Origin of the sequence: Collimonas sp. OK307, assembly GCF_900113705.1 — a bacterium.
Classification (GTDB): domain Bacteria; phylum Pseudomonadota; class Gammaproteobacteria; order Burkholderiales; family Burkholderiaceae_D; genus Collimonas.
The window spans coordinates 516,691-631,606 of the sequence record NZ_FOQI01000001.1 but is presented as its reverse complement, the minus strand read 5'-3'; the positions used below and the strand labels follow the sequence as shown (position 1 = coordinate 631,606).

Annotated in this window: 109 protein-coding genes and 2 tRNA genes (2 of these 111 running past the window's edge); 62 read left to right on the top strand and 49 right to left on the bottom strand. The window is 56.0% G+C overall.

All coding sequences use genetic code 11. From position 1 onward, the window contains the following. The 7 genes from BM205_RS02840 to BM205_RS02810 form a co-directional block, all read left to right on the top strand. A protein-coding gene (locus BM205_RS02840) for an ABC transporter ATP-binding protein (protein WP_254783722.1) crosses the window boundary here: on the top strand, nt 1-76 show its end. Its footprint begins 752 nt before the window's first position; only the last 76 of its 828 coding nucleotides appear in the window; its start codon lies beyond the left edge, outside the window; the stop codon is at nt 74-76. 21 nt (nt 77-97) lie between these two features. Next, nucleotides 98-1,012: a branched-chain amino acid ABC transporter permease gene (locus BM205_RS02835; protein WP_092412278.1), complete on the top strand. Its 915-nt coding sequence runs from the start codon at nt 98-100 to the stop codon at nt 1,010-1,012. 47 nt (nt 1,013-1,059) lie between these two features. Continuing rightward, complete coding sequence (locus BM205_RS02830; protein WP_092412276.1) at nt 1,060-2,136, top strand: branched-chain amino acid ABC transporter permease; 1,077 nt, start codon at nt 1,060-1,062, stop codon at nt 2,134-2,136. A 60-nt stretch (nt 2,137-2,196) separates the two neighbouring features. Then, entirely contained in the window at nt 2,197-3,519 is a 1,323-nt protein-coding gene (locus tag BM205_RS02825; RefSeq protein WP_092412274.1) for an ABC transporter substrate-binding protein, read from the top strand. A 62-nt stretch (nt 3,520-3,581) separates the two neighbouring features. After that, on the top strand, nt 3,582-4,385 hold the full coding sequence (locus tag BM205_RS02820; RefSeq protein WP_092412272.1) for an ABC transporter ATP-binding protein: 804 nt from the start codon (nt 3,582-3,584) through the stop codon (nt 4,383-4,385). A 58-nt stretch (nt 4,386-4,443) separates the two neighbouring features. Next, nucleotides 4,444-5,703, top strand: coding sequence for a phenylacetate--CoA ligase family protein (locus tag BM205_RS02815; RefSeq protein WP_092412270.1), 1,260 nt, complete (start codon nt 4,444-4,446; stop codon nt 5,701-5,703). Nucleotides 5,704-5,715: 12 nt separating this feature from the next. Further along, on the top strand, nt 5,716-6,465 hold the full coding sequence (locus tag BM205_RS02810; protein ID WP_092412268.1) for an SDR family oxidoreductase: 750 nt from the start codon (nt 5,716-5,718) through the stop codon (nt 6,463-6,465). Here the strand turns inward: BM205_RS02810 and BM205_RS02805 are convergent. From BM205_RS02805 to BM205_RS02790, 4 genes are read right to left on the bottom strand one after another with little or no spacing between them, the layout of a single operon-like run. After that, nucleotides 6,462-7,931, bottom strand: a complete 1,470-nt coding sequence (locus tag BM205_RS02805; RefSeq protein ID WP_092412266.1) for a radical SAM protein — start codon at nt 7,929-7,931, stop codon at nt 6,462-6,464. The two genes, BM205_RS02810 and BM205_RS02805, sit on opposite strands and share 4 nt — an antisense overlap. Continuing rightward, nucleotides 7,928-8,707, bottom strand: coding sequence for an SEL1-like repeat protein (locus tag BM205_RS02800; protein WP_175511125.1), 780 nt, complete (start codon nt 8,705-8,707; stop codon nt 7,928-7,930). Before BM205_RS02800 ends, BM205_RS02805 begins: the two co-directional genes overlap by 4 nt. Before the next feature lie 31 nt (nt 8,708-8,738). After that, nucleotides 8,739-9,506 (bottom strand): prolipoprotein diacylglyceryl transferase, encoded by a 768-nt coding sequence (locus tag BM205_RS02795; RefSeq protein WP_092412262.1) that lies wholly within the window; start codon nt 9,504-9,506, stop codon nt 8,739-8,741. Next, on the bottom strand, nt 9,503-9,757 hold the full coding sequence (locus BM205_RS02790) for a hypothetical protein (protein ID WP_092412260.1): 255 nt from the start codon (nt 9,755-9,757) through the stop codon (nt 9,503-9,505). Before BM205_RS02790 ends, BM205_RS02795 begins: the two co-directional genes overlap by 4 nt. 384 nt (nt 9,758-10,141) lie before the next feature. Here BM205_RS02790 and BM205_RS02785 point away from each other — a divergent pair, with 384 nt between their 5' ends. After that, on the top strand, nt 10,142-10,597 hold the full coding sequence (locus tag BM205_RS02785) for an outer membrane lipoprotein (protein WP_092412258.1): 456 nt from the start codon (nt 10,142-10,144) through the stop codon (nt 10,595-10,597). 109 nt (nt 10,598-10,706) lie between these two features. Here the strand turns inward: BM205_RS02785 and BM205_RS02780 are convergent, their stop codons facing one another. Then, on the bottom strand, nt 10,707-11,297 hold the full coding sequence (locus BM205_RS02780) for a helix-turn-helix domain-containing protein (protein ID WP_092412681.1): 591 nt from the start codon (nt 11,295-11,297) through the stop codon (nt 10,707-10,709). A 92-nt stretch (nt 11,298-11,389) separates the two neighbouring features. On the opposite strand from BM205_RS02780, the gene kbl reads away from it, so the two are divergent. Then, entirely contained in the window at nt 11,390-12,625 is a 1,236-nt protein-coding gene (kbl, locus tag BM205_RS02775; RefSeq protein ID WP_092412256.1) for a glycine C-acetyltransferase, read from the top strand. Between the two features lie 24 nt (nt 12,626-12,649). Beyond that, entirely contained in the window at nt 12,650-13,612 is a 963-nt protein-coding gene (locus BM205_RS02770) for an NAD-dependent epimerase/dehydratase family protein (protein ID WP_092412254.1), read from the top strand. A gap of 54 nt (nt 13,613-13,666) precedes the next feature. Here BM205_RS02770 and BM205_RS02765 read toward each other — a convergent pair whose 3' ends face one another. From BM205_RS02765 to BM205_RS02750, 4 genes are all read right to left on the bottom strand, one after another. Next, nucleotides 13,667-14,077, bottom strand: coding sequence for a type II toxin-antitoxin system VapC family toxin (locus BM205_RS02765; RefSeq protein WP_092412252.1), 411 nt, complete (start codon nt 14,075-14,077; stop codon nt 13,667-13,669). 3 nt (nt 14,078-14,080) lie between these two features. Beyond that, nucleotides 14,081-14,299 (bottom strand): FitA-like ribbon-helix-helix domain-containing protein, encoded by a 219-nt coding sequence (locus BM205_RS02760; protein ID WP_092412250.1) that lies wholly within the window; start codon nt 14,297-14,299, stop codon nt 14,081-14,083. A 168-nt stretch (nt 14,300-14,467) separates the two neighbouring features. After that, nucleotides 14,468-16,381 carry a molecular chaperone HtpG gene (htpG, locus tag BM205_RS02755; RefSeq protein ID WP_092412679.1) on the bottom strand — a complete coding sequence of 638 codons (1,914 nt, stop codon included), beginning with the start codon at nt 16,379-16,381 and terminating at the stop codon, nt 14,468-14,470. Between the two features lie 187 nt (nt 16,382-16,568). Beyond that, nucleotides 16,569-18,047, bottom strand: a complete 1,479-nt coding sequence (locus BM205_RS02750; RefSeq protein WP_092412248.1) for an aminotransferase-like domain-containing protein — start codon at nt 18,045-18,047, stop codon at nt 16,569-16,571. A 136-nt stretch (nt 18,048-18,183) separates the two neighbouring features. On the opposite strand from BM205_RS02750, the gene BM205_RS02745 reads away from it, so the two are divergent. The 5 genes from BM205_RS02745 (at nt 18,184) to BM205_RS02725 (ending at nt 22,036) form a co-directional block, all read left to right on the top strand. After that, a complete protein-coding gene (locus BM205_RS02745; RefSeq protein ID WP_092412677.1) occupies nt 18,184-18,504 on the top strand; it encodes a DUF2917 domain-containing protein in 321 nt (106 codons plus the stop codon). Continuing rightward, nucleotides 18,504-19,097, top strand: coding sequence for a LysE family translocator (locus tag BM205_RS02740; RefSeq protein WP_092412246.1), 594 nt, complete (start codon nt 18,504-18,506; stop codon nt 19,095-19,097). The genes BM205_RS02745 and BM205_RS02740 overlap by 1 nt, the downstream gene beginning before the upstream one ends. A 97-nt stretch (nt 19,098-19,194) precedes the next feature. Continuing rightward, entirely contained in the window at nt 19,195-20,073 is an 879-nt protein-coding gene (locus BM205_RS02735) for a DMT family transporter (RefSeq protein ID WP_092412244.1), read from the top strand. A gap of 148 nt (nt 20,074-20,221) precedes the next feature. Then, complete coding sequence (locus BM205_RS02730; RefSeq protein WP_092412242.1) at nt 20,222-20,680, top strand: RidA family protein; 459 nt, start codon at nt 20,222-20,224, stop codon at nt 20,678-20,680. Between the two features lie 162 nt (nt 20,681-20,842). Continuing rightward, on the top strand, nt 20,843-22,036 hold the full coding sequence (locus BM205_RS02725) for an aminotransferase-like domain-containing protein (protein ID WP_092412240.1): 1,194 nt from the start codon (nt 20,843-20,845) through the stop codon (nt 22,034-22,036). A 98-nt stretch (nt 22,037-22,134) separates the two neighbouring features. Here the strand turns inward: BM205_RS02725 and BM205_RS02720 are convergent, their stop codons facing one another. From BM205_RS02720 to BM205_RS02705, 4 genes are all read right to left on the bottom strand, one after another. Beyond that, nucleotides 22,135-22,566: a DUF1090 domain-containing protein gene (locus tag BM205_RS02720; RefSeq protein ID WP_175511124.1), complete on the bottom strand. Its 432-nt coding sequence runs from the start codon at nt 22,564-22,566 to the stop codon at nt 22,135-22,137. A gap of 160 nt (nt 22,567-22,726) precedes the next feature. Continuing rightward, the gene (gene parC / locus BM205_RS02715; RefSeq protein ID WP_092412236.1) at nt 22,727-25,045 is read right to left on the bottom strand and encodes a DNA topoisomerase IV subunit A; all 2,319 of its coding nucleotides are present in this window, start codon (nt 25,043-25,045) and stop codon (nt 22,727-22,729) included. A gap of 25 nt (nt 25,046-25,070) precedes the next feature. Next, nucleotides 25,071-25,940, bottom strand: a complete 870-nt coding sequence (locus BM205_RS02710; RefSeq protein ID WP_092412234.1) for a lytic transglycosylase domain-containing protein — start codon at nt 25,938-25,940, stop codon at nt 25,071-25,073. Between the two features lie 188 nt (nt 25,941-26,128). Then, on the bottom strand, nt 26,129-28,120 hold the full coding sequence (locus BM205_RS02705; RefSeq protein WP_092412232.1) for a DNA topoisomerase IV subunit B: 1,992 nt from the start codon (nt 28,118-28,120) through the stop codon (nt 26,129-26,131). A gap of 343 nt (nt 28,121-28,463) precedes the next feature. Between BM205_RS02705 and BM205_RS02700 the strand changes: the two genes are divergently transcribed. Next, on the top strand, nt 28,464-29,303 hold the full coding sequence (locus BM205_RS02700; protein ID WP_092412230.1) for a response regulator: 840 nt from the start codon (nt 28,464-28,466) through the stop codon (nt 29,301-29,303). Nucleotides 29,304-29,388: 85 nt separating this feature from the next. Here the strand turns inward: BM205_RS02700 and BM205_RS02695 are convergent, their stop codons facing one another. Beyond that, a complete protein-coding gene (locus tag BM205_RS02695) occupies nt 29,389-30,558 on the bottom strand; it encodes a vWA domain-containing protein (RefSeq protein ID WP_092412228.1) in 1,170 nt (389 codons plus the stop codon). Between the two features lie 21 nt (nt 30,559-30,579). Next, on the bottom strand, nt 30,580-31,434 hold the full coding sequence (locus BM205_RS02690) for an AAA family ATPase (RefSeq protein WP_092412226.1): 855 nt from the start codon (nt 31,432-31,434) through the stop codon (nt 30,580-30,582). Nucleotides 31,435-31,570: 136 nt separating this feature from the next. Here BM205_RS02690 and BM205_RS02685 point away from each other — a divergent pair, with 136 nt between their 5' ends. From BM205_RS02685 to BM205_RS02675, 3 genes are all read left to right on the top strand, one after another. Beyond that, complete coding sequence (locus BM205_RS02685; RefSeq protein WP_092412224.1) at nt 31,571-33,811, top strand: site-specific recombinase; 2,241 nt, start codon at nt 31,571-31,573, stop codon at nt 33,809-33,811. Nucleotides 33,812-34,279: 468 nt separating this feature from the next. Next, on the top strand, nt 34,280-34,600 hold the full coding sequence (locus tag BM205_RS02680; RefSeq protein ID WP_092412222.1) for a c-type cytochrome: 321 nt from the start codon (nt 34,280-34,282) through the stop codon (nt 34,598-34,600). A gap of 12 nt (nt 34,601-34,612) precedes the next feature. Beyond that, the gene (locus BM205_RS02675; protein ID WP_092412220.1) at nt 34,613-34,966 is read left to right on the top strand and encodes a c-type cytochrome; all 354 of its coding nucleotides are present in this window, start codon (nt 34,613-34,615) and stop codon (nt 34,964-34,966) included. Between the two features lie 69 nt (nt 34,967-35,035). Here BM205_RS02675 and BM205_RS02670 read toward each other — a convergent pair whose 3' ends face one another. Together BM205_RS02670 and BM205_RS02665 are read right to left on the bottom strand one after the other, a co-directional pair. Continuing rightward, the gene (locus tag BM205_RS02670; protein ID WP_254783702.1) at nt 35,036-36,445 is read right to left on the bottom strand and encodes a heavy metal sensor histidine kinase; all 1,410 of its coding nucleotides are present in this window, start codon (nt 36,443-36,445) and stop codon (nt 35,036-35,038) included. Beyond that, the gene (locus BM205_RS02665; protein WP_092412218.1) at nt 36,442-37,113 is read right to left on the bottom strand and encodes a heavy metal response regulator transcription factor; all 672 of its coding nucleotides are present in this window, start codon (nt 37,111-37,113) and stop codon (nt 36,442-36,444) included. Before BM205_RS02665 ends, BM205_RS02670 begins: the two co-directional genes overlap by 4 nt. A 204-nt stretch (nt 37,114-37,317) precedes the next feature. Between BM205_RS02665 and BM205_RS02660 the strand changes: the two genes are divergently transcribed. The 4 genes from BM205_RS02660 to BM205_RS02645 all read left to right on the top strand — a co-directional run bounded on the left by BM205_RS02660 (nt 37,318) and on the right by BM205_RS02645 (nt 43,318). Next, nucleotides 37,318-37,500 (top strand): hypothetical protein, encoded by a 183-nt coding sequence (locus tag BM205_RS02660; RefSeq protein WP_092412216.1) that lies wholly within the window; start codon nt 37,318-37,320, stop codon nt 37,498-37,500. Between the two features lie 94 nt (nt 37,501-37,594). After that, a complete protein-coding gene (locus BM205_RS02655) occupies nt 37,595-38,902 on the top strand; it encodes a TolC family protein (protein ID WP_092412214.1) in 1,308 nt (435 codons plus the stop codon). A 9-nt stretch (nt 38,903-38,911) separates the two neighbouring features. Then, a complete protein-coding gene (locus BM205_RS02650; protein WP_092412212.1) occupies nt 38,912-40,141 on the top strand; it encodes an efflux RND transporter periplasmic adaptor subunit in 1,230 nt (409 codons plus the stop codon). A gap of 21 nt (nt 40,142-40,162) precedes the next feature. Further along, nucleotides 40,163-43,318, top strand: coding sequence for a CusA/CzcA family heavy metal efflux RND transporter (locus BM205_RS02645; protein ID WP_092412210.1), 3,156 nt, complete (start codon nt 40,163-40,165; stop codon nt 43,316-43,318). A 12-nt stretch (nt 43,319-43,330) separates the two neighbouring features. Here BM205_RS02645 and BM205_RS02640 read toward each other — a convergent pair whose 3' ends face one another. The 7 genes from BM205_RS02640 to ppk1 form a co-directional block, all read right to left on the bottom strand. Beyond that, on the bottom strand, nt 43,331-43,756 hold the full coding sequence (locus tag BM205_RS02640) for a DUF1841 family protein (protein WP_092412208.1): 426 nt from the start codon (nt 43,754-43,756) through the stop codon (nt 43,331-43,333). Between the two features lie 5 nt (nt 43,757-43,761). Further along, on the bottom strand, nt 43,762-44,478 hold the full coding sequence (locus BM205_RS02635) for a VIT1/CCC1 transporter family protein (RefSeq protein WP_092412206.1): 717 nt from the start codon (nt 44,476-44,478) through the stop codon (nt 43,762-43,764). A gap of 4 nt (nt 44,479-44,482) precedes the next feature. Continuing rightward, on the bottom strand, nt 44,483-45,133 hold the full coding sequence (gene nth, locus BM205_RS02630) for an endonuclease III (protein WP_092412204.1): 651 nt from the start codon (nt 45,131-45,133) through the stop codon (nt 44,483-44,485). After that, nucleotides 45,130-45,873, bottom strand: a complete 744-nt coding sequence (rsxB, locus tag BM205_RS02625) for an electron transport complex subunit RsxB (RefSeq protein ID WP_092412202.1) — start codon at nt 45,871-45,873, stop codon at nt 45,130-45,132. The genes nth and rsxB overlap by 4 nt, the downstream gene beginning before the upstream one ends. Before the next feature lie 116 nt (nt 45,874-45,989). Then, a complete protein-coding gene (locus BM205_RS02620; RefSeq protein ID WP_092412200.1) occupies nt 45,990-47,225 on the bottom strand; it encodes a polyhydroxyalkanoate depolymerase in 1,236 nt (411 codons plus the stop codon). Nucleotides 47,226-47,430: 205 nt separating this feature from the next. Further along, on the bottom strand, nt 47,431-47,889 hold the full coding sequence (locus BM205_RS02615) for a SixA phosphatase family protein (RefSeq protein WP_092412198.1): 459 nt from the start codon (nt 47,887-47,889) through the stop codon (nt 47,431-47,433). Between the two features lie 12 nt (nt 47,890-47,901). Next, entirely contained in the window at nt 47,902-50,046 is a 2,145-nt protein-coding gene (gene ppk1, locus BM205_RS02610; RefSeq protein WP_092412196.1) for a polyphosphate kinase 1, read from the bottom strand. Nucleotides 50,047-50,403: 357 nt separating this feature from the next. Between ppk1 and pstS the strand changes: the two genes are divergently transcribed. The 8 genes from pstS to BM205_RS02570 all read left to right on the top strand — a co-directional run bounded on the left by pstS (nt 50,404) and on the right by BM205_RS02570 (nt 58,477). Continuing rightward, nucleotides 50,404-51,447, top strand: coding sequence for a phosphate ABC transporter substrate-binding protein PstS (pstS, locus tag BM205_RS02605; protein WP_092412194.1), 1,044 nt, complete (start codon nt 50,404-50,406; stop codon nt 51,445-51,447). A gap of 174 nt (nt 51,448-51,621) precedes the next feature. Then, complete coding sequence (gene pstC / locus BM205_RS02600; RefSeq protein WP_092412192.1) at nt 51,622-52,650, top strand: phosphate ABC transporter permease subunit PstC; 1,029 nt, start codon at nt 51,622-51,624, stop codon at nt 52,648-52,650. Further along, a complete protein-coding gene (pstA, locus tag BM205_RS02595; RefSeq protein ID WP_092412190.1) occupies nt 52,647-53,528 on the top strand; it encodes a phosphate ABC transporter permease PstA in 882 nt (293 codons plus the stop codon). Before pstC ends, pstA begins: the two co-directional genes overlap by 4 nt. Nucleotides 53,529-53,631: 103 nt before the next feature. Beyond that, a complete protein-coding gene (gene pstB / locus BM205_RS02590; RefSeq protein ID WP_092412673.1) occupies nt 53,632-54,417 on the top strand; it encodes a phosphate ABC transporter ATP-binding protein PstB in 786 nt (261 codons plus the stop codon). Nucleotides 54,418-54,531: 114 nt separating this feature from the next. Continuing rightward, nucleotides 54,532-55,236, top strand: a complete 705-nt coding sequence (gene phoU / locus BM205_RS02585) for a phosphate signaling complex protein PhoU (RefSeq protein WP_092412188.1) — start codon at nt 54,532-54,534, stop codon at nt 55,234-55,236. 53 nt (nt 55,237-55,289) lie between these two features. Beyond that, nucleotides 55,290-55,979, top strand: coding sequence for a winged helix-turn-helix domain-containing protein (locus tag BM205_RS02580; RefSeq protein WP_092351539.1), 690 nt, complete (start codon nt 55,290-55,292; stop codon nt 55,977-55,979). Between the two features lie 83 nt (nt 55,980-56,062). Beyond that, a complete protein-coding gene (gene phoR / locus BM205_RS02575) occupies nt 56,063-57,367 on the top strand; it encodes a phosphate regulon sensor histidine kinase PhoR (RefSeq protein ID WP_092412186.1) in 1,305 nt (434 codons plus the stop codon). Nucleotides 57,368-57,535: 168 nt separating this feature from the next. Further along, a complete protein-coding gene (locus tag BM205_RS02570; RefSeq protein ID WP_092412184.1) occupies nt 57,536-58,477 on the top strand; it encodes a patatin-like phospholipase family protein in 942 nt (313 codons plus the stop codon). Between the two features lie 93 nt (nt 58,478-58,570). Here BM205_RS02570 and BM205_RS02565 read toward each other — a convergent pair whose 3' ends face one another. Together BM205_RS02565 and BM205_RS02560 are read right to left on the bottom strand one after the other, a co-directional pair. Further along, nucleotides 58,571-58,930 carry a hypothetical protein gene (locus tag BM205_RS02565; protein ID WP_092412182.1) on the bottom strand — a complete coding sequence of 120 codons (360 nt, stop codon included), beginning with the start codon at nt 58,928-58,930 and terminating at the stop codon, nt 58,571-58,573. Between the two features lie 184 nt (nt 58,931-59,114). After that, nucleotides 59,115-59,681: a C40 family peptidase gene (locus BM205_RS02560; RefSeq protein ID WP_254783701.1), complete on the bottom strand. Its 567-nt coding sequence runs from the start codon at nt 59,679-59,681 to the stop codon at nt 59,115-59,117. A gap of 314 nt (nt 59,682-59,995) precedes the next feature. On the opposite strand from BM205_RS02560, the gene BM205_RS02555 reads away from it, so the two are divergent. The 5 genes from BM205_RS02555 (at nt 59,996) to BM205_RS02535 (ending at nt 66,533) form a co-directional block, all read left to right on the top strand. Then, a complete protein-coding gene (locus BM205_RS02555; RefSeq protein WP_092412178.1) occupies nt 59,996-60,403 on the top strand; it encodes a GlcG/HbpS family heme-binding protein in 408 nt (135 codons plus the stop codon). Nucleotides 60,404-60,891: 488 nt separating this feature from the next. Beyond that, the gene (carA, locus tag BM205_RS02550; RefSeq protein ID WP_092412176.1) at nt 60,892-62,070 is read left to right on the top strand and encodes a glutamine-hydrolyzing carbamoyl-phosphate synthase small subunit; all 1,179 of its coding nucleotides are present in this window, start codon (nt 60,892-60,894) and stop codon (nt 62,068-62,070) included. Then, a complete protein-coding gene (gene carB / locus BM205_RS02545; RefSeq protein WP_092412174.1) occupies nt 62,063-65,284 on the top strand; it encodes a carbamoyl-phosphate synthase large subunit in 3,222 nt (1,073 codons plus the stop codon). Before carA ends, carB begins: the two co-directional genes overlap by 8 nt. Nucleotides 65,285-65,500: 216 nt before the next feature. Next, entirely contained in the window at nt 65,501-65,977 is a 477-nt protein-coding gene (greA, locus tag BM205_RS02540) for a transcription elongation factor GreA (RefSeq protein ID WP_092412172.1), read from the top strand. Between the two features lie 94 nt (nt 65,978-66,071). Next, nucleotides 66,072-66,533, top strand: a complete 462-nt coding sequence (locus tag BM205_RS02535; RefSeq protein ID WP_092412170.1) for a DUF4149 domain-containing protein — start codon at nt 66,072-66,074, stop codon at nt 66,531-66,533. A 133-nt stretch (nt 66,534-66,666) separates the two neighbouring features. On the opposite strand, the gene BM205_RS02530 is transcribed toward BM205_RS02535, so the two are convergent. Next, the gene (locus BM205_RS02530) at nt 66,667-67,137 is read right to left on the bottom strand and encodes a YhbY family RNA-binding protein (protein WP_092412168.1); all 471 of its coding nucleotides are present in this window, start codon (nt 67,135-67,137) and stop codon (nt 66,667-66,669) included. Nucleotides 67,138-67,168: 31 nt separating this feature from the next. Between BM205_RS02530 and BM205_RS02525 the strand changes: the two genes are divergently transcribed. The 9 genes from BM205_RS02525 to BM205_RS02485 all read left to right on the top strand — a co-directional run bounded on the left by BM205_RS02525 (nt 67,169) and on the right by BM205_RS02485 (nt 75,817). Beyond that, entirely contained in the window at nt 67,169-67,813 is a 645-nt protein-coding gene (locus BM205_RS02525) for an RlmE family RNA methyltransferase (RefSeq protein ID WP_092412166.1), read from the top strand. A gap of 148 nt (nt 67,814-67,961) precedes the next feature. After that, entirely contained in the window at nt 67,962-69,848 is a 1,887-nt protein-coding gene (gene ftsH / locus BM205_RS02520) for an ATP-dependent zinc metalloprotease FtsH (protein ID WP_092412164.1), read from the top strand. A 154-nt stretch (nt 69,849-70,002) separates the two neighbouring features. Continuing rightward, entirely contained in the window at nt 70,003-70,848 is an 846-nt protein-coding gene (gene folP, locus BM205_RS02515) for a dihydropteroate synthase (RefSeq protein ID WP_175511123.1), read from the top strand. Between the two features lie 61 nt (nt 70,849-70,909). Then, the gene (glmM, locus tag BM205_RS02510; RefSeq protein ID WP_092412671.1) at nt 70,910-72,247 is read left to right on the top strand and encodes a phosphoglucosamine mutase; all 1,338 of its coding nucleotides are present in this window, start codon (nt 70,910-70,912) and stop codon (nt 72,245-72,247) included. 82 nt (nt 72,248-72,329) lie between these two features. Further along, nucleotides 72,330-73,028, top strand: a complete 699-nt coding sequence (locus BM205_RS02505) for a winged helix-turn-helix domain-containing protein (RefSeq protein WP_092412160.1) — start codon at nt 72,330-72,332, stop codon at nt 73,026-73,028. Continuing rightward, nucleotides 73,025-74,344: a phosphate regulon sensor histidine kinase PhoR gene (gene phoR / locus BM205_RS02500; RefSeq protein WP_092412158.1), complete on the top strand. Its 1,320-nt coding sequence runs from the start codon at nt 73,025-73,027 to the stop codon at nt 74,342-74,344. The genes BM205_RS02505 and phoR (BM205_RS02500) overlap by 4 nt, the downstream gene beginning before the upstream one ends. A 356-nt stretch (nt 74,345-74,700) precedes the next feature. Next, nucleotides 74,701-74,777: transfer RNA gene (locus tag BM205_RS02495), tRNA-Pro, on the top strand. Between the two features lie 114 nt (nt 74,778-74,891). Next, nucleotides 74,892-74,968 (top strand) — tRNA-Arg (locus BM205_RS02490). 342 nt (nt 74,969-75,310) lie between these two features. Then, nucleotides 75,311-75,817 (top strand): hypothetical protein, encoded by a 507-nt coding sequence (locus BM205_RS02485; RefSeq protein WP_217646004.1) that lies wholly within the window; start codon nt 75,311-75,313, stop codon nt 75,815-75,817. Nucleotides 75,818-75,963: 146 nt separating this feature from the next. On the opposite strand, the gene BM205_RS02480 is transcribed toward BM205_RS02485, so the two are convergent. The 3 genes from BM205_RS02480 to BM205_RS02470 form a co-directional block, all read right to left on the bottom strand. Continuing rightward, nucleotides 75,964-77,316, bottom strand: a complete 1,353-nt coding sequence (locus tag BM205_RS02480; RefSeq protein ID WP_092412156.1) for a DEAD/DEAH box helicase — start codon at nt 77,314-77,316, stop codon at nt 75,964-75,966. Nucleotides 77,317-77,615: 299 nt separating this feature from the next. Next, nucleotides 77,616-78,083 carry a VOC family protein gene (locus BM205_RS02475; RefSeq protein WP_092412154.1) on the bottom strand — a complete coding sequence of 156 codons (468 nt, stop codon included), beginning with the start codon at nt 78,081-78,083 and terminating at the stop codon, nt 77,616-77,618. A 191-nt stretch (nt 78,084-78,274) separates the two neighbouring features. Next, complete coding sequence (locus tag BM205_RS02470) at nt 78,275-79,078, bottom strand: inositol monophosphatase family protein (protein ID WP_092351569.1); 804 nt, start codon at nt 79,076-79,078, stop codon at nt 78,275-78,277. A 150-nt stretch (nt 79,079-79,228) separates the two neighbouring features. Between BM205_RS02470 and BM205_RS02465 the strand changes: the two genes are divergently transcribed. Next, complete coding sequence (locus tag BM205_RS02465; RefSeq protein WP_092412152.1) at nt 79,229-80,008, top strand: RNA methyltransferase; 780 nt, start codon at nt 79,229-79,231, stop codon at nt 80,006-80,008. Nucleotides 80,009-80,036: 28 nt separating this feature from the next. Here the strand turns inward: BM205_RS02465 and lexA are convergent, their stop codons facing one another. Then, nucleotides 80,037-80,687: a transcriptional repressor LexA gene (lexA, locus tag BM205_RS02460; RefSeq protein ID WP_092412667.1), complete on the bottom strand. Its 651-nt coding sequence runs from the start codon at nt 80,685-80,687 to the stop codon at nt 80,037-80,039. Between the two features lie 325 nt (nt 80,688-81,012). On the opposite strand from lexA, the gene rpsF reads away from it, so the two are divergent. The 7 genes from rpsF to BM205_RS02425 all read left to right on the top strand — a co-directional run bounded on the left by rpsF (nt 81,013) and on the right by BM205_RS02425 (nt 85,946). After that, the gene (rpsF, locus tag BM205_RS02455) at nt 81,013-81,381 is read left to right on the top strand and encodes a 30S ribosomal protein S6 (RefSeq protein ID WP_038488331.1); all 369 of its coding nucleotides are present in this window, start codon (nt 81,013-81,015) and stop codon (nt 81,379-81,381) included. A gap of 53 nt (nt 81,382-81,434) precedes the next feature. Further along, nucleotides 81,435-81,779, top strand: coding sequence for a primosomal replication protein N (priB, locus tag BM205_RS02450; RefSeq protein ID WP_175511122.1), 345 nt, complete (start codon nt 81,435-81,437; stop codon nt 81,777-81,779). 33 nt (nt 81,780-81,812) lie between these two features. Further along, complete coding sequence (gene rpsR, locus BM205_RS02445; RefSeq protein WP_038488337.1) at nt 81,813-82,097, top strand: 30S ribosomal protein S18; 285 nt, start codon at nt 81,813-81,815, stop codon at nt 82,095-82,097. Between the two features lie 26 nt (nt 82,098-82,123). Beyond that, on the top strand, nt 82,124-82,576 hold the full coding sequence (gene rplI, locus BM205_RS02440; RefSeq protein ID WP_092412148.1) for a 50S ribosomal protein L9: 453 nt from the start codon (nt 82,124-82,126) through the stop codon (nt 82,574-82,576). Nucleotides 82,577-82,705: 129 nt separating this feature from the next. Beyond that, nucleotides 82,706-84,106, top strand: coding sequence for a replicative DNA helicase (locus BM205_RS02435; RefSeq protein ID WP_092351574.1), 1,401 nt, complete (start codon nt 82,706-82,708; stop codon nt 84,104-84,106). Between the two features lie 199 nt (nt 84,107-84,305). Then, nucleotides 84,306-84,932: a DUF47 domain-containing protein gene (locus BM205_RS02430; protein ID WP_014006461.1), complete on the top strand. Its 627-nt coding sequence runs from the start codon at nt 84,306-84,308 to the stop codon at nt 84,930-84,932. 3 nt (nt 84,933-84,935) lie between these two features. Then, on the top strand, nt 84,936-85,946 hold the full coding sequence (locus BM205_RS02425; RefSeq protein ID WP_092412146.1) for an inorganic phosphate transporter: 1,011 nt from the start codon (nt 84,936-84,938) through the stop codon (nt 85,944-85,946). A 164-nt stretch (nt 85,947-86,110) separates the two neighbouring features. On the opposite strand, the gene BM205_RS02420 is transcribed toward BM205_RS02425, so the two are convergent. From BM205_RS02420 to BM205_RS02395, 6 genes are all read right to left on the bottom strand, one after another. Further along, on the bottom strand, nt 86,111-87,688 hold the full coding sequence (locus BM205_RS02420) for a DHA2 family efflux MFS transporter permease subunit (protein ID WP_254783700.1): 1,578 nt from the start codon (nt 87,686-87,688) through the stop codon (nt 86,111-86,113). 73 nt (nt 87,689-87,761) lie between these two features. After that, nucleotides 87,762-88,967, bottom strand: coding sequence for an HlyD/EmrA/EmrK family protein (locus tag BM205_RS02415; protein WP_092412144.1), 1,206 nt, complete (start codon nt 88,965-88,967; stop codon nt 87,762-87,764). 61 nt (nt 88,968-89,028) lie between these two features. Then, nucleotides 89,029-90,549 carry an efflux transporter outer membrane subunit gene (locus tag BM205_RS02410; RefSeq protein WP_254783699.1) on the bottom strand — a complete coding sequence of 507 codons (1,521 nt, stop codon included), beginning with the start codon at nt 90,547-90,549 and terminating at the stop codon, nt 89,029-89,031. A gap of 120 nt (nt 90,550-90,669) precedes the next feature. Next, on the bottom strand, nt 90,670-91,152 hold the full coding sequence (locus tag BM205_RS02405; protein WP_092412142.1) for a MarR family winged helix-turn-helix transcriptional regulator: 483 nt from the start codon (nt 91,150-91,152) through the stop codon (nt 90,670-90,672). 115 nt (nt 91,153-91,267) lie between these two features. Beyond that, nucleotides 91,268-92,677: a sensor histidine kinase gene (locus BM205_RS02400; protein WP_092412140.1), complete on the bottom strand. Its 1,410-nt coding sequence runs from the start codon at nt 92,675-92,677 to the stop codon at nt 91,268-91,270. Then, complete coding sequence (locus BM205_RS02395; RefSeq protein ID WP_092412138.1) at nt 92,674-93,348, bottom strand: response regulator transcription factor; 675 nt, start codon at nt 93,346-93,348, stop codon at nt 92,674-92,676. The genes BM205_RS02400 and BM205_RS02395 overlap by 4 nt, the downstream gene beginning before the upstream one ends. Nucleotides 93,349-93,519: 171 nt before the next feature. On the opposite strand from BM205_RS02395, the gene BM205_RS02390 reads away from it, so the two are divergent. The 3 genes from BM205_RS02390 to BM205_RS02380 all read left to right on the top strand — a co-directional run bounded on the left by BM205_RS02390 (nt 93,520) and on the right by BM205_RS02380 (nt 96,468). Then, the gene (locus BM205_RS02390; protein ID WP_092412136.1) at nt 93,520-94,536 is read left to right on the top strand and encodes an ABC transporter substrate-binding protein; all 1,017 of its coding nucleotides are present in this window, start codon (nt 93,520-93,522) and stop codon (nt 94,534-94,536) included. A gap of 128 nt (nt 94,537-94,664) precedes the next feature. Then, on the top strand, nt 94,665-95,522 hold the full coding sequence (locus BM205_RS02385; protein WP_254783698.1) for an ABC transporter ATP-binding protein: 858 nt from the start codon (nt 94,665-94,667) through the stop codon (nt 95,520-95,522). Nucleotides 95,523-95,613: 91 nt separating this feature from the next. Beyond that, entirely contained in the window at nt 95,614-96,468 is an 855-nt protein-coding gene (locus BM205_RS02380) for an ABC transporter permease (protein WP_092412134.1), read from the top strand. 80 nt (nt 96,469-96,548) lie between these two features. On the opposite strand, the gene BM205_RS02375 is transcribed toward BM205_RS02380, so the two are convergent. From BM205_RS02375 to BM205_RS02325, 11 genes are all read right to left on the bottom strand, one after another. Next, nucleotides 96,549-97,283 (bottom strand): metallophosphoesterase family protein, encoded by a 735-nt coding sequence (locus BM205_RS02375; protein ID WP_092412132.1) that lies wholly within the window; start codon nt 97,281-97,283, stop codon nt 96,549-96,551. A 167-nt stretch (nt 97,284-97,450) separates the two neighbouring features. After that, a complete protein-coding gene (locus tag BM205_RS02370; protein WP_092412130.1) occupies nt 97,451-99,139 on the bottom strand; it encodes a PhoH family protein in 1,689 nt (562 codons plus the stop codon). A 220-nt stretch (nt 99,140-99,359) separates the two neighbouring features. After that, the gene (locus BM205_RS02365; protein ID WP_092412128.1) at nt 99,360-99,830 is read right to left on the bottom strand and encodes a peroxiredoxin; all 471 of its coding nucleotides are present in this window, start codon (nt 99,828-99,830) and stop codon (nt 99,360-99,362) included. 154 nt (nt 99,831-99,984) lie between these two features. Further along, entirely contained in the window at nt 99,985-100,929 is a 945-nt protein-coding gene (locus BM205_RS02360; protein ID WP_092412126.1) for a polysaccharide deacetylase family protein, read from the bottom strand. A gap of 6 nt (nt 100,930-100,935) precedes the next feature. After that, on the bottom strand, nt 100,936-101,991 hold the full coding sequence (locus BM205_RS02355) for a bifunctional UDP-4-keto-pentose/UDP-xylose synthase (protein ID WP_092412124.1): 1,056 nt from the start codon (nt 101,989-101,991) through the stop codon (nt 100,936-100,938). A gap of 116 nt (nt 101,992-102,107) precedes the next feature. Next, the gene (locus BM205_RS02350; RefSeq protein ID WP_092412122.1) at nt 102,108-103,016 is read right to left on the bottom strand and encodes a formyltransferase; all 909 of its coding nucleotides are present in this window, start codon (nt 103,014-103,016) and stop codon (nt 102,108-102,110) included. Further along, nucleotides 103,013-103,969 carry a glycosyltransferase gene (locus BM205_RS02345; RefSeq protein WP_092412120.1) on the bottom strand — a complete coding sequence of 319 codons (957 nt, stop codon included), beginning with the start codon at nt 103,967-103,969 and terminating at the stop codon, nt 103,013-103,015. Before BM205_RS02345 ends, BM205_RS02350 begins: the two co-directional genes overlap by 4 nt. Before the next feature lie 7 nt (nt 103,970-103,976). Continuing rightward, nucleotides 103,977-105,122, bottom strand: coding sequence for a DegT/DnrJ/EryC1/StrS family aminotransferase (locus BM205_RS02340; RefSeq protein WP_092412119.1), 1,146 nt, complete (start codon nt 105,120-105,122; stop codon nt 103,977-103,979). 100 nt (nt 105,123-105,222) lie between these two features. Further along, nucleotides 105,223-105,594: an EamA family transporter gene (locus BM205_RS02335; protein ID WP_092412117.1), complete on the bottom strand. Its 372-nt coding sequence runs from the start codon at nt 105,592-105,594 to the stop codon at nt 105,223-105,225. Nucleotides 105,595-105,606: 12 nt separating this feature from the next. Beyond that, on the bottom strand, nt 105,607-107,367 hold the full coding sequence (locus BM205_RS02330; protein WP_092412115.1) for a glycosyltransferase family 39 protein: 1,761 nt from the start codon (nt 107,365-107,367) through the stop codon (nt 105,607-105,609). Continuing rightward, on the bottom strand, nt 107,360-107,758 hold the full coding sequence (locus BM205_RS02325) for an Mth938-like domain-containing protein (RefSeq protein ID WP_092412113.1): 399 nt from the start codon (nt 107,756-107,758) through the stop codon (nt 107,360-107,362). The genes BM205_RS02330 and BM205_RS02325 overlap by 8 nt, the downstream gene beginning before the upstream one ends. Nucleotides 107,759-108,129: 371 nt before the next feature. Between BM205_RS02325 and BM205_RS02320 the strand changes: the two genes are divergently transcribed. The 3 genes from BM205_RS02320 to BM205_RS02310 all read left to right on the top strand — a co-directional run bounded on the left by BM205_RS02320 (nt 108,130) and on the right by BM205_RS02310 (nt 111,192). Next, nucleotides 108,130-109,359 carry a pyridoxal phosphate-dependent aminotransferase gene (locus BM205_RS02320; protein WP_092412111.1) on the top strand — a complete coding sequence of 410 codons (1,230 nt, stop codon included), beginning with the start codon at nt 108,130-108,132 and terminating at the stop codon, nt 109,357-109,359. 85 nt (nt 109,360-109,444) lie between these two features. Then, complete coding sequence (locus BM205_RS02315; protein WP_092412109.1) at nt 109,445-110,755, top strand: homoserine dehydrogenase; 1,311 nt, start codon at nt 109,445-109,447, stop codon at nt 110,753-110,755. A gap of 47 nt (nt 110,756-110,802) precedes the next feature. Further along, nucleotides 110,803-111,192 carry a lysozyme inhibitor LprI family protein gene (locus BM205_RS02310; RefSeq protein WP_092412107.1) on the top strand — a complete coding sequence of 130 codons (390 nt, stop codon included), beginning with the start codon at nt 110,803-110,805 and terminating at the stop codon, nt 111,190-111,192. Between the two features lie 91 nt (nt 111,193-111,283). On the opposite strand, the gene BM205_RS02305 is transcribed toward BM205_RS02310, so the two are convergent. After that, entirely contained in the window at nt 111,284-112,192 is a 909-nt protein-coding gene (locus BM205_RS02305) for a YicC/YloC family endoribonuclease (protein ID WP_254783697.1), read from the bottom strand. Nucleotides 112,193-112,287: 95 nt separating this feature from the next. Here BM205_RS02305 and BM205_RS02300 point away from each other — a divergent pair, with 95 nt between their 5' ends. From BM205_RS02300 to rph, 3 genes are all read left to right on the top strand, one after another. Then, nucleotides 112,288-113,304: a serine/threonine protein kinase gene (locus BM205_RS02300; protein WP_014006434.1), complete on the top strand. Its 1,017-nt coding sequence runs from the start codon at nt 112,288-112,290 to the stop codon at nt 113,302-113,304. A 117-nt stretch (nt 113,305-113,421) separates the two neighbouring features. After that, the gene (locus BM205_RS02295) at nt 113,422-114,336 is read left to right on the top strand and encodes a PP2C family protein-serine/threonine phosphatase (protein ID WP_092412103.1); all 915 of its coding nucleotides are present in this window, start codon (nt 113,422-113,424) and stop codon (nt 114,334-114,336) included. 9 nt (nt 114,337-114,345) lie between these two features. Next, nucleotides 114,346-114,916, top strand: the 5' portion of a protein-coding gene (gene rph, locus BM205_RS02290; RefSeq protein ID WP_092412101.1) for a ribonuclease PH. Its footprint extends 164 nt past the window's final position; 571 of the gene's 735 nt are visible here — the first part of the coding sequence; it begins with the start codon at nt 114,346-114,348; its stop codon lies off the right edge, out of view.

Sequence of the window (114,916 nt, the reverse complement as noted above, 5' to 3'; positions counted from 1 at the left end):
GATCGGCGACGGCACACCTGACGAAGTCATGAACAATCCCGAAGTCATCAAAGCCTACCTCGGTAGCTCTCACTAGCTCTCACTTACGGAGACGGCAATGCAATTTTTCTTTGAGGTGACGCTAAGCGGTTTGCTTTCGGGCCTGATGTACTCGCTGGTGGCGCTTGGTTTCGTGCTGATCTACAAGGCTTCCGGCGTGTTCAATTTTGCCCAGGGCGCCATGGTCTATTTCGCGGCGCTGGCCGTGGTTGGCCTGATGGACAAGGGTTTGCCCATGTGGGCGGCGATTATCGGCGCTTTCCTGGTGATGCTGCTGGTGGCCGTGGCGACTGAACGGCTGGTGTTGCGCAAACTGGTCAACCAGCCGCCGATCACGCTATTCATGGCCACCATCGGGCTAGCTTTTTTCCTGGAGGGATTGGGCCCGATGCTGTTCGGCAGCGAAGTACGGGCGATCAACCTGGGTATCGTGGATGAACCGATTGCTTCCATCATGGATGGTTTCGGCATCGGGATTTCCAAATTCGATCTGTTCGCTTCCGGCATGGTGATCGGACTGGTACTGCTGCTGGCGCTGTTTTTCCAGAAGACCAAGGTCGGCCGAGCCTTGCGCGCCGTAGCCGACGATCATCAGGCGGCGCTCTCGCTGGGAATTCCATTGCGCCATATCTGGGTCATCGTCTGGGGCGTGGCTGGTTTCGTGGCGCTGGTTGCCGGTTTGCTGTGGGGCTCGCGCAACGGCGTGCAGTTCGCACTGACGATGACCGCGTTGAAAGCCTTGCCGGTGCTGATACTCGGCGGTTTTACTTCGATTCCGGGGGCGATAGCGGGCGGTCTGATTATCGGCGTATCCGAGAAGCTGGCCGAGATCTATATCCCGCCGGTCATGCAAGACATGTTTGGCGGCAATTTCGGCGGCATAGAAGGATGGTTTCCCTATGTGTTCGCGTTGCTGTTCCTGCTGGTGAGGCCGGAAGGTTTGTTCGGCGAGCGGCACATCGATCGTGTTTAACGCTTTGATCACCTACAGAACCTTGAGAATTCGAACGGAGACATGCCATGCTTTATCGTGAGGCCGGACAGTTTAAAACCTCTTACATCGCGGATAGCCAGATATTCCCGATTCGGCAGGACCGCATCGGCATGCTTATCTTGCTGGCCGTTGCATTTGTCGGCATTCCCATGATCGGCAGCGAATACTGGTTTTCCGCCATCCTGATCCCATTCCTGGTGTTTGCGCTGGCGGCGCTGGGCTTGAATATATTGACCGGTTATGCAGGCCAGCTATCGCTGGGCTCTGCCGCGTTCATGGCGGTGGGCGCCTACGCTGCCTATAATTTCCAGTTGCGGATTGAGGGCATTCCGATCCTGTTGTCCTTCATCCTCGCGGGTTGCTGCGCGGCTGCGGTCGGGGTCTTGTTCGGCTTGCCGTCGTTGCGTATCAAGGGCTTTTACCTGGCGGTGGCGACACTGGCAGCACAATTTTTCGTGATTTGGGTGCTGACCAAGTTTCCATGGTTTTCCAATGACAGCTCTTCCGGCGTGATCAGCGCGCAAAAGATCGACCTGTTCGGCATCGCCATCAACACACCAGTCAAGAAATACCTGTTCGTACTGGCGATTGTCTGCGTGATGGCGCTGCTGGCGAAAAACCTGGTGCGCTCATCCACCGGCCGGGCCTGGATGGCGGTGCGCGATATGGACGTTGCCGCCGAAGTCATCGGCATTCGTCTGATGCCGACCAAGCTGCTGGCGTTTGCCGTCAGTTCCTTTTTCTGCGGTGTTGCCGGCGCCTTGTATGCCTTCTGCTACCTGGGTTCGGTGGAGCCGGACGGCTTTTCCCTGGATTTGTCGTTCCGCATCCTGTTCATGATTATCGTCGGCGGCGTCGGCAGTATCCTGGGGGCGTTCCTCGGTTCTGCCTTTATCTTGTTGCTGCCGATTTTCCTGGATAACGTCTTGCCACCGCTGGCCACCTGGCTACACCTGCCATTTACCAATGCTACCGTGTCGCACATCCAGATGATGCTGTTTGGCGCCTTGATCATTTTTTTCCTGATTGTAGAACCGCACGGGCTGGCGCGCCTGTGGCAGATCACCAAAGAGAAACTGCGCTTATGGCCGTTCCCGCATTGATTGGTACAGAAGGTATTAAGCAGTCCCGAGTTCAGATAACCAGCACCAGGAGACCAGATAATGAAAACTATTAAACAAATCATGCTCGCTGTCGCCGCTGCAGCTTGCCTGCTGGCGCCGGCCCTGCCGGCGATGGCCCAGGCAACCGATCAATTCATTGCGATTCCCAGCTATCGGGTCGGTCCATACGGCACCAACGGCCAATCCTATTACGGCGGTTATATCGACTACCTGAGCTACGTTAACCTGAAAGAAGGCGGCGTCAACGGCGTCAAGTTGTCGTGGGAAGAATGCGAAACGGAATACAACAACGCCAAAGGCGTTGAATGCTACGAACGCCTGAAAGGCAAAAATCCGATCACCAAAGGTACCGCGATCAATGCCATGGCGACCGGCATCGCGTATGCCCTGATCGACAAGACGGCGGAAGACAAGGTGCCGCTGCTGATGGTGGGTTACGGCCGGACCGATGCGGTCGACGGTTCTGTGTTCCCGTACGCGTTTCCGCTAGTGACCACCTACCAGATGCAGATTTCGGCGATCGTGAAATACCTGGCAAGTAAAAACAACGGCTCGCTGGCAGGCAAGAAAATCGTGTTCCTATACCACGACTCGGCCTACGGCAAGGAACCGATAGTCGCGCTGGAAGCCGAAGCGACGTTGGGCAAGTTCAAGGTGGTGCAGATCCCGGTTGCCCATCCCGGCAACGAGCAGGGCGCACAATGGCTGAAGATTCGCCAGGAAAATCCGGATTACGTCATTTTCTGGGGCTGGGGCGTGATGAACCAGACTGCCTTGAAAGCAGCACAGAAAGTTGGTTTTGCACGCGACAAGATCATCGGCTCATGGTGGGCCGGATCTGAGGAAGACACCGTTCCGGCCGGCGATGCCGCCAAGGGTTATCTGAGCGCTACCTGGAATGTTTCCGGAAAAAACGTCCCGCTGATCGCCGATATCGAGAAAGTGGTATACGGCGCCGGCAAGGGAAATATGCAGGACAAGGCGAAGATCGGTTCGATACTTTATAACCGTGGCGTGTCGGCTGCATTGGCTACCGTGGAAGCGATACGGACCGCCCAAACCAAGTACGGCAAAGGCAAGGTCATGAGCGGAGAAGATGTGCGCTGGGGGCTGGAGAATCTGAATATCACTAACGCGCGCCTGCAGCAACTCGGCGCTACCGGCCTGCTGCCTGAAATCAAGACCTCCTGCGATAACCACGAAGGTTCGGGCAAGATCAAGGTCCAGCAATGGGATGGCAGCAAGTGGGTGCTGGTATCAGACTGGATCGAAGGCAACAAGAACCTGATCCACCCGCTGTTCAAGGCTTCCGCTGCGAAGTATGCAAAAGAAAAAGGCATCACGCCCGCCTGCCTGAAGTAAATAGCGTCGGCGTCGGCGCTTAATCCGGGCGTCGACGTCTTTAATGCATAGCCGAGGGAAGCATGGGAACAGCACTCAGCATCAACAATATCGAAGTGATCTACGACCACGTCATCCTGGTGCTGAAAGGGGTGTCGCTGGCCGTGCCGCAGGGGAAGATCGTCGCTTTACTTGGCGCCAACGGCGCCGGCAAAAGCACGACATTGAAAGCGATCTCCAATCTGCTGTCGGCGGAACGTGGCGATGTCACCAAGGGCAGCATCGAATACAACGGCGAACGGGTCGACCGCCTGACCCCGAACGACCTGGTCAAGCGCGGCGTGATCCAGGTGATGGAAGGACGCCATTGTTTCGGCCATCTGACGGTGGAAGAGAATCTCCTGACCGGTGCTTACACCCGCAACATCAGTCATACCCAGGTCAAACAGGAGCTGGAAAAGATCTACGATTACTTTCCTCGCTTGAAAGTGCGGCGCAAATCGCAATCCGGCTATACATCCGGCGGCGAGCAGCAGATGACGGCAATCGGGCGGGCGATGATGGCCAAGCCGTCGATGATCTTGCTGGATGAACCGTCGATGGGGTTGGCGCCCCAGGTGGTCGAGGAAATCTTTGAAATCGTCAAGGACCTGAACCGCAGGGAAAACGTGTCGTTCCTGCTGGCCGAGCAAAACACCATGGTGGCGCTGCGTTATGCCGATTTCGGCTACATCCTGGAAAACGGCCGGGTGGTAATGGAAGGCGCTGCCAGCGAGCTGGCCAGCAACGAAGACGTGAAAGAGTTCTATCTGGGCGTATCGGCTGCAGGGCGCAAGAATTTCCGCGACATGAAATTTTATAGGCGCCGCAAGCGCTGGCTGGCCTGACAGTCTCATTTTTTGATTTTTAACTACATCGCTTTCTGCCCACGCACACAGGCCAGCCATGTCTGACATTCTTGATCCTTTTGAAACACGCCAGCCGCAACAACGCGAGGCGGACCTGATGGCGAACTTGCCGCAACTGGTTGCGCGGGCCCAAGGCGCAACCGGATGGGCGCGTATTCTGCGCGGCGTATCCGCCGCCGATGTCCGGGATCGTGCCGCGCTGGCGCAATTGCCGGTCACGCGCAAATCGGACTTGCACGATTTGCAGGCGCAAGAGCCGCCGTTCGGCGGCCTGACGACAACCCCGCATCGGCAGCTACGGCGGCTCTATGTCTCGCCCGGGCCGATTTTCGATCCGGAAGGATATAGCCAGGATTGGTGGCGCTTTGCGCGGCCGATGCGCGCCTTGGGATTGCGCGCCGGCCATCTGATACAAAATTGTTTCGCCTACCATTTCACGCCGGCTGCCTTCATGGTTGAAGGGGCAGCCGGCAAGCTGGGCTGTGCCGTGATCCCGGCCGGCATAGGACAGACCGAATTGCAGGTACAGGCGATGGCGGCATTGCGTCCCGATGCTTATGTCGGCACACCGTCTTTCCTCAAGATCATTATCGAAAAAGCGCGCGAGATAGGCGCCGATATCGGCAGCCTGCAGCGCGCTCTGCTCAGTGCCGAAGCCTTGCCGCCGTCGCTGCGCCAATGGTTCCACGATAACGGCGTGCCGCACGTGCTGCAATTGTATGCCTCGGCCGACATCGGCAATATCGCTTACGAGTCGCTCAGCAACGGCCAGCTCAATCCGGGTATGATCCTGGATGAAGAGCTGATCCTGGAAATCGTACGGCCCGGCACCGGAGATCCGGTTGCCGCTGGTGAAGTCGGCGAGGTGGTGCTGACTTCTTTTAATCCGGATTATCCTCTGATACGTTTCGCCACCGGTGATTTGTCGGCGGTGCTGGAAGGTGTATCGCCATGCGGCCGCACCAATACCCGCATCAAGGGCTGGATGGGGCGCGCTGACCAGGTAACCAAGGTGCGCGGCATGTTCGTCCATCCGTCGCAACTGGCCGAGGTGCTGAAGCGTCATCCGCAGATCCTCAAGGCGCGCCTGGTAGTGAGTGGCGCGATGGCGAATGATGTGATGACGCTGCATTGCGAGTTGCCTGCCGCGGCTGCCGCTACAACCAGGCTTGCAGCAGAGCAGATTGCCGACAGCCTGCGCGAATTGACTAAACTACGCGGCGAGATTCTGTTTGTCGCGCCGGGCAGCCTGCCGAATGACGGTAAAGTCATCGAGGATGCCCGCAAATACGAATAAAGGAAGCCGGGCATGTCAAAGCAAGTGATTGTAATTACCGGCGCTAGCCGCGGGATTGGCGCCGCCACCGCCCATTGGGCCGCAGCACGCGGTTACTCCGTGTGCGTCAACTATGTGCATAACCGCAGCGCCGCCGAGTCGGTGGTGGCGGCGATTCGCGCGGCCGGCGGCGAAGCGTTGGCGGTAGCCGGCGATGTTGCCGTCGAGGCTGACGTGCTGAACCTGTTTCAAACGGTAGACGCTCAGCTTGGCACGGTGACCGCTCTGGTCAATAACGCTGGAATCCTGGAACGGCAGATGCGCGTCGAGGAAATGGACGTGGCCCGTTTGCAGCGGGTGTTCACCACTAATATCGTCGGCAGTTTCTTGTGCGCCCGCGAAGCGGTGCGACGCATGTCTACCCATTTTGGCGGCAACGGCGGCGCCATCGTCAACCTGTCGTCGATGGCGGCAAAACTCGGCGGTCCGGGGGAGTACGTCGATTATGCGGCGTCCAAGGGAGCGATCGACGCCATGACGATCGGCCTGGCGAAAGAGGTTGCCGATCAGGGTATCCGCGTCAATGCAGTCAGGCCCGGTGTCATCTATACCGATATCCATGCCAGCGGCGGCGAGCCTGGCCGGGTCGATCGTGTCAAGGACTCGGTGCCGATGCGGCGCGGCGGCAGCGCCGAGGAAGTGTCGCGCGCGATCATGTGGCTGGTATCGGACGAGGCATCCTATTGCACCGGTACATTTATCGATGTCGCCGGCGGCCGTTAGGCCTGGATCGGCGTGATTGGAATGCGGTCGGAGGCACGCCTGCTGGTGGTTTGTTGCGCGATGCTTTTGCGGATTGCCGTTAGCCGTTTGTCGTCGCGATAGAGCAGGTTGTAACTTTCAAATGGAATCATTTTTCCATCGGCTTGGGCAAAATGTATGCAGGATTTTTTCAAGGCGCGAACATCCAAGGAATATGCATCCATAAATTGCACAATCAAGACCCGAAACACATTGTCGTAACGCAGTGTCTGCGGTGCAGAAATCAAAGGCAGGCAGCACATTAATTCAGAAAGACAGTTGGCTTGCGATTCTGGGGAATGGTTGGTCGAAAACAGCTTGAATATCTGGTCTTTCATATTCTTCTTGAGCGCTTCGTCGCGCTCGAAAACTATCGTGTTGCCACTGCCTTCGACTAAAGATTGCGGATCAAGATAGCGTGTTAGCGGGACAGTTTTTTCGTCGGTTTTGAGAGCGTAGGCCATTGCCAGCGTATCGGGATTGCAGGGCACCGGGACGATGTCCTGCAATGTGAATACGCTGGTTTGTTCTGCGATCTTGCGACGTATTTCTGAAACAGTCAGGCGATGCAGGCGAGGATCGTAATTTTCAACGCGGCCAGCATCTTGAATCGGCTGCAAGGTAACGCCGCGGACACACGGTTGCGTCAAAGCGAAATCGATAATGGCGCCAATCTCATCGTCATTCAAACCTTTTTTCAGCGTCACTACCAAAGTGGTGGATAGGCCGGCCGCATTCAGGTTTTTTAATGCTTGTAATCGGATACGGCTTAAATCAGCGCCGCGCAATACCTTATGTACTTCTGCGCGCATGGAATCGAATTGCAAATACACTTCTATTCCTGGCGCATAGCTTGCGAGACGTTGCACAAACTCAGGATCTTGCGCCAACACGATGCCGTTGGTGTTAACCATCACATGTTTGATCGGCCGCGCCTTGGCTGCATCCAGAATTTCCCAGAATTGCGGATGTAAAGTGGGTTCGCCGCCGGACAATTGCATGACATCCGCCTCGCCTTCATTGGCCACAACGGCGTCAAGCATCTTGATGACGTCAGCCAAGGGCTTATGCTGTTCCCGATGAGTGCCGCTTTCGGCATAACAAACCGGGCAATTCAAATTGCAGTTGTCGGTAATTTCAACGATGGACAAGCAAGAATGCTGCATATGGTCCGGGCACAGGCCGCAATCATAAGGACAGCCGTATTCCATTTTAGTGTTAAACGTTTGCGGCATTTCCGGATGTTTGACGAACACCTCGCGACACAAACGGTAATACTCGACATCATCGCTAACCAGCACGCGTTCGCTGCCGTGCGCAGTACACCACTTGTCCATGTAGACATGGCCATCCTTAAAGATGATCTTGGCTTCAACCGGATGCAGGCAGGTTGAACATACCGAAGTGGTGGTGTCGTAAAAAAGGTAAGGCCGGATTTTGCGCGTCATCGTTGGCTCGGGTAAGGCGGTGCGGGATATTGTTGTTTCGATTCGAGGGCAGCCTGGCGTAGCATTGCCATTTTTTCTTGCGCCGCCTGTATGTCTGCCGGAGACATGGCTGCTTGCAGTTTCGCGAGGGTGTCGCTGGCTGGTAGCATCAGGAGAAAAGCTAGCGCTTTAATTTTAGCGGCCGTACCAGCTTCTGTTGAGCCCAAAAATTTGTATTTAATCGCAGTGTGGAATGGGTATTTGCAATCCAGGATGCTGCGTGCAAGCCAAAGGTCGGCTTGTGGGATGTCCTGCCTGATGATTCCGCTATTAACCCCGCTATCACGATATATGTCGCTGACGTCAAACGCAGAAAAGCGATTGAAAAACACAGGTGAAGGACTGCAAGAACGTGTGGACGATCGTTTTAATAATTCTATTCCGCGCGAGGGATCTGGAGGTAATTGTTCTGCGCTGAGGGTTCTGCCGTTGTACTGCCGATTGGAGCCATTGAGTAAAAGCCAGCCCAAGGCATATTCCGCAGGGCCATATTGTCTGGCTGCCGCCTGTTCAAGTAAAGAGATGCCTGTGGGGATATCTCTTTCCAGGCTTGGTGAACCATTTATGTATTCCAATCCAAGTTGTGTCATGGCCTCCAGGTCACCGCGGCTGGCGGCTACTTTATATCCTTCAATTTTTGTTTTCTGCATTTCTGCACTGGCCCGCTGTGCATTTTTTTGTTGCACGCTGTTGACGATAGAGGCAGTGATGCAACCCGTACCGCCAATCAAACTCAAACTCACTATCAATAACGCTGCACGCGATCGGTCACTGGAAAAGAGGCGCATTTTTTTTAAGGTTTAAGAATTGTTTGATTACAAACGGGAGATAGCACAGTAAGGCCAATAAACACACGATCTGTATGCCGCTAAGGCCAGCGGCATATTCATAGGGAACCGGTTTGATGCCATCGACCAGTAAACGCCACAATAAATAACCCGATAGATAAAATTTGAAAAGAAGGCCGGGACTTTCGCGCCAGCGTTTTTGAAAAAACAAAATGGCGCCACCCCAAATTAGTACAAAGAGAATGTCGTACAGTTGAGTAGGGTGGCGAGATATGCCGTCGCCAAAGTCGACGCCCCACGGCATATGGGTGGGTACGCCATAAGTGCCGTCGTGCAGTCCTGCCAGAAAACAACCGATGCGCCCGACGGCTGTGCCCAGCATCAATGGCAAGACAAAATTGTCGCCCGTTGAGCGTTGTGATCCGATCAGTTTCTTGGCAATCTCTACGCCACACAGTCCGCCCAGCAAACCACCGACGATAGATTGTCCAGACATCCAGAGGTTGATGTCTAAAGAAGATGATGCCCATAGCTGGGGGAATTCCATCCAGAACACTAGCTTGTTCCCGATCGCTGCGCCGAGTATGCAGCCGATGATGACGGCGTATTGTCCCGGCTCCAGGATGCCAGAGAGGCCTTGACGCGCTCGTTGCCAGCGATATAGCTGGACGCCGGATGCGATGGCCGCCCATTCAAAAAACAAATGGATGAGATGTGCAGTCGTGCTGGAAAAGACGACTGTTTTCATTGTTCGGATTTGTCTTGACAAGACTTCTTTGCAATCCGAAACACGCTGCCATATCTGGCAATGCGATATATAACGAAGCACAGCGCGATACTGATTCCTACTCCTGCGCATCCAAGGAGAAAAATAGACCGGTCACCGCTATTGGCTTTGTAGTGAGCTCCAGAGGCAATTCCTAGCAAACCACATAAGCCAAAGCCGACCATCAGTGCTAAAAGAAACATGATGCTAAGTGCTTTGAACAACGTCTTCATGGGGGCCTTGCTGGCATTGAATTTGGCAACGAAGAATGATTATATAGTCTTTAGTTGTTCAAAAGCAATTTTGTACATCGCTTCATCAGCAAGACATGGCGCGTGCACGATTGCTCTAATCAAATATTGGCCAGCGGTAAACATGTCGGCATTGTCAGTGCGCAGATCGCGTATGACTTGCAAGACTGCCCGGGCTTTTTCGGCAAAACTCCGGTTGCCCGCAAAAATTGATAAAATGCGCAGTGTTGGCGAAAAGCTAATCCAGTGTTGCAAACTACGGCGCTGCAATCTGCCTGGCTCGGCAACCCCTCTGTCGGTGCGCTACGCGGGTTATTTGTCTGCGGCAATTTTGTGTTTGAGTAATTTATGATGGAGCTATCAAGAATGAAGAATCTGATCGTAGTCGCCGCGTTGGTGGCCTTGAGCGGTTGCGCCGTGACGCCTAATTCGGCGAGCGTCTATAACAGCAGCCAGGCTCAGGGTGAGCAGACGGTGCGTATGGCGGTAGTTGATTCGGTGCGTCCGGTGACCATCGACAAGAGTCGTGACGGCAACGGCGCTGGCACCTTGGTCGGTGGTGCGCTTGGTGGCGTTGCCGCCGGTTCGCTCATCGGTAGTGGCAACGGCTCGCTCGCGGCTGGTGTGGTGGGCGCGGTGCTCGGCGGGATTGCCGGTAACCAGGTGCAGAATAACCTGAACCAGCGTCCGGGGCTTGAAATTACCGTGCGTCTGAGTAACGGCGAATTGCGTGCCATAACCCAGGATGCCGACGAGCGCTTCAATGTTGGCGACCGCGTTCGTTTGTTGTCGTCGGGCGGCGTTACCCGGGTAACGCACTAATCGTCAGATCAAGCTCGTTTATAAAATTTATAAATTTCACAAATGCAAAAGGCTGGAAGGCATGATTGTCTTCCAGCCTTTTTCGTTTTCCACGTACTGCGGAGCGGGTTTACTGTCCGTTATGAATCACAACCAGCAACGCGGTAGCCGCATTCTTGCCGACATTCTTGATGTAATGAGGGCGATCCGCCGCATAGCGTGCGGTTTCGCCCACTTTGATCTTGGTGATGTTGCTGCCGCTCTGGACTTCCAACGTACCGGACAAGACCGTCAGGTGTTCGCGCGAAGCCGGTTCGTGCGCCTCTGAATCGAGGCAGCCGCCAGGCTCCACCGACAGTTCATACCATTCGAACTGGCCGGCCAGTTCGATCGGACCGAGGATGCGCAGCACGCAATGGCCGTCTCTAGACCGCAGCGATGGCGTCGCATGGCTGGGCAGGGTTTCTATCGATGCAGGCGCGGCCTGGTTGCCGTCGACCAGCAGCGAGATAGGGACGCCCAAGGCATTGGCCAGGCGCCACACCACGGCAACCGTGGGGTTTGCCTGGTTGCGCTCGATTTGGGATAGCATGGACTTGGAGACGCCGGCGCGTTTCGATAAGGCATCCAGCGACAACCCGTCGGCCTGGCGCAGCTTGACCAAGGTATCGCCCACCTTCGGCGGTGCATCTTCCAAATTTTTAACTGTATTGATGCTCATCTGGTTGACAACCTCGTTTTTGTGCATTATCGTGGAATTTGCGTTCGATATATCGAATTAAGGCAATATATTATATAAGATTGAGGCTGAAAATGACACTAACTACAAGCACAGAAGTAAGCGCGGGCGTTGGCTCTCCCGGGTTTTACACGCATCTGCAGGATGAATTGGCGGGAATCAAGGCCGCCGGGCTGTTGAAGTCCGAGCGCCTTATCCTTGGCCCGCAGGGAGGCAAGATCAATACCGCAAGTGGTGAATTGATCAACTTGTGCGCCAACAACTACCTGGGATTGTCTTCCCATCCAGCCTTGATCAAGGCCGCACACGCCGCCCTGGACAGTCATGGTTTCGGCATGAGTTCAGTGCGTTTCATTTGCGGCACGCAAGACATTCATCGCGAACTGGAACAGCGCTTGTCGGCATTCCTGGGGACCGAGGACTGCATTCTGTATGCGGCTGCGTTCGATGCCAATGGCGGTCTGTTTGAGCCGTTGCTGGGAGAGCAGGACGCCATCATCAGCGATTCGCTCAACCACGCATCGATTATCGACGGCGTCCGCCTGTGCAAGGCCAAGCGCTACCGTTATGCCCACAACGACATGGAAGACCTGGAGCGCTGCCTGAAGCAAGCTAAAGCTGACAACGCCCGCTTTGCCATGGTGTTTACCGACGGCGTGTTTTCGATGGACGGCACGGTGGCGCAGCTCGACGTCATTCGCCAGCTGTGCGACAAGTACGATGCCCTGCTTGGCGTCGATGACTGCCACGCCACCGGTTTCATGGGCGCCCGCGGACGCGGCACACATGAAGCGCGCGGCATTTTCGGCAAGGTCGATGTGATTACCGGCACCCTGGGAAAAGCTCTGGGCGGCGCCAGCGGCGGCTTCACTGCAGGACGGCGCGAGGTGATCGAATTGCTGCGGCAGCGGTCCCGGCCATACCTGTTTTCAAATACCTTGATGCCGGCGATTGTCGGCGCTTCGATCGAGGCGCTTAATCTGCTGGAAGCGTCTACTGAATTGCGTGACCGCCTTGAGCGCAACACCGTTTACTTCCGCAAGGCCATCACTGAAGCCGGTTTCGAGATCAAGCCGGGTACCCATCCGATCGTGCCGTTGATGGTGTATGACGCCGTGGTAGCGCAAAACCTGTCGCGCCGCTTATATGAGCTCGGCGTCTACGCCGTCGGCTTCTTCTACCCGGTAGTGCCGCAAGGGCAGGCGCGGATTCGCGTGCAGATGTCGGCGGTCCACGATGAGGCGACATTGCAGCGCGCAGTGGGCATCTTCCGGCAAGCCGGTGAAGAGCTTGGCCTGCTGAAGAACTGAAGATAAGAACTGAAGAGAAAAACGATGAAAAAAATATTGGTAATCGGCGCCAACGGCCAGATCGGCACCGAACTGACGACCGCACTGGTCAAACTGCACGGCGCAAAGCAAGTTGTGGCAAGCGACATACAAACCCTGGGCCGGCACCAGGAACTGGCATACGAAAAACTGGATGTGACGGATGCCAAGCGCCTGGCCGAGGTAGTGCAGCAGCACGATATCGGTGAAATCTATCACCTGGCCGCGGCCTTGTCGGCCAAAGGCGAAGAACATCCGGAATGGGCCTGGAACCTGAACATGACCGGCCTTTTGAACGTGCTGGAAGTTGCGCGCCAGGCCAAGCTGTCAAAAGTGTTCTGGCCTAGCTCGATTGCGGCATTCGGCCCGTCGACGCCGCGCGACAACGCGCCGCAAATCGGCGCCATGGATCCGAAGACCGTCTACGGCATTTCCAAGCTGGCCGGTGAGCACTGGTGTGCCTGGTATGCAGAGAAATACGGCATGGATATCCGCAGCCTGCGCTATCCGGGGCTGATCAGCTACTCGGCCGAGCCGGGTGGCGGCACCACCGATTACGCCATTCAAGCCCTGTTCGCCGCCGCCGCCGGCCACGACTACACCAGCTTCCTCGATGTGGACAGCACGCTGCCGATGATGTACATGCCGGATGCCGTGCGCGCCACCATCGAACTGATGAGTGCGCCGAAAGAACAGTTGAAAGTGACCGGTTCATACAATCTGGCAGCATGGAGTTTTTCTCCGCGCGAGCTGGTCGATATCATCCGGCAGCGATATCCATCGTTCAAGGTTGCGTACAAACCGGATTTCCGCCAGGCGATTGCGGATGCATGGCCGCGTTCGATTGATGATTCGAAGGCGCGCCAGGATTGGCAGTGGTTGCCGGCATATAGCTTGGCCGATATGGTCGACGACATGTTGCTTCATCTCGTCAAGCGTAAGCCGGTAACGCAAGAGCAGGCGGCCTGAGGTAAGCCGACACTCAAAGTGGTGAAGGTAAAGGCGGTGCGTCGCCATTTTTCTTTACGAAAATGGATTCATCAGGCGCACCCCTGTGCCGAGAAAATCATTGGTGTTACGGGTCACGACCGTGAGTCCATGAATCAATCCAATGGCGGCAATTTGCTTGTCGATCGGATGTTGATTACTGGGTGACATTAACTTTCCCCATACCTGGGCGCAATCTTCGTCAAAAACCAGGATGCGGTCTGCATATTCTGCGGCAACCGTATTCAGCCATCGCTCCAGCGCTCTGGCTTGTGTAGCGTCTCCGCGGTTCTTGATGCTCTCAACACCGCGGCGAATTTCGCCTATTGTCTGCACTGAAAGATAGATCGCATCCGGGTCCATTGAATGCCAAAATTCCTGGATGCCCCGATTTGCTTTGTTCCCTTTACGGGACTCGCTGATAACGTTCGTATCAACCAGATACATGCCTTACTCCAGGGCATTGCGAGAGTTGAAGTCCGCATCTTCTCCGACATTCGGCATACGTGACAATACTTCCGCAAGCGATTGCCGCTTTGGGCGCTGCAGCGCTGCGCGTAAAATTTCCCGATGCTCGGCTTCAGCGCTACGGCCATGGGATGCCGCGAGTTGTTTAAGTGCGAGCGCGACATCTTCCTCTACATTTCTAACTACCAGATTTGTTGCCATTACAACACCTTTGGCGATGATTGCATTGATAGCAGTTTAGCGTGAAAGTGCTATCAATGCAATCATCGCGATGTAAAGCAAAAGGGCTGGGAGACAATCATGTCTCCCAGCCCTTTTTCTTACCCGCGAACGGGCGATAAGCCTATCTTCCCGGCTTATCTGTTTGGTTTATTTACCTGCCATGCCCAACAACATTTCGTTCAAACGTTTGACGAAACCAGCCGGATCGGCCAACGCGCCGCCTTCAGCCAGCAGAGCCTGATCGAACAAGATGTGCGACCAGTCGCCGAACTTGGTATCTTCGTACTTCAGGCGTTGCACCAGCGGGTGATCCGGGTTGATTTCCAGGATCGGCTTGGAATCCGGAGCGTCCTGGCCGGCGGCCTTCAGCATGCGCAGCAGGTTGCCCGACAATTCATTTTCATCGGCCACCAGGCAGGCAGGCGAGTCGGTCAGGCGGAAGGTGACGCGCACTTCCTTGGCCTTGTCGGCCAGCGCGGTCTTCATCTTTTCAACCAGGTCCTTGAACTGGGTTTCGGTTTCTTCGTGCTGCTTCTTCTCGGCTTCATCTTCCAATGTGCCGAGATCGAGGCCGCCCTTGGCTACCGACGCCAGTTCCTTGCCTTCGAAATCCTGCAGGAACGACAGCATCCATTCATCGACGCGATCGGTCAGCAGCAGGACTTCAACGCCTTTCTTGCGGAAAATTTCCAGGTGCGGACTGTTCTTGGCCGCGGCATAGGTTTCACCGGTTGCGTAGTAAATCTTGTCCTGGCCTTCTTTCATGCGGCCGATATAGTCGGCGAAGGATACGCTCTGTACATCGCTGTCGTTGGTGGTCGAGGCGAAGCGCAGCAGCTTGGCGATTCTTTCCTTGTTGCCGGCGTCTTCGCCAATGCCTTCTTTCAAGACCTGGCCGAACTCTTTCCAGAAGGTGGCGTACTTGTCTTTTTGCGCCTGGTCGTCGCTGTTCGCCAGTTCTTCCAGCAAGCTCAATACGCGCTTGGTGGAACCTTCGCGGATCACGCGTACATCGCGCGATTCTTGCAGGATTTCACGCGATACATTCAACGGCAGGTCGCTAGAATCGATCACGCCTTTGACGAAGCGCAGATAGACCGGCATCAGCTGCTCGGCATCGTCCATGATGAAGACGCGCTTGATATACAGCTTGATCCCGCCGCGCTTGTTGCGATCCCACAGGTCGAACGGTGCGCGGCTTGGAACGTACAGCAGTTGCGTGTATTCGCTGCGGCCTTCAACCCGGTTGTGGGTGTAGGTCAGCGGCGCTTCGAAATCGTGCGAGACATGTTTGTAAAACTCTACATACTGTTCTTCGGTGATGTCGGACTTGTTGCGGGCCCACAGCGCGCTGGCCTGGTTGACCGTTTCGTATTCGTCCTTGACGACGGTTTCTTTCTTTTCTTCGTCCCATTCTTCTTTCTGCATCACGATCGGCAGCGAGATATGGTCGGAATATTTGCGGATGATCGATTTCAGTTTCCAGGCCGACAGGTACTCGTCTTCGCCTTCGCGCAGATGCAAGGTGATGTCGGTGCCGCGCGATGGTTTGTCGATCGCTTCGATGCTGAAATCGCCGGCGCCTTCGGATTCCCAGCGTACGCCTTCGGTGGCGTTGGCGCCAGCGCGGCGGGTATCAACGGTAATCTTGTCGGCGATGATGAAAGCGGAATAGAAACCGACGCCGAACTGGCCGATCAGGGCGGCATCTTTTTGCTGGTCGCCGGACAGTTTCGAGAAAAATTCCTTGGTGCCGGATTTGGCGATGGTGCCCAGGTGCGAGATAGCTTCATCGCGGCTCATGCCGATGCCGTTATCCGAAATCGTGATGGTGCGCGCGGCCTTGTCGAAAGTGACCTTGATTTTCAGTTCAGGATCGTTTTCGAACAGAGCGCCGTTGTTGATGGCTTCAAAGCGCAGCTTGTCGGCGGCATCGGATGCATTGGACACCAGCTCGCGCAGGAAAATTTCCTTGTTGGAGTACAGCGAGTGGATCATCAATTGCAGCAGCTGCTTTACTTCTGCCTGAAAACCAAGGGTTTGCTTTTCGGATACGGCCATTGTTTCCTCTGTATAAACGTAAAAAATAATGTCAAAAAATAAAAACGATGAAAGATCGGCAATGCGGCCCGCCTCGCCAGGCACCGCGCTCATCGCGTAAATCAGTATATTGCCCAGAAATGGGGAGTAATCGGGATTTTACAAGAGTGGACCAAGAGCGGATTGCGTGAAGGTTGCCTGTATTGTCTTATTTGCCACACTCCTGCTCCAGGAATCGCCAAATCGCAGGATCCGACATCGCCGCCACATTAATCCGCATCCTCGAAGAAGGCAATTGGCTGGGCGAGAACAGGGCGCCAGGCGCCAGCAGGAAGCCTTCAGCCAAGGCCTTTTCCGCCATCACATTGGTGTCGTGCCCGGTATCGGCCCACACAAAGATGCCGGCCGGGGTACTGATGTCGACCGTCATGCCGATCCTTTCCATTTGCCGGATGGTGCGGTCGCGGACGCTATCAAGCTTGTTGCGCAAACGGTCGAGATGCTTGCGGTAGTGCCCTTCGGAGAGGATTTTATAAACTACCCGTTCGCCGACTTCGGCACTGGTCAGGTTGGTCAGCATCTTGCGGTCGGCAAAATGCTGCGCCAGTTCGAGCGAGGTGGCGATAAAGCCGGAGCGCAGGTTAGGCGAGAGCGTTTTCGAGAAGCCGCCCATGTAGATCACGCGGTTGAGCTGGTCCAGCGACGCAATGCGGGTGGCGGGCTGGATTGCGGAGCCGGGATGCATGTCGCAATAGATATCGTCCTCGACGATCATGAAATCATGCTCTTCCGCCAGCTTGAGGATCTGGAAAGCCTTGGCCGCCGATAGCGAGGTCGAAGTCGGATTGTGCAGCACCGACACCAGCACGTACAACTTGGGTTTGTGCAGCGCCGCCAGTTCTGCCAGCTTGACCATATCGGGCCCGTCGGCCAGGCGCGGCACGCCGACCACTCTGGCGCCCAGAGCCGCAAACGAGGCGAACATCAGGAACCAGGATGGATCGTCGACGAAAATCACGTCGCCAGGCTGGGTAAAGTGGCGCGCCACCAGGTCCAGCGCCTGGGTGACGCCGGTGGTGGTGACGAACTGTTCCGGCGTCGCGGCGATTTCCAGCTCGGCCATTTTTAGCTGCAGTTGCTGGCGCAGCGGTAAGAAGCCTTGTGGAATCCCGTATGACAGCAACTGCGCCGGATTTTGCCGGCTGATGCTGCGCAAGGCGTTGGCGATCAGATCGGCATCCAGCCATTCGCTGGGAAACATGCCTGAACCAGGCATTTTTTTGTTCGGCGCCTGCTGGTGCATATTGCGCACCAGCCAGACTACATCGATCAGTTGCGGCTGCTTGTCGCTGGCGGCGTTACTGCCGCGCTCTGCCAGCAGCGGCGAGCGCTCGCGTACATAAAACCCCGAGCCGCGCCGCGATTCCAGGCAACCCTTGGCAACCAGCCGGTCATAGGCTTCGACTACCGTGAAACGCGAGACGCTGTGGCTATCGGCAAACTGGCGGATCGACGGCATGCGGGCGCCGGTACGCAACAGACGGTCACTGATACGGGTTTCGATGGAGCGCACGATTTGCTCGACCAGGGAGGTGTCGCTATCGCGCGACAACAGTTGCTGGGCAGCCGGAGCCGGAGTCGGCAACTGGCTGCTGTTCAGCTTGCGTGGTGGGGTCGTGTTAGTCACTGTATTGGTAATTTCGCCGGGACAATGTTAGGAATTACTTGCTTAACTGTACTGGTACTGTATTGGTTTTGTGGCTTAGCATAGACCTAAATCCTGAATGCAGCAACTCCCCCAAGCCTTCGAAAGCGACTTAGCCATGCAAACACTATTCGAAAAACAGTCTCATAACTTGTCGGGCGGTAGTGCGCTGTCCGGCGTCACTGACGACGAAATGATCTTGCGGGTAGTGAGCGGCCGCGTATGGGTGACATTTGAAGGGCAGCCGGAAGACCATTGGCTGCACGCCGGCCGCTCGCTGACTTTGCTGCCTGGCCGGCTGGTAGTGGTGGAGTCCGATCCGGGAAGCAGCCGCATCACCTTGAGCGGTCAGTCCCAACGCGGCACGACTAGCTTGTTGCGCGCTTTGCTAACGCGCCTGCGCGGCCCCGACTTCCATCCTGCTACAAGTGTGTCGTGATGTTGGAGACTTTGCTGCAGCTGGCCGTATTTGCCTTTGTGTCGTCGATCACGCCGGGGCCGAACAACATCATGCTGACCTCATCGGGCATCATGTTCGGCTTCAACCGGACCATTCCGCACATACTCGGCGTAACCTTCGGTTTCGGCCTGTTGCTGGTGCTGTGCGCTGCCGGCATCGGTAGCCTGGTGCTGGCGTTGCCATCAATTCACGTCGTCCTGAAAACGCTGGGCTCGGCCTATTTGCTGTATCTGGCCTGGAAATTGCGCGACATGTCGTTCAAGTCGGAGATCGGCGCCAACCGTAAGCCGATGACGTTCCTCGGCGCGGCGGCGTTCCAGGCCGCCAATCCTAAAGCCTGGATCATGGGCATCACCAGCGCTTCGGCATTTTTGCCGCCGCTGCAGCCGATCTGGCTTTCGATCGCCATCTATTGCCTGGTGTTCTGCGTCATCAACCTGCCATGCGTGGGCATTTGGGCCGGCGCCGGCTCGGTATTGCGGCGCTACCTGGCGCAACCCCTGTGGCAACGGGTGTTTTGTACTGTAATGGTAGTGCTGACAATTTATTCTGCGGTATCGATCTGGCTCTGATCCTGGCTGAGGCAACACGGCCAAACAACCCAAAAAAACAACCCAAAAAAACAACCCGAAAAAATAACACGAAAAAATAACACGAAAGACAGGCAGCATGACGAACGAATCGAAGGGTATGTGGCTGGGGCTGGTCGGGGTGGCTGTGTTCAGCCTGACTTTGCCGTTTACGCGGATGGCGGTGGCGGAGCTGAATCCGGTGTTTGTCGCATTCGGCCGGGCGGTGGTGGCTGCGCTGTGCTCGATACCGTTGTTATGGAAGCTGAAAGCGCCGCCGCCGACCGCGGCCCAGTGGAAAGCCCTGGCGCTGACAGCGCTGGGCGTGGTGATCGGCTTCCCCTTGTTTTCATCTGTGGCGATGCGTTATGTGCCGGCTGCACATGGCGCCATCGTTCTCGGCATTTTACCGTTGGCGACTGCCATGTTTGGCGCCTTGCGATTCGGCGAACGGCCCTCGGCCGGTTTCTGGATTGCCGCCGCGATCGGTAGTGTGATTGTCATCGTGTTTGCCCTGAGCCAGGGTGGCGGCGGTTTGCAAGCTGCGGATCTGGCATTGCTGGCGGCCGTGGTAGCTGCCGCCATGGGCTATGCCGAAGGCGGGCGTTTATCGCAAACCATGGGTGGGCAGCAGGTAATCGCCTGGGCGTTGGTATTGGCATTGCCAATCTTGTTGCCGATAACTGTCTGGCTGGGCTGGCAATACGGTGTCAGTGCTTCGTCCAAGGCTTGGCTGGGTTTTGCCTATGTGTCGCTGTTTTCAATGTTTATCGGCTTTTTCTTTTGGTACAAGGGCTTGGCGCTGGGGGGGATTGCGCGGGTTGGTCAGGTGCAACTATTGCAGCCGTTCCTGACGCTGTTGGGAGCTGCATTGATACTGGGCGAGACATTGGATAGCAGCAACATGTTGTTTGCGCTGGCAGTGCTGGTGGTGGTGGCGCTTGGCCGCAAGATGGCGGTGCGGCGGCAAGCTGCATAGCAAAATATAAAGCCGGGCTTTCGCAAATTTGGCGGTAGGTGAGATAATCATGTATTGGCCGGGATCGACCCGGCTGTATCCCATTTATCCCGTCATTGCTGCTGACGCCAAAAGCGTCGGCAAATGATCCCTTTTTTCGGAGTGTCAGATGTCTGTATATGAAAAGTTGCAAGCCCTGAATATCACATTGCCAGCGGTCGTTACACCTGCAGCCGCTTATGTGATGTACGCCCAAAGCGGCAATACGGTTTACCTGTCCGGTCATTTGCCTAAGAAGGACGGCAAGATCTGGGTCGGCCAACTGGGCAAAGACACGACTACCGAAGAAGCCAAATTGGCGGCACGCAGTATTGCGATTGATCTGATCGCTACCTTGCAAGCAGCTTGCGGCGGCGATCTGAAACGCGTCAAACGCATCGTCAAGCTGATGAGCCTGGTCAATTCAACGCCTGATTTCACGGAACAGCACCTGGTTACCAACGGTGCTTCCGAATTGATCGGCGAAGTATTTGGCGAGCAGGGCAAGCATGCCCGTTCCGCATTTGGTGTAGCACAGCTGCCGTTGGGCGCTTGCGTGGAAATTGAAATGATTGCTGAACTGGAGTAGTCCTCAAAACGCAGTGGCGTAACACTGGTAGCGCTATCCGCTGCCAGCCCAGGAGACGGCAGATCATAAAAATCCACGGGCTGTTGCAATCCGGTTTGAGCTTTCGCTTGGCCGGGCAATTGACGACAGTCACTCAGAAAAAGATCACTTGAAGAGAATTGTATGAAAATCGAAAACCCAACACCGCTGCAATGGCATTTTTCGCAGCGTGCGCAAAAATTGCAAAGCTCGGCGATCCGTGAAATCCTGAAGATCACCATGCGCCCGGAAATCATTTCCTTCGCCGGTGGCCTGCCGTCGCCGGCCACTTTCCCTGTCGAACAATTGAAAGTGGCGTTTGACAAAGTGCTGTCGGAACAAGGTAAGGTCGCGTTGCAATACGGTCCTACCGATGGTTATGGCCCGCTGCGCGAATGGGTCGCCAATTCCTTGTCGACCAACGGCGCCAAGATCATGGCGGATCAAGTCATGATGACTTCCGGTTCGCAGCAGGGCCTGGATTTGCTGGGTAAGGTATTGATCGACGAAGGCAGCAAGGTGCTGGTGGAAACGCCTAGTTACCTGGGCGCTCTGCAAGCTTTTTCCCTATACGGCCCTGATTTCGTCTCGGTGCCTGCCGACGACGGCGGCCTGATTCCGGAAACAGTGGCGACTTTGGGACAGGGCGCACGCATGTTGTATGCCTTGCCGAATTTCCAGAATCCTACCGGCCGCACCTTGTCGGTAGAGCGCCGTCACGCCTTGGTCGACATCTGCGCGCGACTCGGCTTGCCGCTGATCGAGGATGATCCTTACGGCGCACTCAGCTATCGCACCGAACCGTTGCCGAAGATGCTGAGCATGAATCCGGGCGGGGTGATTTACATGGGTTCCTTCTCCAAGATCCTGACGCCGGGCATACGCCTGGGTTACGTGGTAGCGCCGCGGCCGCTGATCGAGAAGCTGGAACAGGCCAAGCAAGCCACCGACCTGCATACCGCGCAACTGACGCAAATGGTGGTGTACCAGACCATCAAGGACGGCTTCCTCGACCAGCATATCCCGACCATCCGCAAGTTGTACTCGGATCAGTGCGACGCCATGCTGGATGCGCTGAGGACCTATTTCCCGGCCGGCACCAGCTGGACCAAGCCAGAAGGCGGCATGTTTATCTGGGTCACTTTGCCAAAGCATATCGACAGCATGAAATTGCTGGACGAGGCAGTGGCGCAACACGTAGCGTTTGTGCCTGGCGCGCCGTTCTATGGCAATACGCCGGAACAGCATACCTTGCGCTTGAGTTTCGTTACTGTGCCACCGGCCAAGATACGCGAAGGAATCGAGCGACTGGGTAAGCTGATCGCTTCTAAAATCTGATTCTGCAGGCGATAAAAAAGGGAGGATAGATCCTCCCTTTTTTATGTCGCCAAGGCGATTTTTCGTGAGCGCTGCTCAGCGCTTCAAAGCGCCATGGCTTAACCTTTCAGCGCGGCCAGGTCAGCTTGCGCGCCGCGCAGCTCTTCCTGTGCTTCTTGCAGCTTGCCCTGTTTTTCGGTCAGTTTCTTTTGTGCCTTCTGGATTTTCTTGGTATCGCCCTTTGCTTGCGCTACGCGTAAACTGGCTTCTGCCTTGCTGATGTCTTGCCGGGCCTCCGCCACATCGCCTTGTTTTTCGCGAACTTTTTCTTCCGCGCGCTGGTTTTGGCGGGCATCGGTGCAATGTTGCTGCGTTTCTTTCAGCGCCTTTCCCAGCCCGGCGACTTGATTGGCATTGCCAGCCTTTTTCGCGATGTCGAGTTGGGTCTGGATCTGGCCGGCTTTTGTCGCACAGCTGACGGTGTCGGCGTGTGCGTAGCCGGCGATCAGCATGGACAAGGAAATGATGGGAGCGATCAGTTTGATTTTCATGTTGCCTTTCTTTGTGTAGACGTTTTTTACGTCCGTCGTGTAGGGCGGGCCGGTCTTTTTACCCACGCCGAATTCGACAACGCGTGGGCAAAAAGAACTGCCCACTCTACGTAGCATACATGGCAAAATGAAAAGCCGACTTCAAGCCGGCTTTTCATTTTCAGGTCTGCGCAGTCAGTGTCGCCGGTTTCAGTTTCGATTCCAGCATTTTCCCTTTACGCGCCCGCTTGCCGATATGCGGCGCCAGCCCCGAAGCCGACAGGGCCACCTGTTGCGCCTTGCCGCCACGGCCGATGCCGGTCACCAGCACGCCGCGCTGACTGATCGGTTGTGCCGCCAGCAGTTTCTCGTTGCTCTCCAGTTCCATAAGGATCACACCGCGGCCGCCATTGCTGAGCGTTTTGCATTCATCCAGGCCGAACACCAGCAAGCGGCCCTTTTCCGACAGGCAGGCGATGGCGCTGGAGCCGCTAGTCAAAGCTTGTGGCGGCAAAGGCAGATCGCCTTCATCCAGCGTGACATACGATTTGCCAGCTTTCACCCGGCTCAGCATATCGCCGATCTTGGCGGTGAAACCATAGCCGCCCGAGCTAGCCAGCAGCAACATCAAATCGGACGGGCCGGCAAAATAGTGCAGTATGCTGCTGCCGTTAGCCAGGTCGATCAGGGTAGTGATAGGCACGCCGTCGCCGCGCGCGTTGGGCAAGCTCGCCACCGATACGGAGTAGATGCGGCCGTTGGAGCCGAAGGTCAGCAGGTTGTCGACGGTACGGCATTCGAACGCACCGTATAACGCATCACCGGCTTTGAAGCCGAACTGGCTGGCATCATGGCCGTGGCCGGTACGTGCGCGTACCCAGCCCTTTTGAGAAATGATGACAGTCACCGCTTCATCGACGATCCTGGTTTCCACCACGGCTTTTTCTGCAGCTTCGATCAACGTACGGCGGGCATCGCCAAACTGTTTCTGGTCGGCTTCGATTTCTTTGATGACCAGGCGTTTCATCGACGCCGGATTGTCGAGCAGATCGACCAGCGTTGCTTTTTCATTGCGCAGTTCAGCTAGTTCCTGCTGGATCTTGATCGACTCCAGGCGCGCCAGCTGACGCAAGCGGATTTCAAGAATATCTTCGGCCTGGCGGTCGGACAGGTTGAACGCTGTAATCAGTGCCGGCTTTGGTTCGTCCGATTCGCGGATGATCTTGATGACTTTGTCGATATTCAGCAGGATCGCTTCGCGGCCTTCCAGGATATGGATACGGTCTTCGATCTTTTGCAGCTTGAATTTTGAGCGACGGGTAATGGTGGTGAAGCGGAAATCGATCCACTCGCGCAAGATCATGCCCAGGCCCTTCTGGCGCGGACGGCCATCGCCGCCGATCATCACCAGATTGATCGAGGCGCTGCTTTCCAGCGAAGTATGGGCCAACAGCATGTTGGTGAATTCGGTCTGGTCCAGGTTCTTCGATTTCGGCTCGAACACCAGGCGCACCGGCGCATCCCGCCCCGATTCGTCGCGCACCGTATCGAGTACCGATAAAATCGAAGTCTTGAGCGCCAGCTGTTCCGGCGTCAGGGTTTTCTTGCCAAGCTTGATTTTCGGATTGGTCAGCTCTTCGATTTCTTCCAGGATCTTTTGCGAAGAAGCGCCAGGCGGCAATTCCGTGACTACGGCCTGCCATTGACCGCGCGCCAGGTCTTCGATTTTCCAGGTGGCGCGCACTTTCAGGCTGCCGCGTCCGCTTTCGTACATTTCCGAAATCGCGGTGGCGGAGGTAATGATCTGGCCGCCGCCAGGGAAGTCCGGGCCGGGGATGATTTGCATCAATTCGGCATGGCTTAAACCCGGGTTACGGATCAAGGCTACCGCCGCCTTGGCGACTTCCTGCAAATTGTGCGATGGGATTTCGGTGGCGAGACCGACCGCAATTCCCGAAGCGCCATTCAGTAATACAAAGGGCAGGCGTGCCGGCAGCAGTTTCGGTTCTTCGGTGGAACCATCGTAGTTGGGTTGGAAATCGACTGTGCCCATGTCGATTTCTTCCAGCAGCAATCTGGCGATGGGCGTCAGGCGTGCCTCGGTGTAACGCATCGCCGCTGCGCCGTCGCCGTCGCGCGAACCGAAGTTACCCTGGCCGTCGACCAGTGGATAACGCAGCGAGAAATCCTGGGTCATGCGCACCAGTGCGTCATACACCGATTGATCCCCGTGCGGATGCAGCTTACCCAGCACGTCGCCGACCACCAGCGCCGATTTGCGCGGCTTGGCGGCGGCGTTCAGGCCGAGTTCGCTCATCGCATACAGGATGCGGCGCTGTACCGGCTTCTGGCCGTCGGAGACGTCGGGCAGGGCGCGTCCTTTGACTACCGAAATGGCGTAGTCGAGGTAGGCGCGTTCAGCGAAGGTGGCAAGGGTTAAGGATTCAGCGTCCGGGGTTGGTGCATCTGGCGTAGCAAACAGATCGTTTTGGTCGGTCATGTAGAGTCGGTGCTTATTTTGATATTTATTCGATAAAAGGCGTTGCTGCCGCGGGTATTGCCGCAGCTGGCGGAATTGGCGTTGCGGCTACCGGCGGTATGTCAGCCGGCATGTTGCTGCGACCGGGAATTACCAGGCGGATGCGCTTCAGTCCGGCATTATTGCCGTCAACCTTGCTTTCGGCGGGCTGGTCAAATCCTGGTTTGTACAATTGATAAAATTGCCGCACCAGTTGTACATACATGCGTGTTTCAGGATACGGCGGCACCTTGTTATTGTACTTTTGTACGGCGCCTTCGCCAGCGTTGTAAGAGGCAATCACCAGCTCTTGCTGGGCCGGGTAGAGCTTCAGCAGATCGCGCAGGTAGCGGGCGCCCAGGCGGATATTGGTGCGTGGGTCAGTGAGTTTTTTCTCAACCGGTTTTTTGCTGTCGCCGGTCAAGCCATAGCGCTCGGCTGTGGCCGGCATGATTTGCATCAGGCCGATCGCGCCTTTCGGTGACACGGCGGCCGGATTGAAGCCGGATTCGGCAGCCATCACAGCCTTTAGCAGCGCTGGCTCCAGCGCAAATTCTTGCGCTGCCTGGTCCACCAGCGCTTCGTATTTTTTAAGATTCGGATGTTGCGACAGGTAGCGGAACAACGGACTGTTGCGCACCTTCGGATCAAGTGGCCTGACACTGCCGGCAGCTAGTTGGGATGAGTCGAAAAAGCCATCGCCGCGCATGAACAATTGATAACGGTTATCCAGTTTTTCAGTCGAGAAATGCCCCATGCCATCCGCATCGATATAGCCGAAGATATCCGCGCGCGCGCTGCCGACCGTAGTCAGTAGTGCGAGCGTCAGCAGGGTACCTGTGAAAAATCGGCTCAAATGATGGCGGAGTTGCTTCATTGTTACTTTAAATGATCGGAGCTGCGGATAACCGGCAAGCTGAGTTGAGCTACTGAGTTGAGCTATAGAGGCGGTGAAGCCTACAACTGCGCAGTATAGCCGCGTAAAACTCGGACCATGATAATACGTTTTGCAGATCCCGATGGCCGGCGCCGGTAAAGGCGCCATAGTTGCCAAGGGAAAATTTTTTAGATATCCGCCTCGGCCTCATTGCCATGTTCTTCAATCCAGGCCCGGCGTGCCGCAGCTTCGCCCTTGCCCATCAGCATATTGAAGCGGTTTTCCGACGCTTCCAGGTCGAAATTGCCGAGCAAGACCGGCAGCAACCTGCGGGTATCCGGATTCATCGTGGTTTCCCACAGTTGCTCGGCGTTCATTTCGCCCAGGCCTTTGAAGCGGGAGATGGACCAGGCGCTGTCCTTGACGCCATCCTTGCGCAGTTTATCTTCGATGGCTTCCAGTTCACCGTCGTCCAGGGCGTAAATTTTCTGCGCCGGCTTCTTGCCGCGCGCCGGGGCATCGACCCGGTATAGCGGCGGCCGGGCGATGCAGATATTGCCGCGATCGATCAATTGCGGAAAGTGGCGGAAAAACAGGGTCAGCAGCAATACCTGGATGTGTGAGCCATCGACGTCCGCATCGGACAGGATGCAGATCTTGCCATAACGCAGGCCGCTGAAATCGATGGTGTCGGTTTTGCTGTGAGGATCGACGCCGATAGCGACCGCGATATCGTGGATTTCATTGTTGGCGAACAGCCGGTCGCGCTCGGTTTCCCAGGAGTTCAGCACCTTGCCGCGCAATGGCAGGATCGCCTGGAATTCCTTGTCGCGGCCCATTTTTGCGGAGCCGCCCGCGGAGTCGCCCTCGACCAGGAACAGTTCATTGCGGGTGATGTCGCTGGATTCGCAATCAGTCAGTTTGCCAGGCAAGACGGCAACCCCGGAGGATTTCTTCTTTTCGACTTTTTGCGCCGAGCGCAGACGGTTCTGAGCCTGTTTGATTACCAGGTCGGCCAGCTTCTTGCCGTATTCTACGTGCTGGTTCAGCCACAGTTCCAGCGCCGGACGGGTATAGGTGGAAACCAGCCGCACCGCGTCGCGTGAATTCAAGCGTTCCTTGATCTGGCCCTGGAACTGCGGGTCCAGCACCTTGGCGGACAAGACGAAGGAGACGCGCGCAAACACATCTTCCGGCAACAGCTTGACGCCCTTGGGCAGCAGCGAATGCATTTCAACAAAGCTCTTGACCGCGCCGAACAAGCCTTCGCGCAAGCCGGATTCATGGGTGCCGCCGGCTGAAGTCGGAATCAGGTTCACGTAGGATTCGCGCACGATGGCGCCGTCCTCGGTCCAGGCGACGACCCAGGCCGCGCCTTCGCCTTCGGCGAATCCTTCAGCGTCGGCATTGGCGTATTGCTCGCCTTCGAACAGAGGAATCAGCGGATCGGCATTGGAGGATTGCGCCAGCGACTCCATCAGATAGCCGCGCAAGCCCTGGTCGTATTGCCAGGTCTGGCTGTCACCGCTCTTGGCGTTCAACAGGGTGACTTTGACGCCAGGCAGCAACACCGCCTTGGAGCGCAGCAAGCGCTGCAATTCCGGCTGCGAGATGGCCGGCGAATCGAAGTATTTGGGATTCGGCCAGGCGGTCACGCGGGTACCTGATTTCTTGCTGTCTTCGCGGCTGAGCGGTTGGGATTTCAGTTTTTCAATCACATCGCCGTCGGCAAACACCATGTGATGCATGCCGCCTTCGCGCCAGACCGTGATTTCCAACCGCGAGGAGAGGGCGTTGGTAACCGAGACGCCGACCCCGTGCAAGCCGCCGGAAAACGAGTAGGCGCCACCGCTGCCTTTGTCGAACTTGCCGCCGGCATGCAGGCGGGTGAATACGATTTCTACCGTCGGTACTTTTTCTTCCGGATGCATGCCGACTGGAATGCCGCGGCCATCATCCTCGACACTGACGCTGCCGTCGGCATTCAGGGTGACCAGGATATTTTTGCAAAATCCGCCGAGCGCTTCGTCCGAGGCGTTGTCAATCACTTCCTGAATGATATGCAGCGGATTTTCGGTGCGGGTGTACATGCCCGGGCGTTGCTTGACCGGTTCCAGGCCCTTCAGTACACGGATCGATGATTCGCTATAGTCAGATTGCGGTGATTTTTTGGTTGCCATTCAGTTGTGATGAGTTAAATGTGAATTGTTGTTGGTTTTTAAACTAATTTGCGACGCTTTTGCAACGCATTGTCAATTGAGGGAGAGATTACTCGTTATTATCCTTGCGCATTCTAATGAAAAAGCGGTTCGCTTGCGCAGGCAAGATGCGGTAAAAGAAATATCAGCCACAGGCGTTCAGGATGAATTGCTTATTTAGTCGTCTATTAAGCGCCTATTTAATTGATGCATGGCAATAAAATGTTGTTGTTTTACACAGTGTATTGATAAAAACAAAAGTTAAATAAAGACACTGTTATCATGATTTCGCTAGCGTTCGAATAGCAGGGAGGGCATAAAAAAAATGAAAAAACATAACGCACCATTCGGCATCAGGTTCATCGGGTTTTCCGCGCGTGAAATCAATATTTTCGACGCCACTTTTTCGGTCGAGCAAAACCGCGAGAAACAATATTACCGCTTGCCCGAAGACAGCCTGCAGGAGCCGGACCTGTACCTGGTGAACGCCGACGACCTGAAAGCCCTGGCGATCCTGGCTGACATGGAACCCAATAATCTGCGGCCCGCCTTGCTGGTTGGCGCACCCCATGTGGAACTGCCGTTTGCCACTGTCGAGAGGCCGATACGCTGGCTGAAATTGTTCGGCGCGCTGGATACCTTGATTGAGCGGCGTCTGATCATGCTGGCCAAGCAAAATTCCGCTGACGACGCATTGATCAATAATGTGCCGGATCGTCGCCGGCGCGAACGTCTCGACCTGGATTTGACCGACCCGCTTGAATATGAGCGCATGCGCAGCAAATCGCCGCAGGCCGACCGGATCCTTGTGATTGACGAGCAATCGACGTTTCGCGACGATCTGGCAATTACCATGGCGCATCACGTAGTGCCGGTTGAGTGGGTTGGCACTCCCGAGGCAGCTGCCGAGGTATATACGCAGCTGAGCATCTCGGTAGTGTTGATCAATCCAAAGCTGACGCAGTTTGATCCCTATGATTTGTGCAGCACCATCAAGCAACAGCATGACAGCACCAGGATTGCAGTTATTTTCCTGATCGATAAAGACTTCGCCTACGATCATGTGCGGGCGCGGCAGGTTGAATGCGACGGTTTCCTGAGCCGGCACCTGGACCAGCAGCAGATATTGCTGGCACTGGGGAAATTCTTGTCGTTGCGCCGTTAAAAACACGTAAACCGCAGGGCTGCCAATCGCCAATCGCCATTCGGTATCGGCTTTATTTGCCCGCAGTTTGCCGACTGTTTGGCGCTTATTTGCTTAACAGGCGCATGCCGCGTTCCAGGCCATCCATGGTCACCGGAAACATGCGGTTGCTCATCAACTGGCGGATCACTTCTACCGATTGGCGATATTGCCACAAGCCTTCCGGCTCAGGATTGAGCCAGATGAACTTGGGAAAAGCCTTGGTGAAGCGCTGCAGCCATTCGGCGCCGGCTTCTTCGTTGTTGTACTCGACGGAGCCGCCAGGTTGCAGGATTTCATAAGGGCTCATGGTGGCGTCGCCGACGAAGATCAGTTTGGTGTCCGGCGTGTACTTGCGCAAGATATCCCAGGTCGGGAAGCGCTCGGCATGGCGGCGCTGATTATTCTTCCAGACGTAATCGTAGACGCAATTGTGAAAATAAAAGAACTCCATGTTCTTGAATTCGGTCTTGGCGGCAGAAAATAATTCTTCGGTGCGGGCAATATGATCGTCCATGGTGCCGCCGACATCCAGCAGCATCAACACCTTGATATTGTTCTTGCGCTCGGGCCGCATCTTAATGTCGAGGTAGCCGGCATTGTTGGCGGTGGCGCGTATGGTGTCGTCCAGCGCCAACTCTTCCGCCAGACCTTCGCGCGCGAATTTGCGCAATCGCCGCAGGGCAATCTTGATGTTGCGAGTGCCCAGTTCGAGGTCGTCATCGTAATCGCGGTAAGCGCGCGCATCCCAGACTTTGACGGCAGTGCGATTACCACCGCTGCCGCCAATGCGGATGCCTTCGGGATTGGTGCCGCCATGGCCGAACGGTGAAGTGCCGCCGGTGCCGATCCATTTGCTGCCTCCTTCGTGCCGCTCTTTCTGTTCTTTAAGCAGTTCTTGCAGGCGGTCCATCAGTTTGTCGTAGCCGAATTTCTCCAGCTGGGCCTGTTGCTCCGGCGTCAATTCGCGTTTGATGCGCTGCATCAGCCATTCCAGCGGGATCTCTGCGTTTTTCTCGAACACCGTCTGGATGCCTTTGAAGTACCGCCCGAAAGCCTGGTCGAATTTATCGAAATGGGCCTCATCCTTTACCAGCGTGGTGCGCGCCAGATAATAAAAATTATCGAGCGTAGGCGTAATGACGTTGCGCTGCAACGCCTCCAGCAGAATCAGGAATTCCTTGATCGACACCGGGATCTTGGCGTCTTTCAAGGTGAAGAAGAAATCAATCAGCATGGCGTGCTTTGCTTATAACCGTTATCTATTTTTTCTGGCCATGAACACCAGGCGTTCAAACAGGTGCACATCTTGCTCGTTCTTCAGCAAGGCGCCATGCAGCGGCGGCACCACGGCCTTGGCGTCGCTGCTGTGCAGGGCTTCCGGCGGGATGTCTTCTGCCAGCAACAGCTTAAGCCAGTCCAGCAGTTCCGAGGTTGACGGTTTCTTTTTCAATCCCGCCACGTCGCGTACCTGGTAGAAAGTTTCCAGCGCCTGCGCCAGCATGTCTTTTTTTAGATTCGGGAAATGGACGTTGACGATATCCTGCATGGTCGCCTTGTCCGGAAACTTGATGTAATGGAAGAAGCAGCGCCGCAGGAAGGCGTCCGGCAATTCTTTCTCGTTATTCGAGGTGATGATGACCAGCGGACGGTGCTTGGCACGCACCATTTCGCGTGTTTCATAAACGTAAAATTCCATGCGGTCGAGTTCGCGCAGCAAATCGTTGGGGAACTCAATGTCTGCTTTGTCGATCTCATCAATCAGCAACACCACTTGTTCGTCTGCGTTAAATGCTTGCCACAAGACGCCTTTGACAATGTAGTTGTGAATGTCCTTGACCCTGGCGTCTCCCAGTTGCGAATCCCGCAGGCGCGATACGGCATCGTATTCGTACAAGCCTTGCTGGGCTTTTGTGGTCGATTTGATATGCCATTGCAGCAACGGCATGTTCAGAGCGGCAGCCACTTCTTCCGCCAGCATGGTCTTGCCGGTGCCCGGCTCACCCTTGATCAATAGTGGTCTTTGCAATGTCAGTGCAGCATTGACGGCTAGTTTCAGGTCGTCGGTGGCGACGTAGCCGGGGGAACTTTCAAAACGTGTCTCTGGTCGCATTGTCGTTAGTGATGAGGAAGCAATTAGGAAGTAAGTAAGTCCGAGTATAAACGAGATGGCCGATTGGCTGGCCCAAACTCAGAAGGGTTGTCTTGATGATCAGACGACCACATCCTCACTGTTATAAAGATAGCCAATGAAAATTCTGTTTCTCCGCTTGCGGGTAATGTGGCGCCGGTTTCGACATGGCGAGCGGCACCTGCAAACCGATAGCCGGCAGTACGCCACGCAAGTCGACGCTTTGATGCGCCGCGCCAATCCTTTTTATTCCTGGCAAGAACGCGCTAACTGGATTATCGATATTGTCCAATGGCTGCGCCATGTCCCCACCGTATCCATGCTCGACGACGACGCCCGCCTGCGGGTCAAGCAGCAGCGCCTGGCTTTTTTGCTGGAATGGCTGGACACTAACCGCGACGTCCGCCGGGTAGTGCAGGCCACGTTGCAGAAAACCCTGCGCGAAGCCGCCGGACCGGAGCTTTTTTGCGCCACCGGCTTGCCGAATGAACCGGCGTTCTTCAGCGAGCTGACGGAACATGCCATCAAGCTGGTGCTGCCGAAACCGCCGTTCGAGGCGGACCTGTCGTCCTTGTTTACCGCCTTGTTTCCTACCGCGGAAGATGCCGACTGGCTGCTGGCGCTGGATACGCAAAGTGTGGCGAAGATCTGGAAACTGATCGCCGATGACGGTATCGCCCACAGCTATCAGCAACAGATCGACGAGGCGTTGATCTATCTCGCCGCAATGATCCTGGCGGACGGCATCAGCAAGGCTTTCCGCCAGAAGCTGGACCCCAAGATGCCGCTGCAGGCAACCCCGTTCATGGTCTTGCGGCGCGAACTGGAAACCTATTTATACGTCACTCCAAGGGACGAGGCCGCCTTGCGTAGTGTGCGTATGCTGATTGCCGTCTGCCAGGCGCAGACCGACAGGATTTACGCCCACCTTGACGAGCATGGTGTGTCGGTCAGTCTGGTCTACCGGGTCGAGCGCATGCGTGCGCAGCTGACGCGGATGGCGTTGCTGACCGATCTGCGCTCAGCGATTTACGGCACGGAGGGCCGGGTTGCAGAATCGAACTCAGGCGCGGACGCAGAGCCGGGCGCCGGCCAGATCCAGGCTCTGCTCGGGGATTTGATCGCCGCGCATCATCAGCGCTCCTCGGCACGCGGATTGATACAACGCAGTTTCTCCCTGCTGGCGCGCAAGATGGTCGAGCGCAATGCCGATCATGGCGAGCACTACATTGCACGCGATAACAAGGAATACCGGGCCATGCTCAAGGCCGCAGGTCGCGGCGGCGTCATTACGGCGTTTACCGTGCTCGGAAAATCGCTGCTCTCGTCGGTCGGTGCGGCGCGTTTTTTTGAGGGGATATTCGCGTCCCTGAATTATGCCGCCAGTTTCATGCTAATTTCTGCCGTGGGTGGCGTACTGGCCACCAAACAGCCGGCGGTGACGGCGCCGGTGCTTGCCTCGAAGATGGGGCAACTGCATACGGTAGAAGGTTTGCGCGCGCTGCTGAGTGAAATCGCCTTGTTGTTGCGCTCGCAAGCCGCTGCCGTGTTCGGCAATCTGATGGGGGTGATCCCTGTCATGCTATTGATTTCCGGCCTCATCCGGCTGACTACCGACGCCCCCATGATGACGGCGGAGCATGCCAGCGCCAGCTTGCACAGCCTGTCCGTCATCGGCCCGACGCCATTGTTTGCGGCTTTCACCGGGATACTGCTATGGTTGTCGAGCCTGGTATCGGGTTTTGCCGATAACTGGTTTGCCCTGCGCCGCCTGCGCGAAGCGCTGACTCATCAGCGGCGCCTGGTATTCGTGCTGGGAGCGATGCGGGCGGAGCGCTGGGCCGCCTGGCTGGATCGTAACGTGGCGCAGATTGCCGGTAACGTCTCGCTCGGCTTACTGCTGGGCATGACGCCGGTGCTGGCGCAGTTCTTCGGTTTGCCGCTGGATGTGCGCCATGTGACGTTGGCCACCGGTACCCTGGCCGCTGCCGCCAGCAGCCTGGGCTGGCAGGTGCTGGCAACGCCGCAATTCTGGCTGGCGATAGCCGGGATTGTCAGTGTCGGCGTGTTGAATGTCGGCGTGTCGTTTGCCTGCGCACTGACCTTGGCCTTGCGTGCGCGTAACGTGCCGGCACGTATAAGGCGGCTGGTATTCCGGGCGGTATTGCGTCGTTTCAGCGCCTCACCGCGTTCTTTCCTGTTTCCTGAACGGGCGGTGGTATCGGCGCCGGAATCCTCCTCGCTGCAGGCGGATGCTGCCGATACCGTCAGCGGCGAAGCCTCCGAACGCGCCGAGCCCGTGCTGCCGCCGGAGCCATCTCCCGCGCCGCAACACCGGCCTGGCAGGCGGCACGGATAAGGCCGCCGGCGCACCCTGGCACAGCGGGTAGCGTCGGCAAAACCAACCCAACTGGCAGTAAACGACTGTCGCGGGATTGCCGCGGGCTGCGATTTTGCCATTGGCGGGCGTGGACTGTGCATGTTTCTTGGGGTAAAATTAACCGGTTTTGGTGTGGGGTGGCGGCGGCAGTCGGCGTCGGGCAGGGCTACCTTTTAGTAAATGCGGCAGTGGATATAGCAGTATATGCAGCAAGGTATAGAGAATATATCTGTTGCCTGAGCTGTATTTCTTGCAGTATTTAAGGCAATATTCGCGGCAAGTTCGCAGTAAAAGGGACCACAAAAAACCGTAGTGAACGGTGCAGGGTCGGCAGGGGACGCGTAGCTGTGCAGGAGTGCAGTGAGCATCATCGTGCCGGAATTGCGGCCGCAGCACAGGTTTTGCGTAGTTTCTTAAACCGGTTTCGCTACAAATTACCCAGCTAATATGAAAAAACTAATCGCACTTCTCGCGCTCGCGAGTCTTGCCAACCTGGCCGCAGCTGCGGACGTGGTCGGCAACGCCAAGGCAGCTGAAAACAAGGTATCGATGTGTATCGGTTGCCATGGCATTCCCGGCTATAAAGCTACCTTCCCGGAAGTCTATCAAGTGCCGATGCTTGGTGGCCAGTCGGCAAAATATATTGAGAGCGCGCTAAACGCCTATAAAAAGGGTGACCGCAAGATGCCAACCATGCGCGGTATCGCAGCCAGCCTGTCCGAGCAGGACATGGCCGATATTGCAGCATATTATTCGCAGCAGAAATAAGGGATCCACACAATGAAAAAGATTTTTGCTGGCGTGGCGTTTCTACTTTCCACTGGCGCATTTGTGAATGCCCATGCAGCCGGAAATATTGCTGCAGGCGAAGCCGCTGTGAAAAAATATTCCTGCGCATCCTGCCACGGCGCCGATTTCCATACCCCGATCGATCCCAGCTATCCGAAGCTGGCCGGCCAGCCGCAAGATTACCTGCAGCATGCCTTGATTGCCTATCAGCGCGGCAGCGATGGTCCTAACGGCCGCAGCAATGCAATCATGGGTGGCCAGGCCAAGGCCTTGTCGTACCAGGATGTACAGGACATTGCAGCCTACCTGCACAGCCTGCCGACGACGCTGGTTTTGCGTAAGTAAGATTGTGCAAGTAAGCTAGCCTGTCACCGGATAACGTAAAAAGCCACGCAATAGCAAAGCGTGGCTTTTTTATTTTTCAGCGTGCGGGAAGTGCAGCGTAAATACGGTCATCTGATCTGCGCTGCGGCTCAGCTCAACCCGGCCGCCATGCAGTTTCATGATAGATTGCACGATGGCCAGGCCAAGTCCAGTCGACGAGGCTGAGTCGCTGCGGGCCGGGTCGACTCGGTAGAAGCGGTCAAACAGTCTTGGAATGGCCGAGTCCGCTATCTGCGGGCCCGGATTGCCGACCGTAATCACGGTCGTTCGATCCACCTGTTTCGCTTCCAGCCGGATTGAATGGCCGGAGGCCGTGTAGCGGATTGCGTTGGCGACCAGGTTGCTGATCGCGCGCCGAAGCAACATCGGGTCGGCACGCACGCTACCGGATGCCGCGATGCTCAGACGCACGCCACTATCCTCGGCCACCCCTTCAAAATAGTCGGCAATACGTTGCAATTCCAGGCGACAGTCGAGCTGCTCGAAGGCGACGGCAACATGGGCATGGTCGGCGCGCGCCAGGAACAGCATGTTATCCAGCATGCGCGACAGCCTCTCATATTCTTCCACATTGGATACCAGCAGTCCCTGGTACTCTTCCGGCAGGCGCGGTTGTGCCAGCGCCACCTGGGTTTGCACCATCAGGTTATTGATTGGCGTGCGCAAGTCGTGCGCCAGGTCGGCAGAAAATTGCGACAGCCGCTGGAAACTGTCGTGCAGGCGGTCCAGCATGCTATTGAAGGCCACCACCAATTGTTGTAATTCATGCGGGGCGCTGGCGACATCCAGCCCGCGGTCGAGGTGTTGCGCGGTGATTGAATGCGCCTGTTGCGCGATCAGGCGGGTAGGGCGCAAGCCGCGCCTGACCAGTGCGTAGCCTAACAAGGCTGCCAGGATCGCGCCTGACAATGCCGCACCGAGTATCTGCATGCGGTAGCTGGCCAACATCGCCAGGCTGCCGCTGATATTGTGGGCGACGACGATCTGGATTTTTTCACCGGTGCGGTCGACGTTGGCCCAGAGTGCCGTGGCGCGCACCGGCAAGCCGCCTGAGGTACGCAGGTTCTGTCGCGATTTTTGATCCGGCATCTGGCCGACGGCGGCCAGCGGCAGGGCCGGCAGGCTGCCGGCGTCAGGCCTGGTGTTCAGCAGTTGCGCACCATCTGCGCTGCGCAGTATCAGCAGCAGATCGTCATGGCCAAGCGTTGCGTCCATGAACGAGTGAGGATCATCGCGAATTGCCTGTATCGATTTGGCCTTGGCCGCCAGATGCCGCATCAGCGTGACTTTGCCGGTTAACTCCTGGTCATCGTGGTTTTCCAGCTGACGTGCCAGCGAATAGTAGAGATAGCTGCCGACCAGCGTAAACGTGAGCAAGGTCGCCAGTGCGAACAACAGCGCCAGGCGCATGGTAAGCGAGCGCGGCGCCCACAGCTTCAAGTCCGGTCCTCCAGCACATAGCCCATGCCGCGCACGGTATGGATCAACGCTGGTGCATAGGGTTCGTCGATCTTGATGCGCAGCCGTCGTATGGCGACATCGACGACATTGGTGTCGCTGTCGAAATTCATGTCCCACACCTGCGATGCGATCAGCGAACGCGACAATACTTCTGAGCGGCGTTTCGCCATCAGATGCAGCAGGGAAAATTCCTTGGTAGTCAGGTCGATACGCTCGCCGTTGCGAGTGACGCGTCGTTTCATTACATCGATTTCCATATCGGCGATATGCAGCAGATCGGATTCGCGAATCGGCCCGCGCCGCAAGAGTGTGCGGATCCTGGCGACCAGCTCGGCAAATGCAAATGGCTTGACCAGATAATCGTCCGCGCCCAGTTCCAGGCCTTTGATGCGGTCGTCGACCTCGTCGCGCGCGGTTAAGAACAGCACAGGTGTCGAACGGGTCTTGCGTAACTCGCCGATCACCTGCCAGCCATCCATGCCGGGCAGCATGACATCCAGCACGATCAAGTCGTAGTCTTCCGATGTGGCGCAGTGCAAGCCATCGGCGCCGGTTCGCACCCAGTCGACCACGTAGCCGGATTCGCTCAACCCTTTACGCAAGTATTCGCCCGCCTTGGGCTCATCTTCTACCAACAGGATGCGCATATATCACCCTTCTGCTTGCATGAATTTATATTGATTTAGCGCCGATTATCTTACAGAAAACAGTGCCGGTGGATTACAAAAGCGTAATCCAGCTGTCACCTTCCGCTTTCCGTCTCCTTTCTACACTTGGCTTCAACGATGTAGCGGCTTGTTGCAAACAGCTGCTTCTTCGTTGACCTCAACCTTGATTCTTTGGAGATCGAAATGAACGTTAAACAATTATTTGCCATCGTGACTCTGTTGTCTGCCAGTGGCGTAGTGATGGCGCAGGCGCCCGGAAATGTAAATGGTAAAGCCGATACAGCCAAGGAAATGAAGCAGTCGGCTACCGCGCATGAGCACAGGCAAGACGACGGCCCGGTGAAATCGATTCATTCCGGCGCCTGATCGCCCCGTCAAAAAAGCAGGTTTCGTGGCACGGACCGAACGGTCCGTTTGCCATGCGACCTGGCACATCTTTCGTTGTTTTGGAGAGCAGGCTATGTACAGGTTTTTTTTGTCGTTCGGTTTAGCGATATTGGCGTGCCAGTCGTCCGTAGCGCAGGAAGCAAAGCCGGCGACCGCGCAGCCAGGCATCAATTACAAGCTGCCGCAACCCGAATACAGCGGCATCGACAATAAGCTGACGTTGCAACAGGCACTGGCGCAAGCGTTCAAGGGCAACCCTGAACTGGCCGCAGCGGTGCTCGAAGTCGCCGCAGTCGACGCCTCAATTTTGCAAGCCGGCGCCAGGCCCAATCCGGAAATTTCGACCTTGCTGGAAGACACGCACAAGGCGACCCGGACCACCACCGTACAACTCAATCAGGCGCTGGAACTGGGCGGCAAGCGCGGTGCACGTATCACCGTTGCGGAAAAGGAGCGGGATGCGGCCAAGACCGACCTGCTCACCAAGCGTGCTGCCTTACACGCAGCGGTGGTCACCGCCTATTTTTCCGTGCTGGAAGCACAGGAAAATCTGCAGTTGCTGCAAAGTTCCCTGCAACTGGCGCAACGGTCTACCGCGATCACCGCGAAACGCGTCATCTCCGGCAAAGTAGCGCCGATCGAAGAAACCAAGGCGCAGGTTGCGGAAGCCGGCGTCCAGGTTGACTTGCAACAAGCCGACGGCGCCTTGAGTATTGCTCGCCGGCGCCTGGCTGCTACCTGGGGCGACAGCATGCCGCTTTTTACTGCGGTCGACGGCGAAATCAACAATTTACCGTCGCTCCCCGATATGGCTGCACTGCAGGCGCGCCTGCAAGAGTCGCCGGCCTTTTCCAGGTGGCGCTTAGAAGTCGAGCGTCGCCAGGCAGCGGCTGACCTGGAGCGTAGCCGCCGGATTCCGGACCTCACCGTCAGCATCGGCAGCAAACGCGATGCAGAGGCAGGGCGTAATCAAATGGTTCTGGGCCTGTCAATTCCGATCCCTGTTTTCGATCGCAATCAAGGCAATCTGCCGGAAGCCTTGCGGCGCACAGATAAAGCGCGTGACGAGCAGAAAAGCGCGGAGCTGCGGCTTAACGGCGAGTTGGTCGATGCCTACGAGCGATTGAAGCTCGGGCGCCAGCAGGTCGCTGCATTGCAGGGCGAGATTCTGCCGGCTGCCCAGAAAACCTATGACATCACCACCAAAGGTTTTGAGCTCGGAAAATTCGGCTTCCTGGAAGTGCTGGATGCGCAGCGCGTGCTATTTCAAGTCAAATCGCAAACCTTGCGGGCACTCGCCGATACCCATCGCTCTGCCGCCGAGATTGAACGCCTGGCAGGACCCTTTCCGTCAATCGACTCGATGCAGTCAGCTTATTAGTCAGCCAATATGAAAATCAATTTTAGCAAAAGCAAAGCTATCGCGGCCGGCATAGCGACGATTGTCGTGCTGATAGCCGCAAGTGCATACCTGGGCAAAAGCAGCAGTGGCGACGAACAGCCAGATAAAGCAGCACACAGCGAGTCTGCCGGGCATGCAGACGCCGAACATCACGGTGAAGCCGATTCTGAGGCCGACTCCCATGAGGAGGGCAAGATCGAGCTGGACGAGACCCAGGTCGCCGCGTCCGGCGTCAAGCTTGAGAGCGCTGGCGCCGCACAGGTAAAGACCTCGATCACATTGCCGGGAGAAATTCGCTTCAATGAAGACAAAACTGCCCACGTAGTGCCGCGTCTGGCGGGAGTGGTGGAACAGGTTGCGGTCAGCCTGGGACAGCAGGTCAAACGCGGACAATTGCTAGCGGTGGTTGCCAGTACCGACCTGGCTGAGCAACGTAGTGAACTGTTGGCGGCGCAGAAGCGCTTTACCTTTGCCCGCACCGGCTACGAGCGGGAGAAGAAACTGTGGGAAGAAAAAATATCCGCTGAACAGGATTATCAGCAAGCTCGCCAGGTCATGAACGAGGCTGAAATCGCGCTGCAGAATGCGCGGCAAAAACTCAACGTGCTGGGTACCGCAGCCGGTAATTCCGGCGCCTTGAATCGATATGAAATCCGCGCGCCCTTCAATGGCCTGGTAACCGAGAAACATATCGCGCTGGGAGAAGCCGTGGCGGCGGATGCCAGCATTTTCACGATTTCCGATTTGTCGACTGTCTGGGCGGAGATTGTGGTTCCGGCCAAGGACCTGAACCTGGTGCGGCTGGGTGAAAAAGTCAAGATCAGCGCCACGGCCTTTGAATCCACCGCGAGCGGCGCCATTTCCTATGTCGGCGCCTTGCTCGGGGAGCAGACGCGCACTGCCAAGGCGCGTGTCACCCTGGCCAATCCGGATATGGCCTGGCGGCCGGGCCTGTTTGTCAATGTAGCAGTGGTTTCCAGCGATGCCGAGGTAGCGGTCGCGGTGCAGCCGGAAGCGCTACAGACCGTGGACGACAAACAGGTGGTGCTTGTCCGTACCGCCGATGGTTTCATGGTGCAACCGGTGACTACCGGTCGCGCTGACAGCCAGCATGTAGAGATCGTCAAGGGGCTCAAGGCGGGTACACGTTACGCGGCTGCCGGCAGTTTCGTTCTCAAATCGGAACTCGGCAAGAGCAGCGCCGAGCACGCGCATTGATGAAGTAAAGGATCCGATCTCATGTTTGAACGCATCATACATTTCTCGATCGAGCAGCGCTGGCTGATCATGCTAGCCGTGTTTGCCATGGCCGCGCTCGGTATATACAACTATCAAAAGCTGCCGATCGATGCTGTGCCGGATATTACCAATGTCCAGGTGCAGATCAATACTGCCGCACCCGGTTATTCGCCGCTGGAAACCGAACAGCGGATTACGTTTCCGATAGAGACGGCGATGTCAGGCCTGCCGCATCTGCAGCAGACGCGCTCGCTGTCGCGTTACGGCCTGTCGCAAATAACGGTGATTTTTGAAGACGGCACGGATATCTATTTCGCGCGCCAGATGGTGAATGAGCGGATCCAGGAAGCTAAAGGTAAATTGCCCGCAGGTGTAATGCCTGCGATGGGGCCGATCTCAAGCGGGTTGGGGGAAATTTACCTGTGGACGGTGGAAGCGAGGGACGGTGCAAAAAAAGCCGATGGCAGCGCGTACACGGCTACCGATCTACGGGAAATCCAGGACTGGATCATCAAGCCGCAATTGCGTAATGTCAGCGGCGTCACCGAAATCAATTCGATCGGAGGCTTTGCCAAGGAATACCAGGTGGCGCCGATACCCGAGAAACTGGCTTCTTACGGTCTGACCCTGCAGGATATCGTTACCGCGCTGGATCGCAATAACAGCAATGTCGGCGCAGGTTATATCGAAAAGCGCGGCGAACAACTGCTGATCCGCGCCCCGGGCCAGGTGCAGTCGATAGAAGACATCCGCAACATCATCCTTGGCAATGTGCAGGGTGTGCCGATCCGCATCCGCGATATCGGCGAGGTCGACATCGGCCGCGAATTACGCACCGGCGCCGCCACCGAGAACGGGCGCGAAGTGGTGCTGGGAACGGTCTTCATGCTGATCGGCGAAAACAGCCGTGCCGTCTCGCAGGCAGTCGACCGCAAAATGCTGGAGATCAACCGCAGCCTGCCGGCGGGAGTTGAAGCGATTACCGTGTACGACCGCACCGTGCTGGTCGACAAGGCGATCAACACCGTCAAAAAGAACTTGCTGGAAGGCGCCATCCTGGTGATCGCGATTCTGTTCATGTTCCTCGGCAACATGCGCGCCGCGATTATTACCGCGATGGTGATCCCGCTGTCGATGCTGTTTACCTTTACCGGCATGGTTCAGTACAAGGTGAGCGCCAACCTGTTAAGCCTGGGGGCGCTCGACTTCGGCATCATCATCGATGGCGCGGTGGTCATCGTGGAGAATTGCGTCCGACGCCTGTCGCATGCGCAAGCGCGTCACGGCCGGCCGCTGACCCGCACCGAGCGCTTCCACGAAGTGTTTGCCGCCTCCAAGGAAGCGCGTCGTCCCTTGATCTTTGGCCAGGTCATCATCATGGTGGTTTATCTGCCGATCTTCGCACTTACCGGCGTCGAAGGAAAAATGTTCAATCCCATGGCCTTGACGGTTGTGATTGCCTTGGTCGGCGCGATGATCTTGTCGATCACCTTTATCCCGGCTGCGGTGGCGCTGTTTATCGGTAAACGGGTATCGGAGAAGGAAAATTTCCTGATGCGCGGCGCCAAGCGGTTTTATGCACCGGTGCTGGATTGGGTGATGCAGCGTAAAACAACGGTACTGGGCGGCGCTCTGATTGTGCTGCTGTTGTCGGGTTTGCTGGCAACCCGTCTTGGTAGTGAATTCGTGCCGAGCTTGAATGAAGGCGATATGGCGATCCAGGCATTGCGGATTCCCGGCACCAGCCTGACGCAATCGCTGGAGATGCAAAAACGGATTGAAAGCGCGTTGAAGCGGCAGTTTCCCGAGATAGAACGTGTGTTCGCCCGCACCGGAACCGCGGAAATCGCCTCCGATCCGATGCCGCCGAATATTTCCGACGGCTATATCATGCTCAAGCCGGAAGCCGGCTGGCCGAAGCCGAAGAAGTCGCGGCCGGAGCTGTTGGCAGCTATCCAGGAAGCCGCCAACAGAATTCCCGGCAACAACTACGAGTTCTCGCAACCGATCCAGCTGCGTTTCAATGAATTGATTTCCGGTGTGCGCAGCGATGTCGCCGTCAAGATATTCGGCGACGACATGAAGGTCTTGAACGACACCGCAGATAAAGTCTCGAGCGTGCTGGGTAAGATCACCGGCGCCACTGAGGTCAAGGTTGAACAGACTTCTGGATTGCCCATGCTGACGGTGAATATCGACAGGGAAAAGACCGCGCGCTACGGCCTCAACGTGGCTGACGTGCAGGACGTTGTCGCCACGGCCATCGGCGGCAAGGAGGGCGGTACCTTGTTTCAGGGCGACCGCCGCTTCGATATCGTAGTACGTTTGCCGGAGGAGTTGCGGAGCGATCTGGAGGCCTTCAAGCGCCTGCCGATTTCTTTGCCTCGTAGTGCTAACGCTGGCGCTGGCGGCGAAGGCCGTACCAACTATATCCCGCTGGCCGAGGTCGCCAGCCTGGAACTGGCGCCGGGGCCGAATCAGATCAGCCGGGAAAACGGCAAGCGGCGGATTGTGGTGAGCGCGAATGTGCGCGGCCGGGATATCGGCTCGTTTGTCGCCGAAGCCGAAGCCAGGCTGCAACAGCAAGTCAAGATTCCATCCGGCTACTGGACCAGCTGGGGCGGCCAGTTCGAACAGCTGCAATCGGCCAGCAAACGCCTGAAAATTGTGATCCCGGTAGCTTTGCTGCTGGTATTTACGCTGCTGTTCGCGATGTTTGGCAATATCAAAGATGGTTTGCTGGTATTCAGCGGTATTCCGTTCGCCTTGACCGGCGGTATCGTCGCCTTGTGGCTGCGCGGGATTCCCTTGTCGATTTCGGCGGCGGTCGGGTTCATTGCGCTGTGCGGCGTAGCTGTGCTGAACGGGTTGGTGATGATTGCCTTCATCCGTAGCTTGCGCGAGGAAGGCCGTAACCTGGATGCCGCGATCAGGGAAGGGGCGTTGACGCGCTTGCGGCCGGTGCTGATGACGGCGTTGGTGGCATCCCTGGGTTTTGTGCCGATGGCGATTGCTACCGGCACGGGCGCCGAGGTGCAGCGACCGTTGGCGACGGTGGTGATCGGCGGGATCTTGTCGTCAACTATCCTGACCTTGCTGGTGCTGCCGATCCTGTATCAGTTATTCCATCGTCGTGATGAAGAACGCGCGGTGTAGGGTGGGCTCATCCTACACGCGCTTCCGGACGCAATCGATATAAGCAGCGCCATCCGGCGGCAGGCCGCTGCGTTGCGAATTCCAGATCATCTCGCCCAGGCATTCCATGATGTGATGATGGGCTTCATGCTCCGATTGCAGGCGCTGCGTCAAAGCGGTGGCCGCGGCGCGGATGCCGGGCGGCTGGTCGATCGAGATCTGCTCGGCGATCGACAGATGCATCGACAAATGCAGGAACGGATTGGTCTGGCCGTTTTCGACCGAATAATCGGCGCTCAATGCGGCTTCGACATCTTTCAGGTCGTCGGCATACTCGGGATGTTGCTGCAGCCAGTCGCTGGCGATGGCTTCCAGTGGCGTGAGTATTTCACCGGTCTTATGCTTGCGATAGGTTTCGCAGAAAAAGCGTCGTACGTCGTCTTGGGATGGATTGAACATGGTGATTAACTGATCAGTCTGGCAATGCCGAAAGCGGCGGCGGCGGCAAGGCCGCCTACCATCAGGGTTTGCAGCGCGGAATTGAGCGCGCCGGTACCGGTCACGCTGCCTTTCAGGTAGCCGAAGATAAACAGCGCTAGAAGCGTGACGACGGTGGAAGCAGCGAGGGCTTTCGGAATGGAGGTCATCAGCATGTACGGCGCCAGCGGAATCAGGCCGCCAACCAGGTACGAAAGCGCGATAGTCATCGCACTTTTCCTGGCTGCGGCCGGGCGTGGCTCTTCCAGCCCGAGTTCAAAGCGCATCATGAAATCGCGCCAGGCTATCGGATTGCGTTCCAGTCCGGCCAGCATCGGTTCGCACTCTTGTTTCGTGACGCCGTATTGCGCCATGATGTCGATTACTTCTTTGCGCTCGCGATGCGGCACATTGAGGATCTCTTGCTCTTCGCGCTCGCGTTCGGCGTAATAGTGTTGGCGCTGGGTGCGTCCGGCCAGGTAGCCGCCCAGGCCCATGGCTATCGAACCGGCCGCGATTTCCGCAACGCCGGCGGTGACCACGATGTCGATGCCGACGGCGACGCCGCTGATGCCGGCCGCCAGTGCAAACGGCACGGTCAGGCCATCGGCCATGCCGATGACGATATCGCGGACAGTGTCGCTGGCTTCGAAATGATGCTCGGTATGCGGATGAGAATGGGAGTGGGAGTGAGGTTGTTGCATAGGTTTATATCCCTTTTTCCGGCAACGGAGTTTTTGCCTTGAAGTCGCACAGATCGGCAATGCTGCAGTTCCAGCATAGCGGTTTGCGGGCGATGCAGGTATAACGGCCATGCAGGATCAGCCAGTGATGGGCATCCAGCAGGAATTCGGTGGGTACCAGTTTCATCAACTTGTGTTCAACCGCCTCGACATCCTTGCCGGGCGCGATGCCAGTACGGTTGGCAACCCGGAAGATATGGGTGTCGACGGCAATGGTCGGTACCCCGAACGCAGTATTCAACACCACATTGGCCGTCTTCCGGCCAACCCCCGGCAAGGCTTCCAGTTGTTCGCGGCTGCGCGGCACCTGGCTGTCATGCAGGGCAACCAGCATGCGGCAGGTTTCGATCACGTTCTTGGCTTTGGTGCGATACAAACCTATGGTCTGGATATACGGGATCAAACCGTCGACGCCAAGCGCATAGATTTGCGCCGGCGTATTCGCCACCGGGTACAGCTTGCGGGTCGCCTTGTTGACTGAGACATCGGTGGCTTGCGCCGACAGGATCACCGAGATCAACAGTTCAAACGGCGAGGTGTATTCCAGCTCTGTGGTTGGATGCGGCATGGCGGCGCGCAGGCGGGCAAATATTTCCCGGCGTTTTTCGGCGTTCATTGTGCGTCCTTGCTGTCCTTGATGCTCGGCTGAGTTTGTTGTTCCTTCTTCAGGCGGGCGCGTTCGATAGCTGCCTGAATGATCGCTTTCTTGCGTAGCTGTTCGGCTTGCTGCTCTGGCGTTGCAGCAGATTCGGCTGCGACTGCCTTCAGTTTTTCGGCGGCCTTGGCCGCCAGGCGGTCATCGTTTTCGCGCTTTTCGCGCACCAGCCTGATCACATGGAAATCGTGACGGGCGCGGGCTTCATCGGCCTGTTGTTGCGTCCAGGCGTCCCAGCCGGTATTTGCGCCGCTGACCTCGACCATAGTGATGCAATCGACCGGGCAAGGGGGCACGCACAGATCGCAGCCGGTGCACAGGTCGTTGATTACCGTATGCATCTGCTTGGCGGCGCCGACGATGGCGTCGACCGGACATGCCTGGATGCAGAGTGTGCAGCCGATGCAAGCCGCCTCATCGATGACTGCCAGCGGCCGCGGCCGTTCGACGCCATTCGCCGGATTCAGCGGGATGACTGGTTGCTGCAGCAGTTGCGCCAGCCGGGCCACGCCTTGCTGGCCGCCTGGCGGACACTGATTGTAGCTGGCGCTGCCATCGGCGATGGCTTCGGCATAGGGGCGGCAAGCCGGATAGCCGCACTTGGTGCATTGGGTCTGCGGCAGCAGCGCTTCAATGCGGTCGGCGAGGGAAGATGAGGGCGGGACTAACACAGGCGGCGAGGAGATTGATGATGACAACATGGTTGCTATTATCCGAGTAAACCGGCAGTGCGCCAAGGCGGTGCACCAAATAAAAAAAGCCGTTCCTGTTGAAGGGACGGCTTTTGCAGCGGATTTATTGCGCTTGGCAGACGAAGTTAAGCGTTGTCCTTGATAAAGGTCGTTATTGTCGGGCAAATCACTTCACGCCAGCGGCGGCCCGAGAAAATCCCGTAATGGCCGCATTTTTCGGCAGTGAAATGTTGTTTTTTGGCTTTCGGAATGGAGCTGCACAAATCGTGTGCAGCCTGGGTTTGTCCGGAGCCCGAAATATCGTCCAGTTCGCCTTCAATCGTAAGCAAGGCGACACTCTTGATATCCTGCGGCCGCACCAGCTTGCCTTCGACCTCCCAGGTGCCTTTGGGCAGGGCGAAATCCTGGAACACGGTCTTGATGGTATCCAGGTAGTACTCGGCCGGCATATCCAGCACGGCGTTGTATTCGTTATAGAATTTGCGATGGCTGTCGGCCGACTCGTTATCGCCTTCGCGCAAGTGCATGTAAAAATCCCAATGGCTTTGGGCATGGCGGCTTGGGTTCATCGCGACAAAACCGGCATGTTGCAGAAAGCCCGGATATACCTTGCGGCCAAAACCCGGGTAGTTGGACGGAACGCTATAAATGACAGTGTTCTCAAACCAGCTGAACGGTTTTTCGGTGGCCAGGTTGTTGACGTCGGTAGGCGATTTGCGCGGATCGATCGGACCGCCCATCATGGTCATGCTCTTCGGCAGATGGCTATCCTTGGCGCTGGCCATCAGGGCAATCGCGGCCAATACAGGGACGGTCGGCTGGCAGACTGAAATCACGTGCAGGTCCGGACCCAGCTGGCGAATGAAGTCCTGTACGTAATAAATATAGTCATGCAAATGGAAGGCGCCATCGCTGGCGGGCACCATGCGGGCGTCGGTCCAGTCGGTGATGTAGACATCGTGTTCCGATAGCAGACCCTGCACGGTGTCGCGCAATAACGTCGAATGGTGGCCGGACAAAGGGGCAACCAGCAATACTGTCGGTTGCTTGAGGTCGGAGAATTCCTTGTTGCTCAAGTCTTTTTTGAAATGCAGCAGGCGGCAAAATGGCCGCGTGACAGCAATTTCTTCGACTATCCCGACTTGTTTGCCTTTGATTAACGTGCTGTTGATTTCAAACTCAGGCTTTTCATATTGCTTGCCGAGACGGTACATCAATTCGTAACCCGCGGCGATACGTTGCGCGAACGGTGTATGGGCTAACGGCGAGATCGGGTCGGTGAAGAGCCTGCTGCCGGCATCGGCCCATTGCACCAGCGGATGGAGTAAAGACCGGTTGAATTCGTGAAATTGGTAAAGCATGCATTGCCTCTTGGGTGATCCGGTACAACGTAGGTTGCCTATAATGCAATTTTCCTGTTATTTTAGCTTATGTAAGGAAATGTCGCAGAATTCCTGTAGTTTGACAACAACGGCAAACAATAAACTGAGTAAACGATTTGCTCGCCGATTTGCACGCAAATATAACAGGTTACCGCTACCACGATGTGGGTTTTCCGGCCGAAGCTTACTTGGCAATCAAATCCGGCGCCATGACCGCTTTCAGATAGTTGGTCGTGATGTCGCCGCGCTCGCGCTGGGCAATCCACCAGACGCTGCCTTTCCTGATCGACCACTCTTGCATCTGCCCGGCTATCAGCAGAGCAGCGACCCGGCCTAGCGTAGGCTGATGGCCGATGATCAATACCGGCTCGCGGCTGTTGGGCCAATTCGCCACCGCCAGCAATTGCTGTGCGCTGCAGTCGGGGGCGAGCTCGGGATGGGTCTTGAATTTGCGGCCGAGCGCTTCTACCGTTTGTACTGTGCGGGTGGCTGGACTGCTGATGATCTTGCAACTGTGGGGCAGGTTGTGGTCCAGCCAGTCTGCCATTTTCCAGGCTTGCTTGTGTCCTTTGCCCGTCAACGCGCGCCCCTCGTCAGGTTCGCCGATTTCTGCCTCTGCATGCCGCCATAGAATCAAGTCCATGATATTCCTTGCTTACTTATCTGATGAGTGCGCCGGTGAAAGCGCGCCCAGGGCTAGCATCAAATGCCGTTGTGCACCGTATGGCTTCTGGCGCCGATGCGGCTTGTTTTTTTTCCAGTTGCCGTCAGCCCCGAGGACCCAGGCATTGATGTTGTCTTTTAAATAGGGTGTCAGGCCTTCAGTGATAACTCTTCTCTTGAGTGATTTGTCGAATATCGGAAAGGCGACCTCCACACGCCGGAACAGGTTGCGGTTCATCCAGTCGGCGCTGGCCAGGTAGACATCGTGCTGCAGATTGTTACGGAAATAATAGATGCGGCTGTGTTCCAGGAAACGGCCGATGATGGAGCGCACATGAATGTTCTCGGACAGGCCGGGAACCCCTGGTCTGAGCGCGCAAGCACCGCGCACGATCAACTCGATCTTGACGCCGTCGGCAGAGGCATCGTACAAGGCGCGGATGACGGATTCGTCCAGCAACGCATTCATCTTGGCGACAATCCGCGCCGGCCGCCCTTTGCGGGCAATCTCGGCTTCATTGTGGATGGCCCGGATGATTTCCTTTTGCAACAGGAACGGCGCCAGCCACAGGTAATCCATTTTCTTGGGCTTGGTCAGGCTGGTCAGGTGCATGAAGACTTCGTTGACTTCGGTGGCCATCTTCTGGTTTGAAGTGAGCAAGCCAAAGTCGGTGTAAAGCTTGGTGGTGGTCGGGTGGTAGTTACCGGTGCCGAGGTGGGCGTAATAGCGCAGTTCGCCGTTGCCATCCTTGCCGGCCTCGCGACGCAGCACCAGCGACAGCTTGGCGTGGGTTTTTAAGCCGACTACCCCATATACCACCTGGGCGCCAGCGCGTTCCAGCTTGTCGGCCCAGTTGATATTGGCTTCTTCGTCAAAGCGCGCCATCAGTTCGACGATCACCATGACTTCTTTGCCGCGTTGTGCGGCGATAATCAACGCTTCCATCAGGTCGGAGTTCATGCCGGTGCGATAGATGGTTTGCTTGATTGCCACCACATTGCTGTCAAATGCCGCTGAACGGACAAAATCAACCACCGGCTGGAACGATTGGAACGGATGGTGCAGCAGCACATCTTTCTGTTTCAGCTGGTCGAAAATATCGTTGCCGTTATCCAGGTGTAGCGGCAAACCTGGCGCAAATGAAGGGAAGCGCAGGCTGGCGTCGCTGATCTGGTCAATCATCTCTGACAGGCGCACCATATTGACGGGCCCGTCAACCGCGTACAAACGGTTAGCGGCAATGCCAAACTGATCGAGCAGGAACTGAGCCAGGTGCGGCGGGCAACTGCGCGCCACCTCCAGCCGGACCGCAACACCGAACTGGCGGCTCTGGAGTTCGCTTTGCAGCGCCTGACGCAGATTCTTGACCTCTTCTTCGTCAACCCACAACTCACTGTTACGGGTTACCCGGAATTGTGAATAAGCTAATATCTGACGGCCGGTAAAAAGATCGCCTATATGGGCATGGATGATGGACGACAACAGGCAGAACGAGGTGCCGTTGGGCGAGAGCGCATCGGGTAGCCTGATCACCCTTGGCAATACGCGTGGCGCTTTGATGATGGCAATCGAGGTGCTGCGGCCGAATGCATCTTTGCCGGCCATTTCGACGATGAAATTGAGACTCTTGTTTAATACCTGGGGAAAGGGGTGGGCCGGATCCAGCCCTATGGGCGTCAGCAGGGGGCGGATTTCCTGATCAAAGAAGGATTTTATCCACGCCCGCTGTTCTTCATTGCGATCGCTATGCCGTAGCAGATGGATACCGCTGGCCGCCAGCTGCGGCAAAATCGTCTGGTTCAGGATGGCGTACTGGCGATCGACGATCTGGTGACATTCTTCGCTGGTGCGCTCAAGCGCTGCGACGAGCGCCGGAGGTTCTGCATTGACGCCGTCGATCTGGCTGTTTGCCAGCAAGCTGGCGATGCGGACTTCAAAAAATTCGTCAAGATTGTTGCTTACTATACATAAATATCGCAATCGCTCCAGCAATGGGATATGCCGGTCTTCAGCCTGGGCCATGACGCGGCGGTTGAAGGCCAGTTGCGACAATTCGCGATTCAGATAGCTTGGGTTGGCGCCTAATCTGGCGCTGGGGTGTTTGGTGTCATCGTTCGACTTGTTTTTTTTGTTCATGAAATCAGGCAGCTGGTCTGATAGTTACGGCGCAGTGTATGTAGCGAATATGACAGCTTGATGAAGAAAATGGAAGTGTTGCCGGGTATTAGGCATTCTGGCTTAGTGTCGGCAGATGGTTGGCCCGTCAAAATTCCATGTGGAAATAGAACGGTTTGCTAGCAACTTGTGGTTGGCTTTTTAATAATTTAGTGTCATACGCATTCATTTTTATCTCGTCATAAAGCTGTCATAAATGTTGGTTAGAGTTCGCCCTGTCTTAGGGACTGTTGTGAAATTTGCTTTCTGGCATGAGATGAATTTCACAACAGTCTCGACTTGGGCACACCACATCTATAGTCAACAAGGGAGTAACAAATGCGATTGAATCACCTCGTTAAAGCAGCGGTTCTTGCAATGGGTTCGACATTGGCGGTTTCTTCCGTCATGGCTGCGGAAATCACTGGCGCCGGCGCCTCTTTTCCTTACCCGATCTATTCGAAGTGGGCTGAAGCCTACAAAACTGCAACCGGCACCAGCCTGAACTATCAATCGATCGGCTCCGGTGGCGGCATCAAGCAAATCAAAGCGAAGACAGTGGATTTCGGCGCTTCCGACATGCCATTGAAGGCTGAAGACCTGGCCGCCGACAATTTGGCGCAGTTCCCTGCAATCATGGGCGGCGTGGTGCCGGTCGTGAATCTGGATGGCGTTACACCAGGCCAGGTCAAATTGACCGGTGCGATACTGGCCGACATCTACCTGGGCAAGATCACCAAGTGGAATGCAGCCGAAATCGTTGCCCTAAACCCTGGCGTGAAATTGCCAGCTGACGACATCACCGTGGTGTACCGCGCTGACGGTTCAGGCACTTCGTTTGTGTTCACCAGCTACCTGTCGAAGACCAACCCGGCATTCAAGAGCGTCGTCGGCGCTGGTACTGCAGTCAAGTGGCCAGTCGGCGTCGGCGGCAAGGGTAACGAAGGTGTCGCTGCCAACGTACAAAAGATCAAGGGTTCGATCGGCTACGTTGAATATGCTTATGCCAAGAAAAACAAGTTGTCGCATACTCAGCTGAAAAATCGCGACGGTGGTTTTGTGCAACCGGACGACGAAACTTTCAAGGCTGCAGCAGCTGGCGCCGACTGGGCTAAAACACCAGGTTTCGCAGTGGATTTCACTGATGCAGCCGGCAAGACCAGCTGGCCTATCACCAGCGCTTCTTTCATCCTGATTCACAAAAGCCAGGCTGATGCCGCCAAGGGCAAGGAAGTGTTGAAATTTTTTGACTGGGCATACAAGAACGGTGGCGCCTCTGCTACTGAACTGGATTACGTAGCGATTCCTGCTTCCGTGATCAAGCTGGTGGAAGAGTCCTGGAAATCCCAGATCAAGGACAACGCCGGTAAAGCTGTCTGGTAATAAATAAGTAGGTAAGTTGTACGCCGAGACGGAGTTGGGCTGGTTCCGCTCCGTCTCGCTGAATATTCCTGATACATCTGATCTTCACGCGAATCATCTCCGGTACGTCGAGCACAAGTTGTTCCGCTGGAGTTCTCGCTGCCGCATGTTATTCTTCATCGGATATCGCTACTCATGAGTGCAAATATTCCTGTCATGGCACAATCGATCTCACCCCAGTCAATCAGCGCTGAAGAGGCGGGTTTGTCGCATCAGAGCTTGCTAGCCACGATGCGTAAGCAACGCATCCAGGATTTCCTGTTCCATAAAGTCACGCTAATCTTCTCGCTGCTCGTGCTGGCGGTATTGCTTGGCATTATCGTGTGCCTGGCGATAGGCGCCTGGCCGGTATTCCGCGAATTTGGCCCATCCTTCATTACCACCGTCGAGTGGGATCCCGTCAACGACCATTATGGCGCGATGATTGCCATCGTCGGCACGTTGGTCACCTCGTTCATTGCCCTGGCGATAGCGTTTCCGGTGAGTTTCGGTATTGCCTTGTTCCTGACGGAAATCTGCCCTGCAAAATTGCGTCGCCCATTGGGTACCGCGGTTGAGCTGCTGGCGGGCGTGCCGAGCATCATCTACGGCATGTGGGGTTTGTTTGTATTCGCACCTTTATTTGCCAAGTACGGCCAGCCGTTCCTTGCAGATACGCTCGGCCAGCTGCCGCTGATCGGCACGTTGTTCAGCGGCCCCAAAATGGGCATAGGCCTGCTGACCGCAGGTCTGATCCTGGCCGTAATGATCATTCCATTTATTTCGTCCGTCATGCGCGACGTGTTTGAAGTTGTCCCTGCGGTGCTGAAAGAATCAGCCTACGGCCTGGGTTGCACACGCTGGGAAGTGGTGCGCAAAGTGGTGTTGCCGTATGCTAAAACCGGCGTCGTCGGCGGCGTCATGCTGGGCCTGGGGCGCGCTTTGGGTGAAACCATGGCGGTGACCTTCGTGATCGGTAATGCGCAGCGGTTGTCCTGGTCGTTATTCGCATCGGGCAACAGTATCGCTTCGACGCTGGCCAATGAAATCGCCGAAGCCTCTACCACGCTGCACGTATCGGCTTTGTTTGCGCTTGGCCTGATCCTGTTCGTGATTACCTTCATTGTGTTGTCGATCGCCAAAATCATGTTGATGGGCATGTCCCGTAAAGAAGGTGCCAAATGAAGAATTCTGCTGATATCCAGCCGAGCCCGCTGGTCAATCCGGTCTATCGCAAACGCCTGCTGACGCATCGTTTCGGGATGGTCTTGTCTTTCCTGGCGATGGCGATGGGCATCGCGGTGCTGGCCTGGATTCTGGCGACTTTGGTCATCAAGGGTTTCGGTGCGCTCAATCTCGGTATCCTGACGCAAAATACGCCTGCTCCCGGCTCAGGCCCAGGTGGCTTGTTGAATCCGATTATCGGTAGCCTGATGATGGTAGGCATGGCGACGGTAGTCAGTACCCCGATCGGCATCCTGGCCGGTATCTACCTGGCTGAATATGGCGAGGAAAGCAAACTGGCGCAGGTGACGCGCTTTGTTACCGACATCATGCTGTCGGCGCCATCGATCGTGATCGGTTTGTTTGTCTATGCAATTTACGTTGCCAAGGTTGGCCACTTCTCCGGCTGGGCCGGTTCCTTTGCGCTGTCGCTGATTGCCGTGCCGGTGATCGTGCGGACTACCGACAATATGCTGAAACTGGTGCCCGGCAGCCTGCGTGAAGCAGCATTTTCGCTGGGGGCGCCGCGCTGGAAAGTAGCGTTGCTGGTGCGTCTGCGTGCGGTCAAGGCTGGCGTGGTAACAGGTGTATTGCTGGCGGTGGCGCGGATTGCCGGAGAAACGGCGCCGCTGTTGTTCACCGCGCTGAATAACCAGTTCTTCAGCACCAACATGAATAAACCGATAGCGAATCTGCCGGTAGTCATCAGCCAGTTTGCGATGAGCCCGTTTGATAACTGGGTACCGCTGGCTTGGGGTGGCGCGTTGCTGATCACCTTCAGCGTACTGGCCTTGAACATCGTTTCGCGTTCATTGTTCAGCCAGAAGATTCCGGGCTAACGCATTTACCTGTAATCATCCGGATTGCCGTCCTTAATGAGCACTTACTAGTCACTCACTGGTCAATAACATGCAAACTTCTACCAAATTGAATCATCTCGATATGCAGTCGATGCAAGCGCTGCATTCGACCAAGCCACCAACCATAGAAATCTCGCAACTTGATTTTTTCTACGGTAATTTCCAGGGCTTGAAGAATATCAACCTGCATATTAATGAAAAGAAAGTGACCGCCTTTATCGGACCGTCCGGTTGCGGAAAATCGACCTTGCTGCGCACCTTGAACCGGATGTACGACCTGTATCCGGGTCAACGCGCGGAAGGCAAGATCATGTACGCGGGCCGCAACATCCTGGAAGCAGGACAGGACCTGAACATGCTGCGCGCCAAGGTGGGCATGGTGTTCCAGAAGCCGACGCCATTTCCGATGTCGATCTACGACAACATCGCGTTCGGGATCCGCCTGTACGAAAACCTGCCTAAGGGTGAAATGGACGAGCGCGTCGAATGGGCATTGTCGAAGGCTGCCTTATGGGGCGAAGTCAAAGACAAGTTGAACAAGAGCGGCCTGAGCTTGTCCGGTGGACAGCAGCAACGCTTGTGTATCGCGCGCAGTGTGGCAGTGCGCCCAGACGTGTTGTTGCTGGACGAGCCGACCTCGGCGCTGGATCCGATTTCGACCGCCAAGGTGGAAGAACTGATCAGCGAACTGAAACAGGACTACACCATCGCCATCGTTACGCACAACATGCAGCAGGCTGCACGCTGTTCCGATTACACCGCCTATATGTATCTGGGCGAGTTGGTGGAATTCGGCGAAACCGATCAGATTTTCATGAATCCTGCACGCAAGGAAACCCAGGATTACATCACTGGCCGTTTTGGTTAAGCGCAAAATTTCTTGATGAAATTGCGGCATGCATCAGCTGAACGCAGTTGAATGCAGTTGAGCTAAATAGGTTGAAATACATACACTGAATTACAAAGAACAGAAAGAAATCAGATGACCGGCGAACATTCTTCGAAGCAGTACGACACTGATTTGGAAACCATACGTTCCAAAGTGTTGCTCATGGGTGGACTGGTTGAACGCCAGTTCCAGGAAGCGCTTAACGTTTTCCGCACCGGCAACCTGGATGCTGCCGAAAGAGTCATCAAGGATGACGATCAGGTCAACCGCCTGGAAGTCGAGCTGGACGATGCCTGCAGCCATCTGATCGTGCGCCGCCAGCCGACTGCCAACGATTTGCGTACCGTGATGGCGACCATCAAGGTGATTACCGATCTCGAGCGCATCGGCGATGAAGCGGCAAAAATCGCGCGCACGGCAATTCACCTGTACAAGCGCGGCGCCGGGACCATCGATCACACGGAAACCGTGCGCGTCATCGGCAGCGGCGCAGCTGACATGCTGCACGATGCACTGGATGCGCTGGCGCGCCTGGACGAAAAGCAGGCTACCAGGCTGATCGCGCAAGACGTCGTGATCGACCGCGATTTCCGGTCGATCATGCGAAACCTGATTACCTTCATGATGGAAGATCCGCGCACGATTTCGGCTTCGATGGATACCTTATGGGTAGCCAAGGCGATCGAACGTATCGGCGACCATGCCAAGAACATCGCCGAATACGTGATCTACATTGTCGAGGGCAAGGATATCCGTCATACCGATTACGCCGCGAGTCAGCTCGGTGATGATGCGTAATCGATGCTTAATTGATGAGTCATCGAAACGTAACATTAACTGTGTATTAAAAAATGGCCGCCGATAAAACATCCATCCTGATTATCGAAGATGAGCCGGCGATTGCCGAACTGATTGGTTTCACGATCAAGGAAGCCGGCTGGAACCCATCCATCGTCCATACCGCAGCCGACGGCTGGGAGTTCGTCCAGCGCCGCACGCCGCATCTGGTGCTGCTGGACTGGATGCTGCCGGACCAGAGCGGCCTGCGCTTGCTGTCGCAAATGCGTGCCGATCGCCAGCTGCAGTCGATGCTTATCATGATGCTGACTGCAAAAAGCATGGAAGAGGACAAGATCTCGGGCCTCGACAACGGCGCTGACGATTACATGACCAAGCCGTTTTCGCCGCGTGAACTGACCTCGCGCGTCAAGGCTTTATTGCGGCGCAAAGGCGCGGATGAAGTCCCTGGCATGATGTCGGCCGGTTCGGTTTCGCTCGATCCAGCTAGCTGCTCGGTATGCCTGGAAAACCAGAAGATCGATATTGGTCATGCCGAATATCGTTTGCTGAAATTTTTCATGGCCAATCCGGACCGGGTCTTCTCCCGTAGCCAGTTGCTGGACAAGGTGTGGGGTGACCACGTGGTCATCGAAGAGCGCACCGTGGATGTCCATGTACTGCGCTTGCGCAAGGCGCTGCGGGAATCGGAGCACCTGATCCGTACCGTGCGTAGCGTCGGCTACATGCTTTCGGCAAAATAGTACAATAATTTCAAGCCCGAAGCGCCGGCCGCCAGCCGGGGCTCGCAACTATGAACATTGCCTCCCTCGCAAAATAGTGATTTATGAATCCACAGATGTTGTTCTGGATCCCGGCAATGCTGCGGATCTTGCTGATCTTTGTCATCTCCGGCGTAGTCTGGGGTCTGTTTGGCGCAGTACCCGGCCTGGTGCTGGGCTTGGTCTTGATGTCGATTGCGGTGGTGGTGCAACTGCACTACCTGTTCCGGCTGAGCGGCTGGCTTGACAATCCGCGCAGCGAAAAACTGCCGGATGGATGGGGTGCGTGGACCGATATTTTTTCGCGCCTGTACCGTTTGCGGCGCGACGATGAAAAACATCAGACTGAACTGAGCGAATGGCTGGCGCGCTTTCGCCAGGCCATGCATTTATTGCCGGACGGGGTCGTCATCATGGACGATGTCTTGTTCCTGGAATGGTGCAACCCGGCCGCCGAGCGGCACTTGGGCCTGCAACACGGGCGCGACAAGGGAATGCGGGTCACCAATCTGATCCGTACCCCGGATTTCATCGATTACATCATCCTCGGCCGCTACGATCAACCGCTGACATTGAGCTTGCGTGAGCGTAAGCTTATCGTGCAGATCATTCCGTTTGAAAACCGGCGTCAGATCCTGGTGACCCACGACGCTACCGAATCCGAAAGAATCGACATGATGCGGCGCGACTTCATCGCTAATGCCTCGCACGAGCTGCGCACGCCATTGACGGTGATTAACGGCTTTCTGGAGATCGCGCAGGCACAACCGGATCTTGACCAGAAAACCCGCGCTGCCCATTTGCAGTTGATGACGGAGCAGGGCCATCGCATGCAAAACCTGATCGGCGACATGCTTACCTTGACGCGCCTGGAGTCGGTCGATTACCCCTTGCGCCCCGAGCCCATAGATATGCAAGCCATGCTGCAAAGCTTGTTGCTGGAAGCTGAAGTTCTGTCTGCGGGAAAACATACGTTTTCCCTGGCGGTCGACGGGCCCGATGTCACTGGTAGCAAGGACGAACTGCGCAGCGCATTCAGCAACCTGATTTCCAATGCCGTCCGTTATACGCCTGCTGATGGAAAAATCCAGATCATTTGGCAAAAAGGAAAACTAGGGCCGCAGCTGGTGGTCAAGGATTCCGGCATCGGTATCAGCGGCGAACATATCTCGCGGCTGACCGAACGGTTTTACCGGGTCGACAAGAGCCGCTCGCGAGAAACCCAGGGTACCGGTCTCGGCCTGGCCATCGTCAAACACGTATTGTTGCGCCACCACGGCACGCTTGGGGTTGAGTCGCGGCCGGGCGAAGGTAGTGTGTTTACCGTCAACTTGCCTGCAACTTCTATCGTTGCTGCAGCGAAAGCTTGAACAGGCTGCAAAGACCGGGCATTGCCGGGGGCGACTGAAGTCTTCAACATCAGCTACAATTCTGCGGTGACATACTGAAGACAGGTGTCGCCGGCCGCAAGCGTTGTCGATGATTAAAAGCGCCCGCGTTTCTCATTCAAGCCCGTCCATCCAAGCTCCTCCACCGCCATGTCTTTTTCGATGTCCTTTCCGCGCTTATTGCCTACTCGTACACTTAGTCTCCTTTTATGCGCTTTGCTGGCCGCCTGCAGCAGCAATCCGATCGCCCCGCAGACACCGCCGGTGGTGGTGGTTCCCGCTGTGCAGCCAAAAGTCGCCAAACCGATCAAGATCGGCCTGGCGCTGGGTGGTGGCGCTGCCCGCGGTTTCGCCCATATCGGCGTGATCAAGGCGTTGGAATCGCAAGGGATAATGCCGGATATCGTGGTCGGTACCAGCGCCGGTAGTGTGGTCGGCGCCATGTATGCTGCCGGCAATAACGGCTTTGCGCTGCAAAAGATCGCGCTGCAAATGGATGAGGCTGCCATTTCGGATTGGTCCGTGCCGTTCTTTGCCAAGGTCAGTGGTGTGTTGAAGGGTGAGGCGATCCAGAACTACGTCAACAAGACCGTTCACAATGTACCGATTGAAAAACTGAAAATCCCGTTTGGCGCGGTAGCCACTGATTTGCATAGCGGCGTCCCCATTCTGTTCCGCCGTGGCAACACTGGTTTAGCGGTGCGGGCGTCTTCGGCTGTGCCGGGCGTTTTCCAATCGGTGAATATCGGTGACCGTCAGTATGTTGATGGCGGCCTGGTGTCGCCTGTACCGGTGCGTTTTGCGCATGAAATGGGCGCGGATTTTGTGATTGCCGTGAACATTTCCGCCTCGCCGGAAGCTCAGGCTGCGTCAAGCTCGGTTGACGTATTACTGCAAACCTTTGCCATCATGGGCCAGACTATCAACAGCTATGAGTTGAAAGACGCGGATATTGTCATCCGTCCGGAGCTGGGGGCGATGAAGGGTAATGATTTTGCCGCGCGTAATACAGCGATACTGGCCGGTGAGCAGGCAGCAATGGCGCAGATGGCGGTTATCAAGAAGAAGTTGAAGGAAAAGCGCGAAGAATAAAGGTGGCAAAAGCTGCTAGAGACGATTTGTCGGTTGGGGTTGGCCGCGCGTCCAGAAAAAGCGTGGGCGGACACCCATGTCCGCGCGTGACTTCTAATTGGGTATCTGCGGCAGATTTGTCGGCAGCTGTATCACCACAGGCTGCTGCGGCTCGGGCTTGAGGGCATTGCTCATGGCCAGGAAAAGACCGCCGAACCCGATGAACAAGCCGATAACGGTTGCCAGCATCCACTTGTGTGTTTCGCCTGCAACCTTATGGAGTTCGCTTATGATCGACTGCATGTCCGTCCGCGTCGCGTGTATGTCCACTCGTTTCGCCAAGGTAGGCAACACCGTATCAAATCTAGCCTCCAGCCTGCCGAGGCGTTCCACGCCGCGATCATCTTGTGATCTTCTGTTTTTATCAACACGCGCGTGTGGCTTGTCAAATTGTGAGAGACTTGGGTTCATCATCTGAGAGGTATCCTTTACCTATGAAAACGCCACCCTGCAAAAACTCTTGCGGAGCGTGGCATTTTTCATTTTATCGCTATGTAGGACGCGCGCTCTCGATAACCAGTCATTTTAGGTGGATTGCTCATGCAGGAAGGCGGGGCAGCCGAGGGAACTGGCGGCTCGCGAAGGTCAACAACGTCGATTATTGATGACCGAAGCTATCCGGTTCCGGATCATTGATGCGCCGTGCACCATTGAAACGCGATTTCCAGTAAGCCAGATCCATGCTTTCGATGCGCACTTTGCCGCCGGTGGATGGGGCGTGGATGAATTTATTGTCGCCCAGGTAAATGCCCACGTGCGAGAAGCTGCGGCGCAGCGTGTTATAAAACACCAGGTCGCCCGGCTTCAAATCCTGCTTGTCGACCTTTTCGCCGCTGCGGCTCAATTCCGCGGCGGTGCGTGGAACATTGACGCCCCAGGCATCCTTGAAAACATAGCGTACCAAGCCGCTGCAATCCAGGCCGTTTTCGGGGTTGTTGCCACCATATTTATAATGAATGCCGATCATGCCCATCGCGCTCACAGCCAGGTCCGACGCCCGATCGGTAAATTGCTGGAGTTTGCTGAGGGTGCTGCTTGCTTGTGGCCGAGGATCGATATCGGTGATATCGGAAGCGCGCGCGGGAGTGCACAGCAACAGCGTGGCGATCAGTGCGAAGGCAAGTGCCAATGTCTGGTATAGGGGAAAGGCTTCTTTAATCGACATCGTTATGGATGGGCTCTGGGACATTACGATCGCACGAATGTAAGTGAATAAGAGGTGCCTGTCAAATTTGGCAGGCTGCTGAGCTGCACTGTATTATGTCATTGTGATAATTAAAGTCGGGTGAATCCCAAAATTCGCAGGAATTTCCCTGTTATTGGGGTTTCTGTAAGGCAAGTATCAGGCCAGGGTGCCGCGAGTCCGGGTACCAGGCGCAAAATGGTGCGCCAGAAATAATCTGCTTTCAAAGCAGTCGATGCAGATGCCTATTGCGGGGCACTAAAGTACAATATTCAGTTATTTCACAAGGAGCAAAAATGAAATCGAAACAAGTTTTGACACTCGACGATGTAAAGAAAATTGCGGCAGCTGCTGAGGCTGAGGCGGTCAAGAACCGTTGGGCGGTCACGATTTCGATCGTTGACGACGGCGGTCACCTGCTGTGGTTGCAGCGTATGGATGGCTGTGCGCCGATTTCGTCCCATATCGCCCCGGCCAAGGCCAAGACCGCGGCCCTGGGTCAGCGTGAATCGAAAATTTATGAAGACATGATCAACAATGGTCGTTTTTCGTTCATTACCGCACCAAACCTGGAAGGTCTGCTCGAGGGCGGCGTGCCGATCCTGGTTGGCGGTGAATATCTTGGCGCGGTTGGTGTTTCCGGCGTGAAGTCGAGCGAAGACGTGCAAATCGCCAAGGCAGGTATTGCAGCCTTGGGCGCTTAAGTCGGATTTCGGAAAATACGGTTAGCTGCGCTCGCTGGCGCTGTTGCGCGGCGCAGGTCGACGATGGCAGCCGTGTTTTTCAAGTGAGGGAGTAAAGCAGCTTGCAGGTTCGACATGCCGAACTGGCAAGCTGACCATTATTGGCAGTTGAGTGACAGTTAAAGTTGACGGTTGAGTTGACAGTTGAGCCGATAACCCGGGCGTTGTTCGTCAGGTTTATTGTCAATTAAATCATGGTCGTTGATTTTTCATGATTATTTCGTAATTATTTATACAAAAACCCTCGGCTGGGTGCCTGACCAGATTGCCGGGCAGGGTGTTGTCGGCTATAATTGCAGGGTTTAGCCCAATTTACTCCGCCGTAGCGCATACCACCATCCATCTCGTCCCAAAAAGACTATTTAAAGCTGCCAAACCGTCACTGTTTGGGGTTTCATAGCGGTCGTTTGGCGCAGCGCAGCGGCGGTAACAACATCAGGAGTTACCCCTTGCAGCCATTTTTTTCTGGCCTCACCGTACCGGCCATCCTCGCGCTAGCAGATGGGACGATTTTTAAAGGTATTTCAATTGGCGCCGCTGGTCATACGACTGGCGAAGTCGTATTCAATACCGCCATGACCGGCTACCAGGAAATCCTCACCGATCCTAGCTATAGCCGCCAGATCGTCACTCTCACTTATCCGCATATCGGCAATACCGGCGTCAATAAAGAGGATATCGAATCCTCCCAAATTCACGCCGCCGGCCTGATCATTCGTGATCTGCCGCGCCTGGTATCGAATTTCCGTTCCACCCAAACGCTCGATGCGTACCTGCAAGAGTCGAATATCGTTGCCATCGCCGGCATCGATACGCGCAAGCTGACACGCATTTTGCGCGAAAAAGGTGCGCAGGGCGGCGCCATCGTCGCCGGTGAACCGGACATCGCTGCCGCTACCGCAAAAGCGCTGGAGCTGGCGCGCGGTTTCCCCGGCCTGGCCGGCATGGACCTGGCAAAAGTGGTGTCGACCACCAAGGCTTACAGCTGGAGCGAGACTGAATGGCGCCTCGGCCGCGGCTACGATCAGCAAATTACACCTAAGTATCATGTGGTGGCGTTTGACTACGGCGTCAAGTTCAACATCCTGCGCATGCTGGCGCAACGCGGCTGCAAGATTACCGTGCTGCCGGCGCAAGCTACTGCTGCCGATGCACTGGCACTCAATCCGGACGGTATTTTCCTGTCCAACGGCCCTGGCGATCCGGAGCCGTGCGATTACGCGGTTGCCGCCGTCAAGGAACTGATCGAGCGCGGGATTCCGACTTTCGGCATCTGCCTCGGCCATCAGATCATGGCGCTGGCATCCGGCGCCAAGACGCTCAAGATGAAGTTCGGCCACCATGGCGCCAATCATCCGGTGCAGGACCTGGACAGCAAGCAAGTGCTGATCACATCGCAAAACCACGGTTTTGCAGTAGACGGCGCAACCCTGCCGGCCAATTGCCGCGTGACGCACGTTTCGCTGTTCGACGGTTCGCTGCAGGGCTTTGCCCGCACCGACAAGCCGGCATTCTGCTTCCAGGGCCACCCGGAAGCTTCGCCTGGCCCGCATGACATCGCCCCCTTGTTCGATCGTTTCATTCAACTGATGAGTCAAACGATGTTGGAGAAAAATAAAAATGCCTAAGCGTAGTGATATAAAAAACATTCTGATTATCGGCGCTGGCCCGATCATCATCGGTCAGGCTTGCGAGTTTGACTACTCCGGCGCACAGGCCTGCAAGGCGTTGCGCGAAGAGGGTTATAAAGTAATCCTGGTCAACAGCAATCCGGCCACCATCATGACCGACCCGGAAATGGCCGATGTGACCTACATCGAGCCGATTACCTGGCAAGCAGTGGAACGCATCATCGCCAAGGAAAAGCCGGACGCGATCCTGCCGACCATGGGCGGCCAGACTGCGCTCAACTGCGCGCTGGATCTGCATCGCCACGGCATCCTGGAAAAGTACAATGTCGAATTGATCGGCGCTTCGCCTGAAGCGATCGACAAGGCTGAAGACCGCTCCAAGTTCAAGGAAGCGATGACCAAGATCGGCCTCGGTTCGGCCCGTTCCGGCGTCGCCCACACCATGGATGAATCCTGGGGTGTGCAGAAGGAGCTCGGCTTCCCGGTCATCATCCGTCCTTCGTTCACCATGGGCGGCACCGGCGGCGGTATTGCATACAACGCCGAAGAATTCGAAACCATCTGCCGCCGCGGCCTGGAAGCATCGCCGACCAAGGAATTGCTGATTGAAGAATCGCTGATCGGCTGGAAAGAGTATGAGATGGAAGTGGTGCGCGACAAGGCGGACAACTGCATCATCGTCTGCTCGATCGAAAACCTTGATCCGATGGGTGTGCATACCGGCGACTCGATCACGGTAGCGCCGGCCCAGACCCTGACCGACAAGGAATACCAGATCATGCGTAACGCCTCGCTGGCGGTATTGCGTGAGATCGGCGTCGACACCGGCGGCTCCAACGTACAGTTCTCGGTCAATCCGGCCGATGGCCGCATGATCGTGATCGAAATGAATCCGCGCGTATCGCGCTCTTCGGCGCTGGCTTCCAAAGCTACCGGTTTCCCGATCGCCAAGATCGCGGCGAAACTGGCGGTGGGCTTTACGCTGGACGAGTTGCGCAATGAAATTACCGGCGGCGCGACACCGGCATCGTTCGAGCCTTCGATCGATTACGTGGTCACCAAGATTCCGCGTTTTGCTTTTGAAAAATTCCCGACCGCCGACGATCACCTGACGACTCAGATGAAATCGGTAGGCGAGGTGATGGCGATCGGCCGCACCTTCCAGGAATCGTTCCAGAAAGCCTTGCGCGGCCTCGAAGTCGGCGTCGACGGCATGAACGAAAAGACGCAAGACCGCGAGGTTATCGAAGAAGAACTCGGCGAGCCGGGTCCGGACCGTATCTGGTATGTCGGCGATGCGTTCGCCCAGGGTTTCACACTGGAAGAAGTGCATCAGCTGACCCATATCGATCCATGGTTCCTGTCGCAAATCAAGGAAATCGTCGATATCGAACTGTGGCTGGAAAACAGCCAGACGCTGGAAGCGCTGGACCGCGATACACTGTTCCGTCTCAAGCAAAAGGGCTTTGGCGATCGCCGCCTGGCCAAGCTGCTGAAGACAACCGATACCGCAGTGCGCCTTAAGCGCCTGGCCTTGAATATCCGTCCGGTCTACAAGCGGGTGGATACCTGCGCCGGCGAATTTTCGACTAATACGGCTTACATGTACTCGACCTACGAGGAAGAGTGCGAATCGAATCCGACCAATAAAAAGAAGATCATGGTGCTGGGCGGCGGTCCTAACCGTATCGGCCAGGGTATCGAATTCGATTATTGCTGCGTCCATGCGGCACTGGCAATGCGTGAAGACGGCTACGAGACCATCATGGTCAACTGTAATCCGGAAACTGTATCGACTGACTACGACACCTCGGATCGCTTGTATTTCGAACCGGTGACGCTGGAAGACGTGCTGGAAATCGTCGACAAGGAAAAGCCATACGGCGTGATCGTTCAGTACGGTGGCCAGACGCCGCTGAAGCTGGCGCTGGATCTGGAAGCCAACGGCGTGCCTATCGTCGGCACTTCGCCGGACATGATCGACGCTGCCGAAGACCGCGAGCGTTTCCAGAAGCTGCTGCACGATCTGAATTTGCGTCAACCGCCAAACCGCACTGCGCGTACCGAAGAAGATGCATTGCGCCTGGCGCAGGAAATCGGTTATCCGCTGGTGGTGCGTCCGTCCTACGTATTGGGTGGCCGCGCGATGGAAATCGTCCACGAGCAACGCGATCTCGAGCGCTACATGCGCGAAGCGGTCAAGGTCTCGCACGATTCGCCGGTATTGCTGGACCGCTTCCTGAACGATGCTATCGAAGTTGACGTTGATTGCCTGTCCGACGGCGAACGCACCTTTATCGGCGGCGTCATGGAGCATATCGAGCAGGCTGGCGTGCACTCCGGCGACTCGGCTTGTTCGCTGCCGCCTTACTCGCTGTCGCAGGCAACCATCGAAGAGATCAAGCGGCAGACGTCGCTGATGGCCAAGGGCTTGAACGTGGTTGGTTTGATGAACGTGCAGTTCGCGATTCAGCAGATCGATGGCAAGGACGTCGTGTTTGTGCTGGAAGTCAATCCGCGCGCCTCGCGCACCGTGCCGTTTGTTTCCAAGGCTACCGGTTTGCAGCTGGCCAAGATTGCCGCCCGCTGCATGGTTGGGCAGTCGCTCGACAGCCAGGGTATCAAGGAAGAGGTCGTGCCGAAATACTTCAGCGTCAAGGAAGCGGTATTTCCGTTCGTCAAATTCCCTGGTGTCGACACCATTCTCGGACCGGAAATGAAGTCCACCGGTGAAGTGATGGGCGTTGGTAAAACTTTCGGTGAGGCATTCGTCAAGTCGCAGCTCGGCGCCGGCGTCAAGCTGCCGAGTTCTGGCAAGGTGTTCCTTAGCGTCAAGGGTAGCGACAAGCCGCGTGCAGTGCAGGTTGCCAAGGATCTGGTGGCGATCGGCTTTACGGTGGTGGCCACCAAGGGTACCGCGGCGGCAATCAGCGCTGCCGGGATTCCTGTGGAAACCGTCAACAAGGTGGTTGAAGGACGTCCGCACGTGGTCGACATGATCAAGAACAATGAAATTTCATTGGTGATCAACACGGTCGAAGAAAAGCGTAGCGCGATTGTCGACTCACGGGCGATCCGTATTTCGGCCCTGGCGGCACGCGCCACGACCTATACCACGATTGCCGGTGCAGAGGCAGCGGTCGAGGGCATGCGTCATCTGGACGAGTTGCATGTCTATGATTTACAAGGGCTGCATAAAACCTTACACTAAGGTCAGATCAGGATGTGCCTAGGCGCATCCTGAATCGCTTCCGGGCTGCATTGTTGCCTGGAAGCCGCCGAAACGTACAATTTAGCTACAGAAGTTCCTGCGGAGGTCATAAGCGCACCCTTTTTTCGGTACGCTTTGACCTCCGTGACCTTTTATTGTGTACGTGATAGACCCTGCGTCATAAACCTTAATTTATATTTGTTGAGTACCATCCCTATGAGCTCAGTACCTCTTACCAAGCATGGCGCGCAATTGTTGAAAGATGAATTGCATCATTTGAAAACCAAAGAGCGTCAAACTGTCATCAAGGCCATCGCGGAAGCGCGCGCGCATGGCGATCTTTCGGAAAACGCGGACTATGACGCGGCGAAAGAGCGGCAAGGTTTTGTCGAAGGCCGGATTGCCGACCTCGAGGGCAAGCTGGGAGCCGCGCAGGTTATCGATCCTGCAACTCTGGATGCGGACGGGCGCGTGGTGTTTGCCTCTACGGTCGATCTGGAAGACCTGGAGTCCGGCGATAAGGTGACGTATCAAATCGTCGGCACCGATGAAGCCGATATCAAGCTGTCCAAGGTTTCCGTGACCTCGCCGATCGCTCGTGCGCTGATCGGCAAGACCGCCGGCGACGTGGTCGGCGTACAAGCGCCATCCGGCATCCGCGAATATGAAATCCTGGAAGTTCGCTACATCTAAGCAAGCGCGTCGGGCATCGCCGCATACGGCCGGTGCCCTGAGAGTAATCAGAGCAGCTTGATTCGAGTCGCTTGATCAGAAACCGGGAGTGGCAATGCTTGTTGTAAGACTCAGATTGTTGATTGCTACCTTATGGGTGGGTAGTCTGTGGACGGTTGGTTATCTGGTCGCACCGGCGTTATTCGCCACGTTGCCCGACCGCGTGCTGGCCGGCACTATCGCGGGCAGCCTGTTCCGGATCGAAGCCTGGCTGACGATAGCTTGCGGCGTCGCCTTGATCCTGTTGTTCAGCTACCGGACCTATGACGATGCAGCACCGTTGCGCAAGACCCTGCTGAAGCTGACGCTGGCGATGCTGGTTTGTACCCTGGTCGGTTATTTCGGTATCCAGCCGTTCATGGCCAGTTTGCGTGAAGCGTCTGTGGCAACCGGCGGTGTGATGAGTGACGGCGCCAAGACGCAGTTCGGGATTCTGCATGGCGTTGCCAGCGGCATCTTCCTGATTCAGAGCTTGTTGGGAGTGGGGCTGATTCTGCGTTTGCGCAGTTTGCGCTAGGTAGAAGCCGGTGTGAGTCTGCCGGCTACAGGGAAAGGCGCTGCAGGATCTGGATCGATCCTGGCTCCGCCTCTAAGAAATGCGGCCCCGTTACTGGTTACCGCAGTCGCTGCGGCAACCATAAACGTAGGCATTAACGACCCAATGCCGATTTCTTACCGCTTTTCTGACGAGGTTTGGCGCGCTTGATGTTGCCGCCCTGGGTTACGCGCTCATTGCCTTTTACCATGACCTTGGTCACCGATGGCCGCTTGGTGCCGCTTGGGCTTGGTTTGACGATGGTTACTTCACGCATGCCCCGGCCGCGAGTTTCGCTGCGTTCTTTGGCAGCATCCTTTTGCGGGCGGTACAGGACCAGCAATTTGCCGATGTGTTGTACCGGCGCTGCGCTGAGTTTTTCGCAAATAGTTTCGTAGATGGCAATCCGTGCCTCGCGATCATCACCGAATACACGCACTTTAATCAGGCCATGGGCGTTCAGGCTGGCATCGATCTCTTTCATCAGGGATGGTTTTAAGCCATCTTCGCTGATCAGGACCACCGGATCCAGTCCGTGGGCTTGGGAACGGAGCTCGCTACGCTCGGCGGATGTAAGTTTCAACATAAAAATTCCTTAAAAACGGTATTCTACGCGAATGGCAAAGAAGAAATTAAACAAAAACTGGTTGCACGACCACATTAACGATCCTTACGTGAAGCTGGCGCAGAAAGAAGGCTATCGTGCGCGGGCAGCTTACAAGCTAAAAGAAATCGACGAAATGGACAAGCTGATCAAGCCTGGCCAGATCATTGTCGATCTTGGATCGACTCCGGGCAGCTGGTCGCAGTACGCCCGCAACAAGCTGGCCGGCCAGGACGGCGGCGGCATCCATGGCATGATCATCGGCCTGGATATCTTGCCGATGGAGCCGATTGCCGACGTCCATTTCATCCAGGGCGACTTCCGCGAGGCGGACAGCTTGCGCCAGTTGGAGCGCTTGCTGGAAGGGCGGAAGGTGGATCTGGTGTTGTCCGACATGGCGCCCAACCTGTCCGGCATCGCTATCTCGGATGCGGCTCGGGTCGAGGAAATTATCGATTTGGCAATTGAATTTGCGCAACAACACATGAAGCCAAGCGGCGCTTTGTTGGCAAAATGTTTCAACGGTACCGGTTACAATGAAGTGTTGATGAAATTTCGCCAGGAATTCAAAACCGTGGCCTCCAGAAAACCGAAAGCCAGCCGTGACAAATCGTCAGAAATCTTCTTGCTTGGAAAGATATTGAAGAATCCACGGTAATTTCCACGATGATTAACAAGTATTCCTTGATTTATCATGAGTGCGGCCGCATATCCAATCTAGCAAGCCGTACCCATTCCGAGTAAAATCTAAGGAATACCTCGAAGCTGTACCTATGTCAGGCGCGCAGCGCGTCCAAGGAGTTCTAGTGAACAACATGTTTTCCAAAGCCGCCATCTGGGTGGTCATCGCCCTGGTGCTTTTCACCGTATTCAAGCAGTTCGACGGGCGAGGACTGGCTAGCGGCGCAGGGCCGATTGCCTATTCCGATCTCATCAGTGAAATACGGTCAGGCCATATCACCGATGCGACGATTGAAGACCGCAGCATTGTTGCCACTACTTCGGACGGTAAGAAAGTCAAGACTGCCATCACGTCGCTGGATCGCGGCCTGATCGGCGACCTGGTCAACAACAACGTCAAATTCGAGATCAAACAGCCGGAAGAACCATCGTTCCTGCAGCAGATCTTCATCTCGTGGTTCCCGATGATCCTGTTGCTGGGCGTCTGGATTTTCTTCATGCGGCAGATGCAGGGCGGCGGCAAGGGCGGGGCATTCTCGTTCGGCAAGTCGAAAGCGCGCATGCTGGATGAAAATAGTAATACCGTTACTTTTGGCGATGTTGCCGGTTGCGACGAGGCCAAGGAAGAAGTGTCCGAACTGGTCGACTTCCTGCGCGACCCAACCAAATTCCAGAAGCTGGGTGGTCGCATTCCGCATGGCGTTCTGTTGGTAGGCCCACCAGGTACAGGTAAGACTTTGCTGGCCCGTGCGATTGCGGGTGAAGCGAAAGTACCGTTTTTTACCATTTCCGGTTCTGATTTCGTTGAAATGTTTGTCGGCGTTGGCGCATCGCGGGTGCGCGATATGTTCGAAAACGCCAAGAAGCATGCTCCTTGCATTATTTTCATCGATGAAATTGATGCAGTCGGCCGCCATCGCGGCGCCGGCATGGGCGGCGGTAATGACGAACGCGAACAAACGCTGAATCAGATGCTGGTTGAGATGGATGGCTTCGAAGCCAATTCCGGCGTGATCGTGATCGCTGCTACCAACCGTTCCGACGTGCTCGACAAAGCGTTGTTGCGTCCGGGGCGTTTCGACCGCCAGGTGGTGGTTGGCTTGCCGGATATCCGCGGCCGCGAACAGATCCTGAACGTCCACATGCGCAAGGTGCCGATTTCCACCGACGTCAAAGCCGACATCCTGGCACGTGGTACACCTGGCTTCTCGGGCGCCGACCTGGCCAATCTGGTCAATGAGGCGGCTCTGTTTGCTGCCCGTCGCGCCAAGCGCCTGGTAGAGATGCAGGATTTCGAGGATGCCAAGGACAAGATCGTCATGGGCCCTGAGCGCAAGTCTGCAGTGATGCGTGAAGAGGAGCGCCGCAATACGGCATATCACGAATCCGGCCATGCGGTGGTAGCCAAGTTGCTGCCAAAAGCCGATCCGGTGCACAAGGTTACCATCATGCCACGCGGCTTCGCCCTTGGCCTGACCTGGCAATTGCCTGAGCATGACCGCGTCAACATGTACAAGGACAAGATGCTGGAAGAAATCGCCATCCTGTTCGGCGGCCGTATTTCAGAAGAGATTTTCATGCACCAGATGTCGACCGGCGCCTCGAACGACTTTGAGCGCGCCACCAAGCTGGCACGGGCAATGGTGACACGTTACGGCATGTCCGAGACCCTGGGCACCATGGTCTACGAAGATACCGAGCAGGACGCATACTTTGGCCGCTCGTCCTCGAAAACAGTATCGGAAGCCACACAGCAAAAAGTCGATGCCGAGATTCGCAGCATTCTCGATCAGCAATATGCTTTGTCGCGCCGTCTGCTGGAAGAAAACAAGGACAAGGTTGAGGCGATGACCAAGGCCCTGCTGGATTGGGAAACCATCGATGCCGATCAGATCAACGACATCATGGAAGGCCTGGAGCCACGTTTGCCGAAAGCCGGCAGCTCGGTCCGCAAGGCACCTGGCGACAGTTCGTCCGGCGGCGTTTCGCCGACTGCTACCGCACCGGCCTGATCCGGTCCGGCGCCTGCCAGGTTGACAGGCTCTAACGTAGCTTGTAAAAATTTATAAGCAAGGGTGAGGAGCAATCCTCGCCCTTTTTATTTGTCTTCGCGCGCTTAATATCTATGCTTCAGATCCATTCTTAAGACCCATTCCATTTTTCATTATGCAAGAATATTTTCAATGCGGCCGTTATCGGCTCCCGGTCAATACGCCGCAAGCGCGGCCGCTGGTGATGGGCATCCTCAACATCACGCCCGATTCATTTTCCGACGGCGGACAATTCCAGTCGCTTGAATTCGCCTTGTCGCATGCCGAACAGATGATTGCGGACGGCGTCGATATCATCGACATAGGGGGCGAGTCGAGCCGTCCCGGCAGCCCGGCGCTATCGCTGGAAGAAGAGCTGGACCGGGTCATGCCGGCCATTTACGCCTTGCGCGATTGCGGCAAACCACTTTCCATCGATACCTACAAGCCGGCCGTAATGCGCGAAGCCCTTGCAGCCGGCGTCGACCTGATCAATGACATCAACGGTTTGCGTGCCCCGGGCGCCTTGGAGGCGGTAAGCGATAGCGATTGCGGCCTGTGCATCATGCACATGCAGGCGGACCCGCAAACCATGCAAATCAAGCCGGAATACCGGGATGTGGTGGCAGAAGTCAGTGCTTTCCTGCAGGAGCGGGTGAGGGTGCTGGAACTGGCCGGGATAGGGCGCAATCGCATCAGCATCGATCCCGGTTTTGGTTTTGGCAAGACCTTGGCGCATAATGTTGCTTTGTTGCAAAGCATGGGCGATATTCAACGTGCGCTGGACTTGCCTTTGCTGGCGGGAATCTCACGCAAAACCATGCTGGGAGAGTTGACCGGCAAACCGGTGGAGCGGCGCCTTGCCGGCAGTCTAGCAGCGGCTTTGGCGGCGGTTTCGCAGGGTGCTAAGATGGTCCGGGTGCATGATGTGGCCGAGACGGTAGACGCGCTCAAGGTGTGGCAGGCGGCGCAGCAGAAATAGGCAAGCAGCAGTAAACAGCAATATGGCAGTGACTGACTATAGAATTTGAATGAAGGCTGAGATGACAAGAAAATATTTTGGTACCGATGGCGTGCGCGGTCGTGTCGGCGTAGCACCGATTACACCGGATTTTGTGATGAGACTGGGTTACGCCGCCGGCAAGGTGCTGGCGCAGGCGAAATCCGGCACAGGCAAGCCAACCGTGCTGATCGGCAAAGATACCCGGGTTTCGGGCTATATGCTGGAAGCTGCACTGGAAGCAGGTTTTGCCGCCGCCGGCGTCGACGTGATGCTGGCCGGGCCGATGCCGACCCCGGCGATCGCTTACCTGACGCGCGCGCTGCGTTTGTCGGCAGGCGTGGTGATTTCAGCATCGCATAATCCGTATGAAGATAACGGTATCAAGTTCTTTTCGGCGCAGGGCAATAAATTGCCTGACTCCGTGGAAACCGCGATTGAGGACGCGCTGGCGTTGCCGATGGAGTGCGTGGCCTCCGATAAGCTGGGCAAGGCAAGGCGCCTGGACGACGCGGCCGGACGTTACATCGAATTTTGTAAAAGCACCTTCCCTAACGAGCTAGACTTGCGCGGGCTGACCATCGTGGTCGATAGCGCCCACGGTGCGGCCTACCATATTGCGTCGCATGTGTTCCATGAGTTGGGTGCCGAAGTCATTTCTATCGGCAATCAGCCGAATGGTTTCAACATCAATGCCGGCTTTGGCGCGACTGCGCCGGACGCGCTGGCGCTGGCAGTGCGCTCCAATCACGCAGATATCGGCATTGCCCTGGATGGCGACGCCGATCGCCTGGTGATGGTCGATGCCAGCGGCCGTATTTATAATGGCGACGAGCTGCTGTATGTGATGGTCAAGGACCGCTTGAAGATCGGTCCGGTAAAAGGTGCAGTCGGCACCTTGATGACGAATATGGCGCTGGAAGTGGCGTTCCGGAAAATGGGTGTTGAGTTCGCCCGTGCTAACGTCGGCGACCGCTACGTGCTGGAAGTGATGAAAGAGCGTGGCTGGAACCTCGGTGGCGAGGGCTCCGGCCATCTTCTGTGCCTGGATAAGCATACTACCGGCGACGGCATCGTATCGGCCTTGCAGGTTTTGTCGGCACTCAAGCGTGACGGTGAAACGCTGGCGCAGTTGACCGCCGATATCGCACTTTATCCGCAAACCTTGATCAACAAGAAGGTGAGCGCGGGCTTCGACTGGAAAAAAAGTCCGGCGATGGTGGCAGAGAAGGAAGCTGTCGAGCAGGAGCTCGGCGATAACGGACGCGTGTTGATCCGGGCTTCGGGCACTGAACCGCTGATCCGCGTCATGGTTGAAGCCAAGAGCGCCGATCTGGCGCAGGCGATGGCGTGCCGGATTGCCGATAAGGTATCTAACTGAGTATCTAACCAAGTGTCTGCCTGAGTGTTCACCTGAGTGCCCACATAGTTATCGACTGCCTACTGAATAGAGTTAATTGCCGATGTCGAAATTTCAAACCCACATTTTGATTGTCGAAGATGAGCCCGGCATTGCCGAGCTATTGCGGTTCACGCTCGATGACGCCGGCTTTTCCTGCGAGATTGCGTATAGCGCCAATGAGGCGCGGCAAGCGATCACGGGCGTTTTGCCCAAGGCCATACTGCTGGACTGGATGCTGCCCGATACTTCCGGCCTGGCGCTATTGCAGGAGTGGCGCAGTCAGCCGCGCAGCGCTACCCTGCCGGTCATCATGCTGACTGCCAAAGGTATGGATGAGGACAAGGTCCGCGGACTCAATGCAGGGGCCGACGATTACGTTACCAAGCCGTTTTCGCCCAAGGAGCTGATTGCGCGGATTCAGGCGCTGTTACGGCGCAAGATACCGGAGCTAGGGCAAAGCCTGCTTAGCCACGGTTTGATTCAGATCGATACCGATCGTTATCAGGTTACCGTCGATAGCCAGGAAATCGAACTGGATCAAGCCGAGTTCAAATTGCTGCGTTTCCTGGTGGCGCATCCGGATCGTATTTTTTCGCGCGCGCAACTGCTCGATAAAGTGTGGGGCGATCACACTTTCATCGAAGAACGCACGGTCGACGTGCACATCATGCGTTTGCGTAAATCTCTTGGCCTCGCCGCCGATTATGTCAAGACTGTGCGCGGCGTCGGCTATAAGCTCAACGCCGAGCCCGTGGCGTGACGAGAGCTGTGGCCAGTACCCGCAACGCGCGCGCATTCTGGGTGCCGGCGCTGCTCTGGTTTGGTTTGCTGTCGCTGGTTGCCGCGGCGGTAGTGGCCATTTGCGGTGCTATCATCGGACTAGTGTTCTTTAGTCTGTCGCTGGCGCTGTTATTGTTCCTGCAGATGTGGTCGCTGTATCAGATCGAACGCTGGATGGACGGTCCGGTCGGCGTCCGGCGGCCTAAAATCTGGGGCTTATGGGCGCATGCATTTGCCGCGCTGGAGGACATCCGGCTGGAAGATGAACGCTCACGCACCGAAATGGCGGAATGGCTGGCGCGCTTTCGGCAAGCCATGAGTTTGCTGCCGGACGGCGTGGTGATCGTCGACGGCGTCATGCATCTGGAGTGGTGCAATCCGGCGGCGCAAAGCCATCTGGGCCTGGATCTGAAGCGCGATGAAGGGCGCTTGCTGACCAACCTGATACGTTCTCCTGATTTCGTCGATTACATGTTGTCAGGCCGCTTCGAGCAACCGCTGCCTTTCATGCATCACGATAGAAAAATTCTGGTGCAACTGATTTCCTTCGAGAGCCGGCGCCAGATCCTGGTCACTCACGATGTGACGCAAAACGAAAAGACGGATACCATGCGGCGCGATTTCATCGCCAATGCATCGCATGAGCTACGTACTCCGCTGACGGTCATCAACGGCTTTCTAGAGCACGCGCTAAGCAGCGAAATGAGCGAGGAAACCCGTCAGCGCCAGCTGCACCTGATGGCCGAGCAAGGGCAGCGCATGCAACGGCTGGTGGCCGACATGCTGACCTTGACCAGGCTCGAGTCCCTGGTGCAGCCGCCATCGAGCGATACGGTGCGTATCAAGCCGCTGTTGAGCCGCATAGTGGAGGAGGCCAGGGCCTTATCCGCCGGCAAGCACCAGATTACTTTGCAAGCGCAGGAAATCGATCTCAAGGGCAATCATGATGAGCTGGAAAGCGCGTTTGCCAATCTGCTCTCGAATGCGGTTCGTTATACGCCAGACGGTGGGCGCATCGATGTCAGCTGGGGCATGGAAAACGAGTGCGCAAGTCTGGTTGTGGTCGATGATGGCATCGGCATCGCAGAGGAACATCTGAGCCGGCTTACCGAACGTTTTTATCGCGTCGACAAAACGCGCTCGCGCTCCACGCAAGGAACCGGCCTCGGCCTGGCGATCGTAAAGCATGTTTTACTGCGGCATCGCGGCCGCCTTGAGATCACTTCGGAATATGGCAAGGGCAGTCGTTTTAAAGTGAGCTTTCAGCGTGCGCAATTAGCGTTGCGGCAGGATTGAGTGAGTTTGAAAATTAGTCTGTAAATAATTTCGTAAAGAATTACGTAAATAATTACGTAAATAATTACGTAAAAAACGTAAGTAAGTTTGAGGCGGCGATCTGGATAATGCATCGCGTTTTTTTCATTGTTTTGCTGATGTTTTAAGCAGAAGTAAAAGAAGAGATAAATTTTTACGAAAATATGCGATTTTCTCTCGCATATTTTTCTGAAATCTGGTCTAATCCGTCTCTCAAGTTTTTCAGCAGATAAGCTTTTGGCGGTACCGTTATTGGGTTGGTTTTTGCAGCAAAATTTCAAAATTTTCCTGTATAAAAATTTGACAAAAATCGGAATACTGTTTATTATCTTGCTTCTCGGAGTGTAGCGCAGCCCGGTAGCGCACCTGGTTTGGGACCAGGGGGTCCAAGGTTCGAATCCTTGTACTCCGACCAAAAAATAAGCGGGTTGTCTTCGGACAGCCCGTTTTTCATTTGTGGTTGATGAAAATCAATCACGGCACTTGAAGATCTCACGATCGGAATCAAAGCATCACTAGGCGCATGAATCCGGCCGTAGCTCAACTGGATAGAGCATTCGGCTTCTACCCGAAATGTTGGGGGTTCGATTCCCTCCGGCCGGACCAGTTTTCTGCCTCTCTTCACAGCATTTTCCTTTAGTCAAATTCCATATTTGCAATATTTCGTCTGCGGCATAAATATGCCCGTGGATTCTTTCCGTTCGTCTCGGCTCCTCGAAAAAATCCTCTGTCAAGTTAGGGGCAGGCTTATTGGTTTGTCTGTCCGACCAAGATTATGATGCATTGTCGACATCTGTTTTGTGTCGCACTTACAGCCTCGATGCATTTTGTATTTTGCAATTTGCAATTACTGCAGTGCTGCCATTGCCATCAAAAACCTGAGGGAGCCGTATGCCTATTTCAAACAGCCCGTCCAAAATTTTTTCATTTCCAATATGCCATAGAATCGTGGCCCATCGGGTCGCTCGCCGCGCAGTTTTTTTGCTGGCGACATTGCTATACGCGGCTGGTGCGCTGGTGTTCTGTGCAGCACCGGCTGCGGCTGCCGATGGCTATGTCGACGCCGTACACTATCCGGCTCAAGAGCAGGGCTGGGATGACTTTCATGGCCTGGAGCGACGACTGGTGCAAGCTTTTGACGATGTCTGCGGCGACACCATCTGTGAAGGTGAATTCAATAATATCCAGGCGTTGCGTTATCGCTGTTCGGTGCGGCAGAGTGACGGCACGATGGGGCAGTGCGTGTGGACCTTTGCGGCCAGCAATGCAGGGATCGACGGGGCTACCGGGAAGGTTATGGTTGATGCCCGCACCTGGGCCTGCCGCACGCCGTTGGGTGCGCGGACACCGGTGGCAACGTTTTATAGCGTGCTTACGGTCGCCAGGCCGTTGCACGTAACGCTGCCTGGTACAACGGCGACGATCTTCGACGGTTTGATGGATTGCCTCAGCTAAATCCTGGTCCGACGGCTGCGCGCAATGCGCTGACGCCATACTGATGAAGCCAGGAGTGCAGCCTGGTTTCATCAGTATGGCGTCAGTTGTTCGGAGTGCTTTCAGCGATGCCGGTTGATCCGGCATCGCATTAGCTGCAACGCAGCTTAGCGACCGCGTCCGCCCGAGCGGCGCGGGGCCGCAGGACGTGCTTGCGTGCCGGTGCCACCGCCATGGCTGCGGGATGGGCCCTGGCCTGGCTTAACGCCAGGTGCTGCACCTTGTGAGCGTCCGCGTCCGCCACCACCACCGGCGCCACGATTGCCGCCGCCGCCACCGCCACCGCTACGCAGTTGTATCGGCTGTGCACGCGCATTAGGGTCCGGTTCGAAACCGGCAACCACTTCTTTCGGCAATTCGCGTTTGATCAGCTTCTCGATATCTTTTAACATCTGGTGCTCATCCACGCACACCAGCGATACCGCTTCGCCGGTGGCGCCGGCACGGCCGGTACGGCCGATCCGGTGGACGTAGTCTTCCGGCACGTTAGGCAGGTCATAGTTGACCACGTGCGGCAGTTGATCGATATCGATGCCACGCGCTGCGATGTCGGTTGCTACCAGCACTTGCAGGCTGCCATCCTTGAACTCGGCCAGCGCGCGGGTCCGTGCCGACTGGCTCTTGTTGCCGTGGATCGCCATGCCGCTGATACCGTCTTTTTCCAGTTGTTCGACCAGTTTGTTGGCGCCGTGTTTGGTGCGGGTAAATACCAGCACTTGCGACCATTGATGAGTCTTGATCAAATGCGCCAGCAGCGGGTGCTTGCGATCACGATCGACCGGGTGAATCTTTTGCTGGATCACTTCGACTGTGGAATTGCGGCGCGCTACTTCGATCATGGCCGGCGAGTTCAGCAAATTGTCGGCGAGGATCTTGATTTCGTCCGAGAAGGTAGCCGAGAACAGCAGGTTCTGGCGCTTCTTCGGCAGTACTGCAAGAATCTTCTTGATGTCGCGGATGAAGCCCATGTCCAGCATGCGGTCAGCTTCGTCCAGGATCAGGATTTCCACGTGGTTCAGATTGACGGTGCCTTGTTGCATGTGATCCAGCAGGCGGCCCGGGGTGCACACCAGGATGTCGACACCATGCTTGAGCAGCTTGATTTGCGGATTGATGCCGACGCCGCCAAAAATTACGGCCGAGGTCAGCTTCAAATATTTGCCGTAGAGGCGAACGCTTTCTTCGACTTGCGCCGCCAGTTCGCGCGTCGGTGTCAGCACCAGCGCACGGATCGGGCGTTGGCTGCCGGTCGGGTTCGTTGCTGAGGTCGACAGGCGATGCAGCACAGGCAGGGTAAAGCCGGCAGTCTTACCGGTACCGGTCTGGGCGCCGGCCAGCAAATCGCCACCTGCCAATACCGCAGGAATAGCCTGGGTCTGGATCGGGGTAGGTGTAGTGTATCCGTGTTCGGTAACGGCACGAACGATGGCTTCGGACAAGCCGAGTTCAGAAAAAGACATGACAACTCAATAGAATAATATCGGCCTGTCGCCTTATATAAGGCGCCAGTCGCAGGCAAACGGGATTAGAGGAGATTGGAGTCGTTTCGACTCCCGGGAGGCTGTCAGCCTCCTTAACAGCAGCATTTGACTGGAGAATGTGCTGTGTCGCCGGAGAGTATAACAATGACGCGCTGCAGGCAAGCAATTCCGGCGTGTGGTGGGGCAACCCTCCATAAAATTGGTATTAGCGATCCGCTTGAGAAGTAAAGCGGATCGCCATAGGGCCGATCAGGGGTAATGCGCCCGGTAAGGGGCGATCAGCCAGTTTTTTTCATGGCGACAGCGGCGCGCTCGCGTATTTCTTCTTCTGAATAATCGGCGATATGTGTGCTTATGGTCCAGACGTGGCCGAACGGGTCTCTCAGGGTGCCGGAACGGTCGCCATAAAACTGGTCTTGCAGTGGCCGCAGTTCAGTGCCGCCTGCGGCGATTGCCTGCGGGTAAAGTACATTCACGTTGTCTACATACAGCACGATGCTGACGCCAGCCCCGCCCAATGCTTTCGGGCTGCGGATTTCCATCTCCGGGCATTCGTCGGCCAGCATGATGTGAGAGTCGCCAATTTTAATTTCTGCGTGCCCGATTCTTTTATCGGGCATTTCCATGCGCAGTACTTCCACGGCGTTGAAGGCTTTTTGATAAAACGCGATGGCCGTGGCGGCGCCGTCTACAACGAGGTAAGGGGTGACGGTGGTATAGCCGTCCGGAACTGGTTTGACTGCCATTGTGTTCTCCTGCGTGAGATGGTCGTTGAGAGTGTCCAATTACGCTGATGCGCATGAATTGTAGTCTCTGGCCTACGCAGTTGAAATGACAAAAAGAAGAGTTTTAATGCTGCAGCGGCAAGGAGGTTTCCCGCTCGTACTTACAATTCATCAGCAGTGGGGCGGGCACCTGTGCCCACCCCACTTATTTCTTATTTCTTAGCAAAGGGCGACAGTAAGCCAACCATTTGCGCAAATACCTTCGGGCTGCCTGCCAGTACATCGCCCTTGTACAGATAATCGGATTCGCCGGTGAAATCGCCGACAATCCCGCCCGATTCGCTGATCAGCAACGAGCCTGCGGCGATATCCCAAGGCTTCAGGCCTTTTTCAAAGAAGCCGTCAAGGCGGCCGGCGGCGACATATGCGAGGTCAAGGGCAGCAGCGCCAGGGCGGCGCAGGCCGGCACAGCTTTGCGTCATGATGCGGAACATTTTCATGTACTCATCCATCGCCGGGCCTTCGGTTTCACGGAACGGGAAGCCGGTGCCGATCAGTGCGTCGGCAATCTTGTCGCGCTTGCCGACACGAATCCGTTTTTCGTTCAAATAGGCGCCGGAACCCTTGGTGGCGGTGAACAAGTCGTTGCGGGTCGGGTCGTAGACTACGGCCTGGGTGATCTGGCCGCGGTGTTGCAATGCGATCGACACGCAGTATTGCGGAAAGCCGTGGATAAAATTGGTTGTGCCGTCGAGCGGATCGATGATCCAGACATTTTCATTATCGTCATGCAGGTTGGCGGAGGCGCCGGATTCTTCGGCCAGGATGGCGTGGTCCGGGTAGGCATTCTTCAATACATCAATGATCGCTGCTTCTGCAGCCTGGTCGACTTCGGTGACAAAATCGTTATGCTGTTTTTTTGTTACTTTCAGCAGGTCGAGGTCGAACGAGGCGCGCGAGATAACCTTGGCGCCGTTACGGGCGGCCTTGATGGCCGTATTGAGCATTGGATGCATGGTCGGGTTCCGTTAAAATGGCGGCACTGTGCCAACCGGGAACAGGACCACCTATATGAATGATAATGAACGAGGCGGATGTCCCAGATGAATATTTTAATAAATAAGCAACTTTTAATCGATGAAATCCGCGTAATGGCGCTATTTTAAATGAATCAGGCAAAAATCGACACGTCTCTTTTCAAACGCCTGCGCTTTGTGCTGGTTGAAACCAGCAGCCCCGGCAATGTCGGGGCGGCTGCGCGCGCTATCAAAACCATGGGATTTTCCGAGCTTATCTTGGTGAATCCGCGTTTTCCAGATGTGTTGCAACGGGACGAGGCAATTGCATTTGCCAGCGGCGCGCAAGATGTTCTGGCGGCAGCGCGGATTGTCGATAGCGTCGAGCAGGCGTTGGAAGGTTGCAACTTCGCTGCGGCTCTGAGCGCACGTTTGCGCGAATTTTCCCCGCCGTTGACTGCGCCGCGCGCCTTGGCGGCCCAGCTTGCCGCTGATGTCAGCCTGAACGCGGCAGTCATATTCGGCAGCGAGCGTTATGGCTTGCCTAACGAAATTGTCGAAAAATGCAATGTGTTGCTGAATATTCCTGCCAATCCAGAGTATTCATCATTGAATCTGGCGCAGGCGGTGCAAGTGCTGGCCTACGAGTGCAGGGTTGCAGCGAGTGAAGAGTTGCCGCCGGTAGCAGCCGGCGCGGAGATCGGTTTTCAGGGCAATACGGCTAGCCTGGCCGATATCGACGGCATGTTTGCGCATCTCGAAAAGGCTTTGGTAGAAATTGAATTTCTCGATCCGGCCAGTCCGAAAAAACTGATGCCGCGCTTGAAGCGTTTGTTTTCGCGTACTCAGCTGGAAACTGAAGAGGTCAATATCTTGCGCGGCATCGCCAGTCAGATCTTGACCAAGCGGCGCCGCCTCGACCGCTCGTGAATCTGGCGTATCGGCACTTATCGATGCATCAGGCCCAGCTGCGCAACAGGCCGACCGCCAGACCTTCCAGCACGAAATCCTCTTGCTTGGATGTTACGATAATGGGTTCGAAATCAGGATTTTCCGGGAGCAGCTGGATCACGGAGCCGGATTTTTGATAACGTTTGACCGTAACGTCGTCGCCCAGGCGGGCTACCACGATCTGGCCGTTGCGGGCGCTGTCGGCTTTTTTTACCGCCAGCAAGTCGCCATCCAGGATGCCGGCGTCACGCATCGACATGCCGCGCACCTTCAATAAATAATCCGGTTTGGCGCTGAACAAGGCGGGGTCGACGTTGTAGCTGGCCTGGATGTGCTCTTGTGCCAGGATCGGAGATCCGGCGGCGACTCGCCCGATCAGTGGCAGGCTGAGTTGCATCAGGGCAGGGTGCGGCAGCGCCAGTTGCGTGCCCTGGTTGCGGTGGGCGCTTTCGGTAAGCCGGATTCCGCGCGAGGTGCCGGGTGCGATCACAATGGCGCCCTTGCGTGCCAGCGCCTGCAGATGCTCTTCTGCCGCATTGGCAGAGCGAAAGCCCAGCTCGGTGGCGATTTCAGCGCGCGTCGGCGGGAAGCCGGTGTTTTCGATGGCGTCCTTGATCAGATCGAGGATTTGTTGCTGACGGGCGGTCAATTTGATCATGGCGTGTATTTGGCTTAAAAAATGCTGGATGGTGCTGAAAAAGGTAGCAACGGCAGCGCTATTGCGACTGACCAATGCTGTGCATAACAACAGTCTGTATTTTTGTACAGTATTTGTGCAAATGCAAGATAATTTGATGTATTTAGATCACCTTAGGCCACGTCTTAGGCGCACATTAGCCACACCCATGCTGCCGGTTTTGATCTAAGCACCTGAAAGCGTTGAGTTTTGTTGCAATTGCGAGTACTATTGCTGGTTTTCCTCTTCCCACACTCGTCTTGACGCCGAGGTGGGCGATTCTTCAATCCGTCCAAAAGGAGCTTACATGCGTCATTATGAAATCGTATTTATCGTCCATCCAGATCAAAGCGAGCAAGTGCCTGCAATGATCGAACGCTACAAAGGTATCGTCACCACTCGTGGCGGCACCGTACATCGCGTGGAAGACTGGGGCCGCCGCCAACTGGCATACCTGATCCAGAAACTGGCTAAAGCACATTACGTCTGCCTCAACATCGAGTGCGACAGCGAAACTCTGGCTGAAATCGAAACCGGCTTCAAGTTCAATGATGCAGTGTTGCGTCATCTGACCGTCAAGCTGAAGAAGGCCGAAACAGGTCCTTCGCCAATGATGAAGGCTGTGCAGAAGGAAGATGCTGCCAAGAGCCATCGTACTGAAGCACCGGCTGCCTGATTTACCAGCTAGCTGCTACCAGCTTCATTGCCTAACCATTGAGCTCATCAGGAGTGGATCTACCCAATAACGTGTTTCAACTGGTTGCCGAAGTTGCCGAACGTGAAGTCATACGCTACACCCCGGCAGGCATCCCGATCGTATCTGCGATATTGCAGCATCGCTCGGAACCGATTGAAGCAGGTATCAAACGTTTGATTGAATTCGAAATTGCCGCGCTGGCCGTAGGCGAGATTTCGGGAAGATTCAGCAAGGCGCAATTGGGCGGCACGTTCTGGTTTACGGGATTCATGGCACGCAAGAGTCGCAATGGTAGAAGTCTGGTATTTCACATCACGGATTTCGCTGCAATAGAAGCAAATGCTTCCTCGGGAAACAAAGCTGAAATTGCAGATTGATTATTAAGCAAAATTTGAATACAGGAGCCAAAAATGGCATTCGGTAAAAAGTTCGATAAAAGCAAACTGAAAAACAAGCGTCAACAACAAAACCCGCTGTTCAAGCGTAAGAAATTCTGCCGTTTCACCGCTGCTCACGTAGCTAGCGTTGATTACAAGGATGTCGACACGCTGAAGGATTTTGTTCAGGAAAACGGCAAGATCATGCCAGCACGTCTGACCGGCACCAAGGCAATCTACCAACGTCAAGTGGACACTGCGATCAAGCGCGCACGTTTCCTGGCGCTGCTGCCGTACACCGATCTGCACAACGCTTAATTGACGACTTGAAATAGGAGAAAAATATGCAAGTCATTCTGTTGGAAAAAGTCGTTAATCTCGGCAATCTGGGTGAAGTTGTTCGCGTCAAGGACGGTTACGCACGTAACTTCCTGATTCCACAACGTATGGCACGTCGTGCTACAACTACTGCTATCGCTGAATTCGAAGCGAAGCGCGCTGATCTGGAAACTGCAGCAGCTGCCAAGCTGGCGATTGCTCAGGCTCAAGGCGAAAAACTGAACGGCCTGACCGTGCAGATTTCGCAAAAATCGGGTGTTGACGGCCGTTTGTTCGGTTCCGTGACCAACTTCGATATCGCTGAAGCGTTGACCAAGCAAGGTTTCGCAGTTGAAAAATCGCAAGTGCGCCTGCCAGTCGGCCCACTGAAGATCACAGGCGAGCACGCTGTTGCTGTTGCCTTGCATACCGATGTTGTAGTCGACATCGTTATCGCAGTGATCGGCGAACACGTTTAAGCAAGTCTTGGACGCAGCTGGTAAATAGTTGTTGTTGTATTAAAAGGCCGGGTTTTCCCGGCTTTTTTTATGTCCTTTTTTTGGGAGGCGGTGGCAAGACGGATAGTAGAAGCAGGTATAATTCGCGCCATGAAAGCACCTTCCAAAGCACCGTCCGATCCACAGTTAGATTCCCTCCGCGTACCACCCCATTCAATCGAAGCAGAGCAGTCCGTTTTAGGCGGATTACTGCTGGATAATGCGGCATGGGACAAGATCGCCGACTTTGTGAATGCCGACGATTTCTATCGTTACGACCACCGCATCATCTTCCAGCACATGGTCAAGCTGATCAACGGCAGCAAACCGGCTGACGTGATCACTGTCTATGAGTCGCTGAGCGGCACCGGCAAGGCCGAAGAAGTCGGTGGCCTCAGCTATCTCAATGCACTCGCTCAAAACACGCCGTCCGCCGCCAATATCCGCCGCTATGCAGAAATCGTGCGCGACCGTGGCGTATTGCGCAAACTGATTACCGTTGCCGATGAAATTTCCGGCCAGGCTTTCAGCCCGCAAGGCAAGGAAGTCAAGCAGATGCTGGACGAGGCCGAATCCAAGATTTTTGCGATTGCCGAGGAAGGTGCGCGCGGCGCCCAGGGTTTCCAGGAAATCCAGCCTCTGCTGACGCAAGTGGTGGAGCGCATCGACGAACTCTACAACCGCGACAACCAAAGCGACATCACCGGCGTATCGACCGGCTTCATCGATCTCGACAAGATGACTTCCGGCCTGCAGAAGGGCGATCTGGTTATCGTAGCGGGACGTCCTTCCATGGGTAAAACGGCATTCTCCGTGAATATCGGAGAAAACGTTGCGATCGATAGCGGTTTGCCGGTAGCGATTTTTTCGATGGAAATGGGCGGTACCCAGCTCGCCATGCGTATGTTGGGTTCGGTCGGCAAGCTCGACCAACACCGCTTGCGCACCGGCCGCCTGAACGACGAAGACTGGCCGCGCCTGACGCATGCGATCCAGAAGATGAACGATGCCCAGTTGTTCATCGATGAAACTCCGGCCCTGAGCTCGATCGAATTGCGCGCGCGTGCGCGTCGCCTGTCGCGCCAGTGCGGCACGCTCGGCTTGATCATCATCGACTATTTGCAGCTGATGTCAGCCAATAACGCCGGTGAAAACCGGGCTACCGAAATTTCCGAAATCTCGCGTAACCTGAAGGGCCTGGCGAAAGAACTGCAGTGCCCGGTGATTGCGTTATCGCAGTTGAATCGTTCGCTGGAACAACGCCCCAACAAACGCCCCGTGATGTCCGATTTGCGCGAATCCGGCGCTATCGAGCAGGATGCCGACGTCATCCTGTTTATTTATCGCGACGAGGTATACAACCCTGATTCGCAGGAAAAGGGTACCGCCGAGATCATTATCGGCAAGCAGCGTAACGGCCCGATTGGTAGCGTGCGCCTGAGCTTCCTCGGTCAATACACTAAATTCGACAATTACGTGGGTAATCTGGACGCACCGTACGGCGGCGACTAAGTATCCCTGTAATTCTTGTCCCTCTAATTCTTGTTGCTTTACCCTTGATGTCATTTTGTTGCAATAACGCAAAACTAGCGAAACCTGTTTAGTGTTACCTACCCGAGCCTGATATATTTCAGTTTCGTGACATTTGTTTGCTTTAAATTAAGAAGTACCGTAAGTAGATTCAGCTTAACCCTCAGAAGAGAGAATAAACATGTTTGGACGATTGATGCCCACCGAGGGCAAATTCTTTGAGCTCTTTAACCAGCACGCAGAGCTATGCGTCAAGGGCGCCAAAGAAATGGTGGCGTTGATGACTAATTTCGACGATCTGGAAATTCGCGTGCATGCGATCGAAGGCATAGAGAAGCAGGCCGACCAGGTCACGCATCATGCAATCGATATGTTGCACAAGACTTTCATCACCCCTATCGATCGCGATGACATCCATCAGCTGATCACGCGCATGGATGACATCCTGGACTTGCTGGAAGATGCAGCGCAGACCATTTCCCTGTACGACATCAAGGCAATTACGCCAGAAGCAAAACGCCTGGCCGAGCTGTGCCTGGGTTGCGCCGAGAAAGTCAAGGCTGCGGTAGGCCTGTTGCACAATATGGATAACTCGCGTGAAATCCTGGCGATCTGCGTCGAGATCGACCGCCTGGAATCGGATGCCGATCACGTGATGCGCGCCGCCATGTCGAAACTGTTCCGCGACGAGCCTGATGTACGCACCCTGATCAAGCTGAAAGCCATTTACGAACTGCTGGAAACGGTCACCGACCGTTGTGAAGATGTGGCCAACATCATCGAAGGCATTATCGTAGAAAACGCCTGATCCATGCATACTCTTCAAATCAGTATCTACGTTCTCGTTTTCCTCATTGCACTGGCGCTGGTATTCGATTTCATGAACGGCTTCCATGATGCCGCCAATGCTATCGCTACCGTAGTGTCGACCGGCGTCCTGAAGCCACAGCAGGCAGTTGCCATGGCGGCGCTGTTCAATTTCATCGCGATTGCGGTGTTCCAGTTGCACGTCGCCGCGACGGTGGGCAAGGGCACTATCGATCCCAATGTAGTCGATCATTACGTCGTCTTCGGCGCATTGGTCGGCGCTATCTGCTGGAACATCCTGACCTGGTACTACGGCATCCCGTCGTCATCCTCGCATGCCTTGATCGGCGGCCTGGTTGGCGCTGCAGTAGCCAAGGCCGGCACCGGTTCGCTGATCTCGGCTGGCCTGATCAAGACGATCGCATTTATCGTGTTGTCGCCGTTGCTGGGTTTTGTGTTCGGTTCCATCATGATGGTGCTGGTGTCCTGGATTTTCGTGCGCTCGACGCCGCGCAAGGTCGATAAATGGTTCCGCCGCCTGCAATTGGTATCGGCCTCCATGTATAGCCTTGGCCACGGTGGCAACGACGCGCAAAAGACCATCGGTATCATCTGGATGCTGTTGATAGCGACCGGATTTTCGCAAGCGAGCGATAGCTTGCCGCCATGGTGGGTGATTATTTCCTGCTATAGCGCGATCAGCCTGGGTACCTTGTTCGGCGGCTGGCGTATCGTCAAGACCATGGGCCAGAAAATCACCAAGCTGAAACCGGTGGGCGGCTTTTGCGCTGAAACCGGCGGCGCCATCACCTTGTTCATGGCCACCATGCTGGGTGTGCCGGTCTCGACTACCCACACCATTACCGGCGCCATTGTCGGTGTCGGTGCGGCACGCCGGGTCTCCGCGGTGCGCTGGGGCGTGGCGGGCAATATCGTCTGGGCCTGGGTCCTGACGATTCCGGCATCGGCCTTCATGGCAGCGATTGCCTGGTGGATCGGCAAGCACATTCTGTAAGCGGATCTGTCGGGAAGCAAAACGGGCGATACATAATCAAATATGTATCGCCCGTTTTTATTTTGCGATCTGTTTTCCTGGCTCTTGCTTCTTGCTTCTTGCTTCTTGCTTCTTACTGATTACTGATTACTTCCTGTCCGCAGCCTGGTCGCACATCTTCAATGCTAGTGCGCACCACCGGCATCGACCGGCAAGCTGGAACGTGAAGGCTTGGTCAGCCATACCAGCGCGATCAGCATCAGGAACAATACCGCCGAGATCCAGAAAATATCGGTGGCGCCCTGCGTGGCGGCTTTCACTGTAATCAGGCGCTCGACAGTGGCCCAGGCGGCCGGTTCCGGCATCCCTTGGGCAGTCAGGTTATGCACCGCCTCGTTAAATGCCGGGCTATGCGGGCCGGTGAACTCGGTCAGTTGCGAGTGATGCAGCGATGTGCGCCGGTCCCACAGGGTACTGGTGATCGAAGTCCCCATGCCGCCGAACATGATCCGCACGAAGTTCGACAAGCCAGCTGCCGACGGGATTTTTTCCGGCGGCTGGCCCGACAGGATGATCGAGGTCAACGGGATAAAGAACATGGCCATCGCCGCGCCCTGGATGATGGTAGGAATCATCAGGGTGAAGGTGTCGACGTTTTCGGTGAATTGCGAACGCATGTAGAACACCACCGCGAAAATGAAGAATGCCGTGCTGGCAACCCAGCGGGCATCGACCTTGGGCAGGATCTTGCCGATGAACGGCGACAGCAGGATGGCGAAAATACCCACCGGCGCCATCACTTCACCCGCCAGCGTTGCGGTATAGCCAAGCGTGGTCTGCAACCACAGCGGCAGAATCACCAGGCCACCGAACATCAGGCCGTAGCCGACCGAGATCGCAATTACGCCGCCGCTGAAGTTGCGGCTCTTGAACAGCGTCAGGTCGACTACCGGGTGATCGTCGCCCAGTTCCCAGATGACGAAGTAAATGAAGGAGACCAGCGAGACCGCGCCCAATATCACAATGGTCGAGGAATTGAACCAGTCGAGTTCCTTGCCCTTATCCAGCATGATCTGCAATGAGCCGACCCAGACCACCAGCAAGGCCAGGCCGACTTTATCGATCGGCAGTTTATATGTCGTCGATTCCCGCTTGTGATAAATCGACCAGGTGGCCCAGGCGGCAAATACGCCCACCGGAATATTGATGTAGAAAATCCATGGCCAGGTGTAATTATCCGAAATCCAGCCCCCTAGCAACGGCCCCATGACCGGCGCCACCAGCGTAGTCATGCCCCAGAACGCCAGGGCCATGCCGCTCTTGGAGGGAGTGTAACTAGACAGTAGCAACGATTGCGACAAAGGAATCATCGGCCCCGCGACCGCGCCTTGCAGCACCCGCGCGGCAATCAACACTTCCATGCTGGGAGCCAGGCCGCACAGGATGGACGACAGCACGAACAGGATAATCGATGTGACAAACAGGCGGACCTGGCCGAAGCGCTGGGTCAGCCAGCCGGTCAGCGGCACCGAGATCGCGTTGGCGACGGCAAACGACGTGATGACCCAGGTGCCTTGTTGCGGCGATACGCCCAGGTCGCCGGAAATGGCCGGGATGGAAACGTTGGCAATCGACGAATCGAGTACGTTCATGAACACGGCTAGCGAGAGTGCTACCGTACCCATGACTAGCTTGCCGCCGGTTAGCGGCGGCAGTGGTTGCGATGGCGGCCGCGCTGGCGGCGCCGGTTTTGGGGAACTCATGAATGCATTCCGGTAAGGGTTCGCGTAGCGGATGCCGTCGCGACGACGGCATCCGGCAGAAGCTTAGTGATTTTTAATGATTTGCGGCGATGATGCTGGCGATACGTGCATCGGCTTCCTGCCCGCTCTTGTCGAAGACGTCGGTGGTGTAGGCCGGTGCAGTACGCGCGGTGCCTGCGGTCAGCGAAGTACCTTCGGTCTGGGCCACGTCGACACTGACATCCATCGATACGCCGATACGCAGCGGATGGGTTTCCAGGTCTTTCGGATCCAGCGAAATACGCACTGGAACCCGCTGTACGATCTTGATCCAGTTACCGCTGGCGTTTTGCGCCGGCAGCAGCGCGAAAGCGGAACCGGTGCCAGCCGCCAGGCCGACTACCTTGCCGTGGTACTCGATCTTGGAGCCGTACAAGTCCGACTTCAAAGTTACCGGCTGGCCGATCCGCATATTGTTGATCTGCACTTCCTTGAAGTTGGCGTCAACCCACAGTGCGTTCAGCGGCACGATCGACAGCAGCGGGGTGCCGGCGGCAACGCGCTGGCCAACCTGCACTGAACGCTTGGCGACATAACCGGTGGTTGGCGCCAGCAATGTGGTGCGGGCCAGATTGATATAAGCGTTGCGTACCTGGGCAGCGGCGTTGAGTACATTCGGATGCTGGTCGACCGTGGTGCGGTCGGTCAATACCTTGTTCGACGCCAGTTGTTCGCGAGTGGCTTGCAACGCGGCTTCCGCTCCTTGCACTGCTACTTTGGCGTGTTCCAGTTCTTCCTTGGAGACGGCGCCGGTGCTGATCAGTTGCGAGCGGCGCGCCAGATCCGAGCGCGCCCGATCCAATTCCGCAGCACGGGCGGTGACATTCGAAGCCAGGGCGTTGTTGTTGACAAACAGTGTGCGCACCTGACGCACGGTTTGCGCCAGTTGGGCTTCGGCTGAAGCCAGTGCTACCTTGGCGTCGGCCTGGTCCAGATCCACCAGCGGGCTGCCGGCCTGCACCAGCTCGGTATCGTCGGTATGGATCGCAAGTACCGTGCCGCCGACCTGCGGCGTGACCTGGACCACGTTGCCACCGACATAAGCGTCGTCGGTGCCTTCGTAGTGGCGGGCATAGATGAACCACCAGATGCCATAGGCGATCAGGACAATGATAAGCGCGATAGTGACGCCGATCAGCAGACCGCGGCGTTTGCCGTTGCCATTGGTGGCTACAGGTGCCGGCGCAGCAGGGGCCGCAGCGGCGGATGGTTCTTGTGGAGTTTGATTTGGTGTTGTCATGATGCGGGTTTCGCAATAAGTGAACGGTTTATTTAGTGAATCGGTTTTCAGTCAAAAGCGATCAGTTTGTCGTGCTTGCCTGAGGACTGGCGGCGCTGCCTGCATTAGCTTCTGCAGGATTGAGCCCCTCGGCCGTAGCGTCAAAGCCGCCACCCAGCGACCTGATCAGGTTGACCCGCAAATCTGCTCTGCGGGCGCGCACGTCAAGCTCGGTTTTACGTTGTGCCAGCCAGCCGATTTGGGTGCTCACCACTTGCAGCATGTTGCCGGTGCCGACCTGTTGCCGTTGTTCAGCCAGTTTCATGCCGCGCTCGGCTGCGTCGACCGCAGCTTGTTGACTCTTGTCCTGGACTTCAGCGGCACGCAGCGACTGCACGCTATCCGCCACTTCGTGGAAAGCGTCATTCAGCGCCTGGTTATAAGTCGCCACTGCGCCGTCATAGGCTGCGACCCGGCCCTTGAGCTGAGCGCGCAATGCGCCGCCTTCAAAGATCGGCAGGTGGATCGCCGGACCGATGCCGACCACCTTGCTGCCATGAGTCAGGAATTGTGAAAAGCCAAGGCTGGAAAAGCCGGCCATGGCCGCCAGGTTGACATTCGGGTAGAACTCGGTCTTGGCAACCTTGATGTCGCTTTGCGCGGCTTCGACTTGCCAGCGCGCGGCGACTACATCGGGACGGCGTCCCAGCAATCCCAGCGGCAACTGGTCGGGCAGCGCAATGCTGCTATCCGCAGGCAGCGTCGGCACCGGGATTTTCAAACCGCGATCAGGCCCTTGCCCCATCAACGCCGCGATCTGGTTGCGGGTCAGCGCGATCGCTTCCTGCCATTGCGACTGCTCTGCACGCAAGTTAGCTACTTGTTGCCGGCTTTGCTGATTATCGGTTTGCGTATCGAGGCCGGCGGCGAAGCGTTGCTGCGTCAGCTTGTCCAGCTTGTCGCGCAATGCCAACTGCTGATTGGTCAGGTCCAGTTGCGCGTATTGACGTCCCAATTGCAGCCATGCTTTCGAGATGCCCGCAGTCAGCGCCAGGCGTGCTGCATAGTGTTCAGCTTCCGCAGCTTTACTTTGCGATATCGCGGAGTTCAGCTGCGCGCTGTGCTTGCCCCAGAAATCCAGGTCGTAAGAAAAATTCAGCGCGGTTTCATAGTCCGTTACATACATGCCGCCGAATGGCGGCGGGTAAATGCTGTTCTCGGTGAAGCGCTGGCGGGTTACCGCCAGGCTGGCGCCGACCTGCGGTTTGCCGGTTGCGCCAGCCGCTTCCACCATGGCGCGCGATGCGGCTATGCGGGCGGCGGCGGCTTGCAGATTAGGATTGCCTGCCAGCGCCTCATCGACCAACTGTTGCAGCTGGCCGCCGCCTATGCTGCTGACCCAGGAACTGGCCGGCCACATGCCGCCTTGTCCAGGCAAGGACGATGTCGATGCATAGTCGTCCGGATTGTTGGAGTGGGCAGTACTGTGGATGCCGCTGAAATTGGCGCAAGCCGCCAGCAGTAGTGCGGCGGCGCTGATGGCAAGGCGCTGGGTGCCGAGTTTCGGCAAGCTGCGTCGGACTGGAGATGGATGAGAGTTCATGTCGATGTTGATGTGACTGGTTGATTTGGCGGCCAAAGATAGAGCGACTACGAAGACTACGAGTAACACCACGAAGGCTGCTTGTTTAAAAGTAATATTGAATAAATTATTCTTGCATAGTCAATGTGTTTTTTCGGGCGGGGCATTAGAAACATTGCTTGCCAGCAAACGCCTTAGCATCGATTTCAAAAAGCCGATTTCTTCCGCGCTAAATTCTGAAAAATGTTTGTTCAGTACGCCGCAAAATGCCTGCGGCATCAATTTCGACAACGCCACGCCATCCGCAGTCAGATGCAATTTCATCAAACGCCTGTCGTGCGCACATGGCTCGCGCTTGATCAGATCGCGCGCTACCAGGCGATCGATCATGCGCTTGGTAGAGGCCGCGTCGGTATACGTTTCACGCGCCAGATCGGCTGCAGTTGAATACTTTCCTGTTGACAACATCAGAAGAATAGCGCCTTGTGCATGGGTTATCCCATACTGCGCCAGGGATTCATCAGAGCTTTTGACCAGCATGGCACGCGAGCGCGCCAATAAATAGCCTATGCTTTCTTCAATCTGATAGGTATCCAGAGTGAATAATGGTGGTGGATTGCTCACGGTGTGTTCAACTTTTTTCAGCTTGGTGCTTAATTTGATGCATTAATATTCATTGCCTAGGCAAGAATATACTGCAAAACAAAATTCCTTGCTGATGACACTCTAGAACTGTTATTCAGATCTTGCTGGCGGTTTCTTCATCCGGGCTAGTTGCAATGGCGGGCAATTGCACCAATACGGCCAGGCCGCGCTGCTGCTCGCCGGCGGCCAACGTCACCGTGCCTTGTGCTGCGATCACAATTTCCTTAACGATGGCAAGGCCGAGGCCAGTGCCATCCTGGCCCGGCGCCGCGTTACGGAAAAAACGCTCGAATACGCGATTGCGCACTTCGGCAGGAATACCCGGGCCGTTGTCGGCGACGCTGATGTCGACTTGCTCCTGACTGGCCGCGATGGCTACGGTGACCTTGCCGTTGACGGGGGTATAGCGGATGGCGTTGTCGACCAGGTTCATCATCATGGCGGTGAACAAGGCTTCGTTTCCCATCACCCAGGCATGCTGTATTTTTGTCTCAAGTCCAAGGTCGATATTCTTGCGTTGGGCCAGGTCGACAATCTCTTCCAGCACAGCTGCCGAGACCGCCATCAAATCCACCGGTTGCCTGAGGAAGGCCGTGGTATTGGAGGCCTCCGCCTGCGACAACAGTAGCAACTTGTTAGTCAGCTCGGTCATGTTGCGGCTGCTTTCCTGCATCGCCTGCAGCACTTCGCTGCGCCGGCCTTCATCGCTCAGGCGCCGGGCGAACTGGATCTGCGAATCGAGCAAGGTCAGCGGCGTGCGCAATTGATGGGCGGCGTCCGTGATGAAGCGTTTTTGTGCCGATACCTGTGTGTTCAGGCGCTGGATGGTTTGGTTGATGGCTTCGACGATGGGCCGCAGTTCCAGTTGCAACTGGCCAGGCCTGATCGGCGACACAGAAGTCGAATCGCGAGAAGCCAGTTGATCTTTCAGGTGCATCAGCGGCCGCAGCTCCATGCTCAGGCCAAGCACCACCAGTATCGCTGCCAACAACAACATGGCGATCTGGCGGTGCAGGGAGGGGCGCCACAGGCCCGCCAGCATCTGGTCATGGGCGCGGGTAGTCTGGCCCACCAGGACCGCAATCTTGTGTAACTGGCCGGCGTTGTACAGCGTGCGGACCTCGCTAACCACGCGCAGCATCTGGCCATGGTAGTCAATCGTGCTGTATGCCGGCGCGCTCAGCGGAAAGCGCAGCGCCAGCGGAAAATCGGGGCGGCCGGCCAGCAAGCTGTCGTGGTCGGTAATCACCTGGTAATACACCTGGTCCTGCTCCGGCGAGACCAGCGATTCCAGCGCCGCCGGCGGTATGCTGGCGTGCGGCACGCCGTCCAGCCATTGGATCTCGCCGGCAATCACCTGCGCCGACGCCAGCAACGCATGGTCTTGTACCAGATCGGCGGTCTGACGCGCGCTGCGATACGACAGCGCAGCGCTGATGGCGACAAACAAGGTTAGCGGAATCAGCAACCACAACAGTAGGCGCAGGCGCAGGCTGATGATCAATTGAGGTCTTTCTGTTTAAGCAGATAACCGAGTCCGCGCAGGGTCATGATGGCGGCCTGGCAGTGTTCCAGTTTCTTGCGTAAGCGGTGGATATAGATTTCAATCGCGTCGGCGCTGGGTTCGTCATCGAGCCCGAATACGCCATCCATCAAGGCGCTCTTGGAGACGGTCTTGCCTTGTTTCAGCATCAGGATTTCGAGTACGTCATGTTCGCGTCCGGGCAGCGCCAGCAACTGGCCGGCAATCGAAAACTGCCGCGTGTTGCTGTCATAGCGCAGGTCGGCGCAATGCATTTCTGCTGCCTTGTCGGGCGTTTGACGGCGGATCAGGGCCTTGATCCGGGCCACCAGTTCGCGTACCTCGAACGGCTTGACCAGGTAGTCGTCGGCGCCGGCGCCGAGGCAATCGACTTTCTCGTCAATCGAGCCGCTGGCGGTGAGAATCATGACCGGCACGTTGTTATGCCGCTCGCGCAAGCGGCGCAAGACGCTTTTGCCGCTCATTTTCGGCAACTGCAGGTCAAGCAAGACCACATCGTAGTTTTCGCTTTGCAGCAGGCGGTCGGCGGCTTCGCCATCGGTGGCGAGATCGATGGTGAACTTATCTTCCTTGAGTATCTTGCTGAGCCATAGCGCAAGCGGCGGATTGTCTTCGATCAGGAGTAATTTCATAGAAACGGGATAAATTGGTTATGTTGCACTGCAAGCTAAATTACACGAAATAACACGAATTTGGAAAGCTGGATGAAAGTTAGCGCACTCTAGAATACGCCCAAGACTGGAACAACGGCACCCCGCCATATGTATCCGGTCATTATCCCAAAAATAAATGGAGACAACACAATGCATACCCTCATCCGTGGATCACTGATTTCCGCTTTGCTCGTCGCTGCCGGTGTGGTTGGCGCAAGCCAGGCAATGGCAGCCGATTCAGGAAAAATCACTATCATGGTCGGCGGCATCACCAAGATGATCTATCTGCCGGCCAAGCTCACTGAGCAGCTGGGATATTTCAAAGAAGAGGGATTGGATGTCGAGCTGCAATCGCAGCCGGCTGGCGTCGATGCCGAGAATGAGCTGCTGGCTGGCGCAGTTCAGGCAGTAGTCGGCTTTTACGACCACTCCATCGACTTGCAAAGCAAGGGCAAGGAAGTCACCGCGATCGTGGTTTTCGGCCAGGTTCCTGGCGAAGCCGAAATGGTGGCGACTAAATCCGCCGATTCCATCAAGAGCATGGCCGACGTCAAAGGCAAGACATTGGGCGTGACCGGACTCGGTTCATCGACCAATTTCCTGACACAGTATCTGGCTGCCAAGCATGGCATTACTTCCAGTCAATACTCGGTATTGCCTGTGGGCGCCGACAATACATTCATCGTGGCGATCAAACAGGGGCGTATCGACGCCGGGATGACTACCGAACCGACCATTTCGCAGCTGTTGAAGACCGGCGAAGCAAAGGTTCTGGTCGACATGCGCACGGTCGAAGGTACGGTCAAGGCGCTGGGTGGTTTGTATCCTGCATCCAGCCTGTATGTTCAACGTCCATGGCTGAACACGCATAAGGTGGAAGCCGCCAAGCTGGCGCGCGCCTTCGTCAAGACGCTCAAATTCATCAATACCCATAGCGCTGCGGAAATCGCGGACAAGATGCCGAAGGATTACTACGGCAATGACAAGGCTATGTATGTGCAGGCCCTGCAGAATTCCCTGCCGATGTTTTCACCGGACGGCAAAATGCCTTCCGGCGGCCCGGAAACAGTATTGTCGGTTCTGTCCGGTTTCAATCCGAACGTCAAAGGCAAGCATATCGATCTTGCTAAAACCTATACCAACGAGTTTGTCAGTCAAGCCAAGTAAGACTGACGGCAAACAAGCTTAGTAATAATAAAGTGAGCGGACCGGAGTCGCACAGCGGCGCCGGTGACGAGACTCGCGCCAACCGACTACTTCGGGATGGCTCCGATCTGGACAAGAAGGAACTTCAAATGACTCAAGCAACGATTCAAGCAACATCGGCAACAAACGCACAACCTGCGGCATCGTCGTCAGCACCTCAGGTTTTGCGGGACACGCCCGCCATCGAGCTGCGCAACGTGTCGTGCCGTTTCATTTCCCCTGACGGTAAGGCCACCGTGGCGTTGCGTGATTTCACCATGAGCGTGGCGCGCGGCGAGTTCGTCGCTATCGTGGGGCCGACCGGCTGCGGTAAATCGACGACGCTGAGCATGATCACCGGGTTGCTCAAGCCGACCGTGGGCGAGGTGCGCATCATGGGCGAACCGGTCAGCGGCATCGATCCGCGGATTGGTTTTGTATTCCAGAACGACGCTGTATTCCCTTGGCGCAGCGTGCTGCACAACGTAGCAGCCGGACCGCTGTTTCGTGGCAAGCCGAAAGACGCCGCTTATGCCCTGGCCGAAGAATGGATACGCCGTGTCGGCCTCGACAAGTTCGCCAATCACTACCCGCATCAATTGTCCGGCGGCATGCGCAAGCGCGTCGCGCTGGCGCAGACGTTTATCAACAGCCCTGAAATTTTGTTGATGGACGAACCTTTCAGCGCGCTCGACATGCAGACCCGCACCCTGATGCAAGACGAGTTGCTGCAATTGTGGTCGTCGCAAGCCGGTTCGGTGGTATTCGTCACCCATGACCTGGAAGAGGCGATTGCGCTGGCCGACAAAGTCTATGTCTTGACCGCGCGTCCTGCGACCTTGAAGAGTGTGTACGAGATCGATCTGCCGCGCCCACGGGTGATGTCGGAAGTGCGCTATGAACAGCGCTTCATCGATATCTCGCGCAAGATCTGGGCCGATCTGCGCGAAGAAGTGCACATCAGCTAATCCTTGGCTTTATCCATTTACATACTGTCGCCAGGTTGAGATCGATATCAATATCAATATCGACCCAGGCGGAAGCAAAAAGGCAATTACCATGAATCAAGTACAAGCAATCGACAAGCTCAGCGCTGCCAGCCTGGCCACTGTCGAACTAGAGGCGCAACGAAAAATCAAGCAACGTTATTGGCTGGTGATGTCACTGCGCCTCGGCATCCTGATTTTTACGCTAGGCGGCTGGGAACTGGCGGCAAGACTGCAATGGATAGATCCATTCTTCTTTTCGCAACCTTCGCTGATCGTGGTGCAAATCTATGACTGGATCATGGAAGGCACCTCGCAAGGTCCGTTATGGACCCAGGTGCTGGTGACGCTGGAAGAAACAGTGTTGGGATTCCTGATCGGTTCTGTGGCCGGCGTTATTTGCGGTATTTTGCTCGGCCGTAATAAATTGTTATCCGATGTCTTCAGTATTTATATCCAGGTTGCCAATTCGATTCCACGGGTGGTGCTGGGCTCGATTTTCGTCATCGCGCTGGGTTTGGGGATGGCCTCCAAAGTTGCGCTGGCGGTGGTGATGGTGTTCTTCGTGGTGTTCGGCAATGCTTTCCAAGGTGTGCGTGAAGCCGACCGTTACATGATTGCCAATGCGCAGATTCTCGGCGCATCGCCGCGCCAGGTCACGATGTCGGTGGTGATTCCTTCCGCATTGAGCTGGATCCTGGCGAGTCTGCACGTGAGTTTCGGTTTTGCCCTGGTGGGTGCGGTAGTGGGTGAATTCCTCGGTTCCAAGCAAGGTATCGGCCTGTTGATATCAACCGCACAAGGCGCTTTCAATGCCAGCGGCGTGTTTGCAGCGATGATCGTGTTGGCAGTGGTGGCTCTGGCTGCGGATTACTTGCTGACGACGCTGGAAAAACGTTTGCTTAAGTGGCGTCCTGTGGCATTCTGAGTTCTAGCAGTGTCTTAAGGTTGCGGCGCATCGAGTTCGATGCGCCGTTTTTTTTTTGCCCGGTTTGCTCAGGCTCTTGCTTAGACTCTTCCGGTCGACAGCCACGTCGCCCAGTCGCTCCTGCCGTTCTTTAGCGCTGTGGCGGCGGCCTTGTGATGGTCGTAACTGATATTCAGATGCATGACATTCCAGCCATGCGCGCTTTGTTCGCAAATGGCATAACGGGCATGCGGGCTGCCGTTCTCGATGGCGTGGAAGTAGGGCTGGTCGTCGTCATAAGCTTGCAAGCCGACGCTGCCGGGATTGACCACCACGCGTTCGCCGGAGATAGCGTAGGCACGTGGCTTGTGTGTATGTCCACAAATGATCAGGCTATGCGTGATGCCGGTAGCACGGGTTTCAATATCGGCAGCGGCGGCCATGCGGCAGCCACGCCGGTCGACCTGTTCAAGGAAGTAAACCAAATCACTGGCTGGCGTGCCGTGGCACATGAAAACCTCGTCGGAGATAACCAGTGTGCCTGGCAATCCTTTGATCCAGTCGCGCTGCGCCTGCGTCGTGTGTTCAAACGCGAACTGGTCGCTGGGATGGCCGGCTTGCTGTTCGCAGGCAAGCAACTGGCGCTCGTGGTTGCCGCGAATGGTTGGCAATTGCAGCGGCATCAATAAATCTGCGGTCGCTGCGGGTTCCAGCGGCCCGGACAGGATGTCGCCGGCGTTGACGATCAAATCCACCCCTTGCTTCTTGATGTCGGCCAGAACGGCTTCCAGCGCCCAGATGTTGGCGTGAATGTCGGAAAGAATGGCGAGTTTCATTGGCGTACTCTTCGGCTGGTTTCGCCACGGAAGATGGCTGAATATCACATCATCAAATAAAAACGGGTGCAATTCAACCGAAATTGAACTGCACCCGTTCAGCCATCCGGCCAGCGCATCTCTGCGCTAGCTGTTAGCGATTCTTACAACATTTTTTACAACATTTCTTACAGCACATCGCTGGCATGATCGGCCAGGCGCGAACGTTCACCGCGCGCCAGCGTCACATGGCCGCTGTGCGACCAGCCCTTGAAACGATCGACAACATACGTCAGGCCGCTCGAGCCTTCAGTCAGGTAAGGCGTATCGATCTGGGCGATATTACCGAGGCAGATGATCTTGGTGCCAGGGCCGGCACGTGTGACCAACGTTTTGATTTGCTTCGGCGTCAGGTTTTGCGCTTCGTCGATGATCAGGAACTTGTTGACGAAAGTACGGCCGCGCATGAAGTTGAGCGACTTGATCTTGATACGCGAACGAATCAGATCCTGGGTGGCGGCGCGACCCCATTCGCCGGCATCCGAATCGGATTTGTTGAGCACTTCCAGATTGTCGTCGAAGGCGCCCATCCACGGCCCCATCTTCTCTTCTTCAGTACCTGGCAGGAAACCGATATCCTCACCGACCGGCACCGTGACGCGGGTCACGATGATTTCGTTGTAAGTCTTGGTTTCCAGCACCTGGGCCAGACCAGCCGCCAGTGCCAGCAAGGTTTTACCGGTGCCGGCCTGACCCAGCAAGGTGACGAAGTCGCAATCCGGATTCATCAGCAGGTTCAACGCGAAATTCTGCTCACGGTTGCGCGCGGTAATGCCCCACACACTGTTCTTGGCGTGGCCGTAATCGCGCAAGGTTTGCAGTACTGCCGTCTTGCCGTTGATCTGGGTGACTTGTCCGTAGAACGCAGGCTCGCCGTTTTTCGGTTCGATGAAGACGAACTGATTGACCAGCAACGACGGTACCAGCGGCCCGCTCAGGCGATAGTAAGTATAGCCGGTGCCATGCTTGTTTTCCTGCCAGGATTCGATGCCCTTGCCGTGCTTGATCCAGAAATCGTCCGGCAATTGCTGAATACCCGAATACAGCAGGTCGGTGTCTTCCAGCACATGGTCGTTGAAATAATCTTCTGCCGGCAAGCCCATCGCCCGCGCCTTGATGCGCATGTTGATGTCTTTCGACACCAGCACTACGGCACGGCCAGGCGACTCGGCTTCCAGTCCACGCACTACGCCGAGAATCTGGTTGTCGGCTTTACCAACCGGCAAACCTTCAGGCAGATCGGCATTTTGCAGCTTGGTCTGGAAGAACAGGCGGCCCTTGGCGTCCTTGTTGCCGAGTTTCGACAAAGGAATACCATGGTCGATCTGATCGTCGACCACATCGCCTACCAGCGCATCCAGCGAACGGGATACCTGGCGCGCGTTACGTGCGACTTCCGACATGCCTTTCTTGTGGTTATCGAGTTCCTCCAGCGTCACCATCGGCAGGTAGATGTCATGTTCTTCAAAACGGAACAGGGACGTTGGATCGTGCATCAGGACGTTGGTGTCCAGCACGAATAATTTGGTCACGCCAGTTTTGTCGGCGGCACGACTGGTCATCGATTTCGGTCGGATGTGGCCTTCGGCCGGTTTCGCGGATTTGTCGGCAACGGCACGCGAATTTTCCGCGGGGGCCTTGCCGGTTTTACGGTTTTCTACTGTTTTGTTGCGTGCTTGTGGAGCAACTTCTTTGTTACGGGTAATCGGTTCAACTACGGCGATACGTGGTTTGACGGCTTTGCCGGCTTCCGCTTTCGGATAATCTTGAACGGACAGTAAAGCAGCGGGTTTGGTCGGTAATTTTGGTAAGGGCATCAGAACCTCGCTTTAAAGATGAAAAAAGTGTTCGCTTTGGTGATAACACGAACCGGACCAAACGGGTGAAGCAACGGCACCAACAACAAAAATATAATTAGAAAACATCAATGGACAACAGGCTCGGATAGGAATTTACAAATTAAAAAGTAAAAAAGCCGTTTGGGAAGGCCCTCAGGCCTTGTCCGCAAACGGCTTCCAGAAATAATTTTTTTTGAATTCAATGACTTACAAACTCCAATACTTCCTCAACATGTGATGGCACCTTCACTCCACGCCATTCTTTCACCAATGTGCCGGCGGCGTCAATCACAAACGTGCTGCGCTCGATGCCGCGCACTTGCTTGCCGTACATATTTTTCATTTTCATGACGTTGAACATAGCGCACAGGGCTTCGTCGGGATCGGCAATCAGGTCGAACGGCAGTCCCAATTTGCCCTTGAAACCTTCGTGAGAGCGAATGCTGTCGCGGCTGACGCCGAATATCAGGGTGTTGTTACGTTGAAATTCCGCATACAAGTCGCGGAACTGGATAGCCTCGGTTGTGCAGCCAGGCGTATTGTCCTTGGGATAAAAATACAACACTATTTTTTGACCGTGGTAGTTCGACAACTGGAATGTCTGCTCGCCGGTCATGGCTGCAGAGAAGTCGGGCACCGTCATGTTGATGATGGATGGATTGTCAGCCACTGTATTGTCCTGTTCACTAAGATGATAAGTTGCGGGAAAGAGTTTAAGAGCCGCCGACGCGCGGCGAATTACTCTGTCTCCCAACTGACTAAAAAACGAAGTCTCAATCAAAAGCTACCTTTGCAATGCAGGAAATGATCAGGAGATGCCTCTTTTATGCCTGCGCCTGCATGATCATCTCACCCGATCGTCCCGGCAACTCCGCCCATGTCAGCGGGACAGTGGGTAATGCCAGGTCTTTGACATGTCGATAATAATCTTCCATCGCGACCAGATCATAGCCCTGTGCCTGCCAGCCCTGCAGCAATTGTTCAAATATGGGGGCGAGTTTTTGGCCTTCAAGCTCTGCATGCAGAGTAAATACATGATCGCGCGGCGTTGCGGTCAGGGCCAGGATATGGGCTGCGATATTTGCCGGCGTCAGCTCAACGCCGTTGAAACTCCTGCCCAATAATTCATCCAGCGTCGGCAAGGTGGTCGGCAGTTGTATGCATGCCAGGGTCTTGCCATTCACCTGCAAGCGATGCGGTCCGGCCGCGGCGTCGGCCAGGGCGCCATCATCGTTCAGCATGGCGCGGCCGTCGGAGGAATAGGCAATACCGAATTTTTCCAGCTGCTCGAAGGCGTAGGGATTCATTTGCCAGCCGGCGGCGCCGTGGGTTTTCGGCGGCTGGCCGAAAATCTGCGCGAAGCGGTCGAACGAACGTTGCATCTGCTGGCTGGTCCAGTCGGCGCCGCGCTGCCGCACATGGTCTTGCCACACGCGGTGATCCCAAGTGTGGACGCCGCACTCGAAACCGGCGTCGCGTACCGCCTGCATATAGCTTGCACAGGTCTTGCCGATATCCGGGGCCGGCAGCAGCACGCCGTACATCAGGGTCTTGAGGCCGTAATGTTCGACCACCGAAGTGCGCGACACCTTTTGGAAAAAGCCGGGCCGAAACACTTGTTTCAGCGCCCAGCCGGTATGGTCGTACCCGAGCGAAAACAGAAAAGTGGCGCGAGCCTGGTATTTGCTCAACAGGCGCACCAGATTCGGTACCCCTTCACGTGTGCCGCGATAGGTGTCGGCGTCGATTTTTAAGGTGAGAAGGGGCAAGTTTGTTTAATCCATCAAGGCGCGAGCTTCAGCCACCTGGCCGCGGTATGCATCAAAAATATTGCGCAAGGTGTCGGCCATGGTGGTGGTCGGCTGCCAGTTCAGTTCGTCGCATGTGTTGGTGATTTTCGGCACGCGATTTTGCACGTCTTGATAGCCTTTGCCGTAGTACGCAGCTGAAGTGGTCTCGATCAGTTTGACCTTCTTCGCCGAGTCGGCGTATTCAGGATATTCAGTCGCCAGTTTCAGCATCATGTCGGCCAGGTCGCGGATCGAGTAGTTGTTGACCGGATTGCCGATGTTGTAGATCTTGCCGCTGGCAATGCCGTCCTTGTTGGCGATGATCTTGATCAGGGCGTCGATGCCGTCATCAATGTAAGTGAAGGCACGTTTTTGCTGGCCGCCATCGACCAGGGAGATATTTTCGCCGCGCACGATATGACCGAAGAACTGGGTTACTACGCGTGAGCTGCCTTCCTTCGGGGTATGAATCGAATCAAGGCCGGCGCCGATCCAGTTGAACGGACGGAACAGCGTGAAATTCAAGCCTTCTTCCATGCCATAGCCCCAGATCACGCGATCCATCAATTGCTTGGCGCAGGAGTAGATCCAGCGTGGTTTGTTGATCGGGCCGCAGATCAGTTCGGATTGCTCCGGATCGAATTCTTCGTCGTGGCACATGCCATACACTTCCGACGTCGACGGGAATACCAAGTGCTTGCCGTACTTGGCAGCTGAACGCACGATAGGCAGGTTGGCTTCAAAGTCAAGTTCGAATACACGCAGCGGCTGCTTGACGTAAGTCGACGGTGTGGCGATCGCCACCAGCGGCAGGATCACATCGCATTTCTTGACGTGGTACTCAACCCATTCCTTGTTGATGGTGATGTCACCCTCGAAGAAATGCATGCGCGACTTATAGGCATCGTTGTCCAGCAGATCGCGGATGCGGTCAGTCATCATGTCCATGCCGTAGACGTGCCAGTCGGTCGTTTCCAGAATGCGCTTGGACAGGTGGTGGCCGATGAAACCGTTGACGCCGAGGATGAGGACTTTTTTCATAGTGATCTATTGTTGTTGGATTGGCATTCCGCAAGGCGGAATTTCAAACGCTGCAGTTCTTGGCAGGCAGGGTAATCAATAACTCCCGCCGTGCCCGCAGAATCATGCAGCCGGTTTTATAAAAGGATGTTTTGTAATGCTTCTGGCGTTACGGTCTCGCCATCCGCCAGCAATTCGTTAATCAACAGCGCGCGGCCATCGCCGCAAACGCCAACAATGCGATTATCCACTACCGCCAAGCCCCGAGGCAAATTTGCGGGCAGATTTTCGATCAAGTTGGCCGATAATTGTGCTTTTCCGATAATAAAAGTGCGCTCTTTGATAATAGTCCATGCGCCGGGATAGGGCGGCGCGACTGCGCGATACAGATTGTAGACCTCATGCGCAGGTTGATTCCAGTCGATTTTGCCATCTTCCGGCTTGCGTCCGCCGAAATAACTACCTTGCGACAGATCGTTCGGCAACCTGGGGATTTTTCCTGCCAGCATGGCCGGCAGCACATTCCACAGCGTCTGTTCGGCGGCAACCACGACTTTGCCGAATACTTCGTAGGCGGTGTCGTCGGGCAGAATCGGCACCGAGGTTTGCGCCACGATAGCGCCGGCGTCGGGCTTGGCAGCCATTTCATGCAGCGTGGCGCCGGTTTCGGTTTCGCCATGCAAGACCGCCCAATTGATTGGTACCCGGCCGCGATATTTCGGCAACAGGGAGCCGTGCATATTGTAGGCGCCGTGTTTGGCCAGCGCCAGCAAGGCGACTGGCAGCATGTGACGGTAATAGAAACTGAAGATGAAATCCGGCTGCAAGGCGGCAACCTGGGCCAGCAACTCAGGCGCGGCAGGATCGCTCGGGGCGATCGCTGGGATGCCATGTTGCTTGCACAAAGCGGAGACCGACTCGAACCAGATGGTTTCAGCCGGATTGTCTTCGTGGGTAATGACCAGCGCGATGTCGACACCACGCGCCAGCAAGACTTTCAGGCAGCGCACACCGACATTGTGATAGGCGAAAACGACGGCTCTCATGATGTCTCTTTATCCTCGGCCGAGGATTGTTCCAGCATGGCTTGCACCACATAACGTGGCCGGGCTCGCACTTGCTGATAAATACGGCCGACATATTCGCCGACCAGGCCGATGCCGAACAGGATCATGCCCATCAGGAAGAAGGCAAACGCGAACAGCGTGAACACCCCTTGCACCTCGGCGCCGAACAGGAAGCGGCGCACCACCAGAATCGCAAACAGCGCCCCTGAAGCGAACGACAGGATAATCCCGATCAGCGAAAATAGTTGCAGGGGCACAATCGAAAAGCCGGTGACCAGGTCGAAATTCAGGCGGATCAGGCTATACAGCGAGTACTTCGATTCGCCGGCCGAGCGTTCTTCATGCTCGACCACGATTTCGGTCTCGTTGCGGGCGAAGGTGTAGGCCAGCGCTGGCACGAAGGTGTTGACCTCCTTGCATTGGTTGATCAGGTCGACCACGTTGCGGCCATAAGCGCGCAGCATGTTGCCCTGGTCCGTCATACTGATGCCGGTGATTTTTTCACGCAGCACATTCATGGCCTTGGAAGCAATCGTGCGCCAGGCTGAATCCTGTCGCTTGCGGCGGATCGAGCCGACGTAATCGTAGCCCTCATGGATCTTGGCGACCAGGTTGCCGATTTCTTCCGGCGGATTTTGCAGGTCGGCGTCGAGCGTCACGACAATTTCGCCGCGGGTGGCTTCAAAGCCTGCCAGTATAGCCATATGCTGGCCGAAATTGCCGTTGAACAGGACCACGCGGGTAACGTCCGGGCGCAAGCGGAATTGCTCGGCCAGGATCGCCGCCGATTTGTCGCGGCTGCCGTCGTTGACGTACAGGATTTCATAGCTGATGCCAAGTGCATCAAGCGCCGGGTAGAGGCGCTCGAACAGTTTGGCGAGGCCCGATTCCTCGTTGTATACCGGGATGACGACGGAAAGTTCTGGTTTCATCAAGCTTTTATTGGTTTTGTTGAAGCACGGATTTTACCGCCGAAACTGCACGTTCGACATCGTTCTTCGTCATCACATTAAACATTGGCAGCGAGACGATCAGGCGGCCGACCTTTTCCGAGATCGGGAACATGCCTTCCTTGAAGCCGCGTGCACGGTACATGCTGAGCAAGTGGATCGCCGGATAGTGGTAGCCGATGCCGATGCCGCGTTCTTGCATCTGCTCCATGAAAGTGGCGCGCGCCGGTTTGCCATCCTTACGCTCCGGCAGCACCAGCTGGAACATGTGCCAGTTGCTGTTGTCGAAATCGGCAACCGGCAACTGCGCGCCGTATTTCGCTTCAAAATCGCTGCCGAAACAGGTGAAGTAGTACTGCGCCAGCTCGCGCCGGTGGGCAGTAATCGCTTCGATATGGGCAAACTGGCCGAGGCCGATGGCTGCCGCAACGTCGGTCATGTTGAATTTGCCGCCGAGGACATCGACATCGAGACCGTCGAAACCGCTGCGGGTAACGCCTTGCAGCCGATATTTTTCTGCGAGACGTGCTTCTTCGGCATTGTTCAGCACCAGGCAGCCGCCTTCAGATGACGTGATGTTCTTGTTGGCCTGGAAGCTGAACGAGACGAAGTCGCCGAGGGCGCCGATGCGTTTGCCGTTCCAGGTCGATCCCAACGCTTGTGCGGCGTCTTCCACTACACGCAGATCATGTTTTTTTGCCAGCGCGTACAGGCGATCCATATCCACCGGCAGACCCGACAGGTAGACCGGAATGATGGCCTTGGTACGCGGTGTGATGGCGGCTTCTACCTGAGCCAGGTCGATATTGCGGGTGACCGGATCGATGTCGGCGAACACCGGCGTAGCACCGGTTTCAATAATCACGTTGGCAGTGGCAACCCAGGAAATCGGCGTGGTGATGACTTCATCGCCAACACCGATGCCGGCGATGCGCAAGGCGATTTCCATGGTGCAGGTGCCGGAATTGAAGGTGCGCACCGGACGGCCGCCGAAATATTCGGACAACTGCGCTTCGAATGCCTGCACCTTGGGGCCGCTGGTAATCCAACCGGAACGCAAGACATCGCCGACCGCTGCGATCGTGGCTTCGTCGATGGTGGGTTTGGCAAACGGCAGGAAGGGTTGTTGGCTCATATTGGTTGTGAAATCCGATGTAAGTTTGACGGAAATAGTGACGATATCAGTGACGAAACAATCGACAGCTTATGTAAATGTATAAGTCTAACCGCGAAGTTTAACTACGGGTCAGCATTACCACGCCGACAATAATGACGCCGATTGCCATCAACCGTTGCGCCGATACGGCTTCGCCCAGGAAATACCAGGCGCCGACAGCGCTGATGACATAGCCCAGCGACAGCATAGGATAGGCAATGGTAACGTCAACCCGCGACAGGCCGATAATCCAGACTATCAGCGAAATGACGTAGCAAGTCAGGCCACCGAGAATCGGCAATTGGGTGGCCAGCTTGATGCCGGTGGCAAACCAGTTCTGCGGCGTCAGGCTGATGACGCCGACCGCGTTGGTGCCGGCTTTCAGCAAGAGTTGCGCCACGGCGTTGAGGCAGACGCCGGTGAAGATAAAGGCAAATGTAGTCAGATTCATGTGTGTCGCTGGTTAGTAGGGCGCAGCCGGCGCGGAAGACGGGGCCGATGCCTCTGCTGCAGGCGCTGGCTCAGTCGTAGCAGCAGGAGCTGCTGTCGCTGGCGCTGCAGGAATCCCCTGGTTGGTCACCACGACACGGCGCGGATCCTGGCCGATGACACGCATCGGGACCCCGCGCTGTTCCAGGTCGCGATAGTTTTCCGGGCGGATGATGGCGATATCCTTCTTGCCGGCGACGTGATCGGCGGTCCATTTGGTGGCGAAGGCATCGATAGTCGGGATCCACAGCTCCGGTTGCTGGCCGATGCCGAACTCCAGTTCATCCTTATGCTGCACCATGGTCATGGTGCGGCGCAGGTAGAACGGCAGCGCCTGCTCGTATTTGCCGACCACGTACAGCGTGGTTTGCGGCGTCATTTCTGCATTGATGGCAGGCACCAGGTCGATCCCGGCGGAATAACGTCCTTGCGGATCGTGACCGTACATCAACAGCTGGCCACCGATGAAGCCGCTGGCAGCCAGGGCGACGATGGCCCATTCGCGTTGACGGCGCACCAGCATCAATGCTGCTATGCCGCCGATAAAGGCAACTACCGATGCGGCGAAAACCCAAGGCACGTGGGCTTGCATCAATGGCAGGGTGTAAGCGTCCTTGGCCAGTGTCGGGATTTTGGAGGATAACACCAGGCCGGCGATCGCCGGCACCAGCAGCAGCCACGCCGAGGCTTGTACCGACTTGTTGCTGGCGTTATCCAGATGGCAGGCAATCAACAGCGCCAGCGCCGGGAAGATCGGGAGGATGTAAGACGGCAGCTTGGAGTCGGAAATGCTGAAGAAGACGAAAATGAATATGCTATAGATCAACAGCATTTTCTTCGGCTGGAAGCCGGATGCCGCGCTACGTTCGTGCGCGCCGTTCCACAAGCTTTGGAACAAGACGCCAAGCCACGGCACGATACCCAATATCAGGATAGGGACGAAGTAGTAGGGCGGGCCATAGCGGTTATGAATCTTGGTGGTGAAGCGCTGGAATTGTTCGTGGATAAAGAAGAATTGCGGGAATTCCGGATTTTTCATCGAAATCAGCACGAACCAGGGTGTCGTGATGAGAAAGAACAGGATCAGGCCCAATACCAGGTGCAAGCGCTTCCAGATCGACCAGTCGCGCGAAAACAGGGTGTACAACACCAATACCGCACCGGGTATGAGCAAGCCGATCAAGCCTTTCGACAATACAGCCAGCGCCATGCCGGCCCAGCACAGCAGCATCCAGTTGCGTTGTTCGCTATGGCTTATTTCGCTGCGCTGCGCCAGCAACAGGGCGCACAAGGAAATCGTCATCATGCCGGACAAGCCCATGTCCAGCGTGTTGATGTGGCCAAGGCCGGCCCACAGGAAGCTGGAGCCAAGCACCAGCGCCGCATAGAAACCGATGCGCGCAGAGAACATGCGGGTGCCGGTGAACGACACCAGCACCACGCCCAGCAAGCCGCACAAACCAGTCCACAAACGTGCCTGCCATTCACCCAGGCCAAACAGCTCGAACGTGAGCGCATTCATCCAGGTTTGCAGCGGTGGTTTTTCAAAATATTTGAGGCCATTCAGCCGTAAGGTAATCCAGTCGCCGGTGGCGACCATTTCACGCGCCATTTCGGCGTAGCGGCCTTCATCGGTCGGCACCAGCGTACGGGCGCCAAGCATGTAAAACCAGATGATGCAGAACAACAGGAACAGCAGCCAGACGAAAGTTTTTGATTTGTGCAGTTCACGCATCTTGGGCGGTTTCCTTGTTGGTATCGAAAATCAAGGCCAGGGCGACTTTACGTCCCTCGGCCATTAAAATGTTGTAAGTCCGGCAAGCGGCCTTGTTGTCCATGCACTCGACGCCGATGCGGCGCGAGGTCAGCACCGTGGTCAGTTTCGGGTGCACAAAACGTTGGCGCGAACCGGTGCCAAGGATCACGACGTCGGGCCGGGTGCTGTCTATATGGGCAAAATGCTCGGCATGGAGGGCGTCGAAACTGCTGACTGGCCATGCCACCGGCGCCACCTCAGGCAGCACCAGCAAGCTGTGCTCGTAGCGGACGGCGTTGATTTCCACGCCCTTGTCGTCGTAGGCCGTGACTGTCTGATACTGTTGGGTCGATGTGGTATGTAGCTTCATTGCATTATCTTTACTCGTTGAGGGAAAAATCCTACCCGCCAATAATTAGCAAAACCACAGGATAGACCGCAGACGATGTGCAAATTTCCGGAAAATGGAAAATAAAGTGCTGCATTGTAGCGTTTTCCGTCGCGGAACTTGCGTTATTGATTGATAAAACCTCACGCTTTCGGCAGAATGGGTGGTTCGGGCAGTGATTTGTGCACTGCCAGAAAGCTGTCTGAAAAGTCGTGAAATAGCTTGGGAGGCCCTTACAAGGGGCTATTGCTTGCATTTGCTGCGGCGCACGTAATCAAGTGTGACGATACCTCAATTTTCCAGACAGCTTTTTAAAGCTCGATAATGTTGCGTAAAATACAAGGAATTGTGCTGTGCGACCGATTCAAAAATCGAAAAAACTAGATGACGTTTGTTATGACATTCGCGGCCCGGTGTTGGAAAAGGCGCGGCAAATGGAGGAAGAAGGTCATAAGATCATCAAGCTGAACATCGGCAACCTGGCCGTGTTCGGTTTCGAGCCGCCCGATGAAATCGTGCAGGACATGATTCTCAACATGGGCAACGCTTCGGGTTATACCGATTCCAAAGGCATGTTTGCGCCGCGCAAGTCGGTGATGCATTATTGCCAGCAAAAGAATATCCAGGGCGTCACGATTGACGACATCTACCTGGGTAACGGCGCGTCGGAACTGATCGTGATGAGCATGAATGCCTTGCTCAACACTGGCGACGAAGTGCTGGTGCCGGCGCCGGACTATCCGCTTTGGACCGCCGCGGTCAGCCTGTCGGGCGGTACACCGCGTCATTATGTTTGCGACGAGCAAGCCGGCTGGTTTCCTGATATCGAAGATATCAAAAAGAAAATCAATTCGAATACCCGCGCGATTGTCGTCATCAATCCGAATAATCCTACCGGCGCTTTGTATCCGGTGGAGCTGCTGCAACAGATCGTCGATCTGGCACGCCAGCATCAACTGATTATTTTTGCCGACGAGATCTACGACAAGGTACTGTATGACGGCGAGACTCATACCTCGCTGGCCTCGCTGGCCGACGATGTGCTGTTCATTACCTTTAACGGCCTGTCGAAAAACTATCGTTCCTGCGGTTATCGTGCCGGCTGGATGGTGGTGTCAGGCGAGAAAAAACACGCCAAGAGTTATATCGAAGGCCTGAACATGCTGGCGTCCATGCGCCTGTGCGCCAACGCGCCTGGCCAGTACGCAATCCAGACTGCGCTGGGCGGCTACCAGAGCATCAATGACCTGGTCGGGCCGCACGGCCGTTTGACGCGCCAGCGCGACATGGCCTACAAGTTGCTGACCGATATCCCGGGCGTGACCTGCGTCAAGCCGAAGGCTGCGCTGTACATGTTCCCCCGCCTGGATCCGAAAATATATCCGATTGCAGACGATCAGGATTTCGCCTATGAATTACTGGCAGAGCAGCGCGTGCTGATTGTGCAAGGCACCGGTTTCAACTGCCCGACGCCGGACCATTTCCGCGTGGTGTTCTTGCCCAACACTGACGACCTGGCGGAATCGATGGGACGCATTGCGAATTTCCTGGAGGGCTATCGCCGGCGGCATGGCACTGCCTGAGATAGGGTTTAGAGTTTATTTTTACGTCGGACTGGTGTAGCTGCCAGCCCGGTATCATCAGATTTTTTCACAGACAACAGAGATCATGAAATCCATCAAGGTAGGTTTGCTTGGCATAGGTACGGTCGGTTCCGGCACGTTTAACGTATTGAAGCGCAATCAGCAAGAGATTGCAGCGCGCGCAGGGAGAGCTATTGAGATTACGATGGTGGCCGATCTCGACGTCGAGCGTGCCAGGCAGCTGACCAACGGTGAAGTCACCGTGGTCAACGACGCCAAACTGGTAGTCAACAATCCCGATATCGATATCGTCATCGAGTTGATCGGCGGCTACGGTATCGCCAAGGATCTGGTGCTGCAGGCGATCGCCAACGGCAAGCATGTGGTCACCGCCAACAAGGCGCTGATTGCAACGCATGGCAACGAGATTTTCAAGGCGGCGCAGGAGAAGGGCGTGATCGTCGCCTTTGAAGCCGCGGTTGCCGGCGGCATTCCTATCATTAAAGCACTGCGCGAAGGCTTGACCGCCAACAGCATCCAATGGATCGCCGGCATCATCAACGGCACCACCAATTTCATCCTGTCCGAAATGCGCGACAAGGGGCTCGACTTTGACGTCGTGCTGAAGGAAGCGCAACGCTTGGGATATGCCGAAGCTGATCCTACCTTCGATATCGAAGGTGTGGATGCCGCCCACAAGCTGACCATCATGGCTTCGATTGCGTTCGGCATCCCGGTGCAGTTCAATAAAGCGCACGTGGAAGGCATTACCAAGCTACAGGCTACCGATATCCGCTACGCCGAACAACTCGGCTATCGCATCAAGCTGCTCGGCATTACCAAGCGCACTGCGGGCGGCATCGAGCTGCGCGTACATCCGACACTGATCCCGAGCGCGCGCCTGATCGCTAACGTTGAAGGCGCCATGAATGCGGTGCTGGTGCGTGGCGATGCTGTCGGCGATACGCTGTACTACGGTAAAGGCGCTGGCGCCGAGCCTACCGCTTCGGCGGTGATCGCTGACCTGGTCGACATCACTCGCCTGGCGACTGCCGATCCTGAGCATCGCGTACCGCATCTGGCATTCCAGCCGAACGCCATGGCTGACACGCCGATCCTGCCGATGGCGGAAATCACCACCAGCTATTATCTGCGCATGCATGTCGCCGACCAGCCTGGGGTGCTGGCCGATGTCACGCGGATTCTGGCAGACTCGTCGATTTCGATCGATGCCATGCTGCAAAAAGAGCCGGCAGCGGGCGAGACCCGTACGGATATCATCATGCTGACGCATCAGACGCAGGAGAAAAATGTCGAGGCGGCGATTGCAAAGATTGAAGCCCTGGCGACCGTGGTTGGCTCGGTGACCAAGATCCGGTTGGAAGAGTTGGGTTAAGCGTTTAGTTTTAATTGCTGATTGATGGCTTACTACAAGGAGAGTGTATGCGTAAGATGTTGATGGCCCTGTGCCTGGTACTACCCGCAGCAGCATTTGCCCAAGTCGACCCTTGTCTGTCGCAGAGCAACACCCTGGAAATGAATGCCTGCGCCAAGACCGAATTCGACAAAGATGAAAAAACCTTGAACGACACCTATCAGCAATTGGTCCAGCAAATCACCAAGCCTGACCAGGACGGCGTGCGCTATGGCGAGGTCAAGAAGAAGCTGATCGAGGCGCAGCGTGCCTGGGTCACTTTCCGTAAAAAGGATTGTGACGCCGTCTATACCTACAACGAGAGCGGTTCTATTCGTAACCTCGAATTCCTGGGATGCATGCGCGGCCACACCGTACAGCGCACCAAGGAACTGAAGAACTTCATCGTCGCGAAGTAAGCGCCGGGAGAAATTGCCGGTATCAGGCAAAAAGCCGCTGCAGATGTCATATCTGCAGCGGCTTTTTAGTTTACGGCGATACGACTGCTTGCTATTCGAGGTTTTGCACCTGCTCACGCATCTGGTCGATCAGCAGCTTCAATTCCATGGAGGCGTCGGCGAGTTCCTTGATCGCAGCCTTGGAGCCAACGGTGTTGGCTTCGCGGTTGAGCTCTTGCATCATGAAGTCCAGGCGCTTGCCAACCTGGCCGCCTTTTTTCAGGATATGACGGGTTTCGCCCAGGTGCGCCGCTAGCCGGGATAATTCTTCGGCAATATCGATGCGGATGCCATACAAGGTGACTTCCTGGCGAATCCGGTCCAGCGCTTCTTCGCGCGACAGGCCTGAGTTACTGGCGTCCTGTTGCGCCAGGCCCAGTGCCTCTTGCATGCGCTCTATGGCTTTTTGCTGGAATTGCGCCACCACCTGCGGTACCAGCGGCGTGATGCGCTGTACGATGGCTTCCATGGCATCGATTCGGGTGATCAGTGTGGCTTGCAGGGCCGCGCCTTCGCGCGCGCGCGACTCGACAAATGCCTCCAGCGTTGCGCTCATGGTGGCCTGGATATCGGCCTGTAATGTATCCTGGCTGATCACCGCCTCCTCGATGACGCCGGGCCAGCGCAGCAATTCATTGACGGTGAACGGCGCCGCTTCGATGAATTGCTGGCGTACTGCGTTTTGCAAATCGACAAGAGATGCCAGTAGCGTCGTGTTCAGGGCTTGCGATGCGCCGGAAGCCGTCTTGCGCCCGAAACTCAGCCGGCATTCGACTTTGCCGCGCGCAATGCGGCCGATGATGGCCTCGCGCAACGCCGGTTCGAGCGAGCGCAGGTCGTCATTGATGCGGAATTGCAGGTCGAGAAAGCGCGAGTTGACGCTCTTGATTTCGATGGTAATCGTGCCTGCGGCCGTCTCGCGGTTGGTAACGGCGTAACCTGTCATGCTACAGATAGTCAAAATGCTGTCCTTTGTTTCTGGTTTGCAAGGGTTTTTCTTTACAAGTCAGCGATTTATCAAGACAATCCTTACACCAATTACTAGGGTAGGATCGCATGGCCGCGCAAAACAATGCACCATTGCCTGACGGGCTAAAAATTGCTGGATACCGCATTGTAAAGAAGATTGCTTCTGGCGGGTTCAGTATTGTCTATCTGGCATACGATGAAGATGGCAACGCAGTCGCCATCAAGGAATATCTGCCAAGTTCGCTGGCGTTACGACAGTGGGGCGAACTGGCGCCGGCAATTTCGCCGGAAAACCTGCCGACCTTCAGGATCGGCCTTAAGTGCTTTTTCGAGGAAGGCCGCGCTTTGGCGCGCATCGCGCATCCGAACGTGGTGAGCGTTATCAATTTCTTCCGCGCCAATGAAACGGTGTATATGGTGATGGCCTACGAGTCCGGCCGCTCGCTGCAGGAACACATCCTGCGCCGCCGCGATAAAGGGGAAAAGCCGCTGGTGTCGGAAAAATTCATCCGCAAGATGTTCCGTCACGTGATGAACGGCCTGCGTGAGGTGCATACGCATAAGCTGTTGCATCTGGACCTGAAGCCGGCAAATATCTATTTGCGCGCTGACGGTACGCCGATCCTGCTGGACTTCGGCGCCGCCCGCCAGACCCTGCGCTCCGATTCGCCTAAACTGTACCCGATGTATACGCCCGGTTTCGCTCCGGCCGAACTATATGAGCGCAATGGCAACCTGGGCCCATGGACCGACATTTACAGTATCGGCGCCTCGATTTTTGCCTGCATGGTCGGTGCGCCGCCGCAACCGGTGGATCAGCGCAAGGTCAACGACAAGATGGAAGGGCATTTCCGCAAGCTGGAAGGCCTGTATTCGCCGGAGTTGATCCAGGTGGTGCGTTGGTGCCTGATGATCGATCCGCTGCAACGGCCGCAAAGCGTGTTTGCGGTGCAGCGCGCGCTGATGGAGCCGGTACAGGAAGAAGAGGTAAGCGTGCGCGATATGGTGACGCGCAAGATACGCAACGTCTTTTTCACGCATATCCAGTTCCGTCGGAAAGCCGAGAGCAATCCGGATACGACGATCCAGGAAAACACGCAGTAAAAAACACGAAAAAACCACAATAAACATGCAGTGACGCATTCCGCATAGCGCTCTGCAACGCGCCGCGTCATTGCTCCCGTTTTTTAGCTGCATTTTTAGCAAGAATTGTACATAGTCATGCGATTTTCTGTTTATCAAGAAAGCCATATCGGCGGCCGCAAGGTCAATCAGGACCGGATGGGCTATAGCTTCACGCGTGACGCCTTGTTGCTGTTGCTGACCGACGGCATGGGTGGCCACCTGCACGGCGAGATCGCCGCCAACATTGCTATGCAGACCATCGGTTCGCTATTCCAGAAGAATGCCCAGCCTTATATCAAGAAACCGGAGCGGTTTCTTGAAGACGCTTTCTACGCTGCGCACATGGAAATCCATCGTTACCGGGAAGTGCACAAACTCTCGGAAACCCCGCGCACCACGGTGGTGGCTTGCCTGATCCAGCACAACAGCGCATTCTGGGCACACTGCGGCGATTCGCGCCTGTACTGGATGCGTAACGGCCAAATCCTGGCGCGCACCCGCGATCACTCGCGCATCGAAAGTCTGATTGCGCAAGGCAAGGCAGATCCTTCTGAGCGCGCCACCCATCCAGACCGCAACAAGCTGTTCAACTGTCTCGGCGCAACCAACATGCCGATTGTAGAGCTGTCACGCCGCGTCAGCCTGCAGGCGGGCGATGTCGTACTGTTGTGCTCTGACGGCCTATGGTCGATGTTGCCCGATCACGTATTGGCGCAACGCCTGCAAACCAGCACCATCGTGCGGGCGGTGCCGGAGCTGGTGAACAATGCGCTTGGGATTGCCGGTAAAACCAGCGATAATGTTACAGCTTTGGCAATGGCCTGGGGCAGCGACCCGAACATTGACGATCCCTCCAGTTCGATCGTTACCCATACGCTGCCGATTGGCAGCCTGACCACCACCATCCAGGCGCCGCGACTTGGAGCGACAGACGCTCCGGACGGCTTCAGCGATGCCGATATCGAACAGGCGATTGCGGAAATCCGCGGCGCCATTGAGAAAAATATTTAAGGAATTTACATGTTGCCTATTACCCGTCCTAGCGGACGCGCCGCCGATGTTTTGCGCACCGTGCGCCTGACCCGCAATTACACCAAGCATGCCGAAGGTTCTGTACTGGTCGAATTCGGTGACACCAAGGTTATCTGTACCGCCAGCCTGGAGGAAAAAGTCCCGGGCTTCCTGAAGGGTAAAGGGCAGGGTTGGCTGACAGCTGAATACGGCATGTTGCCGCGCTCTACCAATACCCGCATGGACCGCGAAGCAGCGCGGGGCAAGCAATCCGGCCGCACCCAGGAAATCCAGCGTTTGATCGGGCGTTCATTACGGGCGGCATTTGATCTGCAGGCTTTCGGCGAGCGTACCCTGCATCTGGATTGCGACGTGATCCAGGCTGACGGCGGCACCCGCACTGCGTCGATTACCGGCGCCATGGTCGCGGCTTACGATGCATTTTCCCGGTTGTTGGAAAGCAAGGCGATCGCTGCGATTCCTTTGAAGCACTTTGTCGCGGCGATTTCGGTCGGCGTTTATCAAGGTACGCCGGTGCTGGACCTGGATTATGTCGAGGATTCCGGTTGCGATACCGATA

What these genes read in the sequence shown, in the direction of transcription:
- BM205_RS02370 (WP_092412130.1), bottom strand. Translation starts at nt 99,139, where the DNA reads ATGCCCTTACCAAAATTACCGACCAAACCCGCTGCTTTACTGTCCGTT.
- BM205_RS02340 (WP_092412119.1), bottom strand. Translation starts at nt 105,122, where the DNA reads ATGAGCCAACAACCCTTCCTGCCGTTTGCCAAACCCACCATCGACGAA.
- BM205_RS02430 (WP_014006461.1), top strand. Translation starts at nt 84,306, where the DNA reads ATGTTTGGACGATTGATGCCCACCGAGGGCAAATTCTTTGAGCTCTTT.
- BM205_RS02645 (WP_092412210.1), top strand. Translation starts at nt 40,163, where the DNA reads ATGTTTGAACGCATCATACATTTCTCGATCGAGCAGCGCTGGCTGATC.
- BM205_RS02815 (WP_092412270.1), top strand. Translation starts at nt 4,444, where the DNA reads ATGTCTGACATTCTTGATCCTTTTGAAACACGCCAGCCGCAACAACGC.
- BM205_RS02820 (WP_092412272.1), top strand. Translation starts at nt 3,582, where the DNA reads ATGGGAACAGCACTCAGCATCAACAATATCGAAGTGATCTACGACCAC.
- BM205_RS02560 (WP_254783701.1), bottom strand. Translation starts at nt 59,681, where the DNA reads ATGTCGATTAAAGAAGCCTTTCCCCTATACCAGACATTGGCACTTGCC.
- BM205_RS02835 (WP_092412278.1), top strand. Translation starts at nt 98, where the DNA reads ATGCAATTTTTCTTTGAGGTGACGCTAAGCGGTTTGCTTTCGGGCCTG.
- BM205_RS02735 (WP_092412244.1), top strand. Translation starts at nt 19,195, where the DNA reads ATGACGAACGAATCGAAGGGTATGTGGCTGGGGCTGGTCGGGGTGGCT.
- nth (WP_092412204.1), bottom strand. Translation starts at nt 45,133, where the DNA reads ATGAACGCCGAAAAACGCCGGGAAATATTTGCCCGCCTGCGCGCCGCC.
- phoU (WP_092412188.1), top strand. Translation starts at nt 54,532, where the DNA reads ATGACCGGCGAACATTCTTCGAAGCAGTACGACACTGATTTGGAAACC.
- BM205_RS02705 (WP_092412232.1), bottom strand. Translation starts at nt 28,120, where the DNA reads ATGGCAACCAAAAAATCACCGCAATCTGACTATAGCGAATCATCGATC.
- BM205_RS02760 (WP_092412250.1), bottom strand. Translation starts at nt 14,299, where the DNA reads ATGGCAACAAATCTGGTAGTTAGAAATGTAGAGGAAGATGTCGCGCTC.
- kbl (WP_092412256.1), top strand. Translation starts at nt 11,390, where the DNA reads ATGACACTAACTACAAGCACAGAAGTAAGCGCGGGCGTTGGCTCTCCC.
- BM205_RS02680 (WP_092412222.1), top strand. Translation starts at nt 34,280, where the DNA reads ATGAAAAAACTAATCGCACTTCTCGCGCTCGCGAGTCTTGCCAACCTG.
- lexA (WP_092412667.1), bottom strand. Translation starts at nt 80,687, where the DNA reads ATGATCAAATTGACCGCCCGTCAGCAACAAATCCTCGATCTGATCAAG.
- BM205_RS02640 (WP_092412208.1), bottom strand. Translation starts at nt 43,756, where the DNA reads ATGTTCAATCCATCCCAAGACGACGTACGACGCTTTTTCTGCGAAACC.
- BM205_RS02770 (WP_092412254.1), top strand. Translation starts at nt 12,650, where the DNA reads ATGAAAAAAATATTGGTAATCGGCGCCAACGGCCAGATCGGCACCGAA.
- BM205_RS02790 (WP_092412260.1), bottom strand. Translation starts at nt 9,757, where the DNA reads ATGAAGACGTTGTTCAAAGCACTTAGCATCATGTTTCTTTTAGCACTG.
- BM205_RS02385 (WP_254783698.1), top strand. Translation starts at nt 94,665, where the DNA reads ATGACTCAAGCAACGATTCAAGCAACATCGGCAACAAACGCACAACCT.
- BM205_RS02615 (WP_092412198.1), bottom strand. Translation starts at nt 47,889, where the DNA reads ATGGACTTGATTCTATGGCGGCATGCAGAGGCAGAAATCGGCGAACCT.
- folP (WP_175511123.1), top strand. Translation starts at nt 70,003, where the DNA reads ATGCAAGAATATTTTCAATGCGGCCGTTATCGGCTCCCGGTCAATACG.
- pstA (WP_092412190.1), top strand. Translation starts at nt 52,647, where the DNA reads ATGAAGAATTCTGCTGATATCCAGCCGAGCCCGCTGGTCAATCCGGTC.
- BM205_RS02465 (WP_092412152.1), top strand. Translation starts at nt 79,229, where the DNA reads ATGAATCAGGCAAAAATCGACACGTCTCTTTTCAAACGCCTGCGCTTT.
- BM205_RS02295 (WP_092412103.1), top strand. Translation starts at nt 113,422, where the DNA reads ATGCGATTTTCTGTTTATCAAGAAAGCCATATCGGCGGCCGCAAGGTC.
- phoR (WP_092412186.1), top strand. Translation starts at nt 56,063, where the DNA reads ATGAATCCACAGATGTTGTTCTGGATCCCGGCAATGCTGCGGATCTTG.
- BM205_RS02745 (WP_092412677.1), top strand. Translation starts at nt 18,184, where the DNA reads ATGCAAACACTATTCGAAAAACAGTCTCATAACTTGTCGGGCGGTAGT.
- BM205_RS02310 (WP_092412107.1), top strand. Translation starts at nt 110,803, where the DNA reads ATGCGTAAGATGTTGATGGCCCTGTGCCTGGTACTACCCGCAGCAGCA.
- BM205_RS02700 (WP_092412230.1), top strand. Translation starts at nt 28,464, where the DNA reads ATGAAAAAACATAACGCACCATTCGGCATCAGGTTCATCGGGTTTTCC.
- BM205_RS02565 (WP_092412182.1), bottom strand. Translation starts at nt 58,930, where the DNA reads ATGATGAACCCAAGTCTCTCACAATTTGACAAGCCACACGCGCGTGTT.
- rpsF (WP_038488331.1), top strand. Translation starts at nt 81,013, where the DNA reads ATGCGTCATTATGAAATCGTATTTATCGTCCATCCAGATCAAAGCGAG.
- BM205_RS02695 (WP_092412228.1), bottom strand. Translation starts at nt 30,558, where the DNA reads ATGCTGATTGATTTCTTCTTCACCTTGAAAGACGCCAAGATCCCGGTG.
- BM205_RS02730 (WP_092412242.1), top strand. Translation starts at nt 20,222, where the DNA reads ATGTCTGTATATGAAAAGTTGCAAGCCCTGAATATCACATTGCCAGCG.
- pstB (WP_092412673.1), top strand. Translation starts at nt 53,632, where the DNA reads ATGCAGTCGATGCAAGCGCTGCATTCGACCAAGCCACCAACCATAGAA.
- pstS (WP_092412194.1), top strand. Translation starts at nt 50,404, where the DNA reads ATGCGATTGAATCACCTCGTTAAAGCAGCGGTTCTTGCAATGGGTTCG.
- BM205_RS02350 (WP_092412122.1), bottom strand. Translation starts at nt 103,016, where the DNA reads ATGAGAGCCGTCGTTTTCGCCTATCACAATGTCGGTGTGCGCTGCCTG.
- BM205_RS02315 (WP_092412109.1), top strand. Translation starts at nt 109,445, where the DNA reads ATGAAATCCATCAAGGTAGGTTTGCTTGGCATAGGTACGGTCGGTTCC.
- BM205_RS02480 (WP_092412156.1), bottom strand. Translation starts at nt 77,316, where the DNA reads ATGTCTTTTTCTGAACTCGGCTTGTCCGAAGCCATCGTTCGTGCCGTT.
- BM205_RS02785 (WP_092412258.1), top strand. Translation starts at nt 10,142, where the DNA reads ATGAAGAATCTGATCGTAGTCGCCGCGTTGGTGGCCTTGAGCGGTTGC.
- BM205_RS02580 (WP_092351539.1), top strand. Translation starts at nt 55,290, where the DNA reads ATGGCCGCCGATAAAACATCCATCCTGATTATCGAAGATGAGCCGGCG.
- BM205_RS02415 (WP_092412144.1), bottom strand. Translation starts at nt 88,967, where the DNA reads ATGACAACACCAAATCAAACTCCACAAGAACCATCCGCCGCTGCGGCC.
- BM205_RS02830 (WP_092412276.1), top strand. Translation starts at nt 1,060, where the DNA reads ATGCTTTATCGTGAGGCCGGACAGTTTAAAACCTCTTACATCGCGGAT.
- carB (WP_092412174.1), top strand. Translation starts at nt 62,063, where the DNA reads ATGCCTAAGCGTAGTGATATAAAAAACATTCTGATTATCGGCGCTGGC.
- BM205_RS02765 (WP_092412252.1), bottom strand. Translation starts at nt 14,077, where the DNA reads ATGTATCTGGTTGATACGAACGTTATCAGCGAGTCCCGTAAAGGGAAC.
- parC (WP_092412236.1), bottom strand. Translation starts at nt 25,045, where the DNA reads ATGACCGACCAAAACGATCTGTTTGCTACGCCAGATGCACCAACCCCG.
- BM205_RS02425 (WP_092412146.1), top strand. Translation starts at nt 84,936, where the DNA reads ATGCATACTCTTCAAATCAGTATCTACGTTCTCGTTTTCCTCATTGCA.
- BM205_RS02665 (WP_092412218.1), bottom strand. Translation starts at nt 37,113, where the DNA reads ATGCGCATCCTGTTGGTAGAAGATGAGCCCAAGGCGGGCGAATACTTG.
- BM205_RS02685 (WP_092412224.1), top strand. Translation starts at nt 31,571, where the DNA reads ATGAAAATTCTGTTTCTCCGCTTGCGGGTAATGTGGCGCCGGTTTCGA.
- BM205_RS02420 (WP_254783700.1), bottom strand. Translation starts at nt 87,688, where the DNA reads ATGAGTTCCCCAAAACCGGCGCCGCCAGCGCGGCCGCCATCGCAACCA.
- BM205_RS02335 (WP_092412117.1), bottom strand. Translation starts at nt 105,594, where the DNA reads ATGAATCTGACTACATTTGCCTTTATCTTCACCGGCGTCTGCCTCAAC.
- ppk1 (WP_092412196.1), bottom strand. Translation starts at nt 50,046, where the DNA reads ATGAACAAAAAAAACAAGTCGAACGATGACACCAAACACCCCAGCGCC.
- BM205_RS02710 (WP_092412234.1), bottom strand. Translation starts at nt 25,940, where the DNA reads ATGAAGCAACTCCGCCATCATTTGAGCCGATTTTTCACAGGTACCCTG.
- rplI (WP_092412148.1), top strand. Translation starts at nt 82,124, where the DNA reads ATGCAAGTCATTCTGTTGGAAAAAGTCGTTAATCTCGGCAATCTGGGT.
- glmM (WP_092412671.1), top strand. Translation starts at nt 70,910, where the DNA reads ATGACAAGAAAATATTTTGGTACCGATGGCGTGCGCGGTCGTGTCGGC.
- BM205_RS02690 (WP_092412226.1), bottom strand. Translation starts at nt 31,434, where the DNA reads ATGCGACCAGAGACACGTTTTGAAAGTTCCCCCGGCTACGTCGCCACC.
- BM205_RS02725 (WP_092412240.1), top strand. Translation starts at nt 20,843, where the DNA reads ATGAAAATCGAAAACCCAACACCGCTGCAATGGCATTTTTCGCAGCGT.
- BM205_RS02325 (WP_092412113.1), bottom strand. Translation starts at nt 107,758, where the DNA reads ATGAAGCTACATACCACATCGACCCAACAGTATCAGACAGTCACGGCC.
- BM205_RS02525 (WP_092412166.1), top strand. Translation starts at nt 67,169, where the DNA reads ATGGCAAAGAAGAAATTAAACAAAAACTGGTTGCACGACCACATTAAC.
- BM205_RS02825 (WP_092412274.1), top strand. Translation starts at nt 2,197, where the DNA reads ATGAAAACTATTAAACAAATCATGCTCGCTGTCGCCGCTGCAGCTTGC.
- BM205_RS02650 (WP_092412212.1), top strand. Translation starts at nt 38,912, where the DNA reads ATGAAAATCAATTTTAGCAAAAGCAAAGCTATCGCGGCCGGCATAGCG.
- BM205_RS02660 (WP_092412216.1), top strand. Translation starts at nt 37,318, where the DNA reads ATGAACGTTAAACAATTATTTGCCATCGTGACTCTGTTGTCTGCCAGT.
- BM205_RS02535 (WP_092412170.1), top strand. Translation starts at nt 66,072, where the DNA reads ATGCTTGTTGTAAGACTCAGATTGTTGATTGCTACCTTATGGGTGGGT.
- BM205_RS02435 (WP_092351574.1), top strand. Translation starts at nt 82,706, where the DNA reads ATGAAAGCACCTTCCAAAGCACCGTCCGATCCACAGTTAGATTCCCTC.
- BM205_RS02390 (WP_092412136.1), top strand. Translation starts at nt 93,520, where the DNA reads ATGCATACCCTCATCCGTGGATCACTGATTTCCGCTTTGCTCGTCGCT.
- BM205_RS02780 (WP_092412681.1), bottom strand. Translation starts at nt 11,297, where the DNA reads ATGAGCATCAATACAGTTAAAAATTTGGAAGATGCACCGCCGAAGGTG.
- BM205_RS02635 (WP_092412206.1), bottom strand. Translation starts at nt 44,478, where the DNA reads ATGCAACAACCTCACTCCCACTCCCATTCTCATCCGCATACCGAGCAT.
- BM205_RS02655 (WP_092412214.1), top strand. Translation starts at nt 37,595, where the DNA reads ATGTACAGGTTTTTTTTGTCGTTCGGTTTAGCGATATTGGCGTGCCAG.
- BM205_RS02475 (WP_092412154.1), bottom strand. Translation starts at nt 78,083, where the DNA reads ATGGCAGTCAAACCAGTTCCGGACGGCTATACCACCGTCACCCCTTAC.
- BM205_RS02395 (WP_092412138.1), bottom strand. Translation starts at nt 93,348, where the DNA reads ATGAAATTACTCCTGATCGAAGACAATCCGCCGCTTGCGCTATGGCTC.
- BM205_RS02300 (WP_014006434.1), top strand. Translation starts at nt 112,288, where the DNA reads ATGGCCGCGCAAAACAATGCACCATTGCCTGACGGGCTAAAAATTGCT.
- BM205_RS02345 (WP_092412120.1), bottom strand. Translation starts at nt 103,969, where the DNA reads ATGAAACCAGAACTTTCCGTCGTCATCCCGGTATACAACGAGGAATCG.
- BM205_RS02720 (WP_175511124.1), bottom strand. Translation starts at nt 22,566, where the DNA reads ATGAAAATCAAACTGATCGCTCCCATCATTTCCTTGTCCATGCTGATC.
- BM205_RS02355 (WP_092412124.1), bottom strand. Translation starts at nt 101,991, where the DNA reads ATGAAAAAAGTCCTCATCCTCGGCGTCAACGGTTTCATCGGCCACCAC.
- BM205_RS02410 (WP_254783699.1), bottom strand. Translation starts at nt 90,549, where the DNA reads ATGAACTCTCATCCATCTCCAGTCCGACGCAGCTTGCCGAAACTCGGC.
- BM205_RS02675 (WP_092412220.1), top strand. Translation starts at nt 34,613, where the DNA reads ATGAAAAAGATTTTTGCTGGCGTGGCGTTTCTACTTTCCACTGGCGCA.
- rsxB (WP_092412202.1), bottom strand. Translation starts at nt 45,873, where the DNA reads ATGTTGTCATCATCAATCTCCTCGCCGCCTGTGTTAGTCCCGCCCTCA.
- BM205_RS02570 (WP_092412184.1), top strand. Translation starts at nt 57,536, where the DNA reads ATGTCTTTTTCGATGTCCTTTCCGCGCTTATTGCCTACTCGTACACTT.
- BM205_RS02470 (WP_092351569.1), bottom strand. Translation starts at nt 79,078, where the DNA reads ATGCATCCAATGCTCAATACGGCCATCAAGGCCGCCCGTAACGGCGCC.
- BM205_RS02330 (WP_092412115.1), bottom strand. Translation starts at nt 107,367, where the DNA reads ATGCGTGAACTGCACAAATCAAAAACTTTCGTCTGGCTGCTGTTCCTG.
- BM205_RS02530 (WP_092412168.1), bottom strand. Translation starts at nt 67,137, where the DNA reads ATGTTGAAACTTACATCCGCCGAGCGTAGCGAGCTCCGTTCCCAAGCC.
- BM205_RS02505 (WP_092412160.1), top strand. Translation starts at nt 72,330, where the DNA reads ATGTCGAAATTTCAAACCCACATTTTGATTGTCGAAGATGAGCCCGGC.
- BM205_RS02555 (WP_092412178.1), top strand. Translation starts at nt 59,996, where the DNA reads ATGAAATCGAAACAAGTTTTGACACTCGACGATGTAAAGAAAATTGCG.
- htpG (WP_092412679.1), bottom strand. Translation starts at nt 16,381, where the DNA reads ATGGCCGTATCCGAAAAGCAAACCCTTGGTTTTCAGGCAGAAGTAAAG.
- greA (WP_092412172.1), top strand. Translation starts at nt 65,501, where the DNA reads ATGAGCTCAGTACCTCTTACCAAGCATGGCGCGCAATTGTTGAAAGAT.
- rpsR (WP_038488337.1), top strand. Translation starts at nt 81,813, where the DNA reads ATGGCATTCGGTAAAAAGTTCGATAAAAGCAAACTGAAAAACAAGCGT.
- BM205_RS02620 (WP_092412200.1), bottom strand. Translation starts at nt 47,225, where the DNA reads ATGCTTTACCAATTTCACGAATTCAACCGGTCTTTACTCCATCCGCTG.
- BM205_RS02805 (WP_092412266.1), bottom strand. Translation starts at nt 7,931, where the DNA reads ATGACGCGCAAAATCCGGCCTTACCTTTTTTACGACACCACCACTTCG.
- BM205_RS02810 (WP_092412268.1), top strand. Translation starts at nt 5,716, where the DNA reads ATGTCAAAGCAAGTGATTGTAATTACCGGCGCTAGCCGCGGGATTGGC.
- BM205_RS02795 (WP_092412262.1), bottom strand. Translation starts at nt 9,506, where the DNA reads ATGAAAACAGTCGTCTTTTCCAGCACGACTGCACATCTCATCCATTTG.
- BM205_RS02375 (WP_092412132.1), bottom strand. Translation starts at nt 97,283, where the DNA reads ATGAAACTCGCCATTCTTTCCGACATTCACGCCAACATCTGGGCGCTG.
- BM205_RS02380 (WP_092412134.1), top strand. Translation starts at nt 95,614, where the DNA reads ATGAATCAAGTACAAGCAATCGACAAGCTCAGCGCTGCCAGCCTGGCC.
- pstC (WP_092412192.1), top strand. Translation starts at nt 51,622, where the DNA reads ATGAGTGCAAATATTCCTGTCATGGCACAATCGATCTCACCCCAGTCA.
- BM205_RS02740 (WP_092412246.1), top strand. Translation starts at nt 18,504, where the DNA reads ATGTTGGAGACTTTGCTGCAGCTGGCCGTATTTGCCTTTGTGTCGTCG.